We start from the raw sequence: 115,343 nt of genomic DNA, 5'->3' as shown, positions 1-115,343 counted from the left end.
TGGTGCAACACCTAAAGGTGGAAGTAGTGCATACCAAGATAGTGGCATTTCATTAATAAGAAGTCAAAATGTTTTAGATTTTAAATTTTCTAAAGATGGACTAGCCTATATTAATAAATTACAAGCAGATAAACTAAATAATGTAACGGTACAAAAAGATGATGTTTTATTGAACATTACTGGAGATTCAATCGCTCGAACTTGCATTGTTCCAGATGAAATCTTACCAGCTAGAGTAAACCAACATGTTAGTATTATAAGAAGTAAGGCTGGTTATAATCCAAGATATATTCATTACTATTTAATGAATATGAAGCCATATCTACTTCAAATATGCGGAGTTGGTGGAACAAGAAATGCATTAACTAAAGAAGCTTTACTCAAACTACCAATTAAAATTTCTCATCAACAAAATAAAATAGCCAAAGTCCTTTCGGATCTAGATGCCAAAATAGAACTCAACAACCGCATCAATACCGAGCTGGAAGCTATGGCAAAAATGCTTTATGACTATTGGTTTTTGCAGTTTGATTTTCCTGATTCCAATGGAAAACCGTATAAAACTTCTAGAGGAAAAATGGTTTGGAATGAAGATTTGAAGAGGGATATTCCTGAGGGTTGGGAAGTGAATGAATTAGGTAATATTTTAAATACTGATCTTGGCGGTACACCTTCAACTAAAATCGAGAAGTTTTGGGGAGGAAATATACCTTGGTTAAATTCAGGAGAGATTGCAAATTTTCCAATAGTTGAATCAGAAGCTCATATTACAACTGAAGCTATTTTAAATTCAGCAACAACACTAATGCCAGCAGGAACTTGTGTTCTATCAATTACTCGGCATTTAAGACCATCTATTTTAGCTATAGAAGCTTGTGCAAATCAATCTGTTGTTGGAATTTTTGAATCAGAAAAATTTAAATCTTCATTTATTTATCCATATTTGAAAAATGAAATTCCTAGATTAATGACTTTAAGATCCGGAGCACAACAACCACATATAAACAAAGGAACTGTAGATGAATCATTAATGATCGATCCTTCAATACTTGTTTTAGAAAAATATTACAAAAAAGCAAATCCAATTTATAAACAAATCATAAATAATTCATTCCAAAACCAAGAATTATCCTCGCTTCGGGATTGGTTGTTACCTATGTTGATGAATGGCCAGGTGAGTGTCAATGATGAGGAGGAAGAGTTGGGGATGGTTGCGGAACCAGTAGTTGAGTATAAAGAAATTAAAACGAACAAAACAAGAACTGATAAATCTGAAGCTTTTTTAAAGAAAGTTATGTTGGGTTGTCATCTTGTTTATAGGTTTCATCAAGAAAGAGAATTTGGACATATTAAGTTTATGAAACTTTTGTATTTGTGTGAACAAGTAGGAGAAATGAACTTGATGACAAATTATCAAAAAGCCGCAGCAGGTCCATTTGATAAAAAAACGTTAGCATCAATCGAAAAATATATTCAAACGTCTGGTTGGTTTAAAATAAACAAAGAACCATATACAGGTTCAAATGGAAAAGTTTATGAGAGAACTTTTTACTCGCTCACGGGCAAATCTACTGACTACCAAAAATATTATAATAACTATTTTGAATCAGAAAAAGATAAAATAGAAAAACTTATACAACTCTTCAAAGGAGCAAATTCAAAAAAATGTGAAATAGTAGCAACTACGTATTATGCATACAATGAACTATTGAAAAAGAATGTTCTAATAAATGAAAATAGTTTAATCAAAGGCTTTTTTGAATTTCATCCACAAAAAGGAAAAAACTTCAAAGAGTTTGATGTAAAAGAGCAGTTACCTTGGATGAAAAATAATGGGGTTTATCCTAAAAGACAAATAGACTAATTTATGAGTACTTTTATTAATCTCTCGCCTAAACAATCAAAAAATATTGATAACGCAATTTTTAAAAATGCTAGACAATTAAGAAAAGATGCGCTGCTAATAGTAGAAAAGAATAAATCTTATAGTAGTGCAAACTCATTATTGATACTTAGTTCGGAGGAAGTTATAAAAGCGATATTGGTTTTGTTGCATAGTGAAGGTTATGAAGTGTATCAAATAAGTGATGCTAAAAAGTTCTTTTATAATCATGAAATTAGACATCAACTGGCACAACTTCTTGAGATGACCGCTGGTTTTATTGAAAGCGTTCAGAAATATGAAAATAGAGCACCAGTTAAATTATTTAAAACTAATAATGTTTTTGGAGGGTTTTTAAATTTTGTACATGAAATAGCTACAGCGTCAGATCCTTTTGTTGATTCAACAAAAAGGATTAAAGATTTAGAAAATTTCAATGATAATAAAAATAATGGTTTATATGTTGGCTATAAAGATAAATTGATCATACCAAAAGAGAAAATCACTGAAGCTGAATATAGAAAAACCAAAGAGATTGTAGAGCGAATTTTTAGAGTTTACAAAAAATTGAGAATCCTTTATCATCCTTGTATTCATAACCGTAAAGATCAAGAAGAAATTGAAGATACAAAAATGAAAATGAAGATTTTTATTGATGAAGGTATGGAAGGGTTTTCGTTTAAGGAATTAAGTTTTAAATAAATATATTAAGAAAGTATTAATGTTAGTCTACGGATTATAAATACAATAGAGAATCATATGGCATTTTTTGGAAATATTTTTACTGCCGAAATAATTGCACGCATTTTTTACAATGCTGACAAAAAAGTTAGACAAGAAATAATTAATGATCAAGATATTTTAGAAACAAATGAAAGAGATAGGATATCTGCTTTATGTACTCGTATTAGAGATAAAGTAAGTTCAAATCCATTTATTCGTTCTGTTTCAGTTCAAGCTCATGCAAGAGACACAACTCAAAGAGATGCTCTTTTTGTTTTTAGATATGGAAATGAAATTAAAATCGGATTAGTTGAAGCAAAATTATTAAGAATTCGAAATTCGAAATTAAATAAATCTTGGGATTGGGAAATAAGTAAAACAGACAAAAACTCACATTTTACCAAGCAAGTAATTAATCAACAAAATTGGCTAAATCAAGCTGCTGTTTGGGAAATGTTTATTCCTAATTGTCCAATCGGAATACATACTCCTCCATTTGAAAAATATGGTTCTTCAAATATATGGGCAGATGAAACTTATAAATCTTCTAAAATATCAAATCCGAGTGAATTATGGACTTATCAAGATGTCTTAGATCTTAAAGAGGAATATTTGTCTTTATATGATATCATTAAAGCAATTATGAAATGTCAAAAAGGCATAGTTCACGATGTAACTGGTAAATCAGAAATTATTATTCAAAATGATAACGGAACACCAATGAATATTCCAATACCAAGAAATAATGTTGATTATTTTCGAAGAATAAGAGATTTTTTGTCGGAAAGTAAGAATATAGAGTCTTATAATTATTATAGATTAGATGATGTTTTTGAAAGCGTAAAGGATTACAAAGAAATTAAGGAGCTTTTTATTCCAAGTGGGGTCAGAAATAAACGTTCTTTTAATGATGAATCATTATCTGAATATTTAGGTATAGTAAACGACTCTTTTGAAGTTGTGAAAAATGATATTTAAACGTAACATAAGGTATTATGAAAGAAATAAGAATAAAGAATTCAATTAAGCTTTTTGAAGTTGATAGCCTTTATGATCAACTTAATGAAAATTCATATAATAAAATTAACCTAAGACTTCCTCGAAATATTGAAAAATACTTCTTTAGTCTTGCTCCAAGTATAATTCAATTTGCAGCTACTTGGATAAGGTCTGAAAAGCGTGGTGAACTAATTATTGATCTTAATATTGATGATTTTCTTAGAGCCGAGAAATATTATGAGCATGAAATATTTTTTCCCATTATTTCTTTGGCTTGGAATGAGGTTACAATTTCGAACCCTTCAGGAAATAATTTACGTCCTTTTTTAAGACAATTTCAGAATAAGTTTATTTTAAAAATGCGCAAAGCTGAAGCTATGAAAGGGGAAAAATTATTGCTTCTTAATTTAGATCATTTTGATTCAGAAAGTGGTATTCTTAATTTTTTTGAACAAAATGGCTCATTTAATACCACAGAAGAAGATTTAGAAGTTATCCTTAAGAAACCTATCATAGATGATGTTATAAAGTACGGAAAAAGTAAAGCCGCAGTACAAAAAAAATTCAGTGATCTTACTGGAATTATTTTTGAACTAATGAAAAATACATTTGAATGGGGAAAGGAAAATGAATTGGGTAGACCATGGAATCCAAATATTAGGGGTTTATACATAAGGTCTTATAAAAAAACGCAGTTAAATATCTTAGACGATAATGCTTCGGATAAGATTATGACAAATTATTTTTCACATCCATCTTTAGAAACTAATGATTTGCAGCAGTTATTCTTTATTGAAATTTCAGTTTTTGATACTGGAAGCGGATTTATAAAGAAGTTTAATAATAAACATAATATTAAAGATGACTTCCAAATATTAAAAAGTTGTTTGATAAAACATCAGACTTCTTCAGTAGGCAATCTGGAAAATGATAAAGGTATCGGTCTAGATCGAATTTTGAGTTTGCTTGATGACCGTGGTTTTATTCGTATTAAGACAGATAAGTATTGTGTATATCGTAATATGATTAATGACCCATATAGACTTGCCGAAAATTTTAATCCAGATAAAATGCAAATATTTGATTGGAATACAGGGTCAGAAAAATTACTTTCTTTAAACAATTTATGCTCAGGAACTTTAGTCAGCGTTCTTTATCCAATTTCATTCACTAATAAAAACGAAGATGAATAGTTTCTATATATTTAATCTAGAATATAAAAAGCAGCTCAAAAAAGAAGGAAAGACGACTGCTACAGTAATATTTTGTGCTGATATTACAATCGACATATCTCAACTTCAAATTGAAATAAAAAATTTTTACTCTAAAGAATACCAGACAGATAAAACAATATTTATAGGAGGAGATTATATTGTTGATTTTGAAAAACAGATTATAGAAAATAGGCCAGCAATTTTTAAATATGTTCCAAAAATTGATAATAAAAGTTTTTATGATGATTTACATCTCTTATCATTTAATCATATTGGAGAGTTAAAAGAAGTTAGTAGTGTTAATTTAAAAGGGTTTAATTATTTAGAAAGTTTTAGTAAAAACTATTTGACTTTTGGAACTCAAAATTTTTTTTTAAATCATGAAGGTTTAGTTGAATCAATAGGAGACTCTCAGCATTATGTTTTTCCATCAGGAAAACATAGTCAACGTTTCTTAAGAACAGCTAATGTTCTTTTATATAGTTGCGAAATAACATTTTTGGCATTAGGGCTTTTAAAACAATTTAATAAAAAGAACTATAGGTATATATACTGTGATACATCTTCAATAAATTCTGTTGCTTTAGCAATGATTAATTTGGCTAATCGTTTTAAACCTTTAGGTGAACAAATGAATTATCCTATCAATAGCTTCAAGTCTTATGAAGGTTTGTATGATGAGAAATTTCAATTAAAACCAAATTCATTTATTCTTATTTCAGCATCAACATCTGGTAGTATTATTGAATATATTATAAAAAAACAAGCAGCTATTTCGAAAGAAGATGTAATCGTATTATTTTATCTTGAAAATAAAAATCCAAGTCAAATAACAAAAGAACAAGTTATTTGTAATCTTACTAAATCAGATAATAACCCGAAGGGTGTTGATCCATATAAAACATATACGGATGATAACTGTGATTTATGTAATAATGGATCTTTCCCAATAGAAGTTTCGGGTGATGTTTTTTTACTAGAAAAACCTAAAATAAATAGTATCGTAATTAATGGTGCAGATATAGCCATTCAAACTTCGGCTAAGTTTATGAATCAATTCATCTCTGACAAAAAGGAGGAAAGTGTTTTAAAAGTTAATTATAAAGATACTGATCAATCTTCTAGTCGTAAATATGAGATTTACATTGATTATTCAAAAATAATTCAAAATTTAGATAGATTTAAAGATCATCAAACTAAACTTGATGCATATATCGATCAGTTTGTTCCAAGCAATTTAAAATATATTGTTTTTTTAAATGATCATTCTTCTGAGTTGTTAGCTCATTACATCTTAAATAGGATAGAGCCTAATTATAAGAAAGAGAATATACCTCAAATGTTCAGTCAGAATAACTTTTCTTCAGTAGCTGAGAAACCATCAGGGAGTATTTTAATTGTTTCATCTTGCATTTCAAACGGGAAAAATTTACTTTATTTAAACAGGGCTCTAAGAGATAATAATTTACGAATTATTTTCTTTATTGGCATTAATAGAATTTCAAATACTGAAAGTAATAAATTTTTAAAAACAAATCTAAAATATGGTGATTATGGCCCCGAAAACAGTACATTCATTGAGGTAGAAACAATCGCTTGCTCTAATTTATCAGAGTCAAATTCATGGCAAAAAGAATTAGATTTTATTCAAAAATACTTAAAAGAGGTAGATAACCCCGAGGTATTTGAATTCCTTAGAGAACGAGAAAAATCTCTTGTTAATTGTGAATCTCAAGAAATAAAAGGTTTGTCAAAACACCTATTTCTCCCTAACTTATTCTCTGATAACAAAGAAATATTAGGAATTAGACGCAATTCTGCTTTTTTTGATAGAGTAGATTATGCAGAACATGCGTCACAATCAGATGTTTTTTTTAGCATTGCTTATGTTGTTAATCGACTTCGTAATTCTGGAAATCTCTCTCATATTTTAAAACAAAGTTCTTTTATAAGAAACCTTTTATCTCCATCTAACTTCAACCGTTTTAATGATGGTGTAATTCAAGCCAGTTTTCTTCGTTGCGCGAGAAACGAAGAAATGAATTATGCCATTGATTCGGCATTATCTAAAGAAATGAAAGATATACTAATTACGATATTTAAGTACCGAACAGAAGCTCAAGGCGAGGCTCTTTTAGAGTTTTTGTATGGAATGGCAATAGGTAAATTTACTTTAAAGAAAGACGACTTAAAAGCTGTGTTAGCAGAATTGAATAATGAAACTAATGAAATTATAATATTTTATAAAACAATAATAGAAAATAATACTAAAATTAAAGAAGAATAGTTGTTAAGTTGAATTTTAGAAAATTTAATTAACACTGGAAATAGAATCTAATATCTATGAAAACAGAAAAATATTTTAATAAATGAATAGCTACAAAGACTACGAAAAACAAGTATATAATTGGTTAATGACCAAACATAATCATAATAAAAATTTTACTTTTTCAGTAAGACAAAAGGCAAATAAAGGAGCTGAGTTAAACTATTTTATAGGTACGGAAAAATCTAGTTACTTTTCCACAACATTTTGGTTTATTCCAGTTGCTTATCCTGGTTCATCGTCAGATTTAATCAATCTTGTTTTCAAAATAAACAAAAATGAAATTACTTATCATATTCAATTTAACCAAACTAAAAATCCAGAAAACAAACAAAATCAATTAGCCCTTGATTTAATCAAAAATATTAGGTTAAAACTTGAAAGTTTTGGGGATAGATTTTCGAGAAGTGAAGACGCTCATAAAATGGAGTTTTCTCAAGTATCATCAAATAAACAATATATCAATTTTGAAAGCATGGTGTTTGATTTAGAAGATGATTTAGACAAAATTATTCCAATAGTCGATGCAGAAATTCAAAATAGTAAAGTTAAAGATAATTCATTTATAGCACATCGGTTTTCTACCGAAGAACAAAATAAAATGTTCAAAAAAATGGAAGAACGTTTTAAAAATTACAAAAATCATGATGTAGTTTTTGATTTAATCGACGACACTATTGAGGAAATTGTTGGTATTACATCAATAGAATTAAAACACCAACCACTCAATCAAATTCTTTATGGTCCTCCAGGAACTGGTAAAACATACAATACTGTTTTAGAAGCAGCTAAAATTGTTGCTGGTAATGAAAACATAAGCTATAGTGATGCTTTACAAGTATTTAATGAAAATTTAAACAATCAAATAGAATTCATAACCTTTCATCAAAACTATAGCTACGAAGATTTCATTCAAGGAATACGCCCTGATACTGAAAATGGCAAAGAACTTAGCTTTGAAAAGAAAGATGGTGTTTTTAAACGAATTGCCGATCGTGCATATAAAAATCTAGAAGCTTCAAAAAACCCAGCAACGGCCAAAAAAGAATTTGATATCGTTTTACAAGAACTAATTAAACCCCTGAATGATCTAGATGTTGTTGAACTCGAAATCAAAATGAAAAAGTCTAGTTTCTACCTTACAGAAATTGGAGAAAAATCAATTGAGTTCAGAAAAAACATTGGTGAATCTCAACATACATTGAGCATCAATACCTTGAGAAAGATGTACGAAAAGGGTGTTAACGATATTATTTTAGGAGGTTTGCAACCGTACTACAATCCTATTCTAGCATTGCTTTTAGAAAAAGGTAAAAGTCAGTTAGTAGCTGTTGAACGTAAAAATTACATCATCATCATCGATGAAATAAACCGTGCTAATATCTCCAGAGTTTTTGGGGAATTAATTACGCTCATTGAAGAAGACAAACGTTCTGATGGTAAAATCCCACTTCGTGTAACATTGCCTTCTGGAGATTCGTTTATTGTGCCTTCAAACTTGTATATCATTGGTACAATGAATACAGCAGATAAATCAATTGCATTATTAGATATTGCTTTAAGAAGACGTTTTGATTTTATTCCTATGTATCCTTTGTATGATGGCTTAGAAGAAAAGATATATGATACAAACAAACTTCAAAATATCAATGAAGCTATTTTAATTCGAAAAAGTCATGATTTTACCATAGGCCATGCTTATTTTATGGGTGATGGATATACATTAGAGAATACCATAAACAAAAAAGTAATTCCACTTTTACTAGAATATTTCATGAATGATGAAAAAGAAGTGACCGCTATATTACAAGCAGCTGCAATAACGATCGGTGGTTGGCCTTTAAAAATGCTGTCGTAGATGATTAATCTCTTTGAATATCAAAATAAAACAGACTTCCCTGAGGAGCATTTCGAAAATCTCGAAGTGTTCCTGGATGATATTTGGAATAAACGAGAAAAAGCAAGTTATTACAATGAGGATGAAAACCGTGAGGAGGTACAACACTTCTTGCAGTTTCTGCATAAAACAAATCAATTAAAATCCAATAAATATGTTGGTGTCATACATTTTGAAGATCAAACCATAAATCTTTTACCAAAAATCTTTTATGATGCATCAAAAGAAGCTTCGGTACATGATGTTAAAGCAATAAACGCACATATTTTGTGGTGGTTGAGTTATTGCAGAAAACTAAAATTTCCCAATTATCAAACTGGTCTTGGTAATGAACAGTCTGATTTTTTTGAAATATTAATTTATCTTTTTAGCAAATACACCAAAGAACTTTTGAGTTCCTCTATTTACCAAAAATATGTTGAAGTAGAAAGTGAACTTTCTTTTGTAAAAGGAAGGATTGATTTTGACAGTTATATTACTAATAATCTTTCCAGAGGAAGAAACCACAAAGTTAGTTGTGTGTTTGATTCTTTTGAGATGGACAACAACTTCAATCAATGTATTAAACAAGTTGCAAAATTATTAATATCTGCTACAAAAGATTCTCAGAACAAACGCAATTTATACGATATCCTTTTTCTTTTGGATGAAGTGAGTGATGTTGCCATTCCAGCGGATGAATGCAAAAGAATTTTATTCAATCCCATGTTTTCGAGTTTTGAAACCGTTAGGGATTATTGCGTATTATTTTTGGAAAATAGCATTTCCTTCAATTATAAAAATTCCTTAAAACTCTTCGCTTTTTTATTGCCAATGGAGTATGTTTTCGAAGATTTCCTTTTTGGCTTTATCGATAGAGAAATTGAAGGTGTAAATCCAAAAGGACAAGTAACAGGGAAGTATTTGGATGAAGCAAAAAATTTCGGATTGAAACCCGATTTGGTATTAGATCTAGGCGACAAAAAGATTATTGTCGACACCAAATACAAAATGGTATATGATGATTCTAATGATAATAAAAGAGGAATCGCACAACCTGATTTATATCAAATGCTGGCCTATGCTGTCCGATTTAATATAACTGATATCAAATTGTTTTACCCTAAAACTATTCTCTCAAATGGAGATACAAATCATAACTCAATTCAAATCAAAGATGCGCTTGCAGACAATACTTCTATAAATATTGAAGCATACAAATTGAGTATAATTGATAAGAATATTACTTCAGAATCATTGAAAGAGCGTAAGTTATTGTTTGATAATTTTGAGGAACTTAAATCAAAATTAAAAGAAGAGCTAGAAGAGGTTTTATTTGAGTAAATTTTCTTAATTTCATTTTGATTTTACTAACGATCAATCAAAATGGAAAAAGTAACTCTCACTCGCAAAGAACTACATAATTTAGTCTGGAAAGAAACGATGAGCGCCCTTTCAAAAAAATATGCTATATCAGATAATGGCTTTAGAAAACTTTGCATAAGGATGAATATTCCTATTCCAAGAAATGGATATTGGCAAAAAATCAATTTTAATAAATCCGTAATAATCGATAAACTTCCGATTGAATTTGAAGGAGAGGATAAAATACAACTTGAAATACGAAAAGAAGGATCTGAAGTTAATCTGGACCAATCTCCGGTAACAATTTTAACAAAACAAATTCTTGAAGACAAAAATGCTCCTTTAATTGTAAGTCAAACATTAGACAACCCAGACAAGTTAATTGTTGCTACAAAAAATTATTTTAGTAACAAGAAAAAGAAAAACTGGGATTATAAGAGAGGAGATAATATTCTATCCATTAGTGTTGAACCAGAAAATGAGGGAAGAGCACTTTGTTTTATGGATGCATTAATCAAATTAATTCAGTATCGAGGACATTCTATTAAAGTAATCAATAATGATACATTAACAATTATTAATGGTACTGAAATACCAATATACCTTCGAGAGACGAAAAAAAGAGTTTTTGATAGAAGCACTGGCTATGGTGACCAATATAAGTATATCCCTAATGGTGTATTTGCTTTAAAAACAGGAAAATGGTCAGGAGATAAAGAATGGAGGGATGGCAAATTAAAGCTAGAGGACCAGATAGGCAAAATTCTTGCAAAATTAGAAATTGATGCGCAAGAGATAAAAATAAAAGAAGAAGAGTCTCGACTTTGGAGATTAAAATATGATGAAGAATTAAGAATAAAACAGGAGTTAGAAAAAAGAAAACAAATTGAACTAACTAATTTTAAATTCCTACTGGCTAATGCAGAAAGATTAGATAAAGTAACTAAATTAAGAAATTATATTAAAACAGTTGAAGATAATGCTGTTGTAAATAATTATGATGATCCAGAACTTAGAAATTGGATAAATTGGGCAAAAGATAAAATTGATTGGTATGATCCTTTAGTAAGAAAAGAAGATGAATTATTAAATGATAAAGATATTAAGGAGCTAGAGGAGAAAAAGACGAACACTAATTATTATAGATAATGATTATTTTTTTCATAGAAAGTATAATAATCAAATTTATTGTAGATTAAGATAAAAACATATTCATATGCTAATCCAATATTGCTCTGACCTCCATTTAGAATTTTTAGACAACCGAAAATGGGTTTTGTCTAATCCTATCATTCCAAAAGGTGACATTCTAATATTAGCGGGTGATATTGTGCTTTTTAAAGAAATACACCAGCACCAAAAGTTCTTTGATTATGTGTCCAATCATTTTGAACAAACGTTTTGGATTCCCGGCAACCATGAATACTATAATTCAGATATTTCCAAAAGAAGTGGTTCTTTTGAGGAAAAAATCAGAGACAATGTAACTTTACTGAACAATACGGTGAAAACTATCAATGGAACGAGGCTAGTATTTTCAACCTTATGGTCACAAATTTCGGTAGAAAAACAGTTTTTAATTGAACAAAGCCTTTCGGATTTTAGAGTAATTCAAAAAAATGAAAAACGATTAATTGTCCAAGATTATAACCAGCTCCATCTGGAAAGTAGATCATTTTTAGAAGAAACATTCCAAACAAAAACAGATGCTCACACGGTTGTTATAACCCATCATCCACCTACATTTTTCAATTATCCAGAGAAATACGTCAACAGCAATATAAATGAAGCTTTTGGGACTGAAATGTCATCAGTTATTGAAAATAATGAAATAGACTACTGGATTTACGGTCACCATCATTGTAATGTGACTGATTTCACTATTGGCAAAACAAAATTGATTACTAACCAATTGGGATATGTAAAATACAATGAAAATAAAAATTTCAGAAATGATGCCGTATTTTCTACCTAATAAATTAAAGCCAATAACTTTTCCTTTCTAATTTTGCATTAAAAAATGGAAAATCCTTTTGAAATCATTTTAGAGAAATTAAACAATATTGAGAAAGCCATTGAAAAACTCAATATACCAACAAAAAACGACGATGAAATTTTGTTGTCTAGAGTTGAAACTTGTGAATTACTAAAAATTAACTTTTCTTCACTTTGGAAACATACCAAAAGCTGTAAACTAACCAGCTATGGGATTGGTAACAGAGTATATTATAAAAAAGGAGAAGTTTTGAGAAGCATTAAAAAATTGAATTAATAAAAATTTAAGGATACATACATTCAATATTAAAAATTTGAAATGGACTAAATTCTCTTTTTATTTTGCATTAAAAATGGAAAATCCTTTTGAAATTATTTTAGAAAAATTAAACAACGTAGAAAAAACCATTGAAAAGCTCAGTCTATCATCTCTTAATGATTCTAATACGTTATTATCAGTAGATGAAACTTGTGAACTCCTCAAAATTAAAAGAACTTCACTTTGGAAACATACTAGAACTGGAAGACTTACCAGCTATGGCTTTGGTAACCGAGTATACTATAAAAAAGAAGAAGTTCTAAAAAGCCTACTTAAGCTTTAAAAAGTGAGCTTACATAAAATGATTAGTGTATAAATTATATGAATTAACAGATGAAGAAATTACAAAATAAAGCTGGGTTAGACTATTCCTGTTATTAATAAAAAAAAGCCGTAATATGATTACGGCTTTTTAGCGACAGGCAAGGGAATCGAACCCTACACTCCCAAACTGGTGTTTCTTTTAAAATACATTTACATTCAAATTCTCATTGAAACAGAACCTGTCGAGTGGAAATGCCTGTCCGCCAAATTGAACTACCAAATGCTCTAAACTTGTTAAAATACTAGAAATCAACAAGTGTATGCTGATTTTAAAAATTGTTTTTCTCATACTCATTATGTTTTTATAACTTATAATACATTCTGACAGAACAACAACCAAAATTTCATGTAAATGCAAAGCCTCTAAAATAAAGAACCAATCAAGACTTTAATATCATAGAACCAATTTACTGTAAAATTTCATAATGTAAATACTTTTTATAAAGAAAATAATTAAGTTTGTAACTTATGAGAACAGAAGTCAATATTAATCCTAATATGCTTACTTGGGCAATTGCTCGAGCTGGATACGAATTACATGATTATTTGATAAAGTTTCCTAATGTTCAAAAATGGTTAGAAAACATCAAGAATCCTACCGTTAAACAATTAGAAGAATTTGCTAATAGGGTTCATATTCCTTTTGGTTATTTATTTCTCCCGGAGCCACCTACGGAAAGTATTCCGTTTCCTTTTTTCAGAACTGGAAATACAATCACTAATAAAGTGAGCTTAAATGTGTTCGACACAATACAGATTTTACAACGACGTCAAAATTGGATCACAGATTATTTAACAGAGAATGAACAAGAGCCATTATCTTTTGTCGGTAAATACAATGTAAACAATACCTTTGAAACAATTGTAGCAGATATAAGGAATACAATTGGTTTAGAGCCAAATTGGGCTAGTGAATTTCAAACTTTTGAAGAAACTTTAAGCTTTATTACAAACAAAATTGAAGAAATTGGAGTTTTTATAAACTTTAATGGGGTGGTTGAAAACAATACACATAGACCCATTAATGTTGACGAATGCAGGGGCTTTGTATTGGTAAACCAACATGCTCCATTTATGTTTATAAATGCAGCAGATGCTAAAGCAGCTCAATTATTTACTATTATACATGAATTAGCTCATATTTGGTTAGGTGAAAGTGCAGGCTTTGATAATCAAAACTTACTTCCAGCTAACGACCCAATAGAAAAATTATGTGATGCGGTAGCTGCCGAATTTCTTGTACCCGCTAAATCTCTAATTGATTTGTGGCAGAAAAAGCCAGGGATTGATTTTGCACGACGTTATTTCAAAGTAAGCCCCATAGTAATTGCAAGAAGAGCGATGGATTTAGGGCTAATTACAAGAGCTGAATTTTTTACATTTTATAATGGTTATATAGAAAGTTTTAAAAACAAAAAACAAAATCAAGGAAGTGGTGGCGATTTTTACGCTACCGCTAGAAAAAGAGTAAGTGTTAGTTTTGCAACTTATGTAAATCAAGCGGTTAATCAAAATAAATTACTGCATCGTGATGCATATAAAATAACAGGATTGAAAGGAGATACTTTTCAAAAGTTTGTAGCACAACACCTTCATTAATCCTATGGCAATTCCATTCTTACTTGATAGTAATTTTTTTATTGAAGCTCATAGAAATAGTTATCCATTTGATGTGTTCCCAAGTTTTTGGAATAAGGTTAAAGAATTAGCTCACGACGGACGAATCATCTCTATAGATAAAGTATTGAAAGAATTACATCTAAATAAAGATGAGTTATCGCAATGGTGTGCTGATAATCTACCAGCAGATTTTTTTAAAGATACAACTACCGTTATGCCTAATTATACCTTGCTGATCAACTGGGTTTATTCAAAATCAGCACAATACTCACAGTCAGCTATAAGCGAATTTCTTGATGCTGATGAAGCGGATGCTTGGTTAATTGCTTACGCTATGACAAATAAAAACGAGCTAATTACCCACGAAGTTAGCAGTCCAAACAGTAAGAATAAAGTGAAGATGCCTGATGCCGCAATACCTTTCAACGTAAATTGTATAAAGACAATAGAAATGTTTAGAATACTTGGGGAACAGTTTTAAAAAAAATAAATTATATTCTCGGCAAAGTTTCGGCAAAATTAGAAACAAAAAATCCCTAAAACATTGATTATAAACGTTTTAGGGGTTTTTAAAGTGCGGATAATAGGACTCGAACCTACACGCCTTGCGGCACCAGATCCTAAGTCTGGCATGTCTACCAATTTCACCATATCCGCGCAATTGTGGGTGCAAAGATACACTTAACTTCCAATTTTCAAAACAATTTTGATAAAAAATATTCATACTCTTTTTTGTACTTTTGAAATATAAACAAAATTCAAATAATGGAAAATATTAAAGCATACGTTCAAGAACACAAAGACCGCTTTATCAATGAGTTAATCGAATTATTAAAAATCCCATCCGTAAGTGCTGACACTGCTTATTCTCACGATGTTTTTGAAACGGCTGATGCCGTAAAAGCCAGTTTAGAAAAAGCAGGCTGTGATTTTGTTGAAATTTGTGATACTCCAGGGTATCCAATCGTATATGGTGAAAAGATTATAGACCCAGCATTGCCCACCGTTTTAGTCTATGGACATTATGATGTTCAACCACCAGACCCAATCGAATTATGGACTTCTCCACCTTTTGAACCCGTAATCAAGAAAACCGAAATTCATCCCGACGGTGCCATTTTTGCCCGTGGATCTTGTGATGACAAAGGCCAAATGTACATGCACGTAAAAGCATTAGAATATATGGTTCAATCCAATACTTTGCCTTGCAACGTAAAGTTCATGATTGAAGGCGAAGAGGAAATTGGTTCCAAAAGCTTGAGTTGGTTCGTAGAACGCAATCAGGAAAAACTAAAAAACGATGTGATTTTAATTTCGGATACCGGAATGATCTCTAATCAGCAGCCATCAATTACAACAGGTTTACGTGGTTTAAGCTATGTAGAAGTAGAAGTTACGGGACCAAACCGTGATTTACATTCTGGATTGTACGGAGGTGCTGTTGCCAATCCTATCAATGTTTTGGCTAAAATGATTGCTTCGCTTCATGATGAAAACAACCACATTACCATTCCCGGTTTCTATGATAATGTAGCAGAACTATCCTTGGAAGAAAGAGCCGAAATGGCCAAAGCGCCTTTCAATTTAGAAAACTATAAAAAAGCATTAGACCTTAATGACGTTTATGGCGAAAAAGGCTATGTAACAAACGAAAGAAATTCCATTCGTCCTACATTGGATGTCAACGGAATCTGGGGTGGTTACACCGGAGAAGGTGCTAAAACAGTTATTGCCAGCAAAGCTTTCGCTAAAATCTCGATGCGTTTGGTTCCAAATCAAGATTGGGAGCAAATCACCGAATTGTTCACCAAACATTTCACCAGCCTTGCTCCTGCCGGCGTTACCGTAAAAGTAAAACCACATCATGGCGGACAAGGTTACGTAACCCCAATAGATAGCATTGGCTACAAAGCCGCAAACATTGCGTATACTGAAACCTTTGGCGTTCCCGCAATTCCGGTGCGTTCCGGAGGAAGTATTCCTATCGTAGCGCTATTCGAAAAAGAACTAAAAAGCAAGACAATTCTAATGGGATTTGGTCTGGACAGCGATGCCATTCACTCGCCAAACGAACATTTCGGGATCTTCAATTACCTGAAAGGAATTGAAACCATTCCGTTGTTTTACAAATATTTTGTGGAGTTATCAAAATAAATTCCTTTCATTAAATACTAAATCCGCTCTAAACAGGGCGGATTTTTTTTGGGCGTTTCCCGCTGAAAATAGCGGGTCAGGCTGTCCGTTCTCAATCTTTTTATTTTTTAAACCAAAAAAAATAAAAAGGATTTCCACTCCCATCCTTAACGCAAACCACTGACTACCAAAATATTTTTTTTTAAAATTTGTTTATTTTAATTTTTATTCTACATTTGTAGAGCAATGTTTTAATCTGTAGAAATGGAAACACAAAATCAATATAAAATTATCCTTCTTCTTTTATGCATAAGCCTCACTAGCTGTAAAATTAATCAAACCAAAAACGGATTAAAAACAGGTAAATGGATTCAAACGGAAAAATTCATGAATATCGAATCCAGCGCAAAAGGAAGATACAAAAAAGGAGAAAAAATTGGAACTTGGAAAGAGTTCATCAGTGATCGATTAACTTCTAAAGAAAAGTATAAAAAAAATAGTTGCCACATCATCAAATATCATAATACAGGAAAAATTCAACAAATAGGAGTTTCCAATAAAGCAATTATAAATTCAAAAATAGAATGGCTGCCCACGGGAGAATGGACATTTTATGACTCTGAAGGGGTTTTACTAGGAACCAAAATCTACGAAAAAGGAATCCCCGTTCAAGAAATTTACACCAAATAAAAAATAAACATGCAACAACTAACGAACGCCGAAGAACAAGTAATGGAACACCTTTGGAAACTCGAGAAAGCCTTCATGAAAGACTTGCTTGAAGCCTATCCAAAACCAAAACCCGCTACCACAACCATCGCTACTTTATTGAAAAGAATGATTGACAAGCAATTTGTAGCCTACAATGAATTTGGGAACTCACGCGAATATTATCCTTTGGTCAAAAAAACCGATTATTTCTCGAAACATGTCAACGGATTGATTAGTAATTTCTTCAACAATTCGGCATCACAATTCGCCTCTTTCTTTACTACCGAAACGAATTTATCGCAAACGGAATTGGAAGATCTCAAAAAAATAATCGATAGTGAAATTCTAAAAAAGAAGAAATGAGCGACTTTCTAATCAAATCGACAATTACTTTATTCGTGCTACTGGCAGTGTATTATTTGTTTTTGGAAAAAGAAAAAATACACGTTTTCAATAGGTTTTACTTGTTGTTCAGTCTTGTTTTCTCGATGGTGATTCCATTTATAACTATCGAAGTCATTCAGGAAATTACACAACCTACAGTCAATCCGGGAAACATCGAGATACTGCAAGGAAACGCTGTAATACTGGAGGAAACAAACTATCTGGCAATAGGATTATGGAGTTTGTATGCTGTAGTAACACTCGTTTTGGCGATACGTTTTGTCAGTAATATCATCAAGATTTCGTCTAAAATGAAGTCGAATACGCCAATTGACTATAAGAATGCCAAATTGATTTTGGTTCCCGAAAAAACGTTGCCGCACACTTTCCTGAATACGATTTTTATCAACGAAACGGAATACAACAACCGTGAAATCGAAGCGGAATTGTACACGCACGAACTTACGCATGTAACCCAAAAACACACTTTGGATATTTTATTCATTGAACTATTGAAAACCGTTTTTTGGTTCAACCCTATTTTTATTTTTTACAAAAAAGCCATACAACTCAACCACGAATTTCTTGCCGATGAGAAAGTAGTGACCTCTTATAACAATGTTCCGTTCTACCAATCTTTATTACTATCAAAAGCGAACGAGAACCAAACTTTTTACTTGGCCAGTAATTTGAATTATTTAATAACTAAAAAACGATTACTTATGATGACAAAAACCACATCAAAAACAGAAGCTTTATTAAAAAAAGCAATGCTAATCCCTGTAGTAACTGCCTTATTGTTTTTATTGTGTACGAAAGTCGTTGCGCAAGAAACCAATGTAAAAAAAGAAACTACTCCTGCGAAACCCGGAAATTTATTTAAAACGTATTACGACAAAACTACTTTTAAAATCAAAGATGAAAAAGGAAAGGTTACCAGCGAAAAAAAATACAATGAACTAACTCCTGTAGAAAAGAGAGCTATACCTTCTATCCTATCAAAAGAAAAAGAATTGCCTACAAACGAGGAACTTCTGGCAACATTAAGTAAAGGAGCTCCTGAAGTAATTGAAATTGACACGTACGATGCTAAAAATCAGTTTGTCCAAAAAGGGGAAAATGAAGTCTATAATACTGCTGGAATAACCGAAAAACCAGATTTTCCGGGAGGAATTATGGAATTTTACAAATTTGCCGGCAATAATTTCAAAACTCCAGAACAACCTAACTTAAAAGGAAAAGTATACATCACCTTTATCATAGAAAAAGACGGCAGTTTAAGCGACATAAAAAACATACGAGATATTGGTTTTGGAACTGGTGAAGAAGCAATACGTGTTTTGAAAATATGCCCGAACTGGATTCCCGGAAAACTGAACGGTGTCCCTGTGAGAGTAATGTATAGCTTACCAATAACGATTCAATCAAAATCATGATAGTAAAAAAAACAAATCCGCTTCAAAAGAAGCGGATTTATAAAACTAAAGCTTTATGGGTTTTAGATAGCTGTAAGTTATTAATCTTTCAATTTTCGGGTTAACGAAAACATGATGTGACGGAACTTCATTTAACCACTGAAACGACAACTTCTTATAGATGCTGATGTAAACAGTGCTTTATTTTGATTTTTTAGACTTCTTTTTGTTGGACATTTTCTGCTTTATCCATTGTATTGAAATGTCAAAAGGTGCTGTATCAATGTCATTAGACGTATTATGTCCTAATGTTGGAAATAAAGTATATTCAAAAGGTTTGCCTTGAATCTTAAATGTGTTTAATTGCTCTATACACAACTTTACGGGAATTTGTATATCCTTCTCACCAAAAAGCCAAAGTCCAGGAATTGAAAGAGTATTCAGAGAAATTTTTGGGTCAGTCTCCACGAATTGATACTTGTCTGGGTCATTTTTAGTATGCTCACGAGCATCTGAATCTGTATGATTTTCCCAAAAATTATTGTTCCCATTAGTATAAAACTGAAATCGGAGTTGCTCTAGGGTTGTTATTGTAGGACAGCTAAATAAAACCATAAATTCAACTTGCGGATTTGTGCTTGCAGCAATTGGAATTATCCATCCTGCTTGACTGAAGCCAACTAATCCAATGGGTGTTTTTTTTTCTTTCAAATAAGTTCGTAATATACTAACCGCAGTAATTGCATCGTGAGATAATAAATTTAGATTAGTAGTGTCAATATTATTCGTGCCAACGGAAGGTCCGACGTACACGCCACCAGATTCACCAACTCCACGTTTGTCATATGTCAATACAACAATTCCCTCTTTGGCAAGACGTTTTGCGAACTCCATTTCTCTTTTTACAGGGTCAGACCCGTGAACAATAACAACTGCTGCAAAGGGGTTTTGAGGTGTAAAAATCGAGCCTGCAAGCATGACACCTTGACTTTCAAATTTTACATCTTGAATGGTAAAGTCGGATTGCGAAAACACTATTTCTGGTAATGCCATAAATAATAACCAAAGAAATAAGTTAGAAAAAAAGTTATTATTCATATTAGTTAAATATAAAATTTGTTTTGATTGGCCTTTGTTAGTCTTGCCTATAAAGTATTTCGCCAATTTGAGATGGCTTGAAATTCGTAACATTTAAGTTTTCGGTTTTACGAAAACTTGATGCGAAACGATAATTCCACTAAATCCGAGCTAGTTCAAAATGGCTGTTGTGCGATCGTCTTTCTTATTCAATTTCGTATCTAGTAATATCTAACTTTCGCTTATTGTCAAAATTAGTTTTCCAAATTTCTCTTGTTAACATGCCACTAGTAATATTTCCTATTATAAAAGAATTCCATTCTTCTTTAAATAGATAGTCATTGTGAGCTTCGTCATAATGACAATATTTTGTATTTGTTTCGAATGGGTCAATATTTTCGCCATCTTCTTTTGTTGGCTTTATTGAAAATATGTAGAGCAAACATTTATGGTCGTAATGATTGAAAACATTTTGATAACTTAGGTTTACTGTTTTTACAACAGCACCTGGTTTTAGTTTAGCAGGATTTATAACTTCGGTCTTTTGAACTTTATCTTTTATTAAAGTTGTTATTCTTTCATAGTTTTCTCTGTCCTCCTCAGAAACTGAATTCCAATTAACAAATTCAATTGCTAAGTCATTTCTATTTGTATTAACAATTTTAGGGACTTGAATTAATTTTACGCTAAACTCTTGTGTATTAAAAATACTCTCTTTAACATTTAAACGATATTTTTCTATAAAGTCTTTAATTTCTTTTACTTCCGTTGATAATAATTGTTTATTGGCTTCTACTTGTTTTGCCGTTCTTAATCTTGAAAATTGAAGTGAATATGCTAAACTTTCATTTATTGCATATTCTGAACCGAATAGTTTAATTAATTCATTTTCATAATTGTAAAGTAAAGACTGACACTCTCCAAAAATCATTAATCCAATTTCGTCTTTTGAAATTGTCCTATGCTCGATTTTATTTCTAAGTTTTATGAAAAATTCTAAATTAGATTTAACAGCTTCTGAAAGTTGACCATATTTTTGAATACAAGTTTTTAATTCCCAAGCTTTTTTTTCGCCGTCAATTAATTTATATCTTCCATTAATCTCTTTATAAAAAAAAGTTTCTCCAATAGTATGATTGAAGTGTGCTTGCAGAAGTCTTGTCCAAGACATTATCATATGAGTAATAAAGCTTTCTACTCTAAAAGGTGCTCTTGGCTTGTTGTAAATTTCCACTGATAATAAGGCGCAATCTATTGAACTTTCCAATAGTGTTTTTGCCTTTCCTTTTCTTAATTGCATGTTTTTTCAGCGGTTTTTTTAAGGTGTTGCACAACTTGTATATAAGCGAAACAAACCTTCGTATACACACCCACACATGGGTAGATAAGCGAAGGTCTTTTTCACTTTGAGTTTCCCAAATATAATTAAATTTTCTTACAATTCATGAAAAAACCGCGCATCATTGGAATGCGTTGCGTGAGGGATGGTCCCGAAGTTTCGGGAAAAATCCTTTATGTTTTTTCTTTAAAAACATAAAGATTGCAGCGAACAGCCCGACCCGAAGTTGCAAGGAGGAACGACGAAGCAATTTGCAGGGTCACGCCCATACTTCGGCTATGCTCAGCATAAATAAAGAATTTTAAAAAACAAATCCGCTCCAAAAAGGAGCGGATTTATCAAACTAAAAATCTAAAAAAAACTACTAACTAAACTCTTTATCTGGATTGTATCCTAAATAGGACATGGATTGTTCCTTGAAAACAACGCCATACTCTTCTAATTCTTTTAAAATAGGCTCGTAGACTTCCTTACGAATAGGCAATTGCACTCCCGGAGTTGTGATTTTACCATTTAAGATTAACAAAGTCGCCATTGCAACGGGTAAACCTACGGTTTTAGCCATGGCTGTATACGTTTGATCGTCACCAATACAAACCATTTTTGAATCTATTTGCTCTTTTTTGCCATTTAATTCGTATCCAAATTTGTGATACATGACAATCATATCTTTATCATCTTGCTGAAGCGTCCAGCTATCGGTCAATATTTTCTCTAAAATTTGTGCCGGAGTAGCATTTTTCAACCCTACTTTTTTATCACGATTGAACAAATCGAGTTCCAATAATTTGTCCCACATGATATCATCTTGGTCAATTTTTAGAATCAAACGCGTTTTAATTTCTACAGAATCCGTTGGATGGTACGGCAAGAACGAATTTACAAATTCTCTGTAAGTCATGTTCTCCGAATCCTCCATGGCATAACTGTCATCCGTCATTCCTAATTGTACAAACATATTCCACGCTTTAGAAAAACCAACTCTTCGAATCGTTCCTCTGTATAAAGTAAGCACATTGTCTAAACCATACACACTTCGATATTTTAGGGAATCCCGATTCGAATACGCTTCAAATCGACCATAACCCTCAACATCCAAAAACTCTGTTCTACGGAATAAATTACAATACGGAATGTATTTATAAGTTCCTTCCTGAATAAATTTGGCAGCGCCACCTTGACCGGCAAGAACAACATTTCGTGGTGCCCAGGTAAATTTGTAATTCCAAAGATTCGTATCAGATTCTGGAGCTACAAGTCCGCCACAAAAGGATTCAAAAAGAAGCATTTCTCCGCCTTTTTCCTTAATATCATCAATCACTTTCATCGCACTCATGTGGTCAATCCCAGGGTCAAGTCCAATTTCATTCATGAAAATAAGATTATTCTCTTTGGCCGCAGCATCTAATTCCTGCATGGCATCGCTCACATAAGAAGCGGTAACCAAATGCTTTTTGTAAACAATACAATCCTTAGCTACCTCAATATGCAAATGAGCCGGTAACATTGAAATAACAATATTAGCTTTCTGAATTGCTTCTTTTCTTTGATTTTCATCAAAAATATCTAAGGCAATCGCCGTTGCATTAGGATGATTATTTGTCTTTTTTTGGGCTAAAGCCAATGACAAATCACCAATAATAAGATGCAAGTTCTCCTTATCTGATTTACTTAACAGATAATGTATCAAAGATGAAGCTGATCTTCCTGCCCCGATGATTAAAATTGTTTTCATTTTATTTAATTATAACACAAACATACAAAATTGTTGTATTTATAACAAATAGTGTTGCAAAAAAATTTATCCCAGTTCTAAAACCTGATTTTGGATTAATCAACCGCTAAAAAAAGTATCTCACAAAACGTTTTTAATTTAATGACAGATGAGATACTTTTGTAATAAAAACAAAATCAACATGGACAAAAGAATAATTTCAACAGGAGCTATTTTAGGGATGATTGCAATAATTCTTGGTGCTTTTGGCGCACATGCCCTAAAAAAAGTACTGTCTATTGAACAATTATCGACTTTTGAAACCGGTGTACGCTACCAAATGTACCATGCGCTATTTTTATTGTTTTTTGGACTAATGAAAGACGTCCCTCAAAAAACAAAAAAAGCAATCTATTTTTTAGTTCTTTTTGGTGTTATTTTATTCTCCGGGTCTATTTATCTATTAGCGACAAACGACCTTACTACATTTGATTTTAAAATTATAGGATTCGTGACTCCTATTGGCGGACTCCTATTAATACTGGGCTGGGGCGTTTTATTACTGAATATTATGAATAAAAAATCACAAAATTAGAAGAATCAAACTGTATCTGAAATATAATTTCTACTTTTGCAGTCTATAAAAAGAAACTACACAACAATAAATTTATGGACAATAACACGCTTTTCTCGCAATCGATTTCGTTAAAAGAATTAGGAATTGAAAATGCAAAAATTCATTACCAGTTATCCCCTGAAGAATTACACGACATAACAATAAAATTAGGTCAAGGAATTGAAAGCTCAACCGGTGCATTAGCAGTAAATACAGGTGAATATACTGGCCGTTCTCCACAAGACCGATATATAGTAAAAGACAGCATCAGTGAAAGTCAAGTTTGGTGGGGAAAAGTAAATATTCCTTTTGAATCAGATGCTTTCGAAGCACTTTATAACAAAGTGACCTCCTATTTATCAAACAAAGAGGTTTATGTAAGAGATTCATACGTATGTTCTGACCCAAATTACAGATTAAACGTTCGCGTAATCACAGAAACTCCTTGGGCAAATTTATTTTGCTACAACATGTTTTTGAGACCTGAAATGGAAGAATTAGCAAATTTCGACCCAGAATGGACTCTTTTATGTGTACCAAGTTTTATGGCAGATCCAGCAGTAGACGGAACGCGTCAAAGCAATTTTGCAATTCTTGACTTTACAAGAAAAGTAGTTTTGATAGGCGGAACTGGTTACACTGGAGAAATGAAAAAAGGAATTTTTTCTGCATTGAATTTTATCTTACCAGTTTTCAAAAATACTTTGCCAATGCACTGTAGTGCTAATGTTGGAAAAGACGGTGATACTGCTATTTTCTTTGGATTATCAGGAACCGGAAAAACAACTTTATCTGCAGATCCAAACAGAAAATTAATTGGTGATGATGAACATGGATGGACTAATGAAAATACAGTTTTCAACTTTGAAGGAGGTTGTTATGCAAAAGTCATCAACCTTTCTGAAGAAAACGAACCAGACATTTTTAGAGCTATAAAAAAAGGGGCAATCCTAGAAAACGTAGTAATCAATAAAGATACTAATGAAGTTGATTTTGAGGACATTTCTATCACTCAAAACACTAGAGTAAGTTATCCTATTTATCATATTGATAACATTCAACCTGGTTCTATTGGGAAAAACCCAAAAAATATATTTTTCTTAACGGCCGATTCATTTGGAATATTGCCTCCAATTTCTAAGCTAACTCCGGGACAGGCTGCTTACCACTTTATTTCTGGTTACACTGCAAAAGTTGCTGGAACAGAAGCAGGAATTACAGAACCTCAGCCTAATTTTTCTGCTTGTTTTGGCGCACCATTTATGCCATTACACCCAACAAAATATGCTGAAATGTTGAGTAAAAAAATGAAAGATGCCAATGTAAAAGTTTGGTTAATCAATACAGGTTGGACAGGCGGTCCATACGGAATAGGAAGCAGAATGAAATTAAAATACACGCGTGCCATGATTACCGCTGCATTAAACGGAGAATTGGACAATGTGGCGTATGAGAATCACCAAGTATTTGGAATTGCAAAACCGCAAACGTGTCCAAATGTTCCTAGTGAAATATTGAATCCAAGAAATACTTGGGAAGAACCTGAACTATACGATAAGAAAGCGTTAGAATTAGCTCAAAAATTCAAAGCTAACTTTGCCAAATTTGAAGAATTTGCCAATGCCGAAATTATGGCAGGAGCACCATTAGCTTAAGTTAATATTAATTCAAAACCAATAGAGCCGTTCGTAAAGAGCGGCTCTATTTTATTTTGTACAAACCGTAACAAAAAGCCTTAAATAAATACCTATCAAGTATTTATACCAAGATTCATTTTTTGGCGTTAAATTTGTAATCATCACTCAAAAAATCATAAATCATGTTAAAACAATTTTTTATCCTTTGTTCCGGAGCTGACAAAGACCTTCTTGAAGGCTGTTCCGAAGGCGAGCAAACCAAATACGTCGGTATTGGCGCCACTGTTTTCTTCACCGCAGTAATGGCTTTCCTAGCTAGTTCATATGCACTGTTTACCGTCTTTGACAGTATTTATCCCGCAATCGCATTTGGTATCGTTTGGAGTTTACTTATTTTTAATTTGGACCGTTTTATTGTTTCCACTATTCGAAAAAGAGACCAGTTTGGAAGTGAATTTCTACAGGCAACTCCCCGAATTATTTTGGCGGTAATTATTGCCATTGTTATTTCGAAACCATTAGAAATTAAAATCTTCGAGAAAGAAATTAATACCGTCTTATTGAAAGAAAAAAATGCCATGGCTTTGAATAACAAAAAAGAAGTGGCTAATTATTTCAAATCGGATTTAGACAAAAACAAAGCCGAAATAGCAGGTTTGAAATTGGAAATCACAAACAAAGAAAAAGAAGTCAATACACTTTACGAAACCTACATCACAGAAGCCGAAGGAACCGCAGGAACCAAAAAATTAGGCAAAGGACCTGTTTTTAAAGAAAAGATTGCTAAACATGATTTAGCCAAAAAAGAATTGGACACCTTACAAAAAACCAACTTGGCTAAAATTGCTGAAATGGAGAAAAACACCAAAACGCTGCAAACCGATTTAGACAAGAAAGTTACCGAAACACAACCAATTATTGATGGATTTGATGGTTTAATGGCTCGAATCAATGCCTTGGATAAATTACCTTGGCTGCCTTCGTTTTTTATCATGCTCTTATTTTTAGCCATTGAAACCTCTCCTATTATTGCTAAGCTTCTATCTCCAAAAGGCGAATACGATTATAAACTGGAGGATCTGGAAACAGCTTTGAAAGCCACAATAGAACAAGACAAATACCAACGCACTCTACTTGTAAAAACTAGCGCCACGATGCACGACAAAGTCTACGGAGATATAGCTGACGATAAAAAACTGTATGATTTGCAGCGAAAGAATGCCACTGATTTATTAGAATTACAATCCAATAATTTTGTAGAAAAGCAGAAAAGAACGCTTTAGTCTATCTATTATAAAATCAAAAGTCATAAAGTCAAAAGGTACAACTATCTTTTGACTTTAGGAATTTCAACTTTAAGACTAATTACATATAACTCAAAATTTCTTTTTTGAAAGTATCATATTCACCTTGTAAAATCAATCCGTTATCCAATAATTTTTTATAATTCTGCAGTTTTTCAAAAAGTTCGTCTTGTGATAAATCACTTAACGATTTGTCTTTTGAACTTGCTGGAACATCTTCGAATACTTGATTTTCAGCAATGAAATTGGGTTGTGAAACTGGCATTATTTCAGCAAAATTAGTCACCTCTTCGGTTTCCATTTCTTCAATAATCTCCACCTCATCGATTGGAGCAACCGGAACTTCATCCATCATGGTTGCATTCAATACAGACCCAACTTTCAATATATCCAATTGTTCTTTAGCATACGTAAAAATCTTTCGCGCTTGAATTTTAGGGATATAATCAATGGAAACCTCCATATTAGTTCTGGTTGTAAAAGAAAATTCTGAACCCAAAATATTTTCTTTAACAAATGTTCCTTCAATTTCATCCCAAGTGTAATCAATAAAATTCATTGAAAGTCCCAGATTTTTAGGCTGACAGATGATAATTCTTTTATTCGTCATCACAATACTATCCGGCAAAACGGTAATCGCTGGTTTTTTTTGAACAGCAATATAACCGATTTCTTCATTCTTCATCAATAAATCACTCAATTTTGAAGCGATTTTTTCAATAGCTTTTGGGTCTTGTTCTTCGTTTAAAAACTTCTTAAATTGTTCTTTCATATGATATGCTGAATTTATTTCAGTATGTGTTTGTAATTTTTATTCTAAATTTCTTTACAAAAGTAATGCCTAATTTTCTAATTCTTGAATTTCACTCTGCAATTTCTTTGTTAAACTTTTGAAAACCAAACCATAGGAATCATCAATCAATTCTTTGACAAGAGCATCCAAAACTGATGCATTTATCGTAATTGTATTCCAATGGGTTTTACTCATGTGAAAACCCGGCTGAATGTCATCGTATTCAGCGCGCAATTCCTCAGCACGCTCCGGATCACATTTTAAATTGACTGATGGCTGTCCTTTTTCCCATTGACCTAAAGACGACAATGCAAACATTTTTCCGCCCACTTTAAAAACTAAAGTATCTTCGTCAAAAGGAAAATGTTCCGTCACTCCTTTTTTAGACAAACAATATTCGTAGTATGTTTCTAAGTTCATTATGGAATTATTTACATTCAAAAATTATAATTCATCATTTAAAACAGCGTACAAAACCGGTTTACTGGGACTCGCATCATTCTCAAAAGATGCGATTTGTAAATTCAGCAAATAAATACCATCTTTCACTTCATCTGAAACAAAAATCATCTCCGTAATCGTACAGTCCAATCGTGCATCAGCATTCAGATTATTAACATCGGTTACATTCCAAAATGCTTTGTGGGCCAATAATTTTCCATCGTCTTTTTCTTTATCTACACTTGGTAAATCAATCAATAAATGCTGAATTCCGCTTTCGCGAATGAAACGCGCAGCCTCTTCAGAAAGATATGGCGGATTGGTATTCGAATATTTTAAAGATTGTTTTACTTTAAAATTAGGAAGTGTTCTAATGATTAGGGCTTCTTTTGGAATACCTAATTTCAGTGTCACATCGAGCGCAGTCGAGATATTTTCTAATGTTATCACCAAATCTTCTCCTCGTATTTCCGGTACAACCGAAACCAATTCAGCCAAAAAGAAAAACTGTTTCAACGACTGATTAATACTGTAAAATTCTCGTGTAATATGCCCCAAACATTCTGTATGCGTTCCGTGTCCGTGTGGATTGAAGAAAATATTATTGAAATTGGTAGACGATTTTCCTTCCGAAACTTTGCCAATCCAGTCCCCAAAAATCACGGGTTCAATTACTGGTTTATCTATATACCAAGCAATTGGATTTTCATCGGTATTCGTTAAAGGAATCGAAATATCAATGGGTTTTGATAGATCGACTTTAATTGTTTGGTTGTTATGTTGAACTGTTGCTAACACAAGTTGTTTTTTTTGTACCACTCAGACGCTACGACACAAAATTCCTTTCAATTTTGCGTAAAACTTTGCGCCCTTTGCGGTTACGTTACTCTTCCAAATTTAAGTAAAATAAATCTGATGCAATTCCATCTGTCAAAAACTTTCCTTTTGGTGTTGGTTTCAAAATATTGTTTTCGATAAAAACTAAATCATCATCAAGGAATTTTTGAGATTGTTTGTTCAAATATTCCAAATAAATGATTCCAAATTCGGTTTCAATTCTATCCAAAGAAACACCCCAAATAGTTCGCAAACCGGTCATAATATATTCATTGTATCGGTCAGTAATAGAAAGAATTTCTATCTCGTTTGGCAATTTATTTTCTTGAATCGATTTTAAATAAATAGCATTATTCGACACATTCCAACTGCGTGAAACACCATCATAACTGTGCGCAGAGGGACCAATTCCAAGGTATTTTTTACCCAACCAATACGCCGAATTATTTTTCGAAAAATAATTGACCTTCCCAAAATTTGACAATTCATAATGAATAAAATCATTGGCTTCGAGCGTTTCAACCAAAATAGCAAAATGCTCTTGTGCAACTTCATCTTTAGGCGCAGCAATTTTTCCCGTTTGTATCAGTTTATTCAACGCGGTTTTTGGCTCTACCGTTAAAGCATAACTAGAAATATGCGGAATCCCAAAAGACAGTGCTGTTTCAATATTTTGTTTCCATTTCTCATTACTCATTCTGGGAATTCCGTAAATTAAATCGAGGGAAATATTGTCGAAATACTTGGTGGCTTCTTCCAAACATTTTTTGGCTTCCGCCGAATTATGAGCGCGATTCATCAGTTGCAAATCGTCTTCAAAGAAAGACTGAATCCCGATGCTTAAACGATTGATTTTACTTTTTGACAATTCAATTATTCGCTCACTTGACAAATCATCTGGATTGGCTTCCAACGTGATTTCAGGATTTTCTATTACAGAATAATTGCTATAAACTGCAGCAATCAAAAAATTAATTTCTTCAGAAGTTAAAACGCTTGGCGTTCCTCCTCCAAAATAAATAGTTTCAACTTGTTCCTTTTCAAATTCGCTTTTGCGCATTTGAATTTCTTTGGCAATAGCCAAAACCATTTCTTCTTTCTTCTTCATCGAAGTCGAAAAATGAAAGTCGCAGTAATGACACGCCTGCTTGCAAAAAGGGATATGAATATAGATTCCTCTCATTTATTAGTATTCAGTGGTCAGTTTTAGTAGTCAGTTCTGCAAACTGAAAACCGATTACTATTTTTTAACTCGTTCTTCGTTTTGTTTTACAAAAGCATCCCAACCGGTATAACTTTTGGCACCAACCACTTTTCCAGAGTTGAAAAAATGACAAACCGCCGCAGCCAATCCATCAGTTGAATCTAGGTTTTTAGGTAATTCTTTCAGTCCTAAAAGTTGCTGTAGCATTTTGGCAACTTGCTCCTTGGTGGCGTTTCCGTTTCCGGTAATTGCCATTTTTATTTTTTTTGGTTCGTATTCCGTAATGGGAATATCTCTCGAAAGTCCCGCCGCCATGGCAACGCCTTGCGCGCGTCCCAACTTTAGCATCGATTGTACGTTTTTACCAAAGAAAGGCGCTTCAATTGCAATTTCATCTGGATTGTGTGTATCGATTAACTCAATAGTACGTTCGAAAATTATTTTCAGCTTTTGATAATGATTGTCGTATTTAGATAATTGCAATTCGTTCAATTGCAAAAACTCCATTTTTTTATTGACAATTTTTATCAATCCAAAACCCATAATCGTCGTTCCCGGGTCAATTCCTAATATGATGCGTTCGTTTGCCAATGATTTAGTTTAAAGTTTAAAGTCTAAAAGTTTAAAGTTTTGTTACTTTGCACCAATGATTTCAATTCCACACAAAACTAAGCAATTCCTCGTACTTCTAATCAAACTTTTGATTGTTGGCGGTGCGTTTTATTTTATTTACAATCAATTGGCCAATAATGATAAATTAGATTGGCAGAAATTCATCGTTTTATTTCAAAAAAATCAATCCATTGGCGGAATCGCATTTATTTTGTTATTGAGTGTTCTGAATCGGTTTTTTGAAATAATGAAATGGCAAAACTTAGTAGAATTTATCCATAAAATCTCTTTAGGAGAAGCAACCAAACAAGTTCTTGGTGCATTAACTGCGGGGCTTTTTACGCCGAATGGAGTTGGTGAATATGCTGGAAAAGCATTGTTTTTTGATAAAGGAAACACTAAAAAAGTGATTTTCTTAAACCTGATTTGCAACGGAATCCAAATGATATTGACCGTTATTTTTGGAATTTTCGGCTTATTGTATTTTAATGCGCAGTACAATGTGATTACCACAAAAACGGTAGTGCTGCTTTTTGGAATGCTCCTACTACTTTTCATTATTTTATTCTCAGTCAAAAAAATTACTATCAAAGGCTACTCTATCGAAAAACTGATTCATAAGATCAATGAAATCCCAAAACCCATTCATCAAAAAAATATTTTTTTGGGCATTTGCCGTTATCTGGTTTTCTCGCACCAATATTACTTTTTGTTTTTAGCCTTTGATGTTGATTTGCCTTATTCTACCTTGATTGCAACCATTTCGTCTGTTTATTTTTTAGCGTCTTCCTTGCCTACTTTTCAGTTTTTAGACTTTGCCGTAAAAGGAAGTGTCGCTGTTTATTTCTTTGGGATTTTAGGCGTTAATGAATGGATTGTGATTTTCATTTCGACTTTAATGTGGTTTTTGAATGTGGTTTTACCCGTGATAATTGGCACTTATTATGTATTGAATTTTAAAATCATCTCTAAAGTAGAAGGAGACAAATCGCAATAAAGATGGTGATTACAATTGTTTTATACCTCATAATCCTCTCTTATAGCTTTGCGATAATTGCACTGATTTATGGTTTTACGAAAGTGAATACAATTGAATATACCGGCTTAACGCCAAAAACAAAATTCTCCATTATCGTTCCTTTCCGGAATGAAGCCGAAAATTTACCTATTCTACTAGAGAGTTTATCAAAGTTGAATTATCCGATGGAATTGTTTGAAGTGATTTTGGTTGATGATTTTTCTGAAGAAAAGTTTAGCATTCCATTGTCATCTCGAGCGCAGTCGAGAGACAATATTCAAATAATAAATAACATTCGGGTTTCCAATTCACCAAAAAAAGATGCAATTGTAACCGCAATGCAAATTACAAATACGGACTGGATTATCACCACCGATGCAGATTGCACTGTCAATGCAAACTGGTTATTGACACTGGATAACTACATCCAACTTCATGATGTTGCGATGATTGCCGGTGCGGTAACTTATGATTGCGGCAATTCGTTTTTGCATCATTTCCAGCAATTAGATTTGGCGAGTCTACAAGGCGCAACCATTGGCAGTTTTGGTATTAACAAAGGATTTATGTGCAATGGCGCCAACTTTGCGTACACCAAAACGTTTTTTCAACAGCTAAATGGCTTCAGTGGAAACGATGGAATTGCCAGTGGTGATGATGTTTTCCTGTTGCAAAAAGCGATTGCGAAATCTCCTAGAAAAGTCCATTATTTGAAATCCCAAAATACAATTGTTACCACTAAACCTTTGAATAGCTGGAAAACGTTATTTTACCAACGCGTTCGTTGGGCATCTAAAACAAGTTCGTATCAAAGTAGTTTCGGAAAAGGATTGGGACTGTTAGTTTTTGCGGGAAATCTGAGTTGGCTCTTCCTCCTTGGTTCTTGGTTCTTGAATTTAACTAATTTTCAGAATGTCTTTTTATTATTTACTTTAAAATTTTCAGTTGATACTGTTTTGATTTACAAAGCCAATCAATTTTTAACCAAGACCAAAGTACAATATTTGATTTTGAGTAGTTTGTTTTATCCTTTTTTTAGCACGAGCGTAGCTTTGTATTCTTTGTTTGGAAAATACGAATGGAAAGGCAGGAAATTCTAATTTTCACTAAAACCCTAGCCCAGATAACAGTGAAAATCTTTTATATTTTTGCTGCCAAAAATATAAAGATTACTTCACTTATTTTTTATTTTTATCGGAGTTCAGTGAACTTCGTTTGTAACGAATAGCTGGAAATAGCTCCTGAAAAACTACTCCACTTTTAGAATAACCGGAAGAATAAATTGTGTTTTTACTGGAATACCACGCTTGAGGGCTGGGTTAATTTTTGGAAAATCAACTAAACGGACTTTAAGAATACTGTCGATTTTGATTTTGTCGTAAGCAACGGAATCTTTGGGAAATTGAGGCTCGAATTGCATCGTCGCATTTGGAAAAACAGTGACCTTTACTTCAATCGTATCCAGTTCAGGGTAGAGAACCGAAAGGGTATCAACGCTCAATTTCTCCTGAATCAACTGAGTTAAAACTTCGAAAAAACACTGTTGGCGTTGCTTTTTATCTTCTATTTTTTCACAATCTACTACCGATGGGTATTCATCGACTTCTTTCCAGTTGATGGATTTCAGTTCCTTTTGCAACAATTCCTTTTCCGAAGGAATTTGCTTGTCAAAGTATTGACAGGAATTAAAAAATATAAATACTAAAAAGAGGTAATACTGCTTCAAGGTTTTGTTTTTGAATTGGACTAATATTCTATAAAAATACAATTATTTTTTTTGAGATGCTTTCGAAAGCAAATAATCTTCGTAGTTTTCAGCAAACCATTTCTTTTTATTTTCGGCTGCAATTTCTTTTTGATCTGGATACAGAGCTGCCAATCGATCTGAAAAAATAGCGATCTGAATCGTATATTTATAGAATTCCTCCTTTGTCAATACTAAATTTGGATTTGATTTTTTATCAGAAAACTCAAAAAAAAGTACATCAAACTGTTTCAAAGAAAAATTTAATACTTTTACTCTGTTCTCGTTGTAAATAGCCTCCTTTAAAAGCATGTCATTGCTGTTTACAATTTTTTCCTGGGCGTTTACGGTCCAAAAAGAAAAAGTAAAAAAGAACATAATCGAAAATGAAGCAATTAATTTAATCCCTTTCATAAGCTAGTTACGTGTTGCTTTTGTGTTTTCAAAATTAGTAAAAATAAATTTATGGATGTACTTCTTTTGGCTCTTGGTTTTATGTGTGTGATTTTAGGTATTTTTGGTAGTTTTTTACCGGTTTTACCCGGACCTAGCATTAGTTGGGTTGGATTGGTATTACTTTATTTCACAAATACTGTTCCGGCAAATTATTGGGTTTTAGGAATTGCTTTATTGATCACTGTCATCATATCGGTTTTAGATTATGTCATTCCGGCTAAAGGAATCAAGAGATTCGGTGGAAGTTCGTATGGTATCTGGGGAACTAACATCGGTTTGGTTATAGGGATTCTTGCTCCAATACCATTTGGCTTCCTAATAGGCCCGTTTCTTGGTGCGCTGATAGGAGAACTTATTTATGATTTTAAAGATCATAATCGGGCTTTGAAAGCAGCTGCAGGATCCTTTGTAGGTTTTTTAGCTTCCAGCTTTATGAAATTTGTAGTTTGCGTGATGTATTTGGGATTGTTTGTGTGGATTGTGTGGAACTATAAATCCGAGTTGTTTTAATTTATAAACATACTGAAACAAAAAAAGCTTTTCTTAACAGAAAAGCTTCTTATTACTGGCCTCGTTTTTGGAACGAGAGGACTCGAACCCGTCTCGTCCCAAAAGACGAGATGACAGGCATGTGTTCTATTCAACTTGAAAACTGCTTAATAATCTTTCTATCGAAGCAGCATTAAGATTTTTCAATCGCAATTCTTCTTTTAATGCTTCTGTTTTTGTTTCAAATTCTTTGAAATACACCAAAACCCATGGACTTTTTCCAGAAGTGTATCGGCTTAAATCATTATTGTGTTCAAAAATACGTTTATCAAGATTTTGAGTAAATCCTTTGTAAAATAATCCTTGATGATTTTTTATGATGTAAACAAAATACATATCGAATACTATTTGAAGTTTAGAAAAACAAAAAAAGCTTTTCTGTTAAGAAAAGCTTCTTGTTACTAGCGGTCTGGACGGGACTCGAACCCGCGACCCCATGCGTGACAGGCATGTATTCTAACCAACTGAACTACCAAACCAGTATTTTAATCTATAACATTCTAATTCTTAAACACAGTTCTTGAATCGAACCCGTCTCGTCCCAAAAGACGAGATGAAAGGCATGTATTCTAACCAACTGAACTACCAAACCAGTATTTTAATCTATAACATTCTAATTCTTAAACACAGTTCTTGAATCGAACCCGTCTCGTCCCAAAAGACGAGATGACAGGCATGTATTCTAACCAACTGAACTACCAAACCAGTATTTTAATCTATAACTTTTTTGATTCTAAAATTAGTTGCTCGCTAAAACCTAATTGCTTTTAAAACCAACTAAAATCTTGCACGTTCTCAATCTAACGATCTAAAACCCTACTTTCTTTTTAAATCAAAAAAGCTATCCACAAAAGTGGAAAGCTTTTCATTGGTCTAACTACTAAACCCGCTACGAGTTACAAATTCGTAGCAAACAACACAACTAACGTTAAAAACCTTATGGGGCAAAAAAGCCTTTCTGTTACGAAAGGCTTTCCCCAATATTGCGGTCTGGACGGGACTCGAACCCGCGACCCCATGCGTGACAGGCATGTATTCTAACCAACTGAACTACCAAACCTCTGCGTTATTGCGGTGGCAAAGATACAATAGATTTCCGTTTACGCAAGCGTTTTTTGAAAAAATAATTGATAAAATTTCACCTTATTATCCAAAGTTTTGTTTTTCAACTAAGTATGTCATTAAAATTTTTTCAAAACTTTCCCCAACACTTACCGGAATATACTTTATTCGGTTTTGTGAGCAGGTCAAAGCGAGTTTCTTGAAGTAACTTTCTATCTGTTTTTCGTATTCTTCTTTGACATTATCGGCAAAAACGGCTACTTCTTCTCCTGTTTCTAAATCAATAAACTTCCTTGGAGCGTTATCAAAGTCAAAATTCAGCTCTGTTTTGTTATCGACAACGTGAAATAAAACTACTTTATGCTTATTATGTTTCAAATGTTGCAAGGCATTAAACAGCGCTTCTTCGTTTCCGGACTGAAACATATCTGTAAATAGGATAATCATCGAACGACGGTGGATTTTCTCGGCTATTTGATGTAAGAATGTAATTGTATCAGTACTTTTCTTGACCACAGGTTTCTCTAAAAGCCCTTCAAGTGTGTTTAAAATCATTCGGTGATGCCGATCACTGCCTTTTTCAGGCGCGTAGTACTCGTATGTATCAGAAAACACACTAAGTCCGACAGCATCGCGTTGCTTCTTTAAAAGATTCATTAAAACCGCCGAAGCCAAAACCGAGAAGCCAATTTTGTTTTCATAAAACTGTTGACTGTCTTTTAATTTAGGATAATGCATCGACGAGGAATTATCGATAATAAGATGACACCGCAAATTAGTCTCTTCCTCAAATCGTTTGGTGTATAAACGATCCGTTTTAGCAAACAACTTCCAATCAATGTGCTTGGTACTTTCGCCAACATTATAGACTTTATGCTCCGCAAATTCAGCCGAAAAGCCATGAAACGGACTTTTATGCATCCCTGAAATAAAACCTTCCACAACCTGATTGGCCAGTAATTCCAGATGCTGAAAACTCGAAATTTTCTCTATTTGCGATTCAATCTTCATCTACCAAATATATTAAAAGATTTAACGATTTAAAAATTAAAAGATTATCGAAACAAAACTTAATCAAGAAGCTAAAATCCATTCAGCATAAACAAAAAAAGGCTTGACTTTCGCCAAACCTTTTATTTGAATCTTTTCAGATTCTATATAAATCATAATCTACCGATTACAACAAAGCGTCTAAACTATCAGCGTAAGTTTGTTTCGGAGCAACTCCTACTTGTTTCCCTACTACTTCACCATTATGAAAAACCAAGACTGTTGGGATATTTCTAACTCCGTATTTAGCAGCAAATTCCTGGTTTGCATCAACATCAACTTTACCTACAACAACTTTACCTTCGTATTCGTTGCTCAATTCATCAATGATTGGACCTACCATTCTACAAGGTCCGCACCATGCTGCCCAAAAATCCACCATTACCGGTTTGTCTGATTTCAAAACTACTTCTTCAAAAGTAGCATCTGTTATTGCTAATGCCATATTTATTTTTATTTAAGTTTATCGTTTGAATATCTAAAGTCTCAAACTAGGTTACAAATTTAGAAATTAAAAACTAATCAAACGTCATTCATAAATTAGTTTTGACTATTAATATATCGTCAATTCTTATCACTCGCTTTTAATGCATTTAAGATTACAATAATCAAGAGCTACTTCCTGCTGTACGCTGTATCTTTTCCGGCTTAAAGAAAGCCAGAAAAGATAATTGCGTTAGCAATTCGTCCATCACTGCTAGGACATTTGTGTTACAACAAAATCAATTTCCATAGAAAATTCCTTCGCCAGCAAACAAAAAAAGCCATCTTTTCAGACAGACTTTTGATAAATATTTAAAAATGGTTTATTACAAACTGTATTTCACCCCAAGAGTCAAACCCAATCCACTGATACCAACATAAGAACTCAATTCATCCATTGGTTTTGTTGTATCTACCGTATTAAATTGAGCGTTATTAGAATTACTGTCCAAGCGATCTGTATAATTAGAATGCACCTGAGAAGTGTTGCGTGTACTCAATCGATCCGTTCCATTAACAGTAAATTCAGTAGTCTCTTTATCTTTTCCATGCACCGTAAAATTGCGGTATTCTAATTCTGCAAAAGCCGAAAGATTTTTAGCTAATTTATAAGAAGTACCTAAAGCCGCTTGAAAACCTACAGTTGGTTTTGGCCTGATTACATCCTTACTAAAAACATTTACTCCCGGAGCAGCAACTGCATTTGTTTTAATCGTTAAATCTCCGTGAACCGGAACAATTACCCCTACTTTAGAATAGGTTTCAAATCCTTTTACTTCACCCAAGAACAACACAACTGCCGGAGCTAAATCAAAAGCAGTAATTTGACCAACAGATTTTAAGGTAGTTACTCCATCATCAACTCTTTTAACCATTGTTTTATCAATACTGTTATAGTAATTAATTCCCATTTCCAGACCCAAACGATCTGTAAAACGGTATCCAACAGCACCTCCTGCACGAAAACCTTCTCCAAAAGAACCTGTAATGCTTTCTTCAGAAACCAAATTCCCTCCAACATAAACCTTACTTAAAGCTTCCTGACCTCCTACGGTAGGAAACTCAGTAGCAGCAGTCTGAACAAAATAGGACCCTCCTAATTTAAAATACCAACTTTCTTTCTTTTCAGTTTGCCCTATCATAACTATAGAACAAAACATAAATCCGAACAAAAACAACTCCTTTTTCATAATTTAGCTTATTACTGTTTTTACAAAAATAAACCATTTTTAATGAAAATTTAGCACTATTTAGTACCAAATATATGTTAAAACTGATTAAAGTTTAATTTTCAAGTGCTTATAGAAATTGAAATTCATTTTAATTTTCCTGAAGGATCAGCATTTAAAAAGTTAATTCAGCTTAAAGTTAATCTGCATTTTTTCCAGCTCCACTAACAATTCATTCGAAATCTTGATTTTTAGTTTTCTGCTTGGCATTGTTAGTTTTGTAACCACTTTTATTTCTTCTACTTCTTCTACTTTAGCTGTGGTACTTGTCTCTGGAATTTCGAGAGCTTCCATTTCAGAATCTTCATTTTCATCAACAAAAGCAACTTCTTCATTCTCTAATTCAACCGGAGCAACAGCAACTAGGCGTTTTGTTTTTTCCAATTCCATAACTTCAAAAGAAACGGTGTTATCCCCTTTATTTTCTTGAAAAAGGTGACTCAATTTATGGATAAAATCTGTTTCTAAATCTGAGATATTCAGAAGCAAGATTAATTTCTTGGCAAAAATGCTCAATACATCCTGTAATTGTTTTGCATCAGTAAACTGCATTCTTGGTTCAGATTTTTTTCCGGTTTCTCTATTAACCCATCCGTCTTTGATCATGATTTTAAAATAAACAAAATTATTAGGAAGCAAGTATCGATGAAAGTTCAGGTACTCTTCATTAAATATTTTAAATTCAAAACTCTCGTCAAAACCTTCTAAGTTAAAAATCGCCCATTCCTTACCGTTTTTGGCTGTTCGTCTCTGTACATTAGAAACAATACCTCCAAAAGCAAGTGTTTTACCCACGTAAAGTTCCATGTTTTTAAGCATTTCCAATTTCGAATTGCAGAAATACTTCATTTCAAATTTAAAATCGTCTAAAGGATGTCCCGAAATATAAATTCCTACGACTTCCTTCTCTTTAGCGAGTTTTTCCATAGTGCTCCAATCCTCGCAAGGAGGCACAATAGGCTCTGCAATTTGAACATCACTGCTGTCGCCAAACAAACTCACTTGCGATGAATTCTCATTTTCCTGAAATTTAGCACCATACCGAATCGCTTTTTCATAAAAGGTAATTCCATCGCCATCATCATGAAAATATTGCGCTCTTGTAGTTCCTGTGAAGGAGTCAAATCCTCCCGCTAAAGCCAGATTTTCCAATGCTTTTTTATTCGCCGCGCGTAAATCGATGCGTTTGGTCAAATCAAAAATCGATTTGTATTTTCCATCTTTTCTTCTTTCTACGATAGTAGCTACAGCACCAGAACCTACTCCTTTAATGGCCCCCATTCCAAAACGTACTGCGTAATCATCATTTACAGTAAATTTATAAAAAGACTCGTTCACATCAGGCCCTAAAACTTGCAATCCCATACGTTTACACTCTTCCATAAAGAACGAAACTTGCTTGATATCACTCATATTATTCGAAAGTACCGCAGCCATATATTCAGCAGGATAATTTGCTTTTAAAAATGCTGTTTGGTATGCAATCCATGCATAACAAGTAGAGTGTGATTTATTAAAGGCATATTCCGCAAAGGCTTCCCAGTCTTTCCAAATTTTCTCCAGTTTATCTTCGGCATGACCTTTGGCGGCAGCCTGACTAATAAATTTAGGTTTCATTTTATCCAAAACGTCCTTTTGTTTTTTCCCCATCGCTTTACGCAAAACGTCGGCATCCCCTTTCGAGAAATCCGCCAGTTTTTGGGACAAAAGCATTACCTGTTCCTGGTAAACGGTAATTCCGTACGTATCTTTCAATAATTCTTCGCAGGCATCAAGGTCATAAATAATCTCCTCTTCGCCATTTTTTCGCTTGACGAAACTCGGAATATAAGCAATCGGTCCTGGACGATATAACGCATTCATCGCAATCAAATCGGGAAATACTGTTGGCTTCAATTCCTTCATGTATTTCTGCATTCCCGGACTCTCATACTGAAAAATCCCTACCGTTTCTCCGCGTTGAAAAAGCTCATACGTCTTCAAATCATCAATCGGAAACGTGTCTGGATCAAGATCAATTCCGGTTCTGTATTTAACTAATTTAACCGTATCTTTTATCAGAGTCAGGGTTTTCAAACCCAAGAAGTCCATCTTCAGCAATCCGGCACTTTCCACAACCGAGTTATCAAATTGGGTCACGTACAAATCCGAATCTTTGGCCGTAGCCACAGGAACAAAATTGGTAATATCACTTGGTGTAATAATAACTCCACAAGCGTGAATCCCAGTATTTCTTAAGTTTCCTTCTAAAACTTTGGCTTGCTGAATGGTTTCTCCACCCAAATCATCTTCATTAGCTAAACCTATTAATTCTTTTATTTTATCGTATTCTTCCGGACGAACCGCTTTTTTAATCAGATTTTCATCTTCGTTCAAAAAGCGCGCTAAATTCCACTTGGACGGCATCATCCCTGGAATCAATTTCGCAATTTTATCGGCTTCAAATAAAGGCAAATCCAGAACACGAGCGGTATCACGAATAGCCGATTTCGTGGCCATTTTACCATAAGTGATAATTTGTGCTACTTGTTTCGACCCGTATTTTCGAATCACATAATCCATTACACTGCTTCGTCCTTCATCATCAAAATCGATATCAATATCGGGTAGTGACACACGATCCGGATTCAGGAAACGCTCAAAAAGTAGGTTATACATCAACGGGTCAATATTGGTAATCTTCAAACAATATGCCACCACGGATCCTGCCGCAGATCCCCTTCCAGGTCCTACAGAAACGCCCATACTTCTCGCCTCAGCAATTAAATCCTGTACAATTAGGAAATAACCCGGATAACCAGAATTGGATATCGTTAACAATTCAAAATCCAATCGTTCCTGAATTTCTTCAGTAATTACGGGATAGCGTCTTCTTGCTCCTTCAAAAGTAAGGTGTCTCAAATACGCATTTTCTCCTCGTACTCCGCCATCAACTGCATCTTCGGGATTATTAAATTCAACCGGGATTTCAAATTTTGGAAGCAAAACTTCACGAGCTAAATCGAAAATTTCAATTTTATCCACAATCTCCGAAATATTCGAAATCGCTTCGGGCAAATTTGCAAAAAGCTGTTTCATCTCGTCTCCCGACTTGAAATAGTATTCCTGATTCGGCAATCCGTAACGATAGCCACGACCACGACCTATTGGCGTAGTTTGCTTTTCGCCGTCTCGCACACACAACAAAATATCGTGTGCATTCGAATTTTCTTTATTTATGTAAAAGGTATTATTCGTAGCAATAATTTTGACATCATGCTTTCTTGCCAATGAAATCAAAGACGCATTCACCCTATTTTCATCTTCTTGATTGTGACGCATTACTTCAATGTAGAAATCTTCCTTGAACTCGTTTTTCCACCAAAGCAAGGCTTCTTCGGCTTGGTTTTCACCAATATTTAAAATCTTATTTGGGATTTCACCATATAAGTTTCCAGACAAAACAATAATATCTTCTTTGAATTCCTGAATGACTTTTCGGTCTATTCTTGGTACATAATAAAATCCCTCTGTATATGCAATAGAGGACATTTTAGCCAAATTATGATAGCCTTTTTTGGTCTTCGCCAAAAGTACTATTTGGTACCCATTGTCTTTTACTGACTTATTTTTATGGTCTTCACACACAAAAAATTCACAACCTACAATTGGTTTCATCGAAACTTCGGTAGGTTCTTCACCATTTTCTATAGCCGCTTTATTCTTGGCTTCAGCCGCCTTATTATGGTATAAAATATCGCGGACAAAATGAAAAGCACCCATCAAATTTGCATGATCCGTCATAGCAACCGCAGGCATTTTTTGCTGTGCTGCCGCTTTTACCAATGCCGCAATACTAATTGTAGATTGCAACACGGAAAATTGGGTGTGATTGTGCAAATGCACGAAAGGCGTATCAATAAGAACTTTTTTATTCTCAGAAAGTTCTGCTCTGGAAACGGCAGGAGCTTGTTTTTCTCCAAACTGCTGACGAATTTTATCCGAAGCTTCTTTAAGATTAATATGTTTTAAACCAATGAGTTTAATCTCACTTGGATTCTTACTTTTGAATTCTTGAAAATAACTGGCTGGAACATCGAGCTCCTCTTTTGTAAAAACATCACGACGTATTAACTCCAAGAAACAACGCGTAGTTGCCTCCACATCGGCAGTCGCATTGTGCGCTTCACCGAAAGGTTTATTAAAAAGATACGAGTGCAATTCCGTTAACGTAGGCAATTTGAATTTTCCTCCTCGACCACCCGGCAATTTCAATAAGGAAGCGGTAACTTCAGTACAAGTGTCGAGAATGGGCATGGAACTCATTTGGCTTTCAACGCCCATTCTATAAAATTCGCAACCCATAATATTGATATCAAAACCTAGATTTTGACCAACAATAAATTTGGCTTTGCCCAATGCAATATTGAATTTTTCTAAAACCTCCGCCAACGAAATGCCTTCAGCTTCCGCCAATTCAGTAGAAATACCGTGAATTCGTTCCGCATCATACGGAATATTAAAACCTTCGGGCTTTACCAAATAATCTTGATGCTCGATGAGTTTTCCCATATCATCGTGCAACTGCCAAGCGATTTGAATACAACGCGGCCAGTTATCCGTATCTGAAATGGGAGCGCCCCAACGCTTTGGTAATCCTGTAGTTTCGGTGTCGAATATTAAGTACATATCTGGAGTTGAAGTGTTTGTGATTTTAAAAAATCGCAAAAAATGAATTTCAAATTTAGTTTTTTTTGAGTAGAATAGAAGTTAAGTTATCAACAAAAAACAAATTTATTTTCCAAGACTATTCTCCTATTAAAACTCCAATAACTTTCAACAAGTCACCTTGATATTCACTTGTTAAAAAGACAAAAAGAGTCCGTATTGATTTTTTGGATGTCGTAGTATTTCATCAAAAAAAAATACTAAAATATGACTAAAAATTATGCCATTTACTAATAAAATCAGGTTTGAAAATAGCTTCAGCAAAAGTCAAATAGCGAATTAAAAATTAAAAAAAATCGATTTTTATTCAATTTTATTAAATATTCACAAATTTAACAGCCTTTTAGAATCATATTTTATCAATTTGATAAATATTAAAAACCTCCGAAAATTAATTTTTTATTGTATCTAAATAAAAAAATACACTGCTAAAAAAGAAGCTTAAAAGATAAAAATCAGCAAAGAAATACTCTAATCTAATTTTGGGTATCGTATATAATGAAATATTAAATAATAAAGACTTGAATCTTTTTTTAGTTTTGCTCTCATTGTTATCATCTTAGCCAACTTGGCTATAAAAAAATACATTAAAAACATATTAAAATGAGTACTACATTATTTGACAAAGTATGGGATTCGCACGTGGTGCGTAAAATTGAAGATGGACCAGACGTGTTTTTCATTGACCGTCATTTCATCCATGAAGTTACTAGTCCTGTAGCTTTTTTAGGTTTGAAAGAAAGAGGAATTTCAGTATTATATCCAGAGCGTACTTTTGCTACTGCGGATCACAACACACCAACTATAAATCAACATTTACCAGTTCAAGATGCATTATCTGCCAATCAATTAAAAGCATTAGAAGACAATGCTGCAGAATATGGTATTTCGCACTGGGGATTAGGTCATAAGAAAAATGGAATTGTACATGTAGTAGGTCCTGAAAACGGAATTACTTTACCCGGTGCCACTATTGTTTGTGGAGATTCACACACTTCTACGCATGGTGCTTTTGGTGCTATTGCTTTTGGTATCGGAACTTCGGAGGTTGAAATGGTTATGGCTACACAATGTATCATGCAACCAAAACCAAAGAAAATGCGCATCAACGTAAATGGTAAATTGAGCAAAGGTGTTGGCCCTAAAGACGTTGCGCTTTATATTATTTCTCAATTAACAACTTCTGGAGGTACCGGATATTTTGCAGAATATGCAGGAAACGTTTTTGAAGATATGTCGATGGAAGGTCGTATGACGGTTTGTAACTTGAGTATCGAAATGGGTGCTCGTGGTGGTATGATTGCACCTGACCAAAAAACATTCGATTTCTTAGAAGGAAGATTATACGCTCCAAAAGGCGAAGCTTGGACAAAAGCAGTTGAATATTGGAAGACTCTAAAAACCGATGCTGATGCTGTTTTTGATGCAGAATTAAATATTGATGCTGCAGATATTGAACCAATGATTACATATGGTACGAATCCTGGAATGGGAATTGGTATCTCAAAAAATATTCCAAATGCCAACCAAGTGGAAGGCGGCGAAGAAACATATAAAAAGTCTTTGGCCTACATGGGCTTTGAAGAAAACGATGTAATGATTGGCAAACCAATCGATTTTGTTTTCTTGGGAAGTTGTACTAATGGTAGAATCGAAGATTTCAGAGCTTTTACAGAAATTGTAAAAGGAAGAAAAAAAGCTGATAACGTTACGGCTTGGTTAGTTCCAGGTTCTCACGTAGTAGAAGCCCAGATTAAAGAAGAAGGCCTTTTAGACATTCTTACTGAAGCTGGTTTTGTATTGCGTCAGCCTGGTTGCTCGGCTTGTTTAGCGATGAATGATGACAAAGTACCTGCAGGAAAATATGCAGTAAGTACTTCAAACAGAAACTTCGAAGGTCGTCAAGGTCCTGGTTCAAGAACATTATTGGCAAGTCCAATTATGGCCGCTGCTGCTGCAGTAACTGGAGTATTGACAGATCCTAGAGATTTACTCTAGAAAGCATTATGCTTTATGCAATAGGCTTTAAGCCTTTCATAAAGAATTAATAATTATTGTAGGCAGCTTATAGCATCATGCCTACAGCCTAAAGCAAAAAACAAAATGGCATACGATAAATTTAATATTCTTACCAGTAGTGCAGTACCACTACCAATAGAAAATGTGGATACCGATCAAATTATCCCAGCACGTTTCTTGAAAGCTACCAAACGGGAAGCTTTTGGAGACAACCTATTCAGAGACTGGAGATACAACGGAGACGATACTCCAAAAGCAGATTTCGTATTGAACGACGCAACGTATAGCGGAAAAATATTAGTAGGTGGAAAAAACTTTGGCTCGGGTTCTTCTAGAGAGCACGCAGCTTGGGCAGTATACGATTATGGATTCCGTGCTGTAGTTTCAAGTTTCTTTGCAGATATCTTCAAAGGAAATTGTTTAAACATTGGTGTTTTACCGGTACAAGTTAGTCCAGAATTTGCCGATACTATTTTCAAGGCTATTGAGAATGATCCAAAAACAGAATTGGAAATTAATCTTCCTGAACAAACCATTACACTAAAAGCAACTGGTCAAAAAGAATCTTTTGATATTTCCGGATACAAAAAAGACAATATGGTTAATGGTTTTGATGATATTGATTATTTGCAAAACATCAAGGAAGAAATTGTTGGGTTTGCCAATCAACTCCCTTATTAGAAACAAACAATAAAAAAGCAGTTATCTTAAGCTCAATAGTATTGTTAAGCCAGATAACTGCTTTTACCTTTTTATAAAAAACAACAGCAAGACTTCAAATTACTGAAATCAAAACTACTTTTAGCATCAAATTTATAATGAAAAAAAGAAAAATTGAAATAATGGATACGACACTCCGTGATGGTGAACAAACCTCGGGAGTATCATTTTCTGCTGCAGAAAAACTAACCATTGCGCAATTGTTGTTGGAAGAATTAAATATTGATAGAATCGAAATTGCTTCTGCACGCGTGAGCGAAGGAGAATTTCAAGGTGTAAAAGGGATTATGACTTGGGCTAACGAAAAAAATTACTCCAATAGAATTGAAGTTCTAACCTTTGTTGATGGCGGACTTTCCATAGATTGGATGAAAAAAACCGGAGCTAAAGTCCAGAATTTATTAACCAAAGGATCTTTGAATCATTTAACGCATCAGTTAAAAAAAACACCCGAACAGCATTTTACCGAAATTGCACAAACCATAGCTTTGGCTAAGGAAAATAATATTGAGACTAATGTATATTTAGAAGATTGGAGTAACGGAATGCGTAATTCCCCTGAATATGTGTTTCAATATTTAGATTTTCTGACCAAACAACCTATCAAGAGAGTCTTGCTACCGGACACTTTAGGCGTTTTAATCCCTTCTGAAACTTTTGAATTTATTTCGAAAATTATAGCAAGGTACCCAAACACCCATTTTGATTTTCATGCCCACAACGACTACGATTTAAGTATCGCAAATGTAATGGAAGCTGTAAAAGCTGGTATCCAAGGACTCCACGTGACTGTAAATGGAATGGGAGAACGCGCTGGAAATGCTCCACTTGAAAGCACTGTTGCTGTAATTAATGACTTTTTTCCACAAATAGAAATTGGCGTAAAAGAATCTTCATTATATTCTGTGAGTAAGTTGGTCGAAACTTTTACAGGATACAGAATTCCGGCAAACAAACCAATTGTTGGTGACAATGTATTTACACAAACAGCCGGTATTCATGCTGACGGAGACAACAAAAATAATTTATATTTTAATGATTTACTTCCGGAACGTTTTGGAAGAAAAAGAAAGTATGCGCTTGGAAAAACATCTGGAAAAGCTAATATTGAAAAAAATCTTCAAGAGTTAGGCCTTCAATTAAACCCTGAAGATTTAAAATTAGTTACACAACGTATCATTGAATTAGGTGACAAAAAAGAAACCGTTACCAAAGAGGATTTACCTTATATAATCTCTGATGTTTTAGACAGCCAGACCTATCAGGAAAAAATTATTGTTGAGTCCTATATATTATCTCACGCAAAAGGCATGCGTCCATCGACTACTTTATCTTTAAAAATAGATGGTGAAATCATTGAAGAGCACGCACAAGGTGACGGGCAATTTGATGCTTTTATGAATGCATTGGCAAAAATATATAAAAGCAAAAATTTAGAATTACCTAAATTGATCGATTATGCTGTCCGAATTCCGCCAGGAAGTAGTTCTGACGCCTTATGCGAAACCATAATTACCTGGACGAATAATGAAAAAGAATTCAAAACCAGAGGACTTGATTCAGACCAAACAGTTGCCGCAATCATTGCAACACAAAAGATGTTGAATGTCGTTGCTGCCCAATAATAAATAGAAATACATTAATATAAAATATACCTAATGAAATTTAACATAGCCCTTTTAGCTGGAGACGGAATTGGACCCGAAGTAATCAATGAAGCTGTAAAAGTTTCGGATGCTATTGCAAAAAAATTCAACCACGAAATCACTTGGACACCTGCACTTACAGGAGCTTGTGCTATTGACGCCGTAGGAGTTCCTTATCCTGATGAAACGCATGAAATTTGTATGGCTGCTGATGCTGTTTTATTCGGAGCCATTGGACATCCAAAATATGATAACGACCCAAGTGCGCCTGTAAGACCCGAACAAGGTTTATTATTGATGCGTAAAAAATTAGGCTTGTTTGCCAATGTGCGTCCAACCTTTACATTCCCGTCTTTGATTGATAATTCTCCTTTGAAAAGAGAACGCATCGAAGGAACTGACTTAATTTTCTTAAGAGAACTTACTGGAGGAATTTATTTTGGAGAAAAAGGAAGAAAAGACGATGGCGAGACAGCGTATGATACTTGTACTTACACCAGAGCTGAAGTACAGCGTTTGGCTAAAAAAGGTTTTGAACTTGCTATGACCCGAACTAAAAAACTATGTTGTGTGGACAAAGCTAATGTAATGGAAACTTCAAGATTGTGGAGAGAAACCGTACAAGCAATGGAAAAGGATTATCCTGAAGTAACTGTAAGTTATGAATTTGTAGATGCAGTTGCGATGCGTTTAGTACAATGGCCAAACTCTTATGATGTCTTGATTACTGAAAACTTATTTGGAGATATATTAACAGATGAAGCTTCTGTAATATCAGGTTCTATGGGATTGATGCCATCTGCATCTGTTGGAGAACATACTTCATTGTATGAGCCTATTCATGGATCTTATCCACAAGCCACGGGATTGAATATTGCAAATCCACTAGCGACAGTATTATCTGCAGCGATGATGTTTGAAGATGCATTTGGATTGAAAGAAGAAGCAGAGGCTATTAGAACAGTAGTTAACAAATCATTGGAACAAGGAATTGTAACGGAGGATTTAGCTTCTAAAGACTCAAAAGCATACAAAACTAGTGAAGTGGGTGACTGGTTAGTTGCTAATCTATAGTTTTTCAAAGTTTCATTTGTTTAAAATTGAGTAATAGCTAAGATTACAACCTTAAAAAACAACACTCCCTTTAGCTTTTACTCAGCTTTAAACAAAACAATAAACAACAAAAAAGGTGTCAATAAATTGACACCTTTTTTTATATTGTAGAAAAAAATATTAATATCCTCCTCTGTTTCCACCACCACGGTTATCTCCACCACGGCTGTTTCCACCACCATAACCACCGCGTGAATCTCCACCACGACTGTTATTGTTAAAACTTCTTCTTTCACCTTCTGGTTTAGGCTCAGATTTGTTTACTACGATTGCACGTCCTTGAACAGTAGCTCCGTTCAATTCGTCAATTGCTTTTTGAGCTTCGTCATCATTTGGCATCTCAACAAAACCAAATCCTTTACTTCTTCCAGTAAATTTATCAGTAATAATTTTAACTGAATCAACTGCTCCGTAAGCCTCGAAAGACTCTCTTAAATCTGCTTCCTCAATACTGAATGGAAGGCTTCCAACAAAAATATTCATATGTACTTATTTAAATAATAGAACAAATGTACTCTAATTTTTTTCTAATCTACTATATATTAGCTTATTTATGTTTTTATTTTAATTTCAAAAAAAGGAAATGAACATCCTAAAGCAAATGATTAGGCATTTTAACAAACCAACTCCTCATAGATTACTGAGCAAGAGAACTAACTATAGGAACCTTATAAAAGACTCCGTGTTGAAAATTAACAACTGGACTGGCTAACGAGTTACTATTTGTATTTTTAGCATTAAACTTAAAAGTACCTGTAACAGTATTATTAACAGCATCATATTGAGTTATCACTATCTGGCCTTCTCCTATACCAAAACCCGTAGAAAAAGTAACCAAACCATTCGTAGGATCAGTTACTGTATAAATTGCTTTTTTAGACTCACTGGTTCCTAAAAAATAAGTTTGAGCAGTAGTAGAAGTAGTTTTTAAGGATAGTGTTTCATTTGCTGTAAAAGATTCTATGAGCAAGGATCCATCAGCTGCTAGTGTTGCTCTAGATTGCACCCCTCTCCAAAACACATTATCCTTCATGCCCTGAAGCGAAGGATTATTAAAACTAATATCCTCTTCACAAGAGATTAAAGAAAAAAGCACGACAATAAACAAAAAATATTTTTTCATAAACGCATCTTTTAGAGCAACAAAAGTATGACATTAGACCTTAAAAAAATAAAATTGCATTAAAAAATAAAACAACAGCCACACCTAAAACATTACTGTTCATTAAAATACCAATCGAATTAGTATTTATCGATAAAAAATGTATCTTTGCACCCTTAATTAATCGAGGTCGAGTACCTCAAAATTTAATCACAAGATTATGTCAGTAAAAATTAGATTACAAAGACACGGTAAAAAACAAAAACCTTTTTACTGGGTTGTAGCTGCAGATGCACGCTCAAAAAGAGATGGTAAATACCTAGAAAAAATTGGTACTTACAATCCAAACACTAACCCAGCAACTATCGAATTGAACCTTGATAGCGCAGTAAAATGGTTGCACAATGGTGCTCAACCTACTGATACTGCTAAAGCTATTCTTTCTTATAAAGGTGCTTTATTGAAACACCACCTTGATGGAGGTATTCGTAAAGGAGCTTTAACTCAAGAACAAGCGGACGCAAAATTAGCAGCTTGGTTAGAAGCTAAAGCTGGAAAAGTTGACGCTAAAAAAGAAGGATTGACTAAAGCACAAGCTGCTGATAAAGCAAAAGCTTTCAAAGCAGAACAAGAAGTAAATGCAAAACGTTTAGCTGCTGCTGCACAAGCAGAGGCTGATGCTATTGCTGCTGCAACTCCAGCTGTTGAAGAAGAAGTTGCTGAAGTTGAAGCTGAAGAAGCTCCTGCTGCAGAAGAAAATAACGAAACAACTGAAGCATAATTTTAGAAGGCGAAGATGCGTAAAGAAGATTGTTTCTACTTAGGTAAAATCGCTAAAAAATTTAGTTTCAAGGGAGAAGTTCTTGCCTATTTAGACACGGACGAACCTGAGTTATACGAAAACTTGGAATCAGTGTTTGTTGAATGCAACAAACACTTGGTTCCTTTTTTTATTGAAAGCAGCTCACTGCACAAAAACGACTTTCTCAGAATTCGTTTTGAAGATATGAATACCGAAGAAGATGCCGATGCTGTCATAGGTAACGACTTATATCTTCCCTTAAATATGTTACCAAAACTTACCGGTAATAAATTCTACTTCCATGAAGTAATTGGTTTTGAAGTTGAAGACAAACGCCTTGGTGTTGTTGGAAAAATTGAATCCATAAATGACACTACTGCTCAGCCACTATTTGAAGTTTTAAACGGCGAAGTAGAAATTCTTATCCCTATGATTGACCATTTCCTTGTGAAAATTGACAGAGAAAATAAAAAAGTCATTATGGATCTACCTGAAGGATTGATCGAAATGTATCTTTAAAACAGTTTAATCGATTATATGTTTATTCGGTTAATCGAAAAAATCGTTAATCGAAAATCAAAGTATTCAGTTGCTAAAATCTGCAATCGTTAATCTTCAATCTGAAATCTCTATGTCCGAATTCCGCTTTAAACAATTTTCAATTCAACAAGATCGTTGCGCCATGAAAATTGGAACTGACGGTGTTTTGCTTGGCGCTTGGACCCCCATTGAAAACAACCCTTTTAGCATTTTAGATATTGGAGCTGGAACAGGTGTCATCGCTTTAATGCTTGCGCAGAGAAGTAACGCAGAACAAATTGACGCTTTGGAAATCGACGAAGAAGCGTACGAACAATCTGTAGATAATTTTGAAAACTCCCTCTGGAGCGATCGCTTATTTTGTTTTCATGCCGGTTTAGACGAATTTGTAGAAGAACCAGAAGACGAGTACGATTTAATTGTTTCCAACCCTCCATTTTACACTGACGATTACAAATCCGAAAACGAGCAACGCGATTTAGCCCGTTTTGCTGACGCTATGCCTTTTGAAGATTTAATCGAAGCTGCCGCTTTACTACTTTCTGAAAACGGAATTTTCGCAGTCATAATTCCTTTTAAAGAAGAAGAAAATTTCTTGGCTCTAGCCAAAGCATACGAATTATTTCCTTTAAAAATCACTCACGTAAAAGGAACTCCAACTACCGAGATCAAACGCAGTTTATTGGCTTTTAGCCGAAATGAAAACGCCGTCATTACTATTGATGAATTGATTATCGAAACCTCAAGACATCAATTCACCTCAGAATACATCGAATTGACAAAAGATTTTTATTTGAAAATGTAATTCTGGATTCTATCTAAATACATCAACAGCCTTATTTAAAATAAATTTGAAAGTGCAATTAACAATTTTATTGTAAATTAGTAGGCAATGCTATTTTTTCATTAAAATGATGCTTTAAAAAATACCATATTTGATTATAAAATTCGTAATTTTCGATTAAAATAAAAAAATATAACATTTATTAATGCTTTTGTTATATTTCTTTATGTAAATTTGCGTCATATAAAATTACCTAACCATGAAACCAGACTTATTTCAAGCTCCAGATTATTATAACTTAGACGATTTACTAACAGAAGAACACAAACTAGTACGTGATTCTGCCCGTGCATGGGTAAAACGCGAAGTATCTCCTATTATAGAAGAATATGCTCAAAAAGCAGAATTTCCAAAACAAATCATCAAAGGTTTAGGTGAAATAGGTGGTTTTGGTCCTTACATTCCAGAAGAATATGGTGGTGCAGGTTTAGACCAAATATCATACGGTTTAATTATGCAGGAAATTGAACGCGGTGATTCTGGTGTTCGTTCCACTTCATCTGTACAATCATCTTTAGTAATGTATCCAATATGGAAATACGGAAATGAAGAGCAACGCGTAAAATACTTACCTAAGTTAGCTACAGGAGAATACATGGGATGTTTTGGATTAACAGAACCTAATTACGGTTCAGATCCAGGCAGCATGATTACAAACTTTAAAGATATGGGCGACCATTATTTATTGAATGGTGCCAAAATGTGGATTTCAAACGCTCCGTTTGCTGATATTGCTATTGTTTGGGCAAAAAATGAAGAAGGAAGAATTCACGGTTTAATCGTAGAACGCGGAATGGAAGGTTTTTCTACTCCGGAAACACATAACAAATGGTCACTTCGTGCCTCGTCAACTGGAGAATTAATCTTTGACAATGTAAAAGTACCAAAGGAAAACTTATTACCCAATAAATCTGGACTAGGAGCACCGCTTGGTTGTCTTGATTCAGCACGTTACGGAATTGCTTGGGGAGCCATTGGTGCAGCCATGGATTGTTATGATACAGCACTGCGCTATGCCAAAGAAAGAATCCAGTTTGACAAACCTATTGCAGGAACTCAATTACAACAAAAGAAACTAGCCGAAATGATTACTGAAATCACTAAAGCACAATTATTGACTTGGAGATTAGGCGTTTTAAGAAATGAAGGCAAAGCAACAACTGCTCAAATCTCTATGGCAAAAAGAAACAATGTTGATATGGCGATTCATATTGCTCGCGAAGCCAGACAAATGTTAGGTGGAATGGGAATTACAGGAGAGTATTCTATCATGCGACACATGATGAATCTAGAATCCGTAATTACGTATGAAGGTACTCATGATATCCACCTATTGATTACCGGAATGGATATTACTGGAATTCCAGCTTTTAAATAGTAGTAAACGACTATTAAAGTATATATAAAATTGATAACAAAAGCTTCTTGGAAACAGGAAGCTTTTTTATCTTTACATAAAAAATACCACCTATGAATATTGAGACAATCAACAATAGCATTCAGCCCCAAAAAGAACTATTGTTACAACATTCTTTATACAAAAAAGTCAAAACCATTGAAGATTTACAGTGTTTTCTCGAAAACCATGTTTATGCCGTTTGGGATTTCATGTCATTATTAAAAGCACTACAATCTAAGTTGACCTGCACAACTACTCCTTGGTTTGCCACTCAAAATCCCCAAACCAGGTATTTGATAAATGAAATAGTAGTTGCGGAAGAATCTGATTTGACAATTGATGGCCGTCGCCAAAGTCATTATGAAATGTACATTGAAGCGATGGAAGCTTGCGGAGCAAACACCGCTGGAATTGAACATTTTTTATCTGAAGTGAATTCGCTTAAAAACATATTTGTTGCCATCAAAAAAAGCAATTTACACCCTAACATTAAAGCTTTCTTAGACTTTACTTTTAGAGTTATTGACGAAGGGAAATCTCATGAAATTGCAGCTGCATTCACTTTTGGTAGAGAAGATTTAATCCCAAGTATGTTTACTGCTATTCTGAAAAACTTTCAAGAAAATTTTCCGCAAACTGATTTGAGCAAACTGATTTATTATTTCGAAAGACATATCGAATTAGATGCTGATGATCATGGCCCAATGGCAATGGAAATGATAACTGAACTTTGCGGGACTGATGCTCAAAAATGGTCTGATGTAGAAGAAATATCAATTTTAGCACTGGAAAAACGTATTGGACTTTGGGACGCTATCGAAGAAACAATTATGATGAATGTTGAATTGGCTTAAAACCAATACTTCCTAATAAACGTAACTATTATTTAGAAATGAATTCTATCAAATTTCAAAATAATGAAAAAACAATTCCAAGTAATAGTTGCATTCTTTTTTCTGCTTTTTATTGCGGGCTGCAGCACTGAAAGCCCAATTCCTGAAACAACTCCCACACCAATAATTACAGCTCCGCAAACACAAGCGAAAACCTATAATTATTTAGCACTTGGAGACAGCTATACCATTGGACAGAGCGTTTGTGAAACCTGCAGATTCCCGGCACAATTATCAAAAAATTTAGGTAATTTAAATCCGAACAATACCTATTCCCTGAAAATTATCGCACAAACCGGATGGACTACCACCAATTTAATTTCGGCGATAAATACACAAAATCCAACTTCAAATTATGATTTGATCACACTGCTAATAGGCGTAAACAATCAATATCAAAACAGGTCTTTTCCGTTATATGAAAAAGAATTTCCTGAATTAGTAAATAAGGCTATTAAGCTTGCAAAAGGAGACAAAACGAATATAATTGTAGTTTCTATTCCAGATTATGCCTATACTCCTTTTGGCCAAGCATCAGGGAACCAGACTACAATTTCTACAGAAATAGATCAGTATAATACTTTTGCAAAAAAATACTGTGATGACAATGCTATAGTGTTTATAAATATAACCGACATCACCAGACAAGGTTTGATTAATAAAAATCTTGTAGCCCAAGATGGACTGCATCCTTCGGAATTAGCGTATTCTTTATTTGTAGAACGAATTTTACCAAAAGCGGCAACAGCTTTAAGCAATTAAAAACAATTTGGTAAAAGAAGTATCAATGAAAAAACAGCTTTCTTCGCTATTTTTTTTATCTTTAATATCTAAAATAAATAAATGTCCTCCCAAGAACGATTAACAAAAGCTTACAAAGAAGCCAAAAGAGTTCCTTTTGACAATCAATCAAAATTTATCCTTTTTAGTGACTGCCACAGAAGCGACAATAGTTTTGCTGATGATTTTGCCAGCAATAGAAACGTCTATTTTCATGCGATGACCCAATATTATAACGATGGCTTTACGTATTGTGAGTTGGGTGATGGGGATGAATTATGGGAGAATATTTTTTTTAAAACTATTTTCGAAGCACACAAAAACGTCTATCTTTTACTAAAGAAATTTCATGATTCTAATAGGTACTATAAAATTTGGGGTAATCACGAAATGACTTTTCGAAATAAAGACCATGTAGAAAAAACACTTACGACGTATACAAACACACAAAACGACAGAATTGAACCTTTATTCACTGGCATACAATGCCATGAAGCCATCGTTTTAGTAAATCAGGAAACCAATCAGGAATTGTTTTTAACCCATGGTCATCAGGCTGATTTCATGAATTACGTGGGTTGGAAAATCAATAGATTTATGGTGCGCATCTTATGGAAACCGTTGCAAATTTGGGGGATATCTGATCCCACAAGTCCCGCTAAAAATTATGTAGAACGAATAAAAATCGAACTGCGCATCAAAAAATGGATTGAGAACAATAATCGAAAAATTACTATTGTGGGCCATACTCATCGACCTAGTTTTTCTTATCCAAGTCAGAACACGACACCTTACTTCAATGACGGAAGCTGCGTACATCCTAGAAGTATCACTGGAATTGAAATTGTACATGGAACTATAACACTTATAAAATGGTTTATCGACACAAAGGAGAATGGCATTCTTCAGGTTGTAAGAGAAGTACTTGAAGGTCCGACAAATCTAATAGATTACAAATAAAAAAGCGTTTGCCGAGGCAAACGCTTTTTTATTAATTTTCAGGAGCCAACTCCAGTTCTAATCCTTCGAGACTTTCGGTGATTGGAATTTACAAACTAAATTCTCTATTTTGATTTCCATATGAATCCATCCAAAATATAATGGGTAAACTGCGGTATGGTAAACAAAGGAACAAGGAATACTTGCCAATTTGAAAAATCAGAATTGTTCCATGAAAATTGTTCATTCCAAACAAATACCTCCCAAACATACTCTTCAAAAAAAGCAATCATCAATAAAAATGCTATAAAGACAAAAAAACCTCTGACTCCTTTTACATAATTTAAAATTCCTAAATCACGTTCCGATTTCTTATCTATTTCATTTAGATAAATCAACGCTATATATGGTATACCGTGAGAAACTACATTAAGTAAAGTAAAAACTAAATCACTATTAAAATATACAATACCAAAATACCATGACAAAAAAGTTCCTGTAATAATTGTATTTTTAGGAATATTAAAATACCGTTCCTTAATACTTTTATAAATTGTTCTTACAATATAAAAGATTACAATCAGTCCATAAATCCAGCCCAGAATCCCTAGTAATAATTGATTTTCAAATCGAATAAAATCTTTTTCAGTAAACCAATTGAATGCTCGAGGTGAAGAAAAAAACCAATATAACATTGGATACACCGTCGCAGTGTAAATAATTAAATTATCTATTGCCACACTCCAATTTGTTTTAACTTCTTTTCGAGAATAAAGACGCATAAAACCGTATTGCTGTCTTATAAAATGAAAAACTGCTATGTACGCCAAAACAGACCAGAAAACTATACTACCAAAACTGAAAAGAATTATCCCGACAACAAAACAAACTAGCGGCAATACAATTAGTAATTTACTTCTTTTTTTAAACTCTTCTTGAACGAAATAGGTTTTAAATAACGTAGCATAAACATGTGCTACATCTATAAAAACGATCAAAAAAAGCCAAGTGTAAAACGAATATTTAGCTTCAATAACGCTCAATTTATCATGAAACAAAAATACAACAGCAGTAACAAAAAACGAAGGTGCTAAAATAAAAAAACCATCTGTTTTTGGTTTATCAATCCAAGGTTGAGCCATCTACTATTTGATTTACAATATTAATACCTTGATGAAATGCTTCTTCGAAAATTGAAATTCCGGACAAATCTGAATGTGCAAAGAAAATTTTGCCTTCAATATTTTGCGATGCTTCTTTCTTATGTTTTCCAAAAATAAAACCAGGAACAGGACTAATCATTCCGTGTCCTAAAAGATGAATATTTATTTCTTCTGTAACACTTTCAATATTGGGATGTGCAATTTTTAAATCATCAAAAACTAATTGTTTCCAATACGCACTTTTCTTTTGATATAAATTCTTTCTGCTTTTCTTTACATCTAAAGATGAAAAACTATAATAGTATGTAATTACTTTTTTGGACTGTACTTGTTGCAAGGATTGGTGTTGGTCATAAATATAACCTAACCCATTTGCACCATATATTACATTATCCCAACACAAAGGATAGCTACCATTATCCGCCAAATCAGAAACAACCAAAGTTGCCAAAAGCCATGGTGCATAATGAAAATTATGCGTCAACATCTTTCTGTTTTTAATTATATATTGATTCACAAATTGAGGTGTAGCCATAATCACCTTATCAGCAATTATCTCTATTGTCAATTTTTTCTCCGCGTCAAAAACAGTAGCAACAACTTTCCCATCTATACTTTTTACATCATAAACCAAATGGTTTTTCAGCGTTTTATTTTCAGTATATTTTTGCAAATGATGGGCTAATCTAGCATTACCTTCCGGCCACGTAAGTACATTATCCTTCTTATCCCGTGTGCTATCTTGCTTTCTTGCTGCGAAATAATGAATCCCAGCCCAAGCAGAAACGTAACTAATTCCCAACCCAAAATCATCCCTACAGCAATAGTCTATGTAATCGAATAGTGGCTTCGAATTGAATCCTTCCTCCTCGAACCATTGTTGCATTGTAATTGCATCAAAAGCTCGGATTGTAGTTTCACTGGAAGATAAAGATAGCGGAATATCAAAAAAATATTTGCCATCTGCACCTTTTCCTGCACGGAAAGCATCCATTTTTAAAAAGAATTTTTTGAATTGAATATCTTCTTCTAAAGAGTTTCCAGTTTTAGGAACTAGTCCTTCTTGCCAATTATTTTTATAAAACAAACGCTCATCAGGGGCAAACGTAAGTTGTTCCTCATCAAATTTTGGAAATCCTTTTGAATCATACCCTATGATTATTTGCTCTTCTTCAAGAAACCGAAGCAGTGCTGCATCTTGTTTATTCGGAAGTGGCAAGTAATGAGCTCCCAATGGAAATTTAGAATATTTATTCTCCCCATTTGAGGAATTTCCTCCCAAATGATTTTCTAATTCTATCAATAAAAAATCATTGATTCCTTTTTTAGAAAATTGACGCGCTGCGCTTAAACCAGAGATTCCTCCACCTACAATTAAGTACGGAATATGGATTTGACTGGAAGGTTTTGGAAAGTTTTTAACCCGCAACCGATGTCCTAAAATATGATTTGTCCCCGACAATCGAATCAATAAAGTAATTACTTTTTCCTGACACGATTGCAAAAATGGAATCACAAGTAAGGAAGCAGCAATACCTTTTAGAAAAAAACGCCTAGAATAACTATAATTTTCCCCACTCTTCATCGAAATAACGTACTAGAATTTGATTATCCAAACGATTAATTTCAATGTCTTTTGAAATCATATCTTTGGAAAAATAATTAAATTTATCAAACTGAAAATTATAAAAGCGCAATCCTTCAACTTGTCTGTTTACTTTATTGAAATTAGTTACAAAACCATTCATTGCGATGGAAAAACCCCATTCTCCAAATGATGGGACATAAGCGTGATAGGCATCGACTTGAGGAAAAATCTCCATTAAAGTTTTATTAATACACCAAAAAGATTTTGGCGCAAAATAAGGAGATGTGGTCTGTACCACCACTATTGCATCGGAAGCAAGAATACCTTTTAAAGTACTGTAAAAATTCAAGGAATATAGTTTTCCTAAGCTATAATTTGATGGATCTGGAAAATCGATAATTACTACATCAAACTTAGATTTACTGTTTTTAGCCCATATAAAAGCATCCTGATTATAGACTTTGACTTTCGAATTATTGAGAGAGTTATGATTAAAATCAGTTAAAATTTTGTTTGTTTTAAACAACTTTGTCATGCCTTCGTCTAAATCTACAATGGTAACATTTTTAACATCTGTATATTTTAATATCTCACGAACTGCTAAGCCATCTCCTCCACCAAGAACTAATACATTATCTACTTGCTTTGCCATTGACATGGCAGGATGTACTAATGCCTCATGGTAACGGTATTCATCTGTAGAACTGAACTGAAGATTATTATTCAAATACAATCGATAATCACTTTTATTATGCGTTAAAACAATGCGTTGGTATTGAGTCGAATTTGAATAAATAATATTCTCACCATACATTTTTCCTTCTGAATAGGATAAGATTGTATTTGAAAACAAGTAAACAACTAACAACAACAAAAAAGACGCAATAGCTTTTGCTCTAAGCAAATAGACTTTTTTGAGTTCTGATTTTAACAGAAAACACAAAGCTATAGCAATACTGATATTAATCATACCAAAGAACAACGAGGTTCCCATAATCCCTAATTGAGGAACCAAAACTAACGGAAATAATATAGAAGCTAATAATGCTCCAATGTAATCGAAGGTAAATACATTAGAAACCAAATCTCTGAATTCGATTTTATCTTTCAGGATATTCATTAACAATGGGATTTCCAGTCCTACCAAACAACCGGTCACAAAAACCAACAGATAAAGAATGAACTGAAAGGAATACACACTTTCAAACAACATGAAAAGCACTACAGAACTTAATCCTCCAATTAAACCAACCAAAATCTCAATTTCAACAAAAGTGTTGAGCATATTCTTTGTTAGAAATTTTGAAAAATAAGAACCCACACCCATCGAAAAGAGGTATACTCCAATGATAAATGAAAATTGTTTTACAGAATCCCCAAGAAGATAACTTGCTAAAGTACCAGCTACTAATTCATAGACTAATCCACAAGTTGCAATAGTAAATACCGCGAAAAGAAGTAAGTATTCAAATTTCAAAAACTTCTTAACCATGAATAGCTGCGCTAATAATCATTGAAATCCCAATAATAAATGCTCCAAAAACAATGGCTACAGCAATATTATTTTTCTGTGTTACTTCTTTCCAAGTATTCTCTGGAGTTAATTTTTCAATAATAAAATAAGCAATTAATAAAATAACGATTCCCAAAAGAGAAAAAATAATAGAATTTAAGATTGGTTTTAGTGCAAGAACATTCATGATTAGGTAGTTTTAAATTGTTATTTGTGGTAAAAAGTATTTATTGGTCTTCGACCCAAAGTTTGACCGGAACTGTATTTTTCTGTTGTTTCACAATCGCATATTCTATTTCCAGAATATGTAAAAAATAAATATGCCGTATAGACAAACAGTCCAATTACAATTGAAAATACATTGTTTTTCAAAAATTTTAATGCTTCATCCATAGTTTTAATTATAAGGGGAATTATCTGAATCTTCCCATCTTTTTTGTTCAAAATTAACATTGAGATAATATAGAGCAATTAGTAGGACTGCCATAAAAATAATGGTTAACCAACGGTTTCTCCCTGAAGGCTGATCCCAAACTGCTTTTATTGTAAGAGAATTATTTTGTAAATCCTCGGGTGCTTTTTGTGGTGTAATCACCAAATGGTATTTCCCGGCTGCAACGCCACAGATATTAAACTCCTCAGAAGGATTTCCCTCATTCCAGCTTTCACCATCCGTATATCCGTGATAATACTCGATATCTTTACTTGCATAAACTGCATCATTTGTTTTTTCATTTAATAATGCAACCTGCACATTTGCCCAAGAATTATCCACTCCTGAGTTAACCGCAATTGTCATAGGTGCTGAACCGCCTTCTAATACAAATGAGGGACTCACAATATCTTTATTATTAAAAGCATCAAAAGTCAGATCTTTATAAAACACTTGTTTTTCTAATTTGTCTTTATAAATAAACCAGTGAGATAACAGAATCAAAATAGAAACTACACAAAAAACAATAGCAGTATTCCTTATATTTAGAAAAAAGGGTTGCACTAATCCTGTTCCTAGTTTTGGTGGTAGCGTGAAAAATGGAAAGCCCTTTCGGATTTCCTTTGTAGTGATATGTTCTCCAAAATAAGTTGTCTCTGTATCTCCATCTTTTTCAATAGAAATCATATTAGGTGCACTTATATATTCTGTTGAATGTATCTTTTTCTTTGGTAGTGCAAAATCAAAGAAACCCTGAGCAGAAACAATTTCAACATCGGTGTAATCATAAAGATTCATCACAATTCCTTCGTAAGTTAGAAATTTAGGATGATTATAAACTTCAAATTTATCTTCAATTTCTTTTAAAAAAATCCAATGTCCATCTGATTCAGAGAGATAAATAAATTGGTTCGATTTATCATTCAAGATATACTCATTCCAATAATAAGCTCCGTACACTTTCTTCGTAAGGATTCCTGTTACGGTATATTCAATCCCCTTAAGAATCCCTTTTTGACCAATTTGTAAACCAACGTGAGCAATTTTGTGGTTGAATGATCTTTCGCGACGTAAATCTTTGTTTGCGTCTGAGATATAGACACTCTGGCAATTAGGGCAAACAAAATTTTTCACCTCAAAACCAATTTCTATAGTAGTAACCGTATTGCATTGATAACAAGAAACATCCATATCTATCTGTTTATCTCAAAATCTTTAATTATGACAGCATTAAAATAGTCTATATACTCTTGCGTCACTGCTTTTACCTTTGCTGAATTATCTTGTAAATAATTACATAAGTAAACGTCTAAAGTAAGCTGATTGAATTCTGGCCAAGTGTGAATACAAATATGTGATTCTTTTAAGCAAACTGCAATAGTAAAACTGTCATTATCAAAATTATGCACTATTATACCTACTTGCTCTAATTCGTATTTATCTAAAATTTGATTAGTAACAGCAATATACCCTTTGCTATCAGTGAGTTTGTTAATGGTATCGACCTGAAGTGTAACTAGTTTATGTAAACCAGGGGAGTAAGAATTTGAATTCATTTAAAAACGTCAATTGATTTACTTAATACTAGAATACGAATATATGGTATTTATATTACAAAAAAAAATCCCTATTAAGGGACTTTTTATTAATTTTCAGGAGCCAATTCCAGTTCTAATCCTTCGAGACTTTCGGTGATTGGAATTTGACATCCCAAACGACTGTTTGATTTTACGTAAAATGCTTCTGAAAGCATCGCTTCTTCATCATCGCCCATTTCCGGCAAAGCTACATCATTAAGAACATAACATTGACAAGAAGCACACATGGCCATTCCGCCACAAGTTCCTTCTACAGGAAGCTCATAGGCTTTGCATAATTCCATGATATTCATGGCCATATCTGTAGGAGCCTGTAATTCGTGCACTACTCCTTCTCTATCTTTAATTTTTATTAATACATCCATAAATCAGTTATGAGTTATAAGTTATGAGTTGTGGGTATGCAAATTTGCGTGAGGGATAGCAGCAAGCTACCGAAGTAGCGCGGATAGCCCGACGCTTTTAAGAAAAAAGGCAGCTACCCAGTTTATCGAGTAGCCTTTTTTCTTAAAAGGGGCACGCCCAAAAAATTTATAGAATATTTACAACAGTTTCTATTTGTGGTGCAAACTTTTTGATGGTGGTTTCCACCCCGGCTCTCAGTGTCATTTGGTTTACACTGCAACTGGTACATGCTCCTTCGAGACGAACTTTTACGTGTTTGTCGTCCTCGATGGAAATCAGTGTGATATCACCGCCGTCAGAATTCAAAAAAGGTCTAATTTCTTCGAGCGCTTTTTGAACTTCTATTGTTAATTCTTCTGTTGTCATTTTCTTTATTTAAAGATTGAAAGATTAGAAAATTGAAAGATTATAAATCATTTTCAAAAGATTCTAATTTCTATTTTTTTACTGCTGAACAACCAGCCATAGTTGTTATTTTTACAGCCTCAGTCGCAGGTAAATTTTCGTTTCTGCTTACAACTTCCTGTACTACATTTCTAGTGATTTCTTCGAAAACAGTTTCGATAATTGAACCTGTTTGCATCGCTGCTGGACGACCATAATCTCCTGCTTCACGAATAGATTGTACGATTGGCACTTCGCCAAGGAACGGAACTTCTAAATCTTCTGCAAGATTTCTTGCTCCTTCTTTTCCGAAGATGTAATATTTATTTTCTGGTAATTCTTCTGGTGTGAAGTACGCCATGTTTTCAATAATTCCCAATACAGGAACATTTATAGCTTCAGACATGAACATTGAAACTCCTTTTTTAGCATCGGCCAAAGCTACTGCTTGAGGCGTACTAACAATCACAACACCTGTAATAGGCAATGATTGTACGATTGAAAGGTGAATATCTCCTGTTCCCGGAGGCAAATCGACTAACATGAAATCCAATTCTCCCCAGTCAGCATCAAAAATCATTTGGTTCAACGCTTTAGAAGCCATTGGTCCTCTCCAAATTACCGCTTGACTTGGCGCTGTAAAAAATCCTATTGAAAGAATTTTTACTTCGTAGCTTTCAACAGGTTTCATTTTTGATTTCCCATCAACGGTTACAGAGATTGGTTTTTCATTTTCTACATCAAACATGATTGGCATAGATGGCCCATAAATATCAGCATCAAGGATTCCAACTGAGAAACCCATTTTAGCTAGTGATACCGCTAAGTTTGCAGTCACAGTAGATTTCCCTACTCCTCCTTTTCCAGAGGCAACGCCAATAATATTTTTGATTCCCGGTATTGACTTTCCTTTGATTTCCGGTTTGTCCGGAACCTCAACTTTACTATTGATTTTGATTTTAGCATCCGGAGATACTAATTCAAGAATTGTTTTTTTGATATCGTCTTCGGCACGTTTTTTTATGTGCATTGCCGGTGTATGCAATACTAAATCAACTACAACCTCATCGCCAAAAGTAACTACATTTGCTATTGCACCACTCTCCACCATGTTTTTTCCTTCTCCAGCTATAGTTATCGTTTCTAAAGCTTTAAGAATCTCTTTTCTATCTAATTTCATTTTTAGTTAACTGTTTTCTATTAGTGTTTTACCACCAGAATATTATCTTTATTTAAACTGATTTCAGATTACAAAGATACTGTGAAAAGTTCTTATTATAAAGAATTTGTATCGCATTTATTGATGAAGAAATTGAGGGCGATTATTATATAAAATATCGCTTTTTGACCGTAACAAACCTTATGAATTGAACTTTTACAGATTACTCAATCCTAACTTCCGGTTGCCAAAAATGTTTTTCGAAATCTACAATTTGGTTGTCAATGACAGTCAAACCTTCGTTTTCCAATAATTGCTGCATGAGATTTGTTCCGTCAAAATGAAGTTTTCCTGTTAGCAATCCTTTTCGATTCACCACACGATGCGCTGGAACATCTTCAAGATTATGCGACGCATTCATTGCCCAACCCACCATTCGAGCAGAACGAGCAGTTCCTAAAGCTTTTGCAATACCGCCATAAGAAGTCACTTTTCCGTAAGGAATTTGTCTGGCGATGGCGTACACACGTTCAAAAAAGTTGTCGTTTGACATATTTTATAAAATCAGGTAAAACGGTATTTTTTATGCTGCTTAAAAACTACCTCAAATAATATCGAATAATATTAATCAAAGTAATTAGAGCAATCAATCCTGTTATACTTCCTATGATGGTATTCATGTTTTTCATCATATAATCCGTTTTGCCTTCTATTTTCTGAAAGAAAGTGATGTATAAATAAAAAACTAAAAAAGATCCCAATACCACACCGGTAACAAAAACAAAAACATGGGAAATATCAAACACAAACAAATTATAAGAAGCCAAAGTGACGCTTACAAAAACATAATATGGAATGGGAAAAAAATTAAGTGCAGAAAGCAACATCCCAAGAAAAAAACGAGTAGATGTGCTCTTTTTTTTGATTTTACCTTTCTTCGCTTTTGGCTTTTTGGCAATCAGCAAGAAGTAAATGGTCAGTACTGAAAATATAACAAATCCCACTTCTCGCAGCAATACAATAACATCTGGTCTGCCTTCAATGTACCTTGCAAATAATATTGCTAATGTAGCTTGAAAAAAAATCACAATTACCGCTCCTAAAACAAACCAATACGCGCTTATCTTTCCTTCTTTTAGATTCACTTTAGCGGCTGTCATATTGATTAATCCCGGAGGCGTAATCCCTACAAAGGCTGTAATTAAACCCAAAAACAAAGAAACAATTAAATTCATAGGCAAGATACGAGGATCAAAAAAGGAAAATTATTCTTTAATTTTAAATCGAATATACGTAATTGCTTTGTTTATTTCCAAATATTGTTTTTCATAAAAAGTTTGAAATGCGGTTACTTCTTCCGGACTTCCCTCATTTACATACACATTATGATTGGCATATAAAACTTCATGTCCTTCACCGTGTAACAACCCAAGAGTGTATCCGTGCATGAACTCGCTGTCGGTTTTTAAGTTTACGACACCGTCTTTTTTAAGGATTTTTTTATACAATTGCAAAAACTCTGAATTTGTCATTCTGTGTTTCGTACGTTTGTATTTAATTTGCGGATCTGGAAAAGTAATCCAGATTTCGTCTACTTCATTTTCAGCAAAAATGTGGTTGATTAATTCGATTTGGGTTCTGATAAAAGCGACATTGTGCAACCCAGTATCAACAGCCGTTTTAGCTCCACGCCAGAAACGCGCTCCTTTGATATCGATTCCTACAAAGTTTTTATTTGGATATCTTTCGGCAAGACCTACTGAATATTCTCCTTTACCACAGCCTAATTCCAGCACTAATGGATTTTCGTTTTTGAAGAATTCCGAATTCCATTTGCCTTTAAGCGGAAACAAATCTCCTACTACTACTTCTCTCGTTGGTTGAAAAACGTTATCGAATGTTTCGTTTTCCTTGAACCTTTTTAATTTATTTTTGCTTCCCACTTTTTCAGAATATTTCGGCAAAATTAAGGAAATATATAAGACCGAACGACCAACAGACGAAAAAATGAAAAAACGTTTTGAAAATTAGTCCAATTACAACCCTTTCAACTCTTAACGGCACTGTTAATTCACTTTTAACCTATAAAATATTTCTTTACCTTTATACAAATAATCATGCCATGAGACACTTTGTTTTATCCATTGCAATTATATTATTTGGTTTTTTACCCTCTTCAGCTTACCGTAATAAAAACAAAACGGCTAATGAAACCACTTTTGCTCTAACACTATCAAAGTATAAAATTGACAAATCCACAATTCCAATTGACAGCACTTTAGTTCCCGTATTTTTCAAGAAATATCCCAATTTAAAAAAATACCAATCCGATGTAAAAGCGCTGTACAGAAAACGAAATTACCACTCCATTTGGTTTGATAAAAAAGGACTCATTGAGTTTGCCAATTTATTATATTCCAAAGTAAATCAACTGGAAGAAGAAGGTTTAAAATCGCGAATAGCTTACAAAGAAAAAATTGACGGTGTTTTTAATGACACTAATTCGGATGATCTATATCAAACCGAAACAGAACTGATGTTGTCATCCATGTATGTTTTTTATGCTAAAAAAGTATACAAAGGAATTGACACTGAAAAAATAGAAGAAATGGGATGGTTTTTACCTCGAAAAAATCTATCCTATGAAAATCTTTTAGACTCTTTATTAGTTGATCCTGGGCTATTAAGTAAAAACGAAAAACAACTGTTTGGGCAATATTACAAACTGCGAGATGTTTTAAAAAGATACCGCCAAATAGAGCAAAATGGTGAATGGAATACCATAACAATAGATTCTGTGGAAAAAATATTCAAACCAAAAGACAGTTCTAAAACCATTGGACAAATAAGACAGCGACTTGCCGTTACGGGAGATTTAAAACAAGACTCTAAAAGTAATGTGTACGATGCCGAATTAATGGAAGGCATATTGAATTATAAAAAGAGAAATGGATACAAAACAGATTATCTCATTGCAGCCAAGCACATTCAACGCATGAATATCCCGATAGAGAAATATATTAAAACCATCATAGCAAATATGGAACGCTGCCGATGGATTAACCCAAAGCTCACAATAGCAGACGAACACATCATTATAAACATTCCTTCCTATAAACTCTTTTATAAAAAAGATGGTGTAAATATATTAGAGTCAAAAGTCCTTGTGGGGAAAAACATGACCGAAACAGTTGTTCTCAGTAGCAATATAACTAAAATAGTGTTTAGTCCTTATTGGAATATTCCCAAAAGCATCATTAAAAATGAATTAAACGATGCCATTGCACGGGACGAAAATTATCTGGAAAAACACAACATTGAATGGAACAATGGCAATGCCAGACAAAAACCCGGTCCCAGAAACTCCTTGGGACTCGTTAAGTTTGTCTTTCCAAACTCTGATGATATTTATTTACACGATACGCCGTCTAAAGATTTATTTCAATACGAATACCGGGCGTATAGCCATGGCTGCATTAATATTGAAAAAGCGAAAGATCTGGCGCTTTTGATTTTAAAAGACGATCCGGATTGGCCTATAACACGCATCAATGAGGCCATGAAAGGCGAAAAGGAAACGGCTTACATCCTGAAAAAGAAAATCCCAATTCACATTGGTTATTTTACCGCCTGGGTAAATGATTTAGGAGAAATTAATTTTTACAACGACATTTATATAAGGGACGAGCGTTTAGCCGAACTGCTTTTCTCCGATGATTCTAAATAAATTTATTGTTTGGACCGCATCGTTTTATCATTCTATTTTACTCCTATTCAAATGCACATCATAATTCACTTTTACTTTCTATAAAGTGCCAATGTTGTAGTGCTTTAACATTTATCTATTTCGTCTAAAAAACCATTCAAATGAGGAAAACCAATGGCTGAAGTCTCTTAGTTAAAAACTAATTTTGTTTTAAGTATTTAATAATCAATTTATTATAAAAATGTGGCTTTTTTTTAATTACATTTATATTCTAAAATCCAACTTATGAAACCAAAACCATACCCAATTAAAACACAGCTCGTGTTGGTATCTTCCATTTTGTTGTTAGGTGCTTTTAACACTTCTGAAAAATCAGACCTGCTCCTTTCCGGGATTAACAAGGAAAACATGGACACATCTGCTAAACCAGGTGATAATTTTGATACCTATGTCAACGGAACCTGGAAAAAAAATACTAAAATACCAGATGACAAAGCCTCTTACGGTGCTGGCTATATGGTTTATGAAAAATCACAAGAAGACGTAAAAGCCATTATCGAAGCTTCTTCCAAAGGTGATTTTGCAGCCGGTTCTGATGAACAAAAAATTGGGGACTTTTATGAAGCCTACATGGACACTAAAACAAGGGATCAAAAAGGAATTGCGCCCTTACTTCCGGAATACAAAAAAATTGATGCAATAAACAACTACACTGATCTGTCTGCTTATTTTGGATACGCCAATAAATCCGGAAGCAACATTCCTTTTTCCGTTTCGGTAATGGAAGATTTAAAAGATCCAACCCAATACATGCTTATTTCTTGGCAAGGTGGTTTAGGATTACCGGATAGAGAATATTACTCCCTTGAAGATGCCAAATCTAAAGAAATTCAAAAAAAATATGTAATCCATATCGAGAAGATGTTGCAACTTGGTGGAATAGCCAATGCACCTGATTTATCTAAAAAAATCATGGCATTAGAAACTGTTTTGGCTGCCCAACACATGAAAAAAGAACAAACCCGTGACATCGTAAAACTGTACAACAAATATGCTATTAAAGATTTGAACCAACTCATGCCTGATTTTAATTGGGCCAGCATGTTACAGAACGCCGGAATCCTGAACCAACAAAACATCGTCGTTGCACAAGTTGATTACATCAAATCACTCAACACAATCATAAAAACAACACCTTTAACCACTTGGAAAGCCTACCTGAAATGGAATGCCATTCATGGATCGGCAACATCATTGAACACCGCTTTAGACAATGAAAATTTTGACTTCTATGGCAAAACCCTTAACGGAATACAAGTAAAACAACCGTTATGGAGAAGAGGTGTTGATAGAGTAAACAATAGCCTTGGTGAAATCGTTGGAAAGGTTTATGTAAAAAAACACTTCTCTCCTGAAGCCAAAGAACAAGTAACACTTTTAGTTAAAAACCTTCTTAAAGCTTACGGGGAAAGCATAAAAAATCTGGATTGGATGAGTCCGGAAACCAAAAAACAAGCCTTAGACAAACTCTCAAAATTCACTCCAAAAATTGGTTATCCTGACAAATGGAGAGATTATTCTACCTTGAAAGTCGTAAAAGGCGATTTATATGGAAACCAACAAAAAGCTACCACTTTTGAATACAACAGACAAATTAACAAATTAGGAAAACCTGTTGACAGAACCGAATGGGGAATGACTCCACAAACCGTAAACGCATATTACAATCCGCCACTTAATGAAATCGTATTTCCTGCAGCCATATTACAACCCCCTTTCTTTGATGTAAAAGTAGAAGACGCGGCAAACTATGGCGGAATTGGAGCTGTAATTGGTCATGAAATAGGTCATGGTTTTGATGACCAAGGAAGCACCTTTGATGGTGACGGAGTATTGCGCAATTGGTGGACAGCTGAAGATTTAACCGCTTTTAAACAAAAAACAGGCGCATTAGTTGCGCAGTACAACACATTCAAAGTATTTCCTGACCTCAATGTGAATGGGGAATTTACCCAAGGGGAAAACATAGGGGATTTAGGCGGATTATCCATTGCCCTAAAAGCTTACAAAATGAGTCTGGAAGGAAAAGAATCGCCCGTTTTAGAAGGTTTCACCGGTGAACAACGCGTGTTATTAAGCTGGGGACAATGTTGGTTAAATAAAACTCGTGACGAAGCTTTGCGAAATCAAATCGCTACTGATCCACATTCGCCGGCAAAATTCAGAGTTAATGGTGTAGTGCGCAATATTCCTGAGTTTTATACCGCTTTCAACATACAACCTACCGATTCCTTGTATCTGGCTCCAGAGAAAAGAGTAAAAATCTGGTAATCATATGATGTATTCATAATAAAAAACCTCTGCTAAAAAGTAGAGGTTTTTTTATGCAAAAAAACTAACCTTACTGGTTCTGTTAAATAAACTTATTGTTTCGATTTCAATGTTTTATCATTGCATCTTCCTGAGAAGCCTTAACTTTTATAACTTCATCCGAATTTTCATTTGGAATCGTCATTGACAAAACGTAGTGTTTTATTTTCCACTCCTTACCTATTTTTACCAAAACACCCGAGCCACGGCAAATCTTCATTTGGGTATTCAACAATTCATCAAACCAAGCAGTTTTACCCGTTTCATCAAAATAAATATGGCGTTCCAAAGCAGTAAAACTCCAAGCTTTCCCTTTATCGAAATGCGGTTTTGCATAGGCTTGAAAATCCTTTTTATTCCAATTCTCGGTCGCATCGGTACCAATGAAAATAGCATCATCAGCCATCAAACTGAAATAGGCATCATAATTAGCTTCTGCGGCGGCTTTATGCCAGGCATCAAGTACGGAATTGATGTTTGCTTTTGAAACTATTTGATTCTCTATCATGCTTTTGCATCCGGATAAAGTAAGAACGATAAGAACAGCCAGTATTTTTTTCATGTGATATAGGTATTTATTCGTGGTTTTTATTCCATCTGATTTTTATTTTCCCATCTACGTCAACAGCCAGTAAATGCAATACAATTCCTTTATTGCGCTTTTCAGCTCTTTCTATTTTATCGGTGATGAACTCATCCTTTTTTGGATTTCTCAGCGGAATTGTCATAGCCAAATTTGTTCCTCTGTTAAACGAATATATGCCATTTACATCTAAATTTAAAACGTTAGAACTCACTTTCAAATCATTCACATACACTAAATCGCCATTTATTTTAAAGTTTCCGGACAAATCCCTGAACAAGATATTGTCGACATCTCTAAAAAGAAAAGCGAACTTACCAATATTTTTAATAGGTTCAAAATCGACCAACGCCCCTTGATTCACATCAAATTTAGCAGCCCCGGAAAGTGAATTTGTTTTTAATTGTCCTCCGGAAAGCAGTGTTCCATTAACCGATGCCGAAGCAGTCAGAAACCCTTTTATATTTTTAGGTTTAAAAGACTGAATCCCAAAATTGTTCAACGAAGTTAGAAAACGGGCAATATCCACCCGATTGATTTTTGCATTGGATTCCAGAAGGAAGTTCTCGCCATTTGGAGCTAATTTTCCGTCAAAATAAATCGTCCCGCCAGAACTCTGTACCCAACCATTTTTTACGATTAATTGGTTATTGACCAATAAAACCGTGGCTTTAGCATTAGTCGCCTCTAATTTACTATACACCATTTTATCTGCTTTTAAATGCAAAACCACTTGGCATTTATCAATTACGGAATACAGTTCCTCTGAAAAATCATCTTTTTTATACTGCTTTTTTGGGGATTTCTGCCCTGAACGAGTAATGACACCCACAAACTGTTTGACATCCAGAAAAGGAGCGTAAATATCCCAATTCACAATCATTTTTTCTGGGTTTTCGTAATACAAAGTCAGGAAATTATCAATTTTTCCCTCCATAAAAACCGCGTTGCGACGGTCTTTAAAATTAATTTTTTTTATCAAAAGCGCTTCCTCCGTAAAGTCAAGCTGAATGTCTGTTTTTACGAAAGTCAAATTCCGCGGACCATAATTTACCGTTGCATTTTTAACGGCTACATTTCCCGTGAACAACGGTTTTTGTATTTTTAAATCCAAAATATCAAATTTAAATTCCAGATTCACTTTGGCTTGACCATCAGAAAAATGGATAAAATCTTTAGTAACTATCTCGTTCAATCGGGACACATTAAAATCTGATTTAAAACTTCCTGCCGCCGTTGTTTTCTCAAAATTGGAAATAATTCCGATTGGAATTGTAAAAGGAATCGTTTTATATTTCCCCGAAAGATTCGTTAAAGTAATGGTAGAATTAACATCATTACAGCCAGCGCCTTTTTCATATTGATTGGTAAAACTGGCTTCAAAACTACAGTCGGAAATGATTCCGTCCGGTATCTTCAGTTCATTATTTTTTATTTTTGTAGTCACCACAATTTCCGGATCGCCCGTGGCATTCATATCGCCAATAATCGTACAGCCCACACGTATTGGCTTTTTCAAGTCAAATTGATTGATTCGGTCGCTGATATTCGCACTCAATAATGCCGAAGCATCCTTCCATAAAATAGTTGTGGCAATGGCAATATCAAAAGGCGACTTGTTTTTGTCCAAACTAAAATGCGCGTTAATGTCAAACCGTTCTTTCCCTATTTCGAGATTCTCGGTTGCCACACTAATCTGGTTTTTCTGGTTCGAAAAGTCAACTATCAAAACTCCTTCCACGATTTTATCCTTAATAAAACTCCCTCTTTGGGTATTGAAAGCCATGTTTTTGGCAAACGTTTTCAGATACAGTTTCGTATGCCAATTGTCATCATTGAAATCTATTTTACTTCTTAAGGCGAGAACATCAAAATCAAATAACTTATTTCCCAGTTGATTTTCGGAGATAAAATGCACTTGGTCTAAAACAATTTCATTGACGGAGGAAGTGGTCGAGCTTTTTGGTTTCGCACCTTTTGGCTGAGGCCTAAAAATAGCGGTATTTACGATTCCGTTCTTTCCTTTAAACAAATACAAAGTAGCTTTCTGAATTTCGATTTTGTCGATGTTAATCTCATTTGAAAGCAAGTCCAAAAGATCGATGCGAATCTCAATTTGTTCCGCTTTGAGTAACGTACGCTTGTGAACGGCCCACAAACTGTCTTTCAATTCTACTTGGCTTAACACCAAAGTCATATTGGGAAAACCCTTTAAAAACTTATATCTGATATCGCCAATATCGATTGTACCCGTAATATTTTCGTTGATTTTAGCATTAATCTGGGTTATAATTTCCGCTTTATTATTGTTAAAATAAAGTGCTAAAAACGCAGAAGATATTAGAAAAAGTGCAACTACTCCCAGAAAGAAAAAACCAACTCTTTTGATTATTTTCCTGAAACCCGCTGTTTTAAAATATGTTTTTGCGCCCTGCCAAAATTGATTCATGCGTATTCCTTTACTGTTTAAGATACAAGGTAGCATAAAAACTGGTTCTCCTGCTGATTTGAAACTACAAATTACAATTCTAGTTCTCGTGTGTCAGTTCGAGCGGAGCACCATTTATAATGAAAAATCTGGAAATCATCTGAAATACTTACAAGCTGTAATATCCTCAAAAAACAATGACTTTCCTCAAAAGTAATACCCTACTCTACTGAAATACAAGACAAAAACAGCAAAATAGTTACATCAAGTAGTACTATTTTTTTCATAATTTTTGGATTTTTAAAAGTTTATTGGACAAAAACATTTCATTTAGAAAACAAAAATAAAATCATAACTAATTTATTTATAGATACTTACGAAATATTTTACCTTCACTTATGCCGTTAAATTAAGGATGCGATTTCAACCTTGAAAAACACAGACCGTTCAGCACTGGTAGTAGCATACGTGATTTGACGTATTTTTGTAATGCCTTAAATGAATTCTTTACGAATTAAAAGTTACCCTATGAAAAAGTTATTTTCCCCCATACTAATTGTTGCTTTTGCAATACTATCCACCATCATTTCCTGTAAAAAGAAAGATGTAAATGAACCTAAAAAGGAAACGAGTTTAAACACCGTTGAAATTGCTTTTGACAGTACCCAAATCAAAACTTTCTTTGGGAAATATCCAAAACTGAAAAGCTACCAAGGAGATGTAGAAAAATTATATCGCAAGCATCAATTTCATTACATCTGGTTTGACAAAGACGGACTCAATGAGTTTGCAGGTTTGCTATACAATAAAGTGAATAATTTGAGCAAGGAAGGTATAGAAACCGTGATTCCATACAAAGAAAAACTAGACGATATCTATGATAATCCGGACGACAATCAAAAAGCAACTATTGACACTGAATTATTGAGTTCTGCGCTATACTTCTTTTATGCGGATAAAGTGTACGATGGCATCGATGCTGAAAAATCGAAAGAGTTAGGTTGGTTTTTACCTCGAAAAAGACAATCGTATGTCAATTATTTAGATTCGTTGTTGATCGACCCTTCGTTAATTCACAAAGAAGAAAAAGGCGTTTTGAAACAGTATTACCTGCTTAGAGATGTATTGCAGGAATACCGCAAAATAGAAAAGAAAGGCGGCTGGAAAACGATTGCGCTAGATCCAAATGTAAAATCGTATAAACCTGGCGACAGTGCCACTGCCATTGCGCAAATCAGAACGCGTTTGTTTATCACCAATGACATTTCCCGAGATTCAAAAAGTGCCGTGTATGATGAAGAATTAGCTAACGGAATTTTGAAATTCAAAAAGAGAAGTGGCAATTTGCTGAACAAAACGATTCTGCCGGAACACATCAATTATATGAATGTTTCTGTAGCGGATCGTATCAAAACTGTAATGGTCAATATGGAACGTTGCCGATGGATTTCGAATGACATCACCAAATCCAAGGAATTAATCGTGGTGAATATTCCAGCTTATGAACTGACTTTTTTCAGAGATGGAAAACCAGAATTACGCTCTAAAGTTGTTGTGGGAAAAGCGATGCACAAAACCGTTATTTTTAGTGCGCCAATGAAGTATATCGTATTCAGACCGTATTGGAATGTGCCAACCAGTATTTTAAAGAAAGAGATTCTCCCTGCTATTGAAAAGAATCCAAATTACTTGGCCGAACACGACATGGAATGGAAAGACAGCAATGTAAGACAAAGACCCGGACCTGAAAACTCATTGGGATTAGTGAAGTTTTTATTCCCAAATTCGAATGCGATTTATTTACATGATACACCTTCCAAAAGTTTATTTGGCAAGGAAGATCGTGCTTTTAGCCACGGTTGCATTCGTGTAGCCAAGCCAAAAGAACTTGCTGCCATGATTATGAAAGACGATAAAAAATGGAATCCTGAAAAGATAGAAACCGCGATGAACAGCGGAGAGGAATATTGGTACACGCTCAAAAACAAAATTCCGGTATACATTGGTTATTTTACCGCTTGGGTAGATGCAGACGGCGTGGTACATTTCTATGAAGATGTCTATAAAAGAGACGAAGCATTAGCAACCTTATTGTTTGATAAGTAACCCTTCCAAAATTCAAATCGTTCGTATTGTTAAGAACAAAATCGGAGATGAATTACATGGATTTGAACTGATTTTTTTGACTATTTGTTACTAATAACCAATCGGAAACTTTGCTGGTTATAAAAACAAAGGGATATTCTCTTGAACCATTAAGAAATTAAGGTTCATTAAGTATAAAACTTAATTGTCTTAATTTCTTAATGGTTTAAATAAACATAACAAAAATTCCTGTCCTGCTAAGCGGCCATCCCTATTGAAGTTTGAAAGAGATACAACTACAAAAGTTAGCATCTCAACCCAAAAAAAAATGACACTATCCTATAAAGACAGTGTCATTTTTTTGTTTGCCAAAAGGCAACTATTTAATACGCTTTCTGTTTTTCGAAAGCCGTGTCCAACACTTTTTTTATTTTGTCTAAGGCACCGTGAAAGGCTTTCTCTGTAGTATCGGCATGATTTGTAACCGCTACAGGTTGCATATTTACTGGTCGGGCTTCGATAAGACATCGTTTGTCATTGATTCCGAATTTATCACTGTTTTCGTCTGCAAGATGCACTTCTAAACGGGTTACTTTATCTTCAAAACGCGCCAAAGCTGTTCCTAATTCCTCCGCTATATACGCTTTCAAACGTGCGTGTCCTTCTACATTGTTGTCTGTGTTGATTTGTACTGTCATGTTTTTATTTATTTAATGTTCTATTCTCAAATTTACCGATTGCAGTATAAAAAACCGAACCAATTAATAAAACATTGGGAAAATAAATAGCAGAAAAATCGAATTTAAGGAAGGGAATGGATTAGCCATTTTCTAAATAATTATATATGAAGTCGTTCTCGGTTTCAAACTCTGAATCAAATTTCATTACAAATCGAGAAGTTAATTTATCAACCCAATTTTCAATTGCTTGTTTTGAATTTAGATTGTCCAAAAACTGTAGTTGGGAATTTTCTTCAGAAAAATTATCATCAAAGAACATTGTAATGTCTGCTTTGAAAGTGTCAGCATAATTCTCTTCTGTTTGATTGAGAAGTTGCTCTAAATATTCGATTTTTTCAAGTCGTGTCATTGTTTAAAAAGAATTGGATTTTAAAGATACTTAATTTCAAAATAATTTTTTAGTGCTTTTGAAAATATATCTTTATCTAGTTCTAACAATTGTTTTTTAATATCCCAATCTTGAACAATTACCTCATCCTCGTTACAAATTTCTTGACCCTCTAGTTTTCCAAGAAGAATATTACTCAACAAAATATCATCACAGGAATAATAATTAGGGTAATAATTTTCAATAAATGTCCAATAATAAAAGTCATGTCTTTCTGGGGCTTCCATAATAATTGATTTATTTCAAAGGTATAAAAACCGGACTGTACTCCGTTGCAATATAGACCACATTTTGTAATATTTGTTAACATGAATATTAAGCAAAAACTCGGTTTAAAAATAAAAGAGCTAAGAAAAGCAAAAGGTCTTTCACAAGAAAAGCTTGCAAATCTTGCTGAAATTGACAGAACCTACTTACCAACTATTGAAAAAGGAGAAAGAAATGTTTCAATTGAAGTCGTTGAAAAATTAGCAAAAGCTCTTGATGTAAAAATTAAAGACTTGTTTGATGAATAGAGCCTACTATTCCAATTTCATTAATGAATTTATTGATGAAAATTCCCAAACTATTTATGGTAAGATTTCTGGACAATATGATTTGAATAAATTGAATATTCTACAATCTAATGCATGGAAAAGTCAAATAGAAATTCTAAAAGAAACCATCTCCGTTTTTACTGGAAAAATATATTTTGAGTTTACTATTCCTAGAATGGGAAAGCGAGTTGATAATATATTAATCATTGACAACTGCATTTTTGTTTTAGAGTTTAAAATTGGGTCAAATGCCTATGACAAATATGCAACCAATCAAGCTTTTGATTATGGTTTAGATTTGAATAATTTTCACGAAGGAAGTCATAACAAAATAATAATTCCAATTTTGGTCGCGGATAAAGCACCTTCTTTAGAAAATATTTACTGTCCTAGTTTTGATAATTTACATGAAACAATTTATGCGAATTCTAGTAATTTGTCAGAGGTAATTAATGCTGCATTATTACATTTTGAAGAAACAGAAACAATTGACATTGAATATTGGGAAAATTCTATTTACAAACCCACTCCGACTATAATTGAAGCAGCAACGGCATTATATAAAAAACATAATGTCAATGAAATTTCAAGAAGTGATTCAGGAAAAGAGAATCTATCTAAAACATCAGATTGTATTTCTCACATCATTGACTTTTCAAAAGACAACAATAGAAAATCAATATGTTTTATTACTGGAGTTCCTGGCGCTGGAAAAACTTTAGCAGGATTAAATATCGCAAATCTTCGTTCCAACTACAAAGAAGATGAGCATGCTGTATTTCTATCCGGAAATGGACCTTTAGTTGATGTACTAAGAGAAGCATTAGCCAGAGACAAAGTAATTACAGCAAAAGAAAACGGCGAAAGCTTAACAAAAGATATAGCAAAATCGCAAGTAAAATCATTTATCCAAAATATTCATCATTTTAGAGACGCTTCAATTAAAGATGAAAAACCACCAATAGAAAGAGTTACAATTTTTGACGAAGCACAAAGAGCTTGGACGAAAGAAAAAGCATCAAGTTTTATGAAAAAAAATAAAGGAAATCATGATTTTAATAAATCAGAGCCCGAATTTCTTATTGAAGTAATGGACAGACATCAAGATTGGTGTACTGTAGTTTGCTTAATTGGAGGCGGACAAGAAATTAATACCGGTGAAGCTGGATTAGAAGAATGGATTAGACCTTTTTCAGATAAGTTCAATGATTGGAATATTTATTATTCTTCAAAAATTGTTGAAGACCAAAATTATATAAAAAATAAAAATGTTTTAAAGCTTTTGGAAGAAAGAAAGGCCATAAAAAAAGATGAATTGCATTTATCAGTTTCATATAGATCCTTTAGAAGTGAGCAATTATCAAATTTTATTCAAGAGATAATTAATAATGATATTGAAAAATCTAAAAGTATTTATCTTGATTTTATCAAAAAAGATTATCCAATTAAAATAACAAGAGATTTAGACAAAGCCAGAAACTGGTTAAGAAAATCTGCGAAAGGTTCGGAAAGAAATGGTGTTGTAGCATCATCAGGCGGAATTCGCTTGAGACCTTTTGGATTAAATGTGAAAGCTAAAATTGATGCCCCAATTTGGTTTTTGAATGATAAAGATGATATTCGTTCTTCTTACTTTTTAGAAGAAGTTGCAACAGAATTTGACATTCAAGGCTTAGAATTAGATTGGACTTGTATCGCTTGGGATGGTGATTTATTCTACGATAATAATCACTGGAACTATAGAAAATTCAAAGGCACAAAGTGGCAAAATATAAATAGTAATGACATTACTAACTATTTAATTAATTCCTACAGAGTTTTACTTACAAGAGCAAGACAAGGAATGGTAATCTATATTCCATTCGGTAATAATGAAGATATTACAAGACCAACTTTCATGTATGATGGTACTTTTGATTTTTTTAAATCATTAGGGATCGAAGAAATTTAGCGAGAGCTCTATTCTACAAAAAAAACGCTACTCTTTCGAATAGCGTTTTTTTGAATTTCTTATCAATTTATGCTGTGATTATCACGTTTCTCGTAATGAAAATCGTGTGAGGAATCGAATGCCCTAGCCCTGATAGCAGTGAAAATCCTTTATTTCCGACTTTTCGGCGGATATAAAGATTGTAACGGATAGCAGGAATAAGCTCCTAAAAATAAATCTTATTTAGGTGATTTTTGCAATTCGGTTACGCCCATATTGAATAAGGTAAAGGCTTGAATATCGACATTTTCCTGAATGGTTGCCGCCACGGATTTTCCGGCGCCGTGTCCTGCATTGATGTCAATACGGATTAGGGTTGGGTTTGTTCCGGTTTGTTTTTCCTGTAATTCGGCAGCAAACTTGAAACTGTGCGCCGGCACTACTCTATCATCGTGATCGCCTGTAGTGACCATGGTTGCCGGATATTGAATCCCTTTTTGTATGTTGTGTACAGGAGAATACCCTTTGATGTAGCTGAACATTTCCTTGCTGTCCTGCGCCGTTCCGTAATCATACGCCCAACCTGCTCCTGCGGTAAAGGTATGGTAGCGCAACATGTCCATCACACCCACAGCCGGTAAAGCGACTTTCATCAACTCCGGACGTTGCGTCATGGTAGCGCCTACAAGCAATCCTCCGTTTGACCCACCTCGAATGGCTAGGTATTGTGAAGAGGTATATTTCTCAGCAATCAGGTATTCTGCCGCAGCGATGAAATCATCAAACACGTTTTGTTTTTGCATTTTGGTTCCCGCATCGTGCCATTTTTTCCCGTATTCGCCACCACCACGTAAATTAGGAACAGCATAAACGCCTCCGTTTTCCATCCAAACGGCATTGGCAATGCTGAAACTTGGTGTCAAACTCACGTTGAATCCTCCGTAACCATAAAGCATCGTTGGATTTGTCCCGTCGAGTTTCAATCCTTTTTTGTGGGTGATAATCATCGGGATTTTGGTTCCGTCTTTAGAAGTATAAAACACTTGTTTGGACTCGTATTTCTCGCTGTCAAAATCTACTTTTGGTTTTTGATACACCGCCGAAGTTCCGGCTTGTGGTTCGAATGAAAAAGTAGAACCCGGAGTAATGTAATTTGTGAAGGAATAATACAATGTTTTCTCTTTTTTCTTTCCGCCAAAACCACCGGCAGTTCCTACGCCAGGTAATTTAATTTCACGAACCAGTTTCCCAGAATAATCATATTGTTTCACCACCGAAACAGCATCTTTCATATAATTAGCAAAGAAATAACCGCCACCTGTTGATGGAGACAACACATTCTCCGTTTCTGGAATGAAATCTTTCCAGTTTTCCGGTTTTGGGTTGTTCACATCCACAGTTACGATGCGTTTGTTGGGCGCATTCAAGTCGGTTTCTATGAATAATTTTCCGCCTTCGTTTTCGATGATGTTGTTGTCGCTTTTGAAATTATCCACAATAGTCACAATAGGACTGTTGGGTTTTGTCAAATCTTTGATGTACAACTCGTTTCCGTAGGTAGAATTAGAAGCTGTGATAACCAAATAACGGTCATCCTCAGTCACACCACCGCCTACATAACGGCGTTTTTGGTCGGCACCAAAAATCACTTTATCGTCTTTTTGTGCGGTTCCTAATTTGTGGAAATACAGTTTATGTTGGTCGGTTTTTGCCGATAATTCGCTTCCTTTTGGTTTGTCATAACTGGAATAGTAGAAACCTTCGTTTGCTTTCCAAGAAACTCCGCTGAATTTCACATCAACAATAGTGTCTTCAATAATTTTTTGGGTAATGGCATCCATAATGATGACTTTTCTCCAGTCGCTTCCACCTTCTGAAATGGCATACGCTACTTTAGAACCGTCTTTGGAGAAATCCAATCCACCAAGCGAAGTGGTTCCGTCTTTAGAAAAAGTGTTTGGGTCTAAGAAAACGGTTTCGGTTCCTTTGGCGTCTTTTCTGTACAACACCGATTGGTTTTGCAAACCGTTATTTTTGTAGTAATACGTAAAATTCCCTTCTTTGAAAGGCGCTCCTATTTTCTCGTAATTCCACAGTTTTTCCATTCTTGCTTTTAACGCATCACGAAACGGAATTTGAGCCAAATATCCATAAGTCACTTCGTTTTGTGCTTTTACCCAAGCTCCTGTTTCAGCAGATTTGTCGTCTTCAAGCCAGCGGTACGGATCCGGAAGTTTAGTATCGAAATACACATCAACAGTTTCCCCTTTGGTGGTTGTGGGATAAGTTACCGGTTTTTGGTTTTGGCCAAAAGTCGCCATTGCAGAAGATACAGCCATTATTAAAAAAGTTTTTTTCATTAGTTAATTTTTTAGGTTGTTACAAAAATAAGGAAATAGTTAGTGTTCTAAAGTTGACCAAGTCTTAAATAAAACCAAAAAAGCTAGTCTTCCGAATAGGATTTGGTTTAAATGAGTTTGCAACTATTTTTTCCGTCATGAATTGCTCAAATTTTTTACGAATTATTATTTAGATTAAAAGTTTAGCGTATTTCAGAACCAGTGCAATTGCGTCCGCACTGCGGACGTAATTCAAATTAGGCCACAGATGACACGGATTGAACGGATTTACACTGATATTACAGCGAGATAATTCTATATATTCAGGTCATTATCTGTGTCTAAACGGTGCGTTATTCACTTTCTTTTCCTTGCTCAAAATTCTGCAATTCAACATTCACAGCTTCCAATAACTGTTGTTCCGTGGGCAGATATAATTCATATTGACTGGCTACAATATTTTTCTCGTTTTCCGGCAACGTAAATTTCACGACACCGTCATTCTTATTAGCACAAAGCAAAATACCAATAGTAGGATTTTCACGAGGCAGTTTTTCAACTCGATCATAATAATTGACATACATCTGTAGTTGACCTATATCCTGATGCGTAAGTTTATCTGTTTTGATTTCGATAATGACGAAGCATTGTAATATTCTATTATAAAAAACTAAGTCTGTAAAAAATTCATCGCCATCAATGTGTATTCTTTTTTGTCTGGCGACAAATGAAAAACCATTTCCTAATTCCAATAAAAAATCTTGCAAATGAGTAATTATGGCGCTTTCTAAATCCCTTTCGTAGTAAGCCGCTTCCCGTTTTAGCCCCAAAATTCCAGATACATCGGGTCTTTTATAATCTCTTTAGCATCTGAAGGTAGTTTTTCATTTTTGGCAACGGCGAGTACGCTTTCTTTATCATTGCTGATTAAAAGGCGTTCCCAAAGACTGCTATAAATTTGACGCTCTAATTGTCTGGTATTCCAATTGTTTTTTACCGTTTCGGCTATGTAAAAGTCAATCTTATCTTGACTATCAAGACGAATAATTAGTTTGTAATGCGTCCAACTCAATTGCGAACGCAATGCGTTCGCAATTGGAAAAGAGCGATAAAATTGTCTAAATAATTCTATTTGGCGTTTTGAAAAACCGCTTCCAAACTCGGGTTCTAACTGTTGTGAAATGTATTTTGTTAAATATTCTCCATAGTCTGCACGGTCCTTTCCGTCTTGTTCTTCCACGAAGATACGTTGCCCAATATGCCAATACATCAAGGTTCTTTCATTATCTACCGCTCTAATCGCTTTGTCTTTCGAAGCTGTTATAATGGCTTTAATATCAGGAATTACAGATTGGTTTTGTAGCATCATTATTTCGGGTTATAAAAATTCATTCGATTCTATATACAATAATACGAAAAAAGCACTGAAATTGTAATCAATGCTTTTTGTACTTAAAACCAAAAAAAACGCTACTCTTTCGAATAGCGTTTTTTGTTTTTTTGCTCATCCAAATAAATTACAAATTAAAATTCACACCAAAAACGATGTTTCTTCCAATGTTTGGAATGCCATCCGTTTTTAGACGGGAAAGATGCGCAATGTATCTTTTATCAAATAAATTATTCCCGTTGATGTTCACATCAAAAGCAGTTTTACCCAGTTTTACTGTGCCGCCAAAACCTAGATTTACCAAGTTATAACCACTCGATTCTGTCTCAAATCCACTTACATTTTTTTGGTTGAACGTACTGGAAACATTCAAAGTTGCAAAACCATCTTCCAACCAGTTTTTGATTTTGAATTCGGTTCTAATGGTGTTGTTCCAATTGTTAGCAGGGATTAACGGCAAGTAATCTCTCCCGACACTTCGGGATTGCTTTTCGCCGGTAACCGTTTCAAAACTCGTTTCAAAATGCAACCAATCCAATGGATGTGGGTGAAAATGCAATCCAATTTCGCCTCCGTATAATTTGGCGTTATCCTGAACATAATCAAACACGGCATTTTCGTCAATCACTTCTCCTGTTGGCGAAGTGTAGATATAATTGTTGATGTGATTGTAAAAACCGTTTACAAAAAACTCAAAATGATCCGTTTTGTATTCTAAATTTAAATCCGTTTGTACATTTTGCTCCGTTTCTAAATCGCTGTTTCCTACTTCATAGCGATTCGTTCCTTCATGCACTCCATTAGAAGTTAATTCGGCAAGATTTGGCGCTCTAAATCCCGAAGCTACGTTCAAACGCAACGTTAGATCATCGGCCAGATTGGTTTTGTAACCCAACGACGCATTAAAACTATCGTATGATTTATCGATTGCTTCAAAAGAACCTTCTTCACCTGCAATTCCTTGCGCATCCGTAGTAATATTTCTATTGTCGAAACGCAATCCAGCTTGCAAAACATTGGAATTCCACTCATAATTTGCCGTTCCAAAAACACCAAAATCATTCGTAACAGCATCCGGAATTAAATATTCTTCTCCTGAATTTGTATTGGTTTGGTGCATTCCCTGAACACCCACAATAGTTTCTATTTTTCCCATTTTTGGTAAATGGTATTTTGCATTGTAATTAAAAGTCTTCAGTTTCATGTGTAAAATGGCCACATCGCTGTCTTCAAACTCACTTCTATCATTGGCAACATAACCTAAATCAAGATCCAATTTTGATTTTTCGAAAAAGAAAACATTGTTTAAACTCAATAAATGATTAAAAACGCCTTGTTTTGGAAATCCAGTTTTCTTGCTCGTAGTTTGATCTGCTATGCCATCTTCCGGAATTCCTAAATCCAATTCATTGTAATTGTAACGCAATACACTTGAGAATTTAGCATTGCTGTAGCCAATTCCTGTTTTGAAATCGGTTTCATTGTAACGGGTATTTGTCACTCGGTCTCCACCAGAAATCTTGTAATCAGAATGGGTGTTATAACTCCCACGAGCCATGAATTTCCAGTTATCGGTGGATGTTTTCAAACCCAAAGAAGAATTGCTTCCGGCGGTATTCGAGAAATATTTTTGACTGAAGTTTGCTTTAAAAGTATTCGCATCGGCAAATTTTTCCGGGTTAAAATACAAAACACCACCCAAAGCATCGGAGCCGTACAACAAAGAAGCCGGTCCTTTGATTACCTCAACACTCTCTATTCCTGAATCGTTCAATCCCAAACCGTGTTCGTCACCAAACTGTTGATTTTCTATTCGAACGCCTTGAGAATATACCAAAACACGATTGCCGCTCAAACCACGAATTACCGGTTTCCCGATAGAAGTTCCGGTAGAAACCTGAGAAACTCCGGGAATAGTTGCCAACCCTTCAATTAAAGTGGCGGTTCCTTTTCGCTGCAAATTTTTGATACTTTCGTGCTCCACTTTCATCACGTTTTGCGATTGAATTTTATTAAAAGCGGTAGAGACGATTACCTCGTCCATTTCAAAAATTGCCTCTTCGAGAATAACATCAAGTGTGTTTTCTTTTTGAAGACTGGTTATGGTTTTATTTTGGGTTGCAAATCCTACGAACGTAAAGCTGATTTTTAAGTTTCTATTGGGCAGATTTGAAAACGTATATTTTCCGTTTTCATCTGTTGTGGTTCCTTTATGCAGTTCTGATGCATAGACTGAAACGCCTTTTATGGGTTGGTTTTTTAAATCAGTTACGGTTCCCGAAAGGGTGTTTTGCGCTTGAAGCATCGCCGAAAACCCCAAGAATAGGGCTATGATAAATTTTTTCATTGAAAATGATTGTAGTATTCCTGCTGTCAGCTTTCTCCAAAGGAGAGGGAGCCGAGACTGGAATTATTTAGTAAATAAAACGTGTGAAACGTGCCGAAATGAATTCAACAGAAACTGAAATAAATTCAGCTTAAACTATTTACTGGAGGACCTCGAAGGGAATACAAACTGCCGGAAAACGAAATAACCGTTTCCGCTGTAGTAAAGAAATAAGGAGTTTCTACAAAACTGGAGTACAATTGATAGGAGAAATCTTTTGGAGTAATATAACTGCCAAAAGCGAATTCACAAACATAACAATGGTCTAATTTGTGGTGTTGGTGCGTTATCTCCGTACCAGTAACATTGTATTTATGGTGGCACTGCTTTTGGGAAAGTTGTTTTTCCAAATGCTCATAGGTATGAAATGACTGGAACAGCATTGAGAACAATACTGTAACAATCAGAGAAAGACTTACTATGAGTTTATTCTTTTTCATTCGAGCCAAAGGTAACAAAAACAGCAAAAAAGAAAACCATTTGTCTCACAAAATATATTTTTGTGAAACAAATGGTTTCATTTTAAAGTAAAAATTGATTTACACCAATTTGGCTACAATCAAATATTCTGCTATTTGTATTGTATTTGTCGCTGCTCCTTTTCTCAAGTTGTCCGCAACGATCCACATATTCAATGTGTTTTCCTGGCTTTCGTCACGACGAATTCTACCTACAAAAACATCATCTTTTCCTTGTGCATACATTGGCATTGGGTACGTGTAAGTATCATTGTTGTCCTGAACCACTACGCCATCGGTATGATGCAAAATATTTCGGACTTCATTTACGTCAAAATCATTTGAGAATTCTACGTTTACCGCTTCACTGTGTCCGCCTACAATTGGCACACGAACCGCAGTTGCTGTAACAGCAATCGTATTGTCACTTAAGATTTTTTTAGTTTCACGAACCAGTTTCATCTCTTCCTTAGTGTATCCGTTTTCTTCAAAAGAATCACATTGAGGAATCGCATTTCTGTGGATTGGGTACTTATACGCCATTTCACCTTGAACACCTGCGTATTCATTTTCTAATTGTTGCACTGCTTTTACACCTGTTCCAGTGATGGATTGGTAGGTAGAAACAATCACACGTTTGATGTTGTATTTTTTGTGCAAAGGAGCCAAAACCAATACCATTTGTATCGTAGAACAGTTAGGATTTGCAATGATTTTATCCGCTGCAGTCAATTCAGATGCATTGATTTCCGGAACGATTAATTTTTTGGTCGGATCCATTCTCCAAGCCGATGAATTATCGATAACTGTTGTTCCTGCTGCCGCAAATTTTGGAGCCCACTCCAGTGAAGTATCGCCACCTGCAGAGAACAAAGCAATATCTGCTTTCATGTCTACTGCCGTTTGCATGCCTACTACTTTATATTTTTTACCTTTGTACTCAATTTCTTTCCCAACTGATCGCTCAGAAGCTACCGGAATTAATTCTGTTACAGGGAAATTTCTTTCTGCTAAAACTTTCAACATTACTTCGCCAACCATTCCGGTAGCGCCTACAACTGCTATTCTCATCTTATATTTTTATTATTACTTCGTCCGTTCGCCTTCCAGGCTCGGGTGAATATTACATTTGAAGTACAAAAGTAAGTAATATTGAAATCAAAACAAGGGTGTTAACAAAAAATAACAAATTGTTATAAATACAACATATTGATATTTCTATTTTTAAACAAAAAGAAAAACCGCCTCTATTATGAAGCGGTTTAGTTAGAATATATAATGTAGTGGAAATTATTTTTTCAATAAATCTCTAATTTGAGTCAATAATTCTTCTTGTGTTGGTCCAGCTGGTGCAGCAACAACAACTTCTTCTTTCTTTTTCATTTTTTCTGCAGCTCTTAAAACTACAAAAACAAAAAATGCAATAATAACAAAATTGATAATTGCTTGAACTAAATTACCGTAAGTCATTACTGCAGCTCCTGCAGCTTTAGCAGCATCTAGATTAGCGTAGCTTTCTCCATTTAACGCAATAAATTTAGTAGTAAAATCTACACCACCTGTTAACAAACCAACTATTGGCATAATAATATCGTCAACGGCAGAACCGATTACTTTACCAAATGCACCACCAATTACAACTGCAGTTGCTAAACTTAAAACATCTCCTTTCATTAAAGAAGCCTTGAAATCACTGAAAAATCCCATAATTTTTTTTTAGATTGTTAAATATTAAAAACGAAAATAATTAAATTTTAACATACTTTTAATACTTTATATAGAAAAAACAATGTTTATCGATAAAAAACACGTTTTACCCGCTGAGAAACACTGGTAAGAATTTCGTAGGGAATAGTATTTAATTTTTCAGCGATAAAAGATACTGTTGGGCATTCTCCAAAAATAATCACCTGATCTCCTTCTGAACATTCTATCTCTGTAACATCAACCATAAGCATATCCATACAGATACTGCCAACGATATAGGCCTTTGTATTTTTTACCATCACAAATCCCAATCCATTTCCCCAGCCTCTAGAAATTCCATCGGCATATCCTATAGGAATTGTGGCAATTTTTGTTGGCTTCACCGCAATGAATCGTCTGCCATAACCTACACTTTCACCGGCACTAATACTTCTGATTTGTGAAATCACTGATTTCAGCGTCCCCACATTTTCCAACTGTTTTTGTTCTTCGGCGTCATTTGAAACGCCGTAAAGACCAATACCCAAACGCGCCATGTCGTATTGTGAATCCGGATAATTACTAATTCCGCTCGTATTTAAAATATGTCGCAACGGTTTTATTTGTAATTCAGACATCAATTTAGATGATAGCTTTTCAAATAAAGCAATTTGCGCATTTGCAAAATCTTTGAATTCCAAATCATCACTCGTTGCCATGTGTGACAATATACTTTTTACTTTGACGGTTTGATTTCCTTTTAAAGTAGCAATCAAATCATCAATCGTTTTGTCCTCAAAACCCAAACGATGCATTCCTGTATCGAGTTTGATATGTATCGGAAATTGGTTTAAATTCTTTTGTTGTGCAATTTTAAGAAATGCATGAAGTCCTTTTAAACTGTAAATTTCAGGTTCTAACTGGTGTTGAATAATCGCCGGAAAACTGGTTGTTTCAGGATTTAAAACCATAATAGGCAAATGAATTCCTGCGCTTTTCAGCGAAATTCCCTCATCGGCGAAAGCCACTCCCAGATAATCTACTTTATGATGTTCCAGTAATTTAGCGATTTCAAAACCTCCATTTCCATATCCAAAAGCCTTCACCATCACCATAATCTTGACATTTGGTTTCAACTTTGATTTAAAGAAATTCAGGTTATAACTAATCGCATTCAGGTTGATTTCCAGAACAGTTTCATGTGTTTTTTCTTCTAACAAAGAAACAATTTCTTCAAATTGAAACGTTCTTGCTCCTTTGATTAAAATGGTTTCATTAGCAAAGTTCAAATCATCAAATTTTGATATAAACTCAGCTGTATTTCTATAAGTTATGCAATTGGCAAACTTCTTTTCGAATGCCGAAATGGTTTCTCCAATACCGATTACACGATCTATTTTATTCGAAACAATCAACTGGGAAACTTTAGTATACAACTCGTCATTAGATAAACCGCTTTGAAAAATATCCGAAAGAATCACCGTTTTCTTCTTGTATTGCTTTTGACTTTCGAGAAAATCCAATGCAATTTTCAACGACTGAAAATCAGAACTGTAACTGTCGTCAATAATACTGCAGTTGTTGATTCCGTTCTTGACTTTCAAACGCATCTCAACTGGATACAGTAATTCCATTCGGTTTTGAATAGTTTTTTCATCGTATTTAAAATACAATAAAACCATCAAACAAGTGATAGCGTTTTCTACCGATGCCTCGTCTTGAAACGGAATTTTTATCTCAAAATGTTCTTGCCCGAATTCAATATTCAAAAGTGTCGTGTCTAAAACACTTTTTTTGGAAACAAAAACAGATGCACTTTTATCATTGAAACTCCATGAAAACAGTTTGGTTTTCGGGTCGACAACAATATCAATAATTTTATTTTTATTATAAATTAAAACCTCAGCGTGCTTAAAGAGTTTTAATTTTTCGGTTATTTTTTCTTCTGTACTTACAAAACCTTCATCGTGTGCAGTTCCAATATTTGTAAGGATTCCAATGGTTGGTTTGACAATCTCCTGTAATTTATCCATTTCAGAACGAGTGGAAATACCCGCTTCAAAAATACCTAAATTGTGTTTTTCATTAATCGCAATCACAGAAAGCGGAACACCAATTTGGGAGTTATAACTCTTTGGACTTCGAATCACGTTATAATCAGGACTTAATAAAAAGTTGAGCCATTCCTTGACAATCGTTTTACCGTTGCTTCCTGTAAGTCCGATAATAGGAAAATCAAAAAGACTGCGATAGTTTGCCGCAAATTGCTGTAAAGCAATCAGGGTGTTTTCAACAACAAAGAAATTAGCTTTTCCCTCACATTCTTCAGGAATATGAGTAACTACAAAATTTTGAACACCCGTTGCAATTAAATCCTTGATGTATCGGTGTGCATCATTATTTGCTCCGACCAATGCAAAAAACAACGTCTGCGATCCGTTTTGCAAAGAACGACTGTCAATAGAAATGGTATCTATTGCCAAACTAGTGTTGTTACCAATGAATTTAGCAGGGATATTTTGAATACTTTTTAGGATTTTTTGGTTCATGGAATTAGAAAGAGATTGAAGTAGATTTCTGGTTTAGAAATTATTCTTTTAATAGTTCGCTATTTGTAAAACTTTCTCAAAAATAACACTTCTTTTCAAAACGAGGACTTAGATATACTATAATTATACCCAATTCCGTTTATTTAAGAAAAAGAAACAATAGCATTAGCTTCACTAATTTTAGCAGATTACTTATATTTGTTTTTAGATTAAAATCAGACGTTTTGAAAAAAATCCTTCCATTGTTTTCCTATGTTTTCCATCCGATATTCATACCGGCAATGGCCACGATGTTTTACCTTTCCTTTAACGACGCTGAGTTTGTAAATCAAGAAAAACTATTTGTTTTTTTTCAGGTTCTGGTTGTAACTGTAATTTTACCTTCTTTGGTGTTTTTATTATTACGTACAGCAGGAAACATAGATTCCATAATGCTTGCCGAAGTATCACAACGTAAAATTCCATTAATACTTCACTGTTTTTTACTTATTTTATTGGTAAAAAAAAGTATTACCATAGATCGATATCCTGAGTTGCATTTTTTTCTTCTGGGTGCGCTTTTGAGTACTATATTAGCGCTTATTCTTTTGTTTGCCAATATAAAAGCGAGCCTTCACATGATAGCAATCAGTTCCTTGACGGTTTTTATAATTGGATTAAGCTTACACCTTCAACTTCAAAACACATTTATAATTGCTGTATTGATTCTACTCAATGGTTTTGTAGCTTCTTCACGATTAGAAATGAAAGCACACACCAATAAAGAATTGGTTATAGGTTTTATCCTGGGAGCTGTACCTCAGTTGCTTTTATTAGTGCTGTGGTTATAAAATGTAGAATATAATTCCAATATTCAATGACTTCATAGCAACAGATTCGTCATTTACTTTTGCAGATTTAAAGAGCGAATTCAAACCGTAATACGCATATAAATTAATCGTATTATAACCTGATGAAATATAAGCGCCGTACTGAAATTTATTAAAATCTTGATTTCCTGTCACTATCACTTTCCCATCAGCACTATTGAAAATAGATCTGTCATAGAGCAAATAACTCAATTTAAATCCTCCATAAATTCTCCAAAATTTATGACTTTCATAAGTAGAAGTTCTCCATCTAAACTCAAGAGGAACATCAACTGAAAGCAGAGAGAACTTGTTTTTATCATATGCAATATCCGAATCGATAATAGTATATACCGGCGTTCCTGCAGGTGAAGAAATGGCTAGATTCTGATTGTAATTATTATATGAAAAACCAATACCAGAAGCAATCGCTACCGTTCTTTTTTTATTAATAGGCATATCTCTCAGAAAACCTGCCGATAGCCCCGAAGAAAATTTACTTTGTGACACTCCGGATGGCTTATTCGTCAAAGTATTATATGTTATTGCAAAATAAAACTGATCCTCTCTATACAAGGAATCAACTTTTACAATTACAGTATCTTGAGTTGTTGTATTTTCTTGGGAAAAAACATTCAAAACCGATAAAAGAAGAAAACAACTAAGAAAAATTCGCATATTGTTTTGGGTTTAAATTGCTCAATGGTGGCTTAAAACACCTTTCAGGTTTCAATTCTCATTATAACGTTACAAATATACCATTTTGATAGTTTTCTAATAGATTATGACAACAAATAAACTTTCATAAAAATGAGTCGATACAAAACCTCAAAAAAATAATTAACATATTGAATCCAACAAGTTTAATATTTTTCGAATAAATTGCTTGTTAAAAAATTAAAACCAATATTTTTACTTTAAAAATTTTAACGATTACTCAAAAACGTCTTCAAATCAGACTTAAAACAATACAACCATGCAAATTGGAATTATAGGATTAGGAAAAATGGGCTTCAACCTTGCCTTAAATCTTCAGCGAAACGGTTACGAAGTAATAGCACAAGATGTCAATACTGACTTTGTTACAAAAATTGGCCAGGAAGGAATCACAACCGCGCATTCCGTGAAAGAATTATGTCAAAAACTGAACGACAGAAAAGTGATTTGGCTAATGGTTCCTGCAGGTGAAATTGTAGACGCAGTGATCACTTCTTTACTTCCTTTTTTAGAAAAAAACGACATTATCATTGACGGAGGAAACTCTAACTATAAAGATTCCAAACGCCGTTATTCGCAACTCAAGGAACTCGGCATTGACTTTTTAGATTGTGGAACTTCAGGTGGAACATCGGGAGCTTTACATGGTGCTTGTACGATGATAGGCGGAGAACCTGCCGTATTTCAATATGTCGCGCAAGTTTTCAAAGATATTTCTGTTGAGAACGGACATCTTTATACTGGTGCAGCCGGAAGCGGACATTTCACAAAAATGGTTCACAACGGAATCGAATACGGAATGATGCAATCTATTGCCGAAGGTTTCGAAGTTTTTGAACATTCTGAATTTGACATTGATTTCGAAAAAACAGCCAAACTTTTCAATCACGGTTCCGTAGTGCGCAGTTGGCTAATGGAACTCACTGAAAATGCCTTCTCAAAAGACCCAAAACTAGACAGCATCAAAGGAATTATGCATTCCTCCGGCGAAGGAAAATGGACATTGGAAACCGCTTTAGATTTGGGTGTTCCTACTCCAGTTATTGCATTGTCAATAATGATGCGTTACCGTTCCCAAATGCAAGATACTTTCTCCGGAAAAGTGGTAGCGGCACTTCGCAATGAATTTGGCGGTCACGCTGTCGAAAAAAACGAATAACTGATTACACAAAAAACCCATTCGAAGATAATTTTTAATTTCTCAAATTCAAGTACATGTCAATATTGATCTTAATTGCAAGTATCCTTTTATTACTTGTCTTGATATCCGCGGTAAAACTCAATGCGTTCCTCTCGTTGATTATCGCTTCTTTCTTTGTGGGAATTGCAAAAGGCATGCTCTTTCCTGACATCCTAAATTCCCTCCAACAAGGAATTGGAAGCACACTAGGTTCATTGATTTTGATTATTGCACTTGGAGTTATACTGGGAAATATCCTTTCAGATAGTGGTGCGGCACAACGAATAAGTTCGGTGATGATTCGGTCTTTTGGCGTTAAGCATATCAAATGGGCGATGTTGCTTACGGGTTTTGCAGTAGGAATTTCGATGTTTTACAATGCCGGATTTGTGATTTTGATTCCAATGGTTTTCGCTGTCGCAAAAAGTACGAAGCAGCCCATAATTTATCTTGGAATTGCCATGGCATCTGCACTTTCGGTGACACACGGTTTTTTGCCGCCTCATCCGGGACCTACAGCCATTGCAGTAATTTTCAAGGCTGACATTGGTAAAACGCTGTTGCTCGGATTGATAATTGCCATTCCTACTTTATTGATTGCGGGAATTCTGTTCCCGGAATTCATTAAGAAAATTGTCGCTAATCCACCCAAAGGATTATTCGAAAGTAAAACATTCGCTGAAAACGAAATGCCTTCTTTCGGAATCAGTTTTCTGACTGCTTTGATTCCTGTTATCTTAATGGCTATGGCAACCATAAGCGAATTAACCTTGCCTGAAACATCTTCTTTGCGTCATACACTTGGATTTATTGGAAGTCCAACCACGTCAATGCTTCTCGCGGTATTATTTGCCATTGTTTTTTTAGGCATTAATCGCGGTCGAAAAATGCAGGACATAATGGATAAATCCAGTTCGGCACTGAGTTCAGCAACTATGATTATTATGATTATTGCGGCAGGTGGAGCTTTCAAACAAGTACTGATTGACAGTGGCATTGGTACTGATTTAGCTGTTTTTTTCGAAACCTCAACACTTTCTCCATTAGTATTAGGCTGGCTTGTAGCAACAATTATCAGGATAGCTTTAGGCTCAGCAACCGTAGCGGGATTAACTGCAGCAGGGATTGTACAGCCTTTAGTAATAAGCTCAGGAATAAGTCCAGAATTGATGGTATTATCAATTGGAGCCGGAAGTTTAATGTGTTCTCACGTGAATGACACGGGATTCTGGATGTTTAAAGAGTATTTCGGCATCAGTATTTCGGATACGTTTAAAACATGGACCGTTATGGAAACTATCATTGGAATAATGGGATTGATTGGCGTATTATTACTGAATTTACTCGTGGGATAACCCCAATTAAACTAAAAAAATGGAGCAATTTTACATCGGAATAGACATTGGCACTACAGCAACTAAAGCCGTGTGTTTTGACAGAACCGGGAAAGTGATTCTAGAATGTAGTCAATCCTATTCTATGTACCATCCGAAGCCAGATTGGAGCATTCAAAAACCTGATGAAATTCTAGCGTCAGTTTTAGGATGCATCCAAGAAATCACAAAAGGGATTCAGCCTGAATTCATCAGTTTTAGTTCGGCTATGCAAAGTATAATAGCAATCGACAACTTGGGGAAACCGCTCACCGATGCTATCATTTGGGCCGATAATAGAGCGCATGCATTAGCCGAAGCGTTAAAAGAATCCGAACAGGGAAAAAATTTCTATCAAAAAACAGGAATTCCCATTCATACCTTTTCACCCATGACCAAAATTGCTTGGTTAAAAGAACACGATACAATCACTTTTTCTAAAACGCATAAGTTCATTAGCATCAAAGAATACATTTGGCATCATCTTACCGGCGAATATGTAATTGATTCCTCGATGGCATCCGGAACTGGCTTAATGAACATTCACACACTACAGTGGGATTTAGATATTTTAGATTATTTGAAAATAGATGAATCCCAACTTTCTAAAATAGTTAGTCCAACCCACAAAACCAAAGGACAATCTGATGAATTCTATTATGTTTTGGGTAGCGGTGATGGTGTATTGGCAAATTTAGGAACCGGAGCAATGGAAGCTGGCCGAATGGCGTTATCTATTGGAACCAGTGGCGCGGTACGTTTACCCATTGACAAACCTTTTATTGATCCTGAAATGCGAACGCAATGTTACCATTTGATGGACAATCAGTATTTGAAACTGGGAGCGATTAATAATGGCGCAATTGTTTTGCAATGGCTAAAAGAATCTATCTTAAAAACAGATGAATCTTTCCAAGAATTATTCAAACAAGCTGAAACAATTCCTGCAGGATCCGAAGGCTTGCTTTTTGTTCCTTATTTATTGGGCGAAAGAGCGCCTATTTGGGATGCTTCTGCCCAAGGAACGCTTTTAGGAATCCAAATTATCCATACCAAAGCGCACTTCATTAGAGCGACACTGGAAGGCATCTTATTTGGACTATTAAGTATTACCGAAATCTTACTCCCAAATCCGGAAGAGAGATACAAAATCACCATAATGGCGAGTGGCGGTTTTGGAAAAAGTGAACTTTGGCTGCAAATGGTAGCTGATATTTTTCAAATGAAAGTAATCGTAGCCGAAACAATCGAAGCTTCCGCTTGGGGAGCTGTTTTGATTGGTTTTAAAGCTACTGATATTGCCCTTCCATCCGAAAATAAAGTTGGAAAAACCTTTTTACCAAATAAAGATTCTAAAGAAATCTACGAACAAAGCTTTGAAAAATTTAAAAAGATTTATTCTTTGTTGAAAGATATTTAAAATAAGAAATTAATGCTCGGCACTTCATGCCTGATTCTTTTTTGTTTTATAGATTAGACAAACTAAAAAGTTTGCCACGCTATAGCTAGAGATTAACTCCGTTGATCCCAAGAAGGGCGTCTCACAAAAAAATTAATGCTCGGCACTTCATGCCTGATCCTTTTTTGTTTTATAGCTTAGACAAACTAAAAAGTTTGCCACGCTATAAAACAAAAAATGCTCCCCTTTCGGAAAGCATTATTTTTTTGCAGAGAGGATGGGATTCGAACCCACGATGCAGTTACCCACATACTAGCTTTCCAGGCTAGCTCCTTCAACCACTCGGACACCTCTCTATTTTATTTGAGGTTGCAAATAACAATAAAAAAAATGAGTTAGAAAAGTAAAATCTAACTATTATGCTATTTCTCCTCGCAAAGAAGTTTCAAAAATAGTTTTAAAGTCTTTTTGATCAATTTTTTGGCCTAGCAGATACATTAACTTAGTGATTGCAGCTTCAGTTGTGATATCTTTTCCGGAAATCACTCCAATTTCTTTCATGCCTGTACTAGTCTCATATTGCCCCATGCTAACACTTCCACCGGAGCATTGTGTTACATTGATGATGTGTAAACCTCTAGCAATTGCTTTTTTCAATAAGTTCAAAAACCAATCTTCAGTAGGTGCATTTCCAGCTCCATAAGTTTCTAAGACAATCCCTTTAAGATTTGGAATATCAAAAATCGCTGCCAAAACTGCTTCGCTGATACCCGGAAACATTTTTATAATCGCTACGTTGTTATCTAAGTTTTTATAAACCTTGAATTCTTTATCTTGGCTTTTAGCCAAGAATAATTCTGGATTCAATTTTAAATGTACACCAGACTCTACTAATTCAGGATAATTTGGAGAAGTGAATGCTTTGAAATGTTCCGCATTTATCTTTGTAGTCCTGTTCCCTCGGTATAATTTGTACTCAAAATAAAGACACACTTCGCTGATAACTGGTTCATCATTTTCTCGTAAAGATGCAATTTGAATGGCAGTAATTAAGTTTTCTTTGGCGTCCGTACGTAAATCTCCAATGGGTAATTGAGATCCGGTAAAAATTACGGGTTTCGATAAATTTTCGAGCATAAAACTCAACGCCGATGCCGAATAAGACATGGTATCTGATCCATGAAGCACCACAAATCCGTCAAATGAAGTGTAATTATCCTCAATAATGGTCGCAATTTTAGCCCATTCTTCAGGATTCATATTCGAAGAATCAATAGGATTTTCGAAAGAAATGGTTTCTATTTCACAATCAAGTTGTTTCAACTCTGGAATACGCTGCAACAATTTACTAAAATTGAAAGCTTTGAGCGCTCCCGTCTCAAAATCTTTTCTCATACCGATTGTTCCTCCAGTATAGATTAAAAGTATTCTGGCTTTATACAACATCGTGGTATTTTAATTTATTGAAAACTGGATTGGCATACATCGCCAGAAAACCGTCTAAGGCAACTGGATTGTCATGATCAATTCGCATTTCAAGTCTACGTTCGAATAATGATTTTTCATTTTCGGTGTATAAATGAGCAAAGCGACTGGTCTTGTTAACAATATCAAACGCAATGAAATTTGTTGGCCATAATTTATAATTGCTCAATATGGCATCATCAATTACTTGTGCCAAAGCTACTATTTGCTTGTTCGAGCTGTCATTTTCAGTTTTGATGGCTTCAATTTCTGTATCTAAAACTTTGCCTACGTGAATATGAATTCTTTTCTTTTGTCCCAATGCACCGCTAAGAATCGTCATGAAATCTTCATTTTTCTCTTTAACGTATACTTCATTATTGGCTTCAGCCATTAATTGAGGCATTTTCAAAGCATCAGTAGGATCGTATTCGTATGAAATAGAAACCGGTACAATTTTTATTTTCTTAAAATAGTCCATCAAGTTCTTTTCATCAGAACCCATTCCAAGCATTTTCAAAACACCAGGATTAGTCTCGTCATTCCCATCTTTAGTCCTTCCCTCGCGTTGTGCAATCCAAACGGAACGGTTTTCATGAAGCAATAAATTCCCAATATATTCTGCCAATAGCTTTGAGCTTTGCAGCATTTCCCTTGGCGTTAAGCCACGTTGTACGAGAAAGTTCCGGTTCAGTTTTGCTAATGTATTCAAAAAAGCTTTTTTGACTAAATTATCACCAATCGCTGAAGCAGTCATCACTAAACCGTGCTCAAACAAAGCCGTATTCAACAACGTTGTATCTAAAAGAATATCGCGATGATTTGATATAAATAAGTAAGAAGTATTAGGTTCTAAATTTTCAAAACCGGAAGTCGTCAAGCCTTCGGAGCTTTTTTCCAATACTTTTTGGACCGATTGGTAAATGAAATTACACTGAAAATCACGAATAGAATGCGTTTTGCGAAGTTGTTCTTTCCAAACTTCATCCGCAACATCCGGGAAAGTAAAATTCATCAATGCTTTCATCATGGGATGATTAACAACATTCTGAAGTGCTTCGTTTATTTCGGAATTATAAAATGGCCGAATAGCGTCAAATTTCTGCATTTTGGTTCTCAATTTTTGTGTGGGCAAATGAACAAAAAAAATATCAAAATAAGGTAAATTCTACTTTAAATCCCAAAAATAGCTTTAGAATTCTCTGTGGTGATTGCCGCAATTTCATTTGCCGAAAGGCTATAAATTTGCGCTAACTTATCTACTACATTAACAATATAACTACTTTCGTTTCTTTTTCCTCTAAAAGGGATTGGTGATAAATAAGGAGAATCCGTTTCTAGAACTATGTGTTTTAAATCAATTTGGTTCAGGAACTGGTCGATTTTTCCATTTTTAAAAGTAACCACACCACCTATTCCCAGCTTCATGTTATACGAAATCGCTTGTAAAGCCTGCTCATAAGTACCTGTAAAACAATGAAAAATACCGAATAAATCATCTGACTTTTCTTCCTCCAAAATTTCAAAGATTTCATCGAAAGCTTCTCGGCAATGAATCACAATAGGCAATTTGTATTGCTTGGCTAATTGAATTTGCTTTTTGAAAGCGATTTGTTGCTGCGGCAAATGGGTTTTGTCCCAATACAAATCGATTCCAATTTCGCCTACCGCGTAGAATTTTCTTTTAGCCAATTCATTTTCCACATGTTGCAATTCCTCCAGATAATTGTCTTTTACATACGTTGGGTGTAAACCCATCATCAAGAAAACATTATTAGGATGGTTTTTCTCCAATTCATACATCGATTGGGTGCAGGTAGAATCGATTGCGGGAATAAAAAAACGCGAAACACCGGCGTCAATAGCGCGTTGTATCATTTCGTTTCGATCTTGATCAAATTCCTCTGAGTATAAATGGGTATGTGTATCAGTGATTGTTATAGTTGCTTCCAAGTGTAAAGTTTAAGTGTACAAAATTACAAGAATAAAACTTGTCGAAAAAATGGTTTTAAAAAGATTCTCATAGAAAAATAGATTTGTACAATTCCTTCAACAACTCCATGTATCTTTGTAAAACAGAAAAAATGACTGAAATAAATTCCGCATAAATGAAGAACCTCCAAGATATTCTTAAAAAAGAAAACTACAAAAAAGTAAAATTTAAGATTACTAAAACACAGCATCTTTTGATAAAAGCAAAAATCAATGGTGTGATAGGGAATTTCATTCTGGATACAGGAGCTTCAAATAGCTGCGTAGGATTTGAGAGTATTGATTTGTTTTTATTAGACGCAAAAAAATCAAAGACAAAAGCCTCTGGTGCTGGCGCCACCGGAATGTTTACCCAACTGGCTTTAAAAAATCAATTGCAACTTGGTTCTTGGAAAGATTCCGATTTTGAACTCGTTATTTTTGATTTGTCTCACGTTAATGAAGCTTTACTGCAACACAAAGCAAAACCAGTTCATGGAATCATTGGCGCTGATATTTTAATGAAAGGAAAAGCGATTGTGGATTATTACAATCATTATTTGTATTTGTTGAAATAAAAGAAAAGAGCGTATCGAAAATCGACACGCTCTGCTTCAACTACAAACCAAAATAAACTTATTCTTTAACCATTTTGGTGGTGGTTACTTTTCCATCTAAAACTGTTTTTACAATATAAACTCCTTTTGAAAGTTGACTTGTTTGAATAGTTGTGGAGTTACTTTTTGGGCTTTTGACTAAAACTTCCTGACCTAAAACAGTGTAAACACTAACTTTTTCGATGGTACTATTGGCTTCAATTGTAAAATAATTAGTAACCGGGTTTGGATACATTATCACTTTTGAAATTTCAAAATTAGCAACACTTAAATTAGCAACTGTTTTACTGAAATAAACGTTATCAATATAAACCCTTCCGGCTGGTGCTCCAGATAAGACTAACTGAGCAATATGTGCTTTGGTAGTTAAACCTGTAAACTCTGATAAAGGAATATCATAACTATTCCAACCAGATAATGTTGGGGTACGCGTCACTTCAAACTCTACATCATCGCCCCCTTGATACACTCCGTTTGCACCAAAATCAACTAATTTAACTCGGAAAGCTGTTAAATCTGGCGTCCACACATCGATATGAAAATACAACATTTGAGTCGCGTCTATTATTCCGTTAACATCTACTCCAAAATAACTCAAGTTTGTATATTTTTTAGTATCATTCCCCGCAATTTGCATGTCTGTCAAAGTACTTCCTGATGACCAATCTGTTCTCCACGTGGTAACAGGAACATTCGTGTAGGCATTGCTGAACATAGAAATAACATTAGATGCGGAAACTGTAGGCGTTGGCGCAGCAATAGTTGGCTCTGTTGGCGCAACCACAACCGTTGATTTATAAAAATAAAAGTTATCCAGATAAACCGTTGTCCCTGCAGGAACTGATGACAAACTCATTTGAAAAACGGTAGCGAGGTTTATCCCCGGAAAATTGGTAGCATTTAATACTATATCAAAACTATTCCAACCTGCTGCGATAGTCAATGTTACACCCGCTTCAACAGGACCTTGATTGATTAGATTAATTTTTACAGATGTTGCACTTGAAGACCATAAATCTACGTGCATTTTTGTCATATTCGAAAGATCAAAAACTTCAGTACCTGGCAAGGTAACCCCTTGATAGTTGAAATTTGTTAATTTTCTTGTGTTGTTTCCCCCAATAAGTTCTTCGGTAACATCCGTAGACTGCCCCCAACATTTACACCAGTCACCCGCTTTATATACAGCATAAGCATCACTAAAGATTGATTTAACATCCAAAGCATCTCTTACAGGAGGTGTTGGTGCAGCTACACTTGGAGAAGTTGCAGCAACAGGAGTGGCTATTTTTGCAGAAAACGTAATGTTATCTACGTAGCAAACATGATCTGCCGTTCTTGTTGTCCCTTCAGGGATAAAATCAGGAAATACAATAATTTGATCAATTCCTGTAGAAACTCCTTCCCCTATTTTCCCAGCAAAATTAAATGTCAATTCTTCCCATTCATTAATTTTAGTATTGGTAACCGTGATTTCACCTGTAGAACCGCCATCAGGGCGTGCCAACTTAATACCTACTTTGCTGATTACATCTTTATAGACCATCATTTTAATCGTACTATTGGTTTCATTCAACGTAAACGTTCCAATACCATTTGTACCAGAAGCATGAGCCGTTTCAAAACCAGTATACCACGCGCCTGCAACCAGTGCTGTAAACTTAGCTGCTGTGTTTGAAGTGTTCATTCCTGTTTTATTAGGATTTGCTGCTAACAAAGAAGCTGTTGAACCTCCCGATGGATTATCAAAAGAAGTCAAAACCCAAGTAGAACCATATTCACCAGTTTCAAAAGTAACGGGTGCATAAGGAGCTGCAGGTGGCGGAGCAACAATCGCAACCTTATTAAAATAAACATTATCTATAAATACTGTTCCTGCAGAACCCGAGAAAACAAACTGTGCAATATGTGCTTTTGTCGTCAAACCAGTAAATTGGGAAAGCGGAATTTCTAAACTGTTCCAACCACTTAAAGTTAAGGTGCGGGTGATTTCAAACTCTTTATCATCACCGCCTTGATACGCGCCATCAGCTCCAAAATCAACTATTTTAATTTTAAAAGTTGTCACATCCGGAGTCCAAACATCAATATGAAAATTAAGCATTGCTGAAGCATCAATTTTATTGGCTTCAGTAATTACTCCAAAATAACTTAAATCCGTGTACTTTTTAGTATCATTTCCAGCAATTTGAATATCAGATAAAATGTTACCTGATTGTCCCCAATCTGCTCTCCAATTGTCTACTGGAACGTTTGTGTAAGCATTGCTGAATAACGAAATAACTTCTGTGGATGCTACAGTTGGTGTTGGCGCAGCAGCTGTTGGTAATGTTGCAGCAGGTTTTGCTGAAAAAGTTACGTTGTCAAAATAACTGGTCGTTTCAGAAGTTCTGGCATTGAAATCTAAAAAGAATATAATCTGATCGATATTGATGGTTTCAACCAATCCTATTTTCCCTGAAAAATCAAAAGTCAGTTCTTCCCATTCATTAATTTTAGTATTAGGCACTTTAATTTCCTGTTGTGCGCCACCATTTCCTATTGCAAATTTGATTCCTACATCACTAATAACTGATTTGTAAACCATTATTTTGACAATACTGTTGGATGCGCTCAAGGTAAAAGTTCCAATGCCATTGAGTCCCGAAGCATGAGCCGTCTCAAATCCGGCATAAGGAGCAGCTCCTGAAGTAGTACTGCCAGCTATAAATTTTCCAACTGTTGCTGAGTTATTGATTCCTCCTGGGAATGGATTAGAAACTTTGGAATAACCAGCTCCAGTTCCATTTTCAAAAGTTGTAAATGACCATGTCGAACCGAATTGTCCGTTCTCAAAGGTGACTGGTGCATTTTGTGAGAATCCTGTTAAAAAAAACAACAAGAAAATAAATAAAGTAAAGTTCTTCATAATTTTGAGGTATTAGTTGTTCTCAAATTTATGAATGTATTGTGTTGTGATTTAAAATCACACCTATCTAAAAACTATACAGTACCACAAAGAAATTTTACACATACAAACTGTCGAAAATCCTTCTGCAACTGGGACTTAACTTTATTTTATGAGACATAAAAAAAAGATGCACAACAACATCTAAATCCATAATGTTGTGGTAATGTTATGGTTAATTCCCAAAACATTACGTTTATTTTTAAATAAAATATAATTAATTATGTAATTAAAAATCATAATAGCAATAAAAAACAAAAATAAAAATGCTTTTATAACTCGTAAATTAATCTACAAAAAAAATCCCGCCTTGTTTAATAACATAGCGGGATTGAAATATATTTTTATAAAGTTGATAAAACTAATTTTACAACTCTAACGCTTTTTTAGGATTGTTATCCATCAATAATTCCATTGGGTTTTCTAATGCTTCTTTTACAGCTACCAAGAATCCAACAGACTCACGACCATCAATGATTCTATGGTCATAAGACAATGCTACATACATCATTGGGTGAATTTCCACTTTACCGTTTACGGCAATTGGACGCTCAATAATATTGTGCATCCCAAGAATTCCAGATTGAGGGGGATTGATGATTGGTGTACTCAACATACTTCCAAAAACACCACCATTAGTAATCGTAAACGTTCCACCGGTCATATCATCAACTGTGATTTGTCCGTCACGTGCTTTAAGCGCTAATCTTTTTATATCTGCTTCAACTCCACGGAAAGTCAAGTTTTCAGCATTACGAACTACAGGAACCATTAATCCTTTTGGTCCTGAAACTGCAATTGAAATATCGCAAAAATCGAAAGCAATTTTGTGATCACCATCCATCATTGAGTTTACATCTGGGAAAAGTTGTAACGCTCTGGTTACTGCTTTAGTAAAGAAAGACATGTATCCTAAACCTATTCCGCCATGTTTTGCTTTGAACGCATCTTTGTATTCATTACGAATCAAATTGATTGGCGTCATGTTTACTTCATTAAAAGTAGTCAACATTGCTGTTTCGTTTTTAGCGGCAACTAATCTTTCAGCCACTTTACGACGCAACATAGATAATTTAGTACGCTCTGTTCCACGAGATCCACCTGTAGGAGTTCCCATTGAAGGCACAGCATTTACGGCATCATCTTTAGTGATTCTTCCGTCTTTTCCAGTTCCTGTTATGGAAGCTGGCGCTATATTTTTTTCGTCTAATATTTTTCTTGCTGCTGGAGATGGAGTTCCTGAAGCGTAAGTTGCTGCTGGAGCTGCTGCTACGGGAGCCGCTTTTGGTGCTTCTGCTTTAACTTCAGCTTTTGGTGCTTCAACTGCCGCCGCCGGTGCATCACCTGCTGGTTTTGCTGCACTCGTATCGATTAAACAAACTACCGCTCCTACTGCTACTGCATCGCCTTCTTCTGCTTTTAAAGTAATGATTCCGCTTGCTTCTGCTGGCAATTCTAATGTTGCTTTATCAGAATCAACCTCAGCAATTGCTTGGTCTTTTTCTACATAATCTCCGTCTTTTACCAACCAAGTTGCAATTTCAACTTCCTTTATAGATTCCCCTGGTGACGGGACTTTCATTTCTAAAATCATGTTCTATTATTTTAAATTATGAATTTTAAGTTTTAAATTGTCCTAGAACAACCTATGTTTATTATATATACTATTTTTAGCCCTGATGGAAACGGCATCCTTTTTCTAGCTTCTTTAGCTAGGAAAAGATATAGTGCACAGCAGGAAATAGCTCCTTATTATCTAAATAAATTTTTATCAAAAACCATTTTTATTGCATCGGCCTGACGGCGTTTTGCTCTTGTATAACTACCAGCTGCAGGAGCCGCGTATGCTTTTAGAGACGCCAATCTCCATTTCACTAAATCGAAATTCATCAACATAAAGCTGTATGCTCCCATGTTTTTTGGCTCTTCTTGTGCCCAAACATAATCATCAGCGTTTGGATATTTAGCAATAATCTCTTTTAATTGTTCCACCGGCAATGGGAATAATTGTTCGATTCTAACAACTGCTACATCTTTACGACCGTTATTTTCTCTTTCGGCAGTGATGTCATAATAGAATTTTCCAGTACAGAAAACTAGTGTTTTCACATCTGCTTTGTTTACAGTTGTATCGTCAATTGTTTCTTGAAAACTTCCTATTGCTAACTCTTCAACTGTAGAAACACATCTTGGATCACGCAACAAACTCTTTGGTGTAAAGACAACAAGTGGTTTACGGAACGTTGTTTTCATTTGTCTTCTCAGCAAGTGAAAGAAATTGGCAGGCGTTGTACAATCGGCAACATACATATTATGTCTGGCACAAAGTTGTAAATAACGCTCCATTCTGGCTGAGGAGTGCTCTGCTCCTTGACCTTCATAACCGTGTGGCAATAATAAAACAATTCCGTTTTGATTGTTCCATTTGTCTTCCCCACAAGAGATATATTGGTCAATCATAATCTGGGCTCCATTACTGAAATCCCCAAATTGTGCTTCCCAAATGGTCAGTGTATTTGGATTTGCTAAAGCGTACCCATAATCAAATCCTAGCACACCATATTCAGATAAAAGAGAGTTATAAATATTAAACTTCCCTTTTTTATTTTCGATTGCATTTAATACAATAACTTCTTCCTCTGAGTCTTCTACTTTTACTACCGCGTGACGGTGTGAGAAGGTACCACGCTCCACATCTTGACCTGAAATTCGAACATCGAAACCTTCCGTCAAAAGCGCACCATACGCTAGAGTCTCTGCGGTTCCCCAATCGATGGTATTGTTGTCGTAACCAGTTTTTCTATCAGTGACAATTTTACTAATTTTATTAATAAACTTTTTGTCTGCTGGTAAAGTAGAAACCGTTTTTATGATAGAATCTAATCCTTCTTTTGGAAATGACGTATCATATTTTTGTAACATCTGCGTATCTGAAACCTGCTCAAAACCGCTCCACTCATTTTTCATGAACGGGGTAATGATGGTTAAATCTTTTTTGCGAGATTCTTCTAAATTTACTTCTAATTTTGATTTGTATTCATGTTCCAATCCTTTTACAAAAGTGCTGTCGATTACTCCTTCGGCAAGCAATTTATCCATGTAAATATCTCTTGGGTTTTTGTGCTTTGCAATGATTTTGTACAATACTGGCTGAGTAAAACGAGGCTCATCACCTTCGTTATGTCCGTATTTTCTATATCCTAATAAATCGATGAAAACGTCACGACCAAATTGCATTCTGAAATCCAAAGCAAATGACATTGCGTGAACTACCGCTTCAGCATCATCTGCGTTTACGTGTAATACTGGCGAAAGCGTAACTTTGGCAACATCCGTACAATAGGTAGAAGAACGCGCATCAAGGTAATTCGTTGTAAAACCAACTTGGTTATTGATTACAATATGGATTGTCCCTCCGGTTTTATAACCGTCCAGTTGTGCCATTTGTACAATTTCGTACAGAATTCCCTGACCTGCAATTGCAGCATCACCGTGAACGGCGATTGGTAATACTTTAGAGAAATCGTTAGGGAAATATTTGTCTTGTTTTGCTCTTGTGATTCCTTCGATTACTGCACCTACAGTTTCAAGGTGCGAAGGATTTGGGGCTAAATTGATATTTATATTTTTTCCAGTGCTGGTAACTTTGTCAGCAGTAAGTCCTAAATGGTACTTTACATCTCCGTCAAAATATTCCTGGTCGTAATCCTTACCATCAAACTCTCCAAAAATGTCTTGGGTTGATTTGCCAAAAATATTTGCCAAAACATTTAAACGGCCACGGTGTGCCATTCCCATTACAAATTGCTCTACTCCTTTTTCGGCTGCTTTTTCAATTAAAGCATCCAAAGCCGGTATGATTGATTCTCCACCTTCAAGAGAAAAACGTTTTTGACCTACATATTTAGTGTGCAAAAAGTTCTCAAAAGAAACGGCTTGGTTTAATTTATTTAGAATTGATTTCTTTTCGTCCAAAGAAAATTTAGGCTGATTATCATTGACCCCTAATTTTTTCTGAATCCACTCTACCACTTCCGGTTTACGGATATACATATACTCCACACCAATGTGCTGGCAATATATAGTGTCAAGGTGAGTTATAATTTCCTGAAGCGTACAAGGCTGTATATTAATCACCTTAGCAGCATCAAAAACAGTATTTAAATCAGCTGCTGATAGTCCGAAATTTGTGATTTCAAGTGTTGGCGATGTTGTTCTTCTTTCACGAACTGGATTTGTTTTGGTAAACAAGTGACCACGAGAACGGTATCCATCTATTAATTTCAATACATTAAATTCCTTTTGAAGCTTATCTGATACTAAATTGATATCTGAATTATTAGCGACTTGCTCCACTTTGTTTTCCTCATTGTAAGTCGTCATCCCAAAATCGAAACCTTGAAAAAAACTTCTCCAACTTGGCTCAACGCTGTCTGGATTCTCTAAATATTGATCGTATAATTGTGCGAAAAATTCGGTGTGTGCTGCGTTTAAAAATGAAAACCTATCCATAATATGTGGTGAATATACTTTTTTGTTAAAATAGTTTGGCAAAAGTACAATAATAGAATAAATTTATAATTTATTTTAAGATACTTTTACATTGAAAAATGTTAAAAAACTGAAAACTTATGACAAAGAATAGCTTTTTAGACGATTCCAAATCATTATTGGTGATTATTATCCTATTTTTTTCAAGTTGCTTGTTTGCACAGCAAAATACATCGCCTCCTAAAACAGAAAATCAGTTTTGGAGAAATGTGCAATTTGGGGGTGGAATTGGTTTAGGCTTTGGTTCTGGCTATACGGATATCTCATTAGCACCAAGTGCCATTTACAATTTCAATGAATATGTGGCTTTAGGTGTTGGCTTACAATATAAATATTTAAAACAGAGAGATTATTACGCTTCCCATTTGTATGGCGGTAGTGTTATAGGATTATTTAATCCAATACATGAAATCCAACTTTCGGCTGAACTGGAACAATTAAGAGTCAATGTAAACTTAGAGGGATCCAATAGCAATTCACAAGATTATTGGAATACCGGATTATTTCTTGGCGCTGGATATAGATCTGGAAACGCAACAATTGGCGCCCGTTACAATGTTTTGACTGACAAAAACAATATTTACGGCAGTGCCTTTATGCCTTTTATAAGAGTTTATTTTTAAATTCTCTCCCCTCCTTCTGAGGGGTTGGGGGAGGAATACTTATTCCTAAACCAAACTTTTTGCCATTCTCTTTTTAGAATTAAAAAAGCGACTTGTTCTGCCAGAACTACTAAATCAGAACCATCGAGTTTTTTTATTTCCTCTTCTGAAACATCAATTATGTATAGTAAATTGAGGTATTCCGCAAACTTATACTGAATGAGTCGATAGATTTTTTCATGAAGCTGTAACTTCAATTCATTAGGAGATATACTCAAAGGAAAGTCAATTGCTTCATTAGCCAAATTGAAATCCTTATTCATTTGTTCGATTAATTTCAAATATAAGTTTTCGCCTTCTGCTTCAGTAAGTAGTAAATCCGTATTTTTTGGAACTATAAACATATCTTTAAAATTTCAATGGCAATATCAATAGCAATTTTCAATATTGTTGTTGTGGTACAATTTACTTCTTGTTAATTTTAAATATCAACTTTCAAAATCAACGTTGCTATTGATTATTGAAATTGTTATTGAAATTGAATTACACTTTTCTTCCCATTAAATTCTCACCAAAAGCTTTCAGCATTTCTTTTTTATCTATGCTGATATTCATTTTATCCAAAGTTTGAAAAGCCTTAAATGTAAAATCTTGTATGGCATCTTGAGTTGCTTTTGAAGCACCTGAATTGTTAAAAAGCTCTTTTACCGTTTTGATTTTTTCAGTATTGTCTTCTGGTTGAATAGAGAACAATCGTCTCAATTCTTTTGCTTCTGCTTCTTTTGAAAAAGCAACTGCTTTAAGATACAAATACGTTTTTTTATTTTCTATAATGTCTCCGCCTACTTGTTTTCCAAAGGTTTCCGGATCACCAAAAGCGTCCAGGAAATCATCCTGTAATTGAAAAGCCAAACCTAAATTCAATCCGAAATCATAAATCAAATTTGCGTTTTCTTCTGAAGTTTCCGCTATAATCGCCCCCATTTTCATGGCTGCCGCAACCAAAACAGCTGTTTTATATTGAATCATTTTCAGGTATTCCGGAATGGTAACGTCATTTCTTTCTTCAAAATCGACATCCCATTGTTGCCCTTCGCAAACTTCAAGAGCTGTTTTGCTGAATAACTTAGCTAAATCCCGAAAAATAATAGGTTCATATTGTTCGAAATACTGGTACGCTAAAATCAGCATTGCATCACCTGATAAAATTCCGGTGTTCAAATTCCATTTCTCGTGAACCGTTTCCTGACCTCTTCGCAATGGCGCATCATCCATAATATCATCATGTACCAATGAGAAATTATGAAAAACTTCAACAGCCAAAGCTGCCGGCAGCGCTTTCTTATAATCGGCATCAAAAATCTCTGCACTCATCAATGTAAGAACAGGACGCATTCTTTTACCTCCAAGATCTAATATGTAATGTATGGGTTCGTATAGATTTCTAGGTTCTTTGGTTTCATATTGTGATTGCAAATAATCCGAAAGAAACTCTTGATACTGGTAAATAGAATGCATAAAATAATTTTTTGGCTAATTTACAGTATTCAATTTGCATTACAAACTCCGTTTCATTATCAAATGTTAAATAAATCAAAATACATTGGAAACTATTTTGGTATTCAAAGTTTCCACCTTACATTTGCCAACGAAAATTTAACATTTTAAATTTTTAGCGGTTTTAAATAAATTCCAAATACAACACAACGAATTATGAAAACAAAATGGACAGTTGACTCAAATCAATCTGATGTTCTGATAAAAATGAGACATTCAATAATCGCTTATCTGGCAGGCTCCATAAATAAATTCAACGGACATATTGATATTGAGGACAATGAGATAGAAGATGCTTCAATAGAATTTTATTTGGACATCAATAATAAAGATGCAAAGCTAGAGCAAATAGATACTCACCTGGGATTGAACGACTTATTTGACATTAAAAAATTTCCTGTTATTAGTTTCAAGTCGACTTCATTTGAAAAAGTTAATAAAAACATTAATTTTTTGAAAGGAAATCTAACCATAAAAAACATCACAAAAGTAGTGGAGCTTGATGCTGAATTTATTGGATTCAACACATATGATGGCGATCAAAAAGCTGCTTTTGAAATAACAGGTCATATCAATCGCAAGGATTTTGGTTTGAACTTCACTTCATTTAATCAAACAGGTGGTTTAGCTTTAGGGCAAGACATTAAGTTTATGGCAAACTTAGAATTAACCGCTTAACAAGAAAGCGAATGTTAAATAATCATAAACTTTAGGAAACTATTTTGGTTTTCAAAGTTTCCAAATTACATTTGCATCAAATTTAACAGTTTAAATAAATCACAACTGATTAAAAATTAAAGAAAATGAAAGAGAAAATTATATCCAAAGCAAAAGAGATGTTTTTGAAACTTGGTTTCAAAAGTATCACCATGGATGATATTGCCGGTGAAATGTGTATTTCAAAAAAAACGATTTATAAATATTTTGCTAATAAAGAGTTACTCATAGAAGAAAGTGTTCAAGTAATTCATACTGAAGTAAACACGATCATAAACACGATAACCTCTCAAGATTTTAATGCCATAGAAGAGAATTTTGAAATCAGACGGATGTTTGAAAACATGTTTAAGTCTACTGATACTTCACCGGTGTACCAATTAAAAAAGCACTACCCTGAGGTGTACCAAAAAGTGTTATCTGATCAAGTAGAAATGTGCGAGTCCTGTTTTAGAAAAAACATCGAAAAAGGAATAGCCCAAGGTTTATACCGTGACGACCTAAATGTAGATGCATACGTCAAGTTTTATTACATGTTAATTTTTTCGATCAACGAAAACATAAGGTCAGAACGAGAGGCTTTTGCGCTTGAAATGGAAGCACTACAATACCATACCAGAGCAATGGCTACCGAAAAAGGAATAGCCGAATTAGAAAAAAACTTACTTAATCCAATTACATAAACAATGAAAAAAATAATCATATTACTAACCCTAACATTTGCTCTTAGCGTCAATGCACAAGCAGTCAAATCCCTCACGCTGAAAGAAGCCATCAACTATGCTTTAGAAAATAAAGCAGAAGCCAAAAAAGCAAAACTACAAGTGGAGAACAGTGAGTACCAAATTCAGGAAGTACGCTCACGTGCGTTACCTCAAATTTCAGCAAATGGAAGTTTAACTTACAATCCTGTATTACAGACAACCGTTATTGATGGAGCTAATTTTGGTCAACCAGGAAGCACAATTCAAGCTAATTTTGGTCAAAAATGGAATTCAACCGCTGGTGTTTCTTTGACACAAGCGATTTTCGACCAAACGGTTTTTACAGGTTTGAAAGCAGCAAAATCTACTAGAGAATTTTACCAAATCAACGAACAACTAACCGAAGAACAAGTAATTGAGCGCGTAGCCAATAATTATTATCAGGTATATGTTCAGAGACAAAAACTAACTGTTATTGACAGTTTGTATAAAAATACCACTAAAGTAAAAGACATAATTAAAGGTCAGTATGATAATGGTCTAGCCAAAAAAATTGATTTGGATCGTACTTTAGTAAGAATTTCAAACATCAATACGCAACGCCAACAAGTTTTGAATGCAGTTCAAATTCAAGAAAACGCATTGAAATTTTACATGGGAATGCCAATAGAAACTCAAATCGAGATTCCTCAAACAGCATTTGAAGTAAGTCCACAATCATTATCAGAGATTCCAAATACAGCAAACAGAACGGAATATCTGCTTTTGAAAAAACAAGAACAACTTTTATTTTATCAAAAAAAGGCTGTTGAAGCGGGATATTATCCAACATTATCATTGAGTGCTGGTTACAATTATATTGGTCAGGGTCCAAAAATGCCTATTGGAGGAAAACCATCTGATGGCGTATATTGGTCAGATTTCTCTTCAATTGGTTTGAATTTAAAAGTGCCCATTTTTACAGGATTTGGTACTCGTGCCAAAGTAAGACAAGCCGATATTGATTTGAGAACCATAAAAGAAGACATCAACGATACAAAATTATCTCTTGATTTGGCTTTCGCCAATGCAAAAACGCAAATTGATAATAGCTTAACCACTATCAACAATCAAAGAGAAAATGCGCAACTAGCTAAGGAAGTTTTAGACAACACCAGAAACAATTATATACAAGGATTAGCCTCTTTAACTGATTTACTGGATGCCGAAAACTCATTGACTGAAGCTCAGAACAACTATACATCTGCAATCCTAGACTACAAACTAGCAGAAATACAATTAATCAAATCAAAAGGAGAATTAAAAACACTTATAAATAACTAAAAAAATGAAAAAAAATATACTAATCATAGTAGCAATCGTAGCAGCTTTAGGCGTTATCGCATATACTTTAACGAAAAACAAAGAAGAAAACGAAGCAAAAACAGCAATTGTAGCAGAGAAAAACGCCAGTGTTTCTGTAAAAGTTGCAACAGTAAAAATCGAAGAAGTTTCTCTTGATTTTTCTGCCAATGGAAATTTTGCACCACTACAGGAATTAAGTTTTTCTGCTGAGAAACCAGGAAGAGTAGTCCGTGTTTTAGTTGAAGAAGGAGACCGAGTACGAATTGGACAGACTTTAGCTATTGTAAGAAGCGAACAAATTTCGGCTGACTTGCAAACGGCACAAGCTTCTTATCAAAATGCATTAACGGATTACAGCCGTTTTGAAAATGCTTTTAAAACCGGTGGTGTGACGAAACAACAATTGGATCAAGCCAAATTGAATTTGGTTACTTCAAAATCAAGATTGCAACAAGCAAAAGTTAATATTGGCGATACTAATATCAAAGCGACAATCAACGGAATTGTAAACAAAAAATACATTGAACCAGGATCAGTTCTTGGCGCTGCAACACAAATGTTTGACATTGTAAATGTTACAAAATTGAAGTTGAAAGTAAATGTTAATGAAAATCAAGTTGCAGGTTTAAAAGTAGGCAATACAATTACCGTAAAAGCAAGTGTATATCCTGACGCTACATTCTCTGGAAAAATCACTTTCATCGCTCCAAAAGCGGATGCAAGTTTAAACTTTCCGGTAGAAATAGAAATTGCTAATAACGCTTCAAATGATTTGAAAGCCGGAATGTACGGAACTGCTGAATTTGCTTCAAGCCAACAAAAACAATCGCTGATGATTGTTCCTAGAAATGCCTTTGTAGGAAGTGTAAGCAGCAACGAAATATTTGTAATCGAAAATGGAAATGCTAAACTAAAAACAGTTACAGCGGGAAGAATTCTTGGTGATAAAGTAGAAATTTTAAACGGGCTATCTGATGGTGAAACTGTAATTGTTACTGGTCAAATCAACCTTCAAGATGGGTCTAAAGTGGACGTTATAAAATAAGTCTTAAAGTCGAAAGTCTTCAAGCCATAAAGAAACCGCTTAAAGCCTAAAGCTTAAAGCCTAAAGCAAAGAAAAAAAATGAAATTAGCAGAAATATCCATAAAACGTCCCTCATTAGTTATCGTATTATTTACGATACTTACACTTGGCGGACTGTTCAGCTATAGCCAATTGGGCTACGAGTTGATCCCAAAATTTGAAACCAACGTGATTTCGATCGCTACTGTATATCCAGGAGCATCGCCTAGTGAGGTCGAAAACACCGTTACTAAAAAGATTGAAGACGCGATTTCGTCCCTTGAAAACATCAAAAAAATTGACTCAAAATCTTTTGAAAGTTTATCTTCGGTTGCGATAACATTGACATCTAATGCGGATGTTAATATTTCAATGAACGATGCACAACGTAAAATAAATGCCATCATCAATGACTTACCAGATGATGCGCAAGCGCCTTCGTTAAACAAGTTTTCTTTGAGTGATTTACCAATCATGACCATTGGTGCCAACGGAAAAATGGACGAAGTTGAATTTTACGACCTAGTTGATAAAAAATTAGCGCCCGTGTTATCACGAGTACAAGGAGTTGCACAAGTAAATATTACCGGTGGACAAGAAAGAGAAATTCAAGTAAACCTTGATGCCGTAAAAATGCAAGCCTACGGACTCTCAATTCCTCAGGTGCAACAAAATATTTTATCTTCGAACTTAGATTTTCCAACAGGAAATATTCAAACTAGAGAACAAAAAATATTAATTCGTTTAGCCGGAAAATATAAAAATGTCGAAGAATTAAGAAACTTAATTGTTTCCTCACGAAGCGGAATCCAAGTGCGTTTGGGCGATATTGCTGATGTCCAAGATACCCAAAAAATTACAGAGAAAGTAGCTCGTGTGAATCAGAAAAGTGCGATTATTTTACAAATCATCAAACAATCTGATGCCAATGCGGTTGCGGTTAGTGAAGAGTTAGTAAAAACAATTGCTAAACTAGAATCCGAATATAAATCGGCTGAATTAAAACTAGAAATAGCGAAAGATAGTACAGTATTTACACTTCAAGCAGCTGATGCTGTAGTGCACGATTTACTTATTGCAGTACTTTTAGTGGCTTTTGTGATGTTGTTTTTCTTGCACAGTATTAGAAACTCATTGATCGTAATGGTCTCCATTCCAGCTTCGTTAATTGCTACTTTTATCGGGATTTATTTGATGGGTTACACCTTGAACTTAATGAGTTTACTAGGATTATCACTTGTGGTAGGTATTCTTGTAGATGATGCCATTGTGGTTCTGGAAAATATTTACAGGCACATGGAAATGGGTAAAAACAAAGTTCGTGCAGCTTATGATGGTACTGCCGAAATTGGTGGAACCGTAGTATCGATTACGCTTGTAATTGTGGTAGTATTTTTACCAATTGCATTGAGTTCTGGACTGGTTTCTAATATCATTACGCAATTTTGTGTTACGGTAATTATATCTACTTTGTTATCATTAGTAGCGTCATTTACTATTATTCCATGGTTATCATCCAGATACGGAAAATTAGAACACATTGAAGGTAAAAACTTTTTCGGAAGAATTATCCTTGGGTTCGAAAATTACTTAACCCGTTTCATCAACTGGATCTCTGGATTACTAACATGGTCTTTGGATCATTATAAAACAACACTTGCCATTGTTTTAGTTTTATTCTTCAGCTCAATTGCATTGGTACCAGCAGGATTTATTGGTGGTGAGTTCTTTGCAGCATCGGATAGTGGTGAGTTTTTAGTTCAAATCGAAATGCCAAAAGATGCCTCGCTAGAGCAAACCAACTTTATGACCCAAAAAGCAGAAGCATTTTTAGAAAAAGAAGAGTTTGTTGCAAGTCAATTTGCGATTGTAGGACAAGTAAGTGGAGGCCAAGGAGCATCACAATCTACTGCCTACGAATCTGAGATTAACGTAAAAATGGTAGGCCTTGACAAGCGCGATGAACCTGCCAATGTATACGCAGCCAAGACAAAACGTAAATTAGAAAAATTACTAGTGGGTGCCAAAGTAAAAACCGTTCCAGTTGGTATTTTAGGAACGGCTGAAGATGCAACTTTAGGACTTATTGTAACAGGTCCAGATGTAGAAAGCGCCATGAAATTTGCTATTGCTGCCGAAAAAGAATTGCGCACTATTCCAGGTGCAACAGAAATTGAATTATCGGTAGAGGACGGAAATCCTGAAGTAAGCGTAAAAGTAGACAGAGATAAAATGGCTGCACTTGGTTTGAGTTTACAAACAGTAGGTATGACTATGCAAACTGCTTTTAGTGGAAACACAGACGGGCGTTTTAGAGCTGGAGAATACGAATACGACATCAATATTAAGTATAATGCTTTCGATAGAAAAAGCATTGCTGATGTAAGCAACTTGATCTTCATCAATGATATGGGTCAACAAATCAAATTAAATCAATTTGCAACGGTAACTGAAGGTTCTGGTCCAAGCCAATTAGAGCGTAGAGACAAAACAGCGTCTGTAACTGTTAAAGGCCAA

102 protein-coding genes and 4 tRNA genes (2 of these 106 cut by a window edge) are annotated in these 115,343 nt (G+C 34.4%); 50 read left to right on the top strand and 56 right to left on the bottom strand.

All coding sequences use genetic code 11. The annotated features are described in order from the left end of the window. From ACNQF8_RS05805 to ACNQF8_RS05755, 11 genes are all read left to right on the top strand, one after another. Nucleotides 1-1,864, top strand: the 3' portion of a protein-coding gene (locus tag ACNQF8_RS05805; protein WP_282717527.1) for a restriction endonuclease subunit S. 44 nt of this gene lie to the left of the window's left edge; the window shows 1,864 of its 1,908 coding nt (coding positions 45-1,908); its start codon lies beyond the left edge, outside the window; its stop codon occupies nt 1,862-1,864. Nucleotides 1,865-1,867: 3 nt separating this feature from the next. Continuing rightward, nucleotides 1,868-2,584, top strand: a complete 717-nt coding sequence (locus ACNQF8_RS05800) for an AbiV family abortive infection protein (RefSeq protein WP_282717529.1) — start codon at nt 1,868-1,870, stop codon at nt 2,582-2,584. A 57-nt stretch (nt 2,585-2,641) separates the two neighbouring features. After that, entirely contained in the window at nt 2,642-3,583 is a 942-nt protein-coding gene (locus tag ACNQF8_RS05795) for a hypothetical protein (RefSeq protein WP_282717531.1), read from the top strand. Nucleotides 3,584-3,600: 17 nt separating this feature from the next. Continuing rightward, entirely contained in the window at nt 3,601-4,797 is a 1,197-nt protein-coding gene (locus ACNQF8_RS05790; protein ID WP_282717533.1) for a hypothetical protein, read from the top strand. Continuing rightward, nucleotides 4,790-7,105 (top strand): hypothetical protein, encoded by a 2,316-nt coding sequence (locus ACNQF8_RS05785; RefSeq protein WP_282717535.1) that lies wholly within the window; start codon nt 4,790-4,792, stop codon nt 7,103-7,105. The genes ACNQF8_RS05790 and ACNQF8_RS05785 overlap by 8 nt, the downstream gene beginning before the upstream one ends. Before the next feature lie 82 nt (nt 7,106-7,187). Next, entirely contained in the window at nt 7,188-9,002 is a 1,815-nt protein-coding gene (locus ACNQF8_RS05780) for an McrB family protein (protein ID WP_282717537.1), read from the top strand. Continuing rightward, the gene (locus tag ACNQF8_RS05775; protein WP_282717539.1) at nt 9,003-10,364 is read left to right on the top strand and encodes an McrC family protein; all 1,362 of its coding nucleotides are present in this window, start codon (nt 9,003-9,005) and stop codon (nt 10,362-10,364) included. A gap of 42 nt (nt 10,365-10,406) precedes the next feature. Then, nucleotides 10,407-11,534 carry a hypothetical protein gene (locus ACNQF8_RS05770; protein ID WP_282717540.1) on the top strand — a complete coding sequence of 376 codons (1,128 nt, stop codon included), beginning with the start codon at nt 10,407-10,409 and terminating at the stop codon, nt 11,532-11,534. A gap of 67 nt (nt 11,535-11,601) precedes the next feature. Beyond that, nucleotides 11,602-12,360, top strand: coding sequence for a metallophosphoesterase (locus tag ACNQF8_RS05765; RefSeq protein ID WP_282717541.1), 759 nt, complete (start codon nt 11,602-11,604; stop codon nt 12,358-12,360). Between the two features lie 45 nt (nt 12,361-12,405). Beyond that, nucleotides 12,406-12,657 carry a MerR family transcriptional regulator gene (locus tag ACNQF8_RS05760; RefSeq protein WP_282717542.1) on the top strand — a complete coding sequence of 84 codons (252 nt, stop codon included), beginning with the start codon at nt 12,406-12,408 and terminating at the stop codon, nt 12,655-12,657. 76 nt (nt 12,658-12,733) lie between these two features. After that, nucleotides 12,734-12,982 carry a helix-turn-helix domain-containing protein gene (locus ACNQF8_RS05755; protein ID WP_282717543.1) on the top strand — a complete coding sequence of 83 codons (249 nt, stop codon included), beginning with the start codon at nt 12,734-12,736 and terminating at the stop codon, nt 12,980-12,982. Between the two features lie 180 nt (nt 12,983-13,162). Here ACNQF8_RS05755 and ACNQF8_RS05750 read toward each other — a convergent pair whose 3' ends face one another. Next, a complete protein-coding gene (locus tag ACNQF8_RS05750; RefSeq protein ID WP_282717545.1) occupies nt 13,163-13,312 on the bottom strand; it encodes a hypothetical protein in 150 nt (49 codons plus the stop codon). Nucleotides 13,313-13,491: 179 nt separating this feature from the next. Here ACNQF8_RS05750 and ACNQF8_RS05745 point away from each other — a divergent pair, with 179 nt between their 5' ends. After that, nucleotides 13,492-14,622: an ImmA/IrrE family metallo-endopeptidase gene (locus ACNQF8_RS05745; RefSeq protein ID WP_282717547.1), complete on the top strand. Its 1,131-nt coding sequence runs from the start codon at nt 13,492-13,494 to the stop codon at nt 14,620-14,622. 4 nt (nt 14,623-14,626) lie between these two features. Continuing rightward, nucleotides 14,627-15,124, top strand: coding sequence for a DUF4411 family protein (locus tag ACNQF8_RS05740; protein WP_282717548.1), 498 nt, complete (start codon nt 14,627-14,629; stop codon nt 15,122-15,124). Between the two features lie 94 nt (nt 15,125-15,218). On the opposite strand, the gene ACNQF8_RS05735 is transcribed toward ACNQF8_RS05740, so the two are convergent. Continuing rightward, nucleotides 15,219-15,300 (bottom strand) — tRNA-Leu (locus ACNQF8_RS05735). Between the two features lie 108 nt (nt 15,301-15,408). Between ACNQF8_RS05735 and ACNQF8_RS05730 the strand changes: the two genes are divergently transcribed. The 4 genes from ACNQF8_RS05730 to ACNQF8_RS05715 all read left to right on the top strand — a co-directional run bounded on the left by ACNQF8_RS05730 (nt 15,409) and on the right by ACNQF8_RS05715 (nt 19,307). Beyond that, on the top strand, nt 15,409-16,797 hold the full coding sequence (locus ACNQF8_RS05730; protein ID WP_417953040.1) for a dipeptidase: 1,389 nt from the start codon (nt 15,409-15,411) through the stop codon (nt 16,795-16,797). Nucleotides 16,798-17,040: 243 nt separating this feature from the next. Continuing rightward, nucleotides 17,041-17,466: a hypothetical protein gene (locus tag ACNQF8_RS05725; RefSeq protein ID WP_417953039.1), complete on the top strand. Its 426-nt coding sequence runs from the start codon at nt 17,041-17,043 to the stop codon at nt 17,464-17,466. A gap of 9 nt (nt 17,467-17,475) precedes the next feature. Next, nucleotides 17,476-17,850 carry a BlaI/MecI/CopY family transcriptional regulator gene (locus ACNQF8_RS05720; RefSeq protein ID WP_121363828.1) on the top strand — a complete coding sequence of 125 codons (375 nt, stop codon included), beginning with the start codon at nt 17,476-17,478 and terminating at the stop codon, nt 17,848-17,850. Then, nucleotides 17,847-19,307, top strand: a complete 1,461-nt coding sequence (locus tag ACNQF8_RS05715; RefSeq protein WP_417953038.1) for a M56 family metallopeptidase — start codon at nt 17,847-17,849, stop codon at nt 19,305-19,307. The genes ACNQF8_RS05720 and ACNQF8_RS05715 overlap by 4 nt, the downstream gene beginning before the upstream one ends. Nucleotides 19,308-19,487: 180 nt before the next feature. Here the strand turns inward: ACNQF8_RS05715 and ACNQF8_RS05710 are convergent, their stop codons facing one another. The 3 genes from ACNQF8_RS05710 to ACNQF8_RS05700 form a co-directional block, all read right to left on the bottom strand. Next, nucleotides 19,488-20,384, bottom strand: a complete 897-nt coding sequence (locus ACNQF8_RS05710) for an alpha/beta hydrolase family protein (RefSeq protein ID WP_417953037.1) — start codon at nt 20,382-20,384, stop codon at nt 19,488-19,490. Between the two features lie 184 nt (nt 20,385-20,568). Then, nucleotides 20,569-21,663, bottom strand: coding sequence for a DUF3644 domain-containing protein (locus tag ACNQF8_RS05705; RefSeq protein WP_417953036.1), 1,095 nt, complete (start codon nt 21,661-21,663; stop codon nt 20,569-20,571). Between the two features lie 403 nt (nt 21,664-22,066). Continuing rightward, a complete protein-coding gene (locus ACNQF8_RS05700; protein ID WP_417953035.1) occupies nt 22,067-23,437 on the bottom strand; it encodes a saccharopine dehydrogenase family protein in 1,371 nt (456 codons plus the stop codon). 181 nt (nt 23,438-23,618) lie between these two features. Between ACNQF8_RS05700 and ACNQF8_RS05695 the strand changes: the two genes are divergently transcribed. The 3 genes from ACNQF8_RS05695 (at nt 23,619) to ACNQF8_RS05685 (ending at nt 26,952) form a co-directional block, all read left to right on the top strand. Continuing rightward, on the top strand, nt 23,619-24,011 hold the full coding sequence (locus ACNQF8_RS05695; RefSeq protein WP_417953034.1) for a DUF423 domain-containing protein: 393 nt from the start codon (nt 23,619-23,621) through the stop codon (nt 24,009-24,011). A 74-nt stretch (nt 24,012-24,085) separates the two neighbouring features. After that, complete coding sequence (gene pckA / locus ACNQF8_RS05690) at nt 24,086-25,687, top strand: phosphoenolpyruvate carboxykinase (ATP) (RefSeq protein WP_417953033.1); 1,602 nt, start codon at nt 24,086-24,088, stop codon at nt 25,685-25,687. A 164-nt stretch (nt 25,688-25,851) separates the two neighbouring features. After that, nucleotides 25,852-26,952 (top strand): DUF4407 domain-containing protein, encoded by a 1,101-nt coding sequence (locus ACNQF8_RS05685; protein WP_417953032.1) that lies wholly within the window; start codon nt 25,852-25,854, stop codon nt 26,950-26,952. Nucleotides 26,953-27,034: 82 nt separating this feature from the next. Here ACNQF8_RS05685 and ACNQF8_RS05680 read toward each other — a convergent pair whose 3' ends face one another. The 5 genes from ACNQF8_RS05680 to ruvC all read right to left on the bottom strand — a co-directional run bounded on the left by ACNQF8_RS05680 (nt 27,035) and on the right by ruvC (nt 30,839). Next, nucleotides 27,035-27,745 (bottom strand): PH domain-containing protein, encoded by a 711-nt coding sequence (locus tag ACNQF8_RS05680; RefSeq protein WP_417953031.1) that lies wholly within the window; start codon nt 27,743-27,745, stop codon nt 27,035-27,037. Between the two features lie 69 nt (nt 27,746-27,814). Further along, a complete protein-coding gene (locus ACNQF8_RS05675; protein WP_417953030.1) occupies nt 27,815-28,186 on the bottom strand; it encodes an MmcQ/YjbR family DNA-binding protein in 372 nt (123 codons plus the stop codon). 24 nt (nt 28,187-28,210) lie between these two features. Beyond that, on the bottom strand, nt 28,211-29,005 hold the full coding sequence (locus ACNQF8_RS05670) for a cyclase family protein (protein WP_417953029.1): 795 nt from the start codon (nt 29,003-29,005) through the stop codon (nt 28,211-28,213). Nucleotides 29,006-29,090: 85 nt separating this feature from the next. Next, nucleotides 29,091-30,227, bottom strand: a complete 1,137-nt coding sequence (hemW, locus tag ACNQF8_RS05665; RefSeq protein ID WP_417953028.1) for a radical SAM family heme chaperone HemW — start codon at nt 30,225-30,227, stop codon at nt 29,091-29,093. 57 nt (nt 30,228-30,284) lie between these two features. Beyond that, nucleotides 30,285-30,839: a crossover junction endodeoxyribonuclease RuvC gene (ruvC, locus tag ACNQF8_RS05660; RefSeq protein WP_315208488.1), complete on the bottom strand. Its 555-nt coding sequence runs from the start codon at nt 30,837-30,839 to the stop codon at nt 30,285-30,287. Nucleotides 30,840-30,894: 55 nt separating this feature from the next. Between ruvC and ACNQF8_RS05655 the strand changes: the two genes are divergently transcribed. Then, the gene (locus ACNQF8_RS05655; RefSeq protein WP_417951136.1) at nt 30,895-31,857 is read left to right on the top strand and encodes a hypothetical protein; all 963 of its coding nucleotides are present in this window, start codon (nt 30,895-30,897) and stop codon (nt 31,855-31,857) included. A 2-nt stretch (nt 31,858-31,859) separates the two neighbouring features. Continuing rightward, nucleotides 31,860-32,978: a glycosyltransferase family 2 protein gene (locus ACNQF8_RS05650; RefSeq protein WP_417951135.1), complete on the top strand. Its 1,119-nt coding sequence runs from the start codon at nt 31,860-31,862 to the stop codon at nt 32,976-32,978. A 149-nt stretch (nt 32,979-33,127) separates the two neighbouring features. On the opposite strand, the gene ACNQF8_RS05645 is transcribed toward ACNQF8_RS05650, so the two are convergent. Beyond that, complete coding sequence (locus ACNQF8_RS05645; RefSeq protein ID WP_315208482.1) at nt 33,128-33,604, bottom strand: hypothetical protein; 477 nt, start codon at nt 33,602-33,604, stop codon at nt 33,128-33,130. 42 nt (nt 33,605-33,646) lie between these two features. Next, nucleotides 33,647-34,036, bottom strand: a complete 390-nt coding sequence (locus ACNQF8_RS05640) for a hypothetical protein (protein ID WP_417951134.1) — start codon at nt 34,034-34,036, stop codon at nt 33,647-33,649. Between the two features lie 51 nt (nt 34,037-34,087). Here ACNQF8_RS05640 and ACNQF8_RS05635 point away from each other — a divergent pair, with 51 nt between their 5' ends. Beyond that, nucleotides 34,088-34,588, top strand: coding sequence for a DUF456 domain-containing protein (locus ACNQF8_RS05635; protein WP_417953027.1), 501 nt, complete (start codon nt 34,088-34,090; stop codon nt 34,586-34,588). Between the two features lie 126 nt (nt 34,589-34,714). Here ACNQF8_RS05635 and ACNQF8_RS05630 read toward each other — a convergent pair whose 3' ends face one another. The 7 genes from ACNQF8_RS05630 to dnaE all read right to left on the bottom strand — a co-directional run bounded on the left by ACNQF8_RS05630 (nt 34,715) and on the right by dnaE (nt 43,119). Continuing rightward, nucleotides 34,715-34,963, bottom strand: a complete 249-nt coding sequence (locus tag ACNQF8_RS05630) for a GIY-YIG nuclease family protein (protein ID WP_417951132.1) — start codon at nt 34,961-34,963, stop codon at nt 34,715-34,717. A 69-nt stretch (nt 34,964-35,032) separates the two neighbouring features. Then, nucleotides 35,033-35,106 (bottom strand) — tRNA-Asp (locus ACNQF8_RS05625). Between the two features lie 507 nt (nt 35,107-35,613). Beyond that, nucleotides 35,614-35,687, bottom strand: a tRNA-Asp gene (locus ACNQF8_RS05620). Between the two features lie 86 nt (nt 35,688-35,773). Further along, nucleotides 35,774-36,700: a DUF58 domain-containing protein gene (locus ACNQF8_RS05615; protein WP_417951130.1), complete on the bottom strand. Its 927-nt coding sequence runs from the start codon at nt 36,698-36,700 to the stop codon at nt 35,774-35,776. A gap of 166 nt (nt 36,701-36,866) precedes the next feature. Beyond that, nucleotides 36,867-37,184, bottom strand: a complete 318-nt coding sequence (gene trxA, locus ACNQF8_RS05610) for a thioredoxin (protein ID WP_024980008.1) — start codon at nt 37,182-37,184, stop codon at nt 36,867-36,869. 364 nt (nt 37,185-37,548) lie between these two features. Continuing rightward, a complete protein-coding gene (locus ACNQF8_RS05605; RefSeq protein ID WP_417953026.1) occupies nt 37,549-38,412 on the bottom strand; it encodes an outer membrane beta-barrel protein in 864 nt (287 codons plus the stop codon). Between the two features lie 162 nt (nt 38,413-38,574). Then, nucleotides 38,575-43,119 carry a DNA polymerase III subunit alpha gene (gene dnaE / locus ACNQF8_RS05600; RefSeq protein WP_417951128.1) on the bottom strand — a complete coding sequence of 1,515 codons (4,545 nt, stop codon included), beginning with the start codon at nt 43,117-43,119 and terminating at the stop codon, nt 38,575-38,577. A gap of 642 nt (nt 43,120-43,761) precedes the next feature. On the opposite strand from dnaE, the gene leuC reads away from it, so the two are divergent. From leuC to leuB, 4 genes are all read left to right on the top strand, one after another. After that, nucleotides 43,762-45,156: a 3-isopropylmalate dehydratase large subunit gene (leuC, locus tag ACNQF8_RS05595; RefSeq protein ID WP_315212168.1), complete on the top strand. Its 1,395-nt coding sequence runs from the start codon at nt 43,762-43,764 to the stop codon at nt 45,154-45,156. Between the two features lie 105 nt (nt 45,157-45,261). Further along, on the top strand, nt 45,262-45,858 hold the full coding sequence (gene leuD, locus ACNQF8_RS05590) for a 3-isopropylmalate dehydratase small subunit (RefSeq protein WP_417951127.1): 597 nt from the start codon (nt 45,262-45,264) through the stop codon (nt 45,856-45,858). Nucleotides 45,859-45,995: 137 nt separating this feature from the next. Further along, nucleotides 45,996-47,522 (top strand): alpha-isopropylmalate synthase regulatory domain-containing protein, encoded by a 1,527-nt coding sequence (locus ACNQF8_RS05585; protein ID WP_417951126.1) that lies wholly within the window; start codon nt 45,996-45,998, stop codon nt 47,520-47,522. A gap of 33 nt (nt 47,523-47,555) precedes the next feature. After that, nucleotides 47,556-48,617, top strand: a complete 1,062-nt coding sequence (leuB, locus tag ACNQF8_RS05580; protein ID WP_417951125.1) for a 3-isopropylmalate dehydrogenase — start codon at nt 47,556-47,558, stop codon at nt 48,615-48,617. A 159-nt stretch (nt 48,618-48,776) separates the two neighbouring features. Here leuB and ACNQF8_RS05575 read toward each other — a convergent pair whose 3' ends face one another. Together ACNQF8_RS05575 and ACNQF8_RS05570 are read right to left on the bottom strand one after the other, a co-directional pair. Continuing rightward, nucleotides 48,777-49,139 carry an RNA recognition motif domain-containing protein gene (locus ACNQF8_RS05575; RefSeq protein ID WP_099713722.1) on the bottom strand — a complete coding sequence of 121 codons (363 nt, stop codon included), beginning with the start codon at nt 49,137-49,139 and terminating at the stop codon, nt 48,777-48,779. 154 nt (nt 49,140-49,293) lie between these two features. Beyond that, the gene (locus tag ACNQF8_RS05570) at nt 49,294-49,779 is read right to left on the bottom strand and encodes a DUF6252 domain-containing protein (RefSeq protein ID WP_417953025.1); all 486 of its coding nucleotides are present in this window, start codon (nt 49,777-49,779) and stop codon (nt 49,294-49,296) included. A gap of 199 nt (nt 49,780-49,978) precedes the next feature. Here ACNQF8_RS05570 and ACNQF8_RS05565 point away from each other — a divergent pair, with 199 nt between their 5' ends. From ACNQF8_RS05565 to ACNQF8_RS05535, 7 genes are all read left to right on the top strand, one after another. Beyond that, a complete protein-coding gene (locus ACNQF8_RS05565; protein ID WP_035668607.1) occupies nt 49,979-50,539 on the top strand; it encodes a 30S ribosomal protein S16 in 561 nt (186 codons plus the stop codon). A 15-nt stretch (nt 50,540-50,554) separates the two neighbouring features. Further along, nucleotides 50,555-51,079 carry a ribosome maturation factor RimM gene (rimM, locus tag ACNQF8_RS05560; RefSeq protein ID WP_315210905.1) on the top strand — a complete coding sequence of 175 codons (525 nt, stop codon included), beginning with the start codon at nt 50,555-50,557 and terminating at the stop codon, nt 51,077-51,079. Between the two features lie 112 nt (nt 51,080-51,191). Then, nucleotides 51,192-51,905 carry a tRNA1(Val) (adenine(37)-N6)-methyltransferase gene (locus ACNQF8_RS05555; protein ID WP_417951123.1) on the top strand — a complete coding sequence of 238 codons (714 nt, stop codon included), beginning with the start codon at nt 51,192-51,194 and terminating at the stop codon, nt 51,903-51,905. A 238-nt stretch (nt 51,906-52,143) separates the two neighbouring features. Next, nucleotides 52,144-53,322: an acyl-CoA dehydrogenase family protein gene (locus ACNQF8_RS05550; protein WP_315210908.1), complete on the top strand. Its 1,179-nt coding sequence runs from the start codon at nt 52,144-52,146 to the stop codon at nt 53,320-53,322. A gap of 92 nt (nt 53,323-53,414) precedes the next feature. After that, nucleotides 53,415-54,197 carry a DUF3050 domain-containing protein gene (locus ACNQF8_RS05545; RefSeq protein ID WP_417951122.1) on the top strand — a complete coding sequence of 261 codons (783 nt, stop codon included), beginning with the start codon at nt 53,415-53,417 and terminating at the stop codon, nt 54,195-54,197. A 63-nt stretch (nt 54,198-54,260) separates the two neighbouring features. Next, nucleotides 54,261-54,998 (top strand): SGNH/GDSL hydrolase family protein, encoded by a 738-nt coding sequence (locus ACNQF8_RS05540; protein WP_417951121.1) that lies wholly within the window; start codon nt 54,261-54,263, stop codon nt 54,996-54,998. Between the two features lie 81 nt (nt 54,999-55,079). Continuing rightward, nucleotides 55,080-55,976: a serine/threonine protein phosphatase gene (locus ACNQF8_RS05535; RefSeq protein WP_417953024.1), complete on the top strand. Its 897-nt coding sequence runs from the start codon at nt 55,080-55,082 to the stop codon at nt 55,974-55,976. A gap of 104 nt (nt 55,977-56,080) precedes the next feature. On the opposite strand, the gene ACNQF8_RS05530 is transcribed toward ACNQF8_RS05535, so the two are convergent. The 12 genes from ACNQF8_RS05530 to trmB all read right to left on the bottom strand — a co-directional run bounded on the left by ACNQF8_RS05530 (nt 56,081) and on the right by trmB (nt 66,141). Next, nucleotides 56,081-57,097, bottom strand: coding sequence for a hypothetical protein (locus tag ACNQF8_RS05530; protein WP_417951119.1), 1,017 nt, complete (start codon nt 57,095-57,097; stop codon nt 56,081-56,083). Then, complete coding sequence (locus tag ACNQF8_RS05525; RefSeq protein WP_417953023.1) at nt 57,078-58,703, bottom strand: flavin monoamine oxidase family protein; 1,626 nt, start codon at nt 58,701-58,703, stop codon at nt 57,078-57,080. The genes ACNQF8_RS05530 and ACNQF8_RS05525 overlap by 20 nt, the downstream gene beginning before the upstream one ends. Then, the gene (locus tag ACNQF8_RS05520; protein ID WP_417953022.1) at nt 58,681-60,198 is read right to left on the bottom strand and encodes a polyamine aminopropyltransferase; all 1,518 of its coding nucleotides are present in this window, start codon (nt 60,196-60,198) and stop codon (nt 58,681-58,683) included. The genes ACNQF8_RS05525 and ACNQF8_RS05520 overlap by 23 nt, the downstream gene beginning before the upstream one ends. Next, nucleotides 60,191-60,406 carry a DUF350 domain-containing protein gene (locus tag ACNQF8_RS05515; protein WP_417951116.1) on the bottom strand — a complete coding sequence of 72 codons (216 nt, stop codon included), beginning with the start codon at nt 60,404-60,406 and terminating at the stop codon, nt 60,191-60,193. Before ACNQF8_RS05515 ends, ACNQF8_RS05520 begins: the two co-directional genes overlap by 8 nt. Before the next feature lie 210 nt (nt 60,407-60,616). Beyond that, a complete protein-coding gene (locus tag ACNQF8_RS05510) occupies nt 60,617-61,843 on the bottom strand; it encodes a DUF4178 domain-containing protein (RefSeq protein WP_417951115.1) in 1,227 nt (408 codons plus the stop codon). Between the two features lie 2 nt (nt 61,844-61,845). Then, nucleotides 61,846-62,208: an S-adenosylmethionine decarboxylase family protein gene (locus ACNQF8_RS05505; RefSeq protein WP_417951114.1), complete on the bottom strand. Its 363-nt coding sequence runs from the start codon at nt 62,206-62,208 to the stop codon at nt 61,846-61,848. An 89-nt stretch (nt 62,209-62,297) separates the two neighbouring features. Continuing rightward, nucleotides 62,298-62,615, bottom strand: a complete 318-nt coding sequence (locus ACNQF8_RS05500; protein ID WP_035668621.1) for a 2Fe-2S iron-sulfur cluster-binding family protein — start codon at nt 62,613-62,615, stop codon at nt 62,298-62,300. Nucleotides 62,616-62,781: 166 nt separating this feature from the next. Further along, nucleotides 62,782-63,021 carry a NifU family protein gene (locus ACNQF8_RS05495; RefSeq protein WP_073205171.1) on the bottom strand — a complete coding sequence of 80 codons (240 nt, stop codon included), beginning with the start codon at nt 63,019-63,021 and terminating at the stop codon, nt 62,782-62,784. Nucleotides 63,022-63,091: 70 nt separating this feature from the next. Then, a complete protein-coding gene (locus ACNQF8_RS05490) occupies nt 63,092-64,219 on the bottom strand; it encodes an Mrp/NBP35 family ATP-binding protein (protein ID WP_417951113.1) in 1,128 nt (375 codons plus the stop codon). Nucleotides 64,220-64,421: 202 nt separating this feature from the next. Further along, the gene (locus ACNQF8_RS05485; protein ID WP_417951112.1) at nt 64,422-64,751 is read right to left on the bottom strand and encodes an MGMT family protein; all 330 of its coding nucleotides are present in this window, start codon (nt 64,749-64,751) and stop codon (nt 64,422-64,424) included. Nucleotides 64,752-64,797: 46 nt separating this feature from the next. Next, nucleotides 64,798-65,433, bottom strand: coding sequence for a LysE family transporter (locus ACNQF8_RS05480; RefSeq protein ID WP_315210919.1), 636 nt, complete (start codon nt 65,431-65,433; stop codon nt 64,798-64,800). A gap of 30 nt (nt 65,434-65,463) precedes the next feature. Further along, on the bottom strand, nt 65,464-66,141 hold the full coding sequence (gene trmB / locus ACNQF8_RS05475; protein ID WP_417951294.1) for a tRNA (guanosine(46)-N7)-methyltransferase TrmB: 678 nt from the start codon (nt 66,139-66,141) through the stop codon (nt 65,464-65,466). Nucleotides 66,142-66,320: 179 nt separating this feature from the next. On the opposite strand from trmB, the gene ACNQF8_RS05470 reads away from it, so the two are divergent. Together ACNQF8_RS05470 and ACNQF8_RS05465 are read left to right on the top strand one after the other, a co-directional pair. After that, nucleotides 66,321-67,925, top strand: coding sequence for a L,D-transpeptidase family protein (locus ACNQF8_RS05470; protein WP_282728187.1), 1,605 nt, complete (start codon nt 66,321-66,323; stop codon nt 67,923-67,925). A gap of 264 nt (nt 67,926-68,189) precedes the next feature. Beyond that, nucleotides 68,190-70,235: a M13 family metallopeptidase gene (locus ACNQF8_RS05465; protein ID WP_417953021.1), complete on the top strand. Its 2,046-nt coding sequence runs from the start codon at nt 68,190-68,192 to the stop codon at nt 70,233-70,235. 106 nt (nt 70,236-70,341) lie between these two features. On the opposite strand, the gene ACNQF8_RS05460 is transcribed toward ACNQF8_RS05465, so the two are convergent. Both ACNQF8_RS05460 and ACNQF8_RS05455 read right to left on the bottom strand, forming a co-directional pair. Continuing rightward, nucleotides 70,342-70,836, bottom strand: a complete 495-nt coding sequence (locus ACNQF8_RS05460) for a nuclear transport factor 2 family protein (protein WP_417953020.1) — start codon at nt 70,834-70,836, stop codon at nt 70,342-70,344. 13 nt (nt 70,837-70,849) lie between these two features. Next, on the bottom strand, nt 70,850-73,306 hold the full coding sequence (locus tag ACNQF8_RS05455; protein WP_417953019.1) for an AsmA family protein: 2,457 nt from the start codon (nt 73,304-73,306) through the stop codon (nt 70,850-70,852). Nucleotides 73,307-73,813: 507 nt separating this feature from the next. On the opposite strand from ACNQF8_RS05455, the gene ACNQF8_RS05450 reads away from it, so the two are divergent. Continuing rightward, nucleotides 73,814-75,391: a L,D-transpeptidase family protein gene (locus tag ACNQF8_RS05450; RefSeq protein ID WP_417953018.1), complete on the top strand. Its 1,578-nt coding sequence runs from the start codon at nt 73,814-73,816 to the stop codon at nt 75,389-75,391. Nucleotides 75,392-75,753: 362 nt separating this feature from the next. Here ACNQF8_RS05450 and ACNQF8_RS05445 read toward each other — a convergent pair whose 3' ends face one another. From ACNQF8_RS05445 to ACNQF8_RS05435, 3 genes are all read right to left on the bottom strand, one after another. Continuing rightward, nucleotides 75,754-76,068 carry an HPF/RaiA family ribosome-associated protein gene (locus ACNQF8_RS05445; RefSeq protein ID WP_099713737.1) on the bottom strand — a complete coding sequence of 105 codons (315 nt, stop codon included), beginning with the start codon at nt 76,066-76,068 and terminating at the stop codon, nt 75,754-75,756. A 121-nt stretch (nt 76,069-76,189) separates the two neighbouring features. Then, nucleotides 76,190-76,459, bottom strand: a complete 270-nt coding sequence (locus ACNQF8_RS05440) for a hypothetical protein (protein ID WP_417953017.1) — start codon at nt 76,457-76,459, stop codon at nt 76,190-76,192. Between the two features lie 20 nt (nt 76,460-76,479). Beyond that, nucleotides 76,480-76,725, bottom strand: coding sequence for a hypothetical protein (locus tag ACNQF8_RS05435; protein ID WP_417953016.1), 246 nt, complete (start codon nt 76,723-76,725; stop codon nt 76,480-76,482). Between the two features lie 81 nt (nt 76,726-76,806). On the opposite strand from ACNQF8_RS05435, the gene ACNQF8_RS05430 reads away from it, so the two are divergent. Both ACNQF8_RS05430 and ACNQF8_RS05425 read left to right on the top strand, forming a co-directional pair. Beyond that, nucleotides 76,807-77,013, top strand: coding sequence for a helix-turn-helix domain-containing protein (locus tag ACNQF8_RS05430; protein ID WP_282717628.1), 207 nt, complete (start codon nt 76,807-76,809; stop codon nt 77,011-77,013). Continuing rightward, entirely contained in the window at nt 77,006-78,985 is a 1,980-nt protein-coding gene (locus tag ACNQF8_RS05425) for a DUF2075 domain-containing protein (protein ID WP_417953015.1), read from the top strand. Before ACNQF8_RS05430 ends, ACNQF8_RS05425 begins: the two co-directional genes overlap by 8 nt. Nucleotides 78,986-79,203: 218 nt before the next feature. Here the strand turns inward: ACNQF8_RS05425 and ACNQF8_RS05420 are convergent, their stop codons facing one another. The 8 genes from ACNQF8_RS05420 to ACNQF8_RS05385 form a co-directional block, all read right to left on the bottom strand. Then, on the bottom strand, nt 79,204-81,303 hold the full coding sequence (locus ACNQF8_RS05420) for a prolyl oligopeptidase family serine peptidase (RefSeq protein WP_417953097.1): 2,100 nt from the start codon (nt 81,301-81,303) through the stop codon (nt 79,204-79,206). 353 nt (nt 81,304-81,656) lie between these two features. Beyond that, on the bottom strand, nt 81,657-82,133 hold the full coding sequence (locus ACNQF8_RS05415) for a PDDEXK nuclease domain-containing protein (RefSeq protein ID WP_417953014.1): 477 nt from the start codon (nt 82,131-82,133) through the stop codon (nt 81,657-81,659). Continuing rightward, a complete protein-coding gene (locus tag ACNQF8_RS05410; protein ID WP_417953013.1) occupies nt 82,124-82,672 on the bottom strand; it encodes a DUF1016 N-terminal domain-containing protein in 549 nt (182 codons plus the stop codon). Before ACNQF8_RS05410 ends, ACNQF8_RS05415 begins: the two co-directional genes overlap by 10 nt. Before the next feature lie 148 nt (nt 82,673-82,820). Then, nucleotides 82,821-85,040: a TonB-dependent receptor gene (locus ACNQF8_RS05405; protein ID WP_417953012.1), complete on the bottom strand. Its 2,220-nt coding sequence runs from the start codon at nt 85,038-85,040 to the stop codon at nt 82,821-82,823. 125 nt (nt 85,041-85,165) lie between these two features. After that, nucleotides 85,166-85,519, bottom strand: coding sequence for a hypothetical protein (locus ACNQF8_RS05400; protein WP_417951104.1), 354 nt, complete (start codon nt 85,517-85,519; stop codon nt 85,166-85,168). A gap of 99 nt (nt 85,520-85,618) precedes the next feature. Then, entirely contained in the window at nt 85,619-86,608 is a 990-nt protein-coding gene (locus ACNQF8_RS05395) for an aspartate-semialdehyde dehydrogenase (protein ID WP_417953011.1), read from the bottom strand. Between the two features lie 219 nt (nt 86,609-86,827). Next, nucleotides 86,828-87,244: a large conductance mechanosensitive channel protein MscL gene (gene mscL, locus ACNQF8_RS05390; RefSeq protein ID WP_417951102.1), complete on the bottom strand. Its 417-nt coding sequence runs from the start codon at nt 87,242-87,244 to the stop codon at nt 86,828-86,830. An 86-nt stretch (nt 87,245-87,330) separates the two neighbouring features. Then, nucleotides 87,331-89,772: a bifunctional UDP-N-acetylmuramoyl-tripeptide:D-alanyl-D-alanine ligase/alanine racemase gene (locus tag ACNQF8_RS05385; protein WP_417953010.1), complete on the bottom strand. Its 2,442-nt coding sequence runs from the start codon at nt 89,770-89,772 to the stop codon at nt 87,331-87,333. 224 nt (nt 89,773-89,996) lie between these two features. On the opposite strand from ACNQF8_RS05385, the gene ACNQF8_RS05380 reads away from it, so the two are divergent. Further along, nucleotides 89,997-90,602, top strand: a complete 606-nt coding sequence (locus ACNQF8_RS05380) for a hypothetical protein (protein WP_315210945.1) — start codon at nt 89,997-89,999, stop codon at nt 90,600-90,602. Here the strand turns inward: ACNQF8_RS05380 and ACNQF8_RS05375 are convergent. Then, entirely contained in the window at nt 90,597-91,298 is a 702-nt protein-coding gene (locus ACNQF8_RS05375) for a porin family protein (RefSeq protein WP_417951100.1), read from the bottom strand. The genes ACNQF8_RS05380 and ACNQF8_RS05375 overlap by 6 nt on opposite strands. Nucleotides 91,299-91,596: 298 nt before the next feature. On the opposite strand from ACNQF8_RS05375, the gene gnd reads away from it, so the two are divergent. The 3 genes from gnd to ACNQF8_RS05360 are packed head-to-tail and all read left to right on the top strand — an operon-like array spanning nt 91,597 to nt 95,310. After that, entirely contained in the window at nt 91,597-92,496 is a 900-nt protein-coding gene (gene gnd / locus ACNQF8_RS05370) for a phosphogluconate dehydrogenase (NAD(+)-dependent, decarboxylating) (protein WP_417951099.1), read from the top strand. 56 nt (nt 92,497-92,552) lie between these two features. Continuing rightward, complete coding sequence (locus ACNQF8_RS05365; protein WP_417951098.1) at nt 92,553-93,872, top strand: gluconate:H+ symporter; 1,320 nt, start codon at nt 92,553-92,555, stop codon at nt 93,870-93,872. Nucleotides 93,873-93,891: 19 nt separating this feature from the next. Next, on the top strand, nt 93,892-95,310 hold the full coding sequence (locus tag ACNQF8_RS05360; protein ID WP_417953009.1) for a gluconokinase: 1,419 nt from the start codon (nt 93,892-93,894) through the stop codon (nt 95,308-95,310). A 248-nt stretch (nt 95,311-95,558) separates the two neighbouring features. On the opposite strand, the gene ACNQF8_RS05355 is transcribed toward ACNQF8_RS05360, so the two are convergent. From ACNQF8_RS05355 to ACNQF8_RS05340, 4 genes are all read right to left on the bottom strand, one after another. Beyond that, nucleotides 95,559-95,645: transfer RNA gene (locus tag ACNQF8_RS05355), tRNA-Ser, on the bottom strand. 61 nt (nt 95,646-95,706) lie between these two features. Next, nucleotides 95,707-96,735, bottom strand: coding sequence for an asparaginase (locus ACNQF8_RS05350; RefSeq protein WP_417953008.1), 1,029 nt, complete (start codon nt 96,733-96,735; stop codon nt 95,707-95,709). After that, nucleotides 96,725-97,861 (bottom strand): 1-acyl-sn-glycerol-3-phosphate acyltransferase, encoded by a 1,137-nt coding sequence (locus ACNQF8_RS05345; RefSeq protein ID WP_417951095.1) that lies wholly within the window; start codon nt 97,859-97,861, stop codon nt 96,725-96,727. Before ACNQF8_RS05345 ends, ACNQF8_RS05350 begins: the two co-directional genes overlap by 11 nt. Nucleotides 97,862-97,926: 65 nt before the next feature. Continuing rightward, nucleotides 97,927-98,694: a TatD family hydrolase gene (locus ACNQF8_RS05340; RefSeq protein WP_315211034.1), complete on the bottom strand. Its 768-nt coding sequence runs from the start codon at nt 98,692-98,694 to the stop codon at nt 97,927-97,929. Between the two features lie 167 nt (nt 98,695-98,861). Here ACNQF8_RS05340 and ACNQF8_RS05335 point away from each other — a divergent pair, with 167 nt between their 5' ends. Next, a complete protein-coding gene (locus tag ACNQF8_RS05335) occupies nt 98,862-99,302 on the top strand; it encodes a retropepsin-like aspartic protease (RefSeq protein WP_315210973.1) in 441 nt (146 codons plus the stop codon). Between the two features lie 58 nt (nt 99,303-99,360). On the opposite strand, the gene ACNQF8_RS05330 is transcribed toward ACNQF8_RS05335, so the two are convergent. The 3 genes from ACNQF8_RS05330 to ACNQF8_RS05320 all read right to left on the bottom strand — a co-directional run bounded on the left by ACNQF8_RS05330 (nt 99,361) and on the right by ACNQF8_RS05320 (nt 106,800). Beyond that, nucleotides 99,361-102,249, bottom strand: coding sequence for a T9SS type A sorting domain-containing protein (locus ACNQF8_RS05330; RefSeq protein ID WP_417953007.1), 2,889 nt, complete (start codon nt 102,247-102,249; stop codon nt 99,361-99,363). 406 nt (nt 102,250-102,655) lie between these two features. Further along, entirely contained in the window at nt 102,656-103,882 is a 1,227-nt protein-coding gene (gene odhB, locus ACNQF8_RS05325) for a 2-oxoglutarate dehydrogenase complex dihydrolipoyllysine-residue succinyltransferase (RefSeq protein WP_114755025.1), read from the bottom strand. 158 nt (nt 103,883-104,040) lie between these two features. After that, complete coding sequence (locus ACNQF8_RS05320) at nt 104,041-106,800, bottom strand: 2-oxoglutarate dehydrogenase E1 component (RefSeq protein WP_417953006.1); 2,760 nt, start codon at nt 106,798-106,800, stop codon at nt 104,041-104,043. 119 nt (nt 106,801-106,919) lie between these two features. Between ACNQF8_RS05320 and ACNQF8_RS05315 the strand changes: the two genes are divergently transcribed. Further along, entirely contained in the window at nt 106,920-107,462 is a 543-nt protein-coding gene (locus ACNQF8_RS05315) for a hypothetical protein (protein ID WP_417951091.1), read from the top strand. On the opposite strand, the gene ACNQF8_RS05310 is transcribed toward ACNQF8_RS05315, so the two are convergent. Together ACNQF8_RS05310 and ACNQF8_RS05305 are read right to left on the bottom strand one after the other, a co-directional pair. Continuing rightward, nucleotides 107,459-107,845, bottom strand: a complete 387-nt coding sequence (locus ACNQF8_RS05310; protein ID WP_417951090.1) for a hypothetical protein — start codon at nt 107,843-107,845, stop codon at nt 107,459-107,461. The two genes, ACNQF8_RS05315 and ACNQF8_RS05310, sit on opposite strands and share 4 nt — an antisense overlap. Before the next feature lie 139 nt (nt 107,846-107,984). Then, a complete protein-coding gene (locus tag ACNQF8_RS05305) occupies nt 107,985-108,959 on the bottom strand; it encodes a polyprenyl synthetase family protein (protein WP_417951089.1) in 975 nt (324 codons plus the stop codon). 195 nt (nt 108,960-109,154) lie between these two features. Between ACNQF8_RS05305 and ACNQF8_RS05300 the strand changes: the two genes are divergently transcribed. The 5 genes from ACNQF8_RS05300 to ACNQF8_RS05280 form a co-directional block, all read left to right on the top strand. Then, nucleotides 109,155-109,676, top strand: coding sequence for a YceI family protein (locus ACNQF8_RS05300; RefSeq protein WP_315210990.1), 522 nt, complete (start codon nt 109,155-109,157; stop codon nt 109,674-109,676). A 125-nt stretch (nt 109,677-109,801) separates the two neighbouring features. Then, entirely contained in the window at nt 109,802-110,398 is a 597-nt protein-coding gene (locus tag ACNQF8_RS05295) for a TetR/AcrR family transcriptional regulator (RefSeq protein ID WP_315210992.1), read from the top strand. A gap of 3 nt (nt 110,399-110,401) precedes the next feature. Further along, nucleotides 110,402-111,742, top strand: a complete 1,341-nt coding sequence (locus ACNQF8_RS05290; RefSeq protein WP_417953005.1) for a TolC family protein — start codon at nt 110,402-110,404, stop codon at nt 111,740-111,742. 4 nt (nt 111,743-111,746) lie between these two features. Next, a complete protein-coding gene (locus tag ACNQF8_RS05285) occupies nt 111,747-112,808 on the top strand; it encodes an efflux RND transporter periplasmic adaptor subunit (RefSeq protein WP_315210996.1) in 1,062 nt (353 codons plus the stop codon). A 78-nt stretch (nt 112,809-112,886) separates the two neighbouring features. After that, a protein-coding gene (locus ACNQF8_RS05280; protein WP_417951087.1) for an efflux RND transporter permease subunit crosses the window boundary here: on the top strand, nt 112,887-115,343 show its 5' portion. The gene runs 711 nt beyond the window's last position; the window shows 2,457 of its 3,168 coding nt (coding positions 1-2,457); its start codon is at nt 112,887-112,889; its stop codon lies beyond the right edge, outside the window.

It is taken from the genome of Flavobacterium labens, from assembly GCF_048286755.1.
Lineage (GTDB): Bacteria > Bacteroidota > Bacteroidia > Flavobacteriales > Flavobacteriaceae > Flavobacterium.
The sequence above is the reverse complement of the archived record's forward strand: the minus strand, read 5'-3'. Positions and strand labels throughout refer to the sequence as shown.

Bases quoted from the DNA above. Each gene is read 5' to 3' on its own strand.
- ACNQF8_RS05790 (WP_282717533.1), top strand. From the start codon at position 3,601: ATGAAAGAAATAAGAATAAAGAATTCAATTAAGCTTTTTGAAGTTGAT.
- ACNQF8_RS05455 (WP_417953019.1), bottom strand. From the start codon at position 73,306: ATGAATCAATTTTGGCAGGGCGCAAAAACATATTTTAAAACAGCGGGT.
- ACNQF8_RS05410 (WP_417953013.1), bottom strand. From the start codon at position 82,672: ATGATGCTACAAAACCAATCTGTAATTCCTGATATTAAAGCCATTATA.
- ACNQF8_RS05545 (WP_417951122.1), top strand. From the start codon at position 53,415: ATGAATATTGAGACAATCAACAATAGCATTCAGCCCCAAAAAGAACTA.
- ACNQF8_RS05385 (WP_417953010.1), bottom strand. From the start codon at position 89,772: ATGAACCAAAAAATCCTAAAAAGTATTCAAAATATCCCTGCTAAATTC.
- ACNQF8_RS05615 (WP_417951130.1), bottom strand. From the start codon at position 36,700: ATGAAGATTGAATCGCAAATAGAGAAAATTTCGAGTTTTCAGCATCTG.
- ACNQF8_RS05750 (WP_282717545.1), bottom strand. From the start codon at position 13,312: ATGAGAAAAACAATTTTTAAAATCAGCATACACTTGTTGATTTCTAGT.
- ACNQF8_RS05400 (WP_417951104.1), bottom strand. From the start codon at position 85,519: ATGAAAAAGAATAAACTCATAGTAAGTCTTTCTCTGATTGTTACAGTA.
- ACNQF8_RS05430 (WP_282717628.1), top strand. From the start codon at position 76,807: ATGAATATTAAGCAAAAACTCGGTTTAAAAATAAAAGAGCTAAGAAAA.
- ACNQF8_RS05585 (WP_417951126.1), top strand. From the start codon at position 45,996: ATGAAAAAAAGAAAAATTGAAATAATGGATACGACACTCCGTGATGGT.
- ACNQF8_RS05695 (WP_417953034.1), top strand. From the start codon at position 23,619: ATGGACAAAAGAATAATTTCAACAGGAGCTATTTTAGGGATGATTGCA.
- ACNQF8_RS05745 (WP_282717547.1), top strand. From the start codon at position 13,492: ATGAGAACAGAAGTCAATATTAATCCTAATATGCTTACTTGGGCAATT.
- ACNQF8_RS05485 (WP_417951112.1), bottom strand. From the start codon at position 64,751: ATGTCAAACGACAACTTTTTTGAACGTGTGTACGCCATCGCCAGACAA.
- dnaE (WP_417951128.1), bottom strand. From the start codon at position 43,119: ATGTACTTAATATTCGACACCGAAACTACAGGATTACCAAAGCGTTGG.
- ACNQF8_RS05440 (WP_417953017.1), bottom strand. From the start codon at position 76,459: ATGACACGACTTGAAAAAATCGAATATTTAGAGCAACTTCTCAATCAA.
- ACNQF8_RS05740 (WP_282717548.1), top strand. From the start codon at position 14,627: ATGGCAATTCCATTCTTACTTGATAGTAATTTTTTTATTGAAGCTCAT.
- trxA (WP_024980008.1), bottom strand. From the start codon at position 37,184: ATGGCATTAGCAATAACAGATGCTACTTTTGAAGAAGTAGTTTTGAAA.
- ACNQF8_RS05425 (WP_417953015.1), top strand. From the start codon at position 77,006: ATGAATAGAGCCTACTATTCCAATTTCATTAATGAATTTATTGATGAA.
- ACNQF8_RS05405 (WP_417953012.1), bottom strand. From the start codon at position 85,040: ATGAAAAAATTTATCATAGCCCTATTCTTGGGGTTTTCGGCGATGCTT.
- ACNQF8_RS05470 (WP_282728187.1), top strand. From the start codon at position 66,321: ATGAGACACTTTGTTTTATCCATTGCAATTATATTATTTGGTTTTTTA.
- ACNQF8_RS05360 (WP_417953009.1), top strand. From the start codon at position 93,892: ATGGAGCAATTTTACATCGGAATAGACATTGGCACTACAGCAACTAAA.
- ACNQF8_RS05495 (WP_073205171.1), bottom strand. From the start codon at position 63,021: ATGACAACAGAAGAATTAACAATAGAAGTTCAAAAAGCGCTCGAAGAA.
- hemW (WP_417953028.1), bottom strand. From the start codon at position 30,227: ATGAGAGGAATCTATATTCATATCCCTTTTTGCAAGCAGGCGTGTCAT.
- ACNQF8_RS05490 (WP_417951113.1), bottom strand. From the start codon at position 64,219: ATGAAATTAGATAGAAAAGAGATTCTTAAAGCTTTAGAAACGATAACT.
- ACNQF8_RS05725 (WP_417953039.1), top strand. From the start codon at position 17,041: ATGGAAACACAAAATCAATATAAAATTATCCTTCTTCTTTTATGCATA.
- ACNQF8_RS05550 (WP_315210908.1), top strand. From the start codon at position 52,144: ATGAAACCAGACTTATTTCAAGCTCCAGATTATTATAACTTAGACGAT.
- ACNQF8_RS05520 (WP_417953022.1), bottom strand. From the start codon at position 60,198: ATGGTTAAGAAGTTTTTGAAATTTGAATACTTACTTCTTTTCGCGGTA.
- ACNQF8_RS05345 (WP_417951095.1), bottom strand. From the start codon at position 97,861: ATGCAGAAATTTGACGCTATTCGGCCATTTTATAATTCCGAAATAAAC.
- ACNQF8_RS05775 (WP_282717539.1), top strand. From the start codon at position 9,003: ATGATTAATCTCTTTGAATATCAAAATAAAACAGACTTCCCTGAGGAG.
- ACNQF8_RS05295 (WP_315210992.1), top strand. From the start codon at position 109,802: ATGAAAGAGAAAATTATATCCAAAGCAAAAGAGATGTTTTTGAAACTT.
- ACNQF8_RS05285 (WP_315210996.1), top strand. From the start codon at position 111,747: ATGAAAAAAAATATACTAATCATAGTAGCAATCGTAGCAGCTTTAGGC.
- ACNQF8_RS05800 (WP_282717529.1), top strand. From the start codon at position 1,868: ATGAGTACTTTTATTAATCTCTCGCCTAAACAATCAAAAAATATTGAT.
- ACNQF8_RS05395 (WP_417953011.1), bottom strand. From the start codon at position 86,608: ATGAGAATAGCAGTTGTAGGCGCTACCGGAATGGTTGGCGAAGTAATG.
- ACNQF8_RS05480 (WP_315210919.1), bottom strand. From the start codon at position 65,433: ATGAATTTAATTGTTTCTTTGTTTTTGGGTTTAATTACAGCCTTTGTA.
- ACNQF8_RS05675 (WP_417953030.1), bottom strand. From the start codon at position 28,186: ATGAACTTAGAAACATACTACGAATATTGTTTGTCTAAAAAAGGAGTG.
- ACNQF8_RS05540 (WP_417951121.1), top strand. From the start codon at position 54,261: ATGAAAAAACAATTCCAAGTAATAGTTGCATTCTTTTTTCTGCTTTTT.
- ACNQF8_RS05760 (WP_282717542.1), top strand. From the start codon at position 12,406: ATGGAAAATCCTTTTGAAATCATTTTAGAGAAATTAAACAATATTGAG.
- ACNQF8_RS05420 (WP_417953097.1), bottom strand. From the start codon at position 81,303: ATGGCTGTATCTTCTGCAATGGCGACTTTTGGCCAAAACCAAAAACCG.
- ACNQF8_RS05320 (WP_417953006.1), bottom strand. From the start codon at position 106,800: ATGGATAGGTTTTCATTTTTAAACGCAGCACACACCGAATTTTTCGCA.
- ACNQF8_RS05570 (WP_417953025.1), bottom strand. From the start codon at position 49,779: ATGAAAAAATATTTTTTGTTTATTGTCGTGCTTTTTTCTTTAATCTCT.
- ACNQF8_RS05650 (WP_417951135.1), top strand. From the start codon at position 31,860: ATGGTGATTACAATTGTTTTATACCTCATAATCCTCTCTTATAGCTTT.
- ACNQF8_RS05350 (WP_417953008.1), bottom strand. From the start codon at position 96,735: ATGTTGTATAAAGCCAGAATACTTTTAATCTATACTGGAGGAACAATC.
- leuD (WP_417951127.1), top strand. From the start codon at position 45,262: ATGGCATACGATAAATTTAATATTCTTACCAGTAGTGCAGTACCACTA.
- ACNQF8_RS05700 (WP_417953035.1), bottom strand. From the start codon at position 23,437: ATGAAAACAATTTTAATCATCGGGGCAGGAAGATCAGCTTCATCTTTG.
- ACNQF8_RS05465 (WP_417953021.1), top strand. From the start codon at position 68,190: ATGAAACCAAAACCATACCCAATTAAAACACAGCTCGTGTTGGTATCT.
- ACNQF8_RS05300 (WP_315210990.1), top strand. From the start codon at position 109,155: ATGAAAACAAAATGGACAGTTGACTCAAATCAATCTGATGTTCTGATA.
- ACNQF8_RS05515 (WP_417951116.1), bottom strand. From the start codon at position 60,406: ATGAATGTTCTTGCACTAAAACCAATCTTAAATTCTATTATTTTTTCT.
- gnd (WP_417951099.1), top strand. From the start codon at position 91,597: ATGCAAATTGGAATTATAGGATTAGGAAAAATGGGCTTCAACCTTGCC.
- ACNQF8_RS05730 (WP_417953040.1), top strand. From the start codon at position 15,409: ATGGAAAATATTAAAGCATACGTTCAAGAACACAAAGACCGCTTTATC.
- ACNQF8_RS05640 (WP_417951134.1), bottom strand. From the start codon at position 34,036: ATGAAAGGGATTAAATTAATTGCTTCATTTTCGATTATGTTCTTTTTT.
- ACNQF8_RS05290 (WP_417953005.1), top strand. From the start codon at position 110,402: ATGAAAAAAATAATCATATTACTAACCCTAACATTTGCTCTTAGCGTC.
- ACNQF8_RS05510 (WP_417951115.1), bottom strand. From the start codon at position 61,843: ATGGATGTTTCTTGTTATCAATGCAATACGGTTACTACTATAGAAATT.
- ACNQF8_RS05530 (WP_417951119.1), bottom strand. From the start codon at position 57,097: ATGGCTCAACCTTGGATTGATAAACCAAAAACAGATGGTTTTTTTATT.
- ACNQF8_RS05445 (WP_099713737.1), bottom strand. From the start codon at position 76,068: ATGACAGTACAAATCAACACAGACAACAATGTAGAAGGACACGCACGT.
- leuB (WP_417951125.1), top strand. From the start codon at position 47,556: ATGAAATTTAACATAGCCCTTTTAGCTGGAGACGGAATTGGACCCGAA.
- ACNQF8_RS05365 (WP_417951098.1), top strand. From the start codon at position 92,553: ATGTCAATATTGATCTTAATTGCAAGTATCCTTTTATTACTTGTCTTG.
- ACNQF8_RS05575 (WP_099713722.1), bottom strand. From the start codon at position 49,139: ATGAATATTTTTGTTGGAAGCCTTCCATTCAGTATTGAGGAAGCAGAT.
- ACNQF8_RS05715 (WP_417953038.1), top strand. From the start codon at position 17,847: ATGAGCGACTTTCTAATCAAATCGACAATTACTTTATTCGTGCTACTG.
- ACNQF8_RS05705 (WP_417953036.1), bottom strand. From the start codon at position 21,663: ATGCAATTAAGAAAAGGAAAGGCAAAAACACTATTGGAAAGTTCAATA.
- ACNQF8_RS05335 (WP_315210973.1), top strand. From the start codon at position 98,862: ATGAAGAACCTCCAAGATATTCTTAAAAAAGAAAACTACAAAAAAGTA.
- ACNQF8_RS05785 (WP_282717535.1), top strand. From the start codon at position 4,790: ATGAATAGTTTCTATATATTTAATCTAGAATATAAAAAGCAGCTCAAA.
- ACNQF8_RS05680 (WP_417953031.1), bottom strand. From the start codon at position 27,745: ATGAAAGAACAATTTAAGAAGTTTTTAAACGAAGAACAAGACCCAAAA.
- ACNQF8_RS05710 (WP_417953037.1), bottom strand. From the start codon at position 20,384: ATGAATAATAACTTTTTTTCTAACTTATTTCTTTGGTTATTATTTATG.
- ACNQF8_RS05605 (WP_417953026.1), bottom strand. From the start codon at position 38,412: ATGAAAAAGGAGTTGTTTTTGTTCGGATTTATGTTTTGTTCTATAGTT.
- ACNQF8_RS05630 (WP_417951132.1), bottom strand. From the start codon at position 34,963: ATGTATTTTGTTTACATCATAAAAAATCATCAAGGATTATTTTACAAA.
- ACNQF8_RS05555 (WP_417951123.1), top strand. From the start codon at position 51,192: ATGTCCGAATTCCGCTTTAAACAATTTTCAATTCAACAAGATCGTTGC.
- ACNQF8_RS05755 (WP_282717543.1), top strand. From the start codon at position 12,734: ATGGAAAATCCTTTTGAAATTATTTTAGAAAAATTAAACAACGTAGAA.
- ACNQF8_RS05685 (WP_417953032.1), top strand. From the start codon at position 25,852: ATGTTAAAACAATTTTTTATCCTTTGTTCCGGAGCTGACAAAGACCTT.
- ACNQF8_RS05310 (WP_417951090.1), bottom strand. From the start codon at position 107,845: ATGTTTATAGTTCCAAAAAATACGGATTTACTACTTACTGAAGCAGAA.
- ACNQF8_RS05655 (WP_417951136.1), top strand. From the start codon at position 30,895: ATGATTTCAATTCCACACAAAACTAAGCAATTCCTCGTACTTCTAATC.
- ACNQF8_RS05565 (WP_035668607.1), top strand. From the start codon at position 49,979: ATGTCAGTAAAAATTAGATTACAAAGACACGGTAAAAAACAAAAACCT.
- ACNQF8_RS05795 (WP_282717531.1), top strand. From the start codon at position 2,642: ATGGCATTTTTTGGAAATATTTTTACTGCCGAAATAATTGCACGCATT.
- odhB (WP_114755025.1), bottom strand. From the start codon at position 103,882: ATGATTTTAGAAATGAAAGTCCCGTCACCAGGGGAATCTATAAAGGAA.
- ACNQF8_RS05460 (WP_417953020.1), bottom strand. From the start codon at position 70,836: ATGAAAAAAATACTGGCTGTTCTTATCGTTCTTACTTTATCCGGATGC.
- ACNQF8_RS05330 (WP_417953007.1), bottom strand. From the start codon at position 102,249: ATGAAGAACTTTACTTTATTTATTTTCTTGTTGTTTTTTTTAACAGGA.
- rimM (WP_315210905.1), top strand. From the start codon at position 50,555: ATGCGTAAAGAAGATTGTTTCTACTTAGGTAAAATCGCTAAAAAATTT.
- leuC (WP_315212168.1), top strand. From the start codon at position 43,762: ATGAGTACTACATTATTTGACAAAGTATGGGATTCGCACGTGGTGCGT.
- ACNQF8_RS05635 (WP_417953027.1), top strand. From the start codon at position 34,088: ATGGATGTACTTCTTTTGGCTCTTGGTTTTATGTGTGTGATTTTAGGT.
- ACNQF8_RS05315 (WP_417951091.1), top strand. From the start codon at position 106,920: ATGACAAAGAATAGCTTTTTAGACGATTCCAAATCATTATTGGTGATT.
- ACNQF8_RS05435 (WP_417953016.1), bottom strand. From the start codon at position 76,725: ATGGAAGCCCCAGAAAGACATGACTTTTATTATTGGACATTTATTGAA.
- ACNQF8_RS05720 (WP_121363828.1), top strand. From the start codon at position 17,476: ATGCAACAACTAACGAACGCCGAAGAACAAGTAATGGAACACCTTTGG.
- ACNQF8_RS05525 (WP_417953023.1), bottom strand. From the start codon at position 58,703: ATGAAGAGTGGGGAAAATTATAGTTATTCTAGGCGTTTTTTTCTAAAA.
- ACNQF8_RS05505 (WP_417951114.1), bottom strand. From the start codon at position 62,208: ATGAATTCAAATTCTTACTCCCCTGGTTTACATAAACTAGTTACACTT.
- ACNQF8_RS05535 (WP_417953024.1), top strand. From the start codon at position 55,080: ATGTCCTCCCAAGAACGATTAACAAAAGCTTACAAAGAAGCCAAAAGA.
- mscL (WP_417951102.1), bottom strand. From the start codon at position 87,244: ATGGGATTTTTCAGTGATTTCAAGGCTTCTTTAATGAAAGGAGATGTT.
- ACNQF8_RS05500 (WP_035668621.1), bottom strand. From the start codon at position 62,615: ATGGATGTATTAATAAAAATTAAAGATAGAGAAGGAGTAGTGCACGAA.
- pckA (WP_417953033.1), top strand. From the start codon at position 24,086: ATGGACAATAACACGCTTTTCTCGCAATCGATTTCGTTAAAAGAATTA.
- ACNQF8_RS05305 (WP_417951089.1), bottom strand. From the start codon at position 108,959: ATGCATTCTATTTACCAGTATCAAGAGTTTCTTTCGGATTATTTGCAA.
- ACNQF8_RS05375 (WP_417951100.1), bottom strand. From the start codon at position 91,298: ATGCGAATTTTTCTTAGTTGTTTTCTTCTTTTATCGGTTTTGAATGTT.
- ACNQF8_RS05450 (WP_417953018.1), top strand. From the start codon at position 73,814: ATGAAAAAGTTATTTTCCCCCATACTAATTGTTGCTTTTGCAATACTA.
- ACNQF8_RS05765 (WP_282717541.1), top strand. From the start codon at position 11,602: ATGCTAATCCAATATTGCTCTGACCTCCATTTAGAATTTTTAGACAAC.
- ACNQF8_RS05770 (WP_282717540.1), top strand. From the start codon at position 10,407: ATGGAAAAAGTAACTCTCACTCGCAAAGAACTACATAATTTAGTCTGG.
- ACNQF8_RS05780 (WP_282717537.1), top strand. From the start codon at position 7,188: ATGAATAGCTACAAAGACTACGAAAAACAAGTATATAATTGGTTAATG.